Here is a 115,343-nt window from a genome sequence, read left to right as displayed (position 1 = left end):
GTTGGCGGCCGCGATTGAGGCGGACGATCAGGTCGATTCTCTGGCGGAGCAGCACGGCGTTGCTCACCACCGTTTGGCCGTTCTTCCCGAGGAGCGGTTTGATCTCGATTCGAGTCCGGACGATTATTGGTGCGTGCGTCCGGTGGACGATCATTTGACGGACGATCGTTACGCGCAGGAGGCTCAGGACGATTGTTGGGCCTGTCCGCGTTTGCCGGTTTGGGCTCGTCCGCAGGCGGGCGGCTCGTTTCCCGCTGGTCGTTCGGCGGATTTGCGTTCGGACGTCGATCCGGCCGCGCCGAGGATGGACGATCATTGCGGACGGGCGGCGTGGAATCTTCGGGCCGAGTAATTTCGGGCCGCTTACCGTCGGGGCGATTGCCCTGATTCGCCGGCTGGTTCGGGCGCTCCCCTTGCGGACGATCCGGTGGCTGCGCACCGTTGGCATCAGGACGGCGATCGGCCGGTTGATTGTTTCCCGGACGATTATTCCTTTCGTCGTTGGGACGAGGATTATCCGGACGCTTGTCGTTAGGACGTGCGTCGTTGGGGCGAGACTCGTTGCCCGGACGGTTTGCGGACGGATTGTTCGGATTGGCTCCCGTTTGTCCTGCAGGCGCTCCATCAGGGCGATTCGCAGCCGGTGCGGTTTGTTGATTTGGGCGCTCCAACTGGGGGCGAGTCCCGGGTTGGTTGGACTGGTTTCCAGCACGGCCTACATTGGGCGTCGCCGGTCTCCCGGGAGGCGCAATCCGAACCATGGGCCGCGCTTCGGGCGTGTTTGCCGGACGAAGGTTTTGTACTTCGCGTTTGGCTAAAGGCTCTCCCGGCTGTTTCGCGAGGGCAGCCTGCTGTCTTGCGAAAGATACTGGAGGTGGCGGTGGAGTCACCTTGGCGACTACAGCACGGTTCGCGATCCGTTCCGGAGGCGCGGTTACGCGATTGGCAGTTGTGGCTCGCCCGCCCATCACACTCTCTCGTGTTGGAGCAACAGCGACTCTGGAGGTTAACGACGCCGAGGCGAGGTCTCGTGCATTCACCGCTACTTGCGCTCTCGCCACCGGCTGAGCACTCACAAACGTTCGTTGCGGAACAGCGGTCACCGCTCCGCGTATATTCCTGTTCACGTAGGTCACGTTCGTGATGTTGGTGGTCTTGTTGATGATGGTCGTGTTGTAAACGTTGGTGATGTTCGTGACGTTAACGTTCGTATTACTGACGTTGACGCGATTCACGTATCCGCGGCTTACGCGATAGGAAGGCACGTACACTTCACGCGGGCCAAGCGGGAACCAGCCTACATTCGATCCCCAGCCGCCACCGCCGCCGCCGATAAACACCACCAGCGCGGGAGCATAGACAGGCCGCACCGCAATCGGGCCAGCGATCCAGCCCCAACGGCCGCCGAAATTGATCCAGCGTCCATAGTGAAAGGGAGCGTATCCCCAGGGCGAGTCATCGACCCACGTCCAGCCCCAGGGCGAAATCCAATCCCAATGTCCAGTCTGATAGGGAGCCCAGCCGGCATCGACACGACTCGGATACCATACGTGCCCGTAGTTGGAATCATCACGCCAGTCGCCGTAGTCGTCGAGATCTTCATAGCCCACAACTTCAGGAGATACGTAGCGAGCAGAGCGCGAGTCGTCGTAGCGGCGGTCGCGGGAACGCGCCCAATCGTCGAAGTCATCGTAAGCGCCGATGTCTTCCACGTCGGCGTTTAGCGAGTCGGTTCCGCTGAAAGTGGCCCGCTGGCCCGCATGCACCGTGTAGGACCGGCCATTGCCGGTTGATTCGCCTTCGCCATCCCGCACGCTGATCACGGTATAGGAGCCGTCATCGCTGGCGTCAACGCGGTAATGGCCAGGCCGGTAGATCGAAAATGCCTGGTTCGGCGTGTCAATTTCGAAGATCTCGTCGCGATTCAACTGGCGGACGCGAATGTCGATGGAACCCGCCGTGAGTTGAATTTGCGACGTGCGATCGTCCAGGTTCAGAAACGAGAAACCCGTGTTCGGGGCGAGGCGAATGATCGCCGATCCCAGGGACAATTCCGCACGTGAGTCCTGGTCGGCCCAGATCTTGTCGCCGGTCGTAATGGGGCGATTCGAGACTGCACCCACCCATTCCGACTCACCGGCAGGCTGGATTGAAATCGAGCCCTGCATATATCCGAGGCGCGCGACCCGGTCCGGCGGGTCATCCTGATATTGATCGTCATCCTGTGCGGCGGCTACCTGCGCCAGCGTCATGGTCGCGATGACCAGGAGCAATGCTGCACTCAAAGAACGGAACTTCCTGGAAACTGTTTCCTTCATTTGAAGTCCTCCAACCTTGTCAAAGCGCTCACAGATTGTTGGTATTGCTCACACTACGTTCGATGCCGAAACTGTCTGTTGAGAAAAGGACTGTCCCGAGATTCCGATATCGTTCGTGTTACCTGAGACTTAGAGCGCAACGATTTTGGAACAGTGTCGATGGGGTCAGTATCGCAAGAACAACCATAGAAGTTCTGAGCAAGATCGCTCATACGGTTGTCGCTGTAGATGCCTTGTACTTTTTCCTGAGCCACAGGCCAACCGAATCGATGCTGTCAGCTGGCCAGTCTGCGTAGGAATTCCTGTTCGTCCATGCGGTACTTGAAGGCCTTGTTGCCATTGATAAAGACGACCGGGACCTGATCATTGTATTGACGCCGGAGTTCGGCATCGCCGTCTACGTCAATTTCGCGCCAATGGAAGCCGCCTCGTTTCTGGAGTTTGACAAGGCTCTCCTTGACGATTTCGCAGAGATGGCATCCCTTGCGGGAATAGACGATAACCTCGCGAGGCTCCATATGTCGGGCAGTGTAGCAGGGTCAAAACGGGATTCCAAGACACGAAGGGCGTAAAATCCCGGGATGGCAAAACAGGACAAACCACTCGCCAAGCAGGTCGTTTTGGTCACCGGGGCAGCCAAACGTCTGGGTCGCGCCATCGCGCTTGCGGCGGCGGATCTGGGCGCCGATGTGGCCATTACCTACCGCGAATCCGAACAGGAAGCGGAATCGCTGGTGAGCCGGTTAGCCGGGAAAGGTGTGTCGGCATTTGCCGTTCGTTGCGATATCACCGACGAAATCAGCGTCCGCGAGATGATCAAGGAAGTTGGCAGCGAACTCGGGGGCATTGACGTCCTGGTAAACAACGCGGCGAACTATGAAACCGCGAAGTTTGAGAAATTGACGGTTGCGCAATGGGACGCAATCTTTGCCAGCAACGCGCGTGGCCCATTTCTGGTATCGCGCGAAGCGCTACCGTATTTGCGTAAACGCAGGGGCCGGATCGTCAACCTGGGGTCGCTCGGTGGATTGCGGCCGTGGGCCACGCACGCCCACTATTGTTCTTCAAAAGCTGCAGTTCACATGTTGACCAAAGTGATGGCCAAGGCGCTCGCCCCGGAGATCTCCGTGAACGCCGTGGCCCCGGGAATGATTGATCTGGGAGAGAAGGCTGCAGCCGCATTCATGCGACGCATGGCTAAGCAGACGCCCATGAAACGCAATGGCTCCGGGGACGAAATCGCCGATGCCGTCATGTTTTTTGCGACCGCACCGAAATTCATTACCGGACAGATCCTCGCGGTCGATGGCGGACTTGGGCTCTGAGGTCTGAGATCAGAGTGCAGAGGTTAGAACCTGTTTCGCGTATGATGTCGAGGCTTGGATCAGAAGAGCTTATGAGACCGTTTCTCTGGCTGACCATTTATTTCGCAACAGTATTGAGCGCGAGTTGCTTGTTGGCCGCGCAGGTCCGTCCAGAAGAGGGCGGACACGAAATCCAGGTCTGGAGCGGCGGAGGACCGTCAGTTCCCGGCGGCACCAAGGACACCTCCGTGTTCAACGTGGGAGTTCGCTATGGATGGATCCTTACTGCGCCCCACGGCCCCGGATTTCTCAATGGACGGTTTGAATACGCAATCGATGCCGTCCCTGCCTTCGTCGTGTTTCAGCCTCGGAATACGGCCTACGGCGCGGGGATCAATCCGCTGGGATTGAAGTGGATTTTTGCGACCCGGAGCGATGTACAGCCTTACCTCGAATTGAACGGCGGGACGCTGTTCAGTTCGCATGATGTTCCGACGGGCACGGGAAGAGTGAACTTCACATCCAGCGCCGCGTTCGGTGTTCACTTCCTGCGGGAGCACGCCTGGAGCTTCGAAGTACGTTATATGCACATCTCCAATGCAGGACTCACCACGCCGAACCCAGGGATCAATACCGTGCAAGTGCGGCTTGGGTTTGGCAAGTTCTTCGGGAAGAGGTAGTGTACGTGGGGAAGAGGTGGGCGGATGAAGCAGCCCGGACTCGACGAAGTTGCCGGGGTTTTGTTTGTCATGTGGCTCATCCTTCTGCTGCCCTGTCTGCTTTTGGCCCCAATTTCACTCATGGCGTTCGACGCTGGCCAGACTCCGAAAGCGAATGCCTTCGTTTGGTCGATCTGGACGTATCCGGTAGCCGTTGTCATCGTGGCGATCTTTAGAAAGAAAGCGCCCGTGATTGCATTGCTGCCTTTCGTAAATGTTGTGACGTGCGTTTTAGCTGGATTGTGATCCGGACTTGGCTTGTTTCCGTCCGGTACGGGCAGAAATCACGCCTGAGCATCGAATCGCTGCGTGTTACACTTCGCAGCCATGCGACGTGTCGTAATGTTATTCTGCGCGCTTCTACTTTGCCTCGCTATCGGATGTAGTCCCAAAACAACTCCAAGCGCCGATGCCGCGGACTTCGTGCTCCGCAATGCTCGTGTGTACACCGTCGATGCAAGCCTCCCATGGGCACAAGCCGTCGCGATTCGCGGGGATCGCATTGCATGGGTCGGAGATGACAAGGACGCTGCTCGCTACATCGGATCCGCAACCCATGTGATCAATGCAGGCGGAAAGATGGTGCTGCCTGGCTTCATCGATTCTCATTTTCATGTTCGACTGGGCAGCAATCCGGACGTATTGCGGTTTCAAAATGCCAATACGCTCGCTGACCTCCAAAAGCAGGTGCGGGAATTCGCGGAGAAGCGCCCCGAACTGAAGTGGATTGAAGCCGAGAACTGGAATTACTCCGTGTTCCCGAATGGAACCTTGCCGGCAGCGCGGGATTTGGAGGGGCTGACGGGAGGGCGTCCGGCATTTCTGGTGGCGTATGACTATCACACCATATGGATGAATCGCGAAGCATTGCGAGAATTCGGCATCGATAAGAAGACAACCAAAATACTCTTTGCCGAGAAGATCGAAAAAGATCCACAAACTGGAGAACCGACTGGAGTACTGACGGGATTCGGCAGCACCGGCCTCTCAGCAGATTCCCAAGCCGAATTGCAGAAACATCTACCATCGCTTGGCCCGGGACAGGTGCTAGCGGGTGTTCAATCCAATATGAACGCGGCTGTGACGGCCGGGATCACGACAATCGTCGACCCGCAGTCGTATCTCGAGGACCTCGCTATTTATTCGAAACTAAAAGACGACGGCAAGCTCCCGGCGCGGTTGCAAGTCGCGCTTTTTCATCGGAGGGGAACAAGCGAAGCAACGTTGCAACAGTTCGATGAAGCGCGTCATCAGTACAACGACGACCGGCTGCGAGTAGCGGCGGTCAAACTCTATATCGACGATGTGATCGAACCGCACACAGCAGCTCTGCTGGAGCCGTATGCGGATCGTCCAGGAACGCGCGGAGAACTGGATTATCCTCCCGAGGAGTTCAAACAAGTTGTGGCGCGGCTCGACCGCATGAAGTTCCAGGTATTTATCCATTCGATCGGCGATCGTGGAATTCGCACGGCGCTGGACGCGATTGAATATGCCGAGAAACAGAATGGTCCGCGCGACCGCCGAGATGAACTTGTCCACATCGAGTGTCTTAACGCGCAGGATATTCCGCGCTTCAAGCAGCTTGGTGTCACAGCCTGTATGCAGCCACGCCATTGCGCTCCGGATATCACTGGCCAGTGGGCAAAAGCGGTCGGCCCGAAGCGCTGGAAGTACGCGTGGGCTTTCCGCAGCCTGCACGATTCTGGCGCGAACCTGGCTTTCGCATCCGATTGGAATGTGGCTGAGATGGAGCCCCTGATCGGCATCTACACGGCTCTGACGCGTCAGGGACTTGACGGTAAACCCGACGGTGGATGGGTGCCGGAGCAGACTGTCGATCTGGAAACAGCAATTCGCGGATACACGATCAACGGAGCCTACGCGAATTTTGTCGAGGAAAATCGCGGCTCGATCACTCCGGGGAAGTATGCGGATCTCGTGATTGTGTCCGAGGACCTGTTCAAGATTCCCGCGAACAAGATCAAAGATGCCAAGGTAGTGTGGACGATGGTGGGCGGGAAGGAAGTGTGGAAGCAGCCCTAGCGGCAGGCTCTACTCGAAGGAACAGCTCTAGGAATTCGTTCCGAACCTACGAGCTCTGATGTGACATCGCCGAAGACGTCTGCGAAGCCTGCACCTGTTTTCCGCAGCACGGTCCAGGCGGAATCGGCGACCCATGCGGGCACGTGCGTGGATGATTGAGGAACGTGCAGATCTTGTCTGTCGCCTCGGCGGACAGGATATGTTCGAACTTACAGGCTTGCTGTTCGATTTCAGTTTCGCTATCCATTGCGAGCGAGTCGGTAAAGAGCCGTTCCGCGAGCCGATGGCGGCGGATGATGTCTCCAGCACGCTTCATACCACGAGCCGTGAGTTCTACGATCAGCGCGCCGTCGCCAATGGATACTCCCGCCGGCTTGAGCGCGTCATGACATGGGTTCACGAACGTCTTGTGATGGTGCGACTCGGGAGGATGCGGGCGCGTGGTCACCAGGTCCATCCCCTGCAATTTCTCCAGCGCAATCGATACGGGCAGCGCGCCGTGAACTTCCATGCGATCGCTTTCCGCGATCTCTCCGTGCTCTTGCAGCACGAATAACTCTTCCAGGATTTCGTCGAACTGTTCTTCGTCTGCCATGAAGAAGACTTCCTGGGCAGCGATCTTTCCGTGATGAAGTTCGACGCGGCGGTCGGCGAGCCGTGCGACCACGGGGTCATGAGTGACCATTACGATCGTGCGCCCCTGCTGGTGCAGTTCGCGCAACAAACGTAGAACGATATCTTCATTCGCGGCATCGAGGTTGCCCGTCGGTTCGTCAGCCAGAACAATTTTCGGATCGTTGATGAGCGCGCGCGCAATGCAAACTCGCTGCTGCTCACCACCCGAGAGTTGCGAGGGCAGATGGTAGGCGCGCTCTTTCAGCCCGACTCGATCGAGCGCTTCGAGCGCTTCCTTTTCGTCCGTCATGCTGTGGAAGTACTGTGCAAGCATGACGTTCTCCACGGCGGTGAGATACGGGATCATGTGAAACTGCTGGAAAACAAATCCAATCTTTTCAGCCCGCACACGGTTCAGGTCAGCGGCGCTGATTCCGGCAACGTTCTCACCGTCGAGCCATATTTCGCCTGTCGTTGGGCGGTCGAGACACCCAATTAAATTCACCAGCGTACTCTTGCCGGACCCGGATGGGCCCATCATGGCAACCCACTCGCCGGGCGCAATCGATAGCGCGATGCCGTCAAGCGCGCGAATCAAGCCGCCGTTATTCTGCTCGGCCTTGGCTGGATAACTCTTGGTTACGTTTTTGAGTTCGATCATGGCTGGAACCTTCGCGTCGACCATCACTCTCCCCTCAGTATGAGCGCGGGTTGCACACGGCGCAATAATCCGATCGGCACGACCGCGGAGATGAGCGCTACCAGAATGCTGCCGGCCAGTACATACGGGAACACGCTGAAGCGGGGTACTACGGGCGCATGAAAGTTTGTGCGCCCGATCCATACGGCGACGCCGATTCCGATGGCAAATCCGAGCACCGCCCCGATTGCGCCTAAGGCAGCAGCTTCGGCGGCGAAGAATCCGTTCACCAGTCGCTCGGATGCGCCGAGCGCTTTCATGATGGCGAAGTCGCGACGGCGATCAAATACCCAACCAATCAACGTGGCGAGGACGCACAGCGCGGAGGTCAACACGATTAGAGTCGCGGCGGCGTAGAGCGTGGCCCGAGTCTTATTGAGGACGTTCGCTTCGCCTTCCATAATCTGCCGTACCGGGTGAACATCGGCGGTAGGAAGCAAAGCACCGAGTTGCTGGATTTGCTGTTCGATCTCCGTGGTGGTCCCGTTGACTGCAATCTCGATCGTCGACGGCGCAACGCCAGTCCAGTTCGTGAATTCCGATTGCTCCAGATAAATCCGGCTGTCCTCGCCGGCGCCGGTTTGCAGCAGGCCAGCGGGAGTCAGGTGAAGAGTGCGCCCCTGGAAAGTCAGGTCAAACGGCTTGCGCTCGGGGCTCACAACAGTAGCAGCGCGCATGCCAATCAGCGCGTCTCCGGAAGCACTCGGCCAACGACTGACATTCCACCAGTGATTCAGTTGGTGGGCGCGGGCAAAGTCGGTGCCAACGACGACCACGGATTGTCCGTCCTGCGTTCGTGCAACGGCATACGAGAAGGGAACTGCCAACGTCTTGGGGCCTAACGTTGATTCAATCTTTCTGAGCGCATCGGATGGGAATGGCTGACTTTCCCTTGCCACGACTACGACATTCGCCCCGTAGCTTCGGAACTCGGTACGCAACTTCGCTTGCACGTCAACGTACAGATTCATCATCGCGGTTGCCACGGCGGCGGCGACCACCATCGCAAACAATGCCGAAGCGGCGCGTCCGCGGCGCAGGACAGCGGCACGAATCAGCATCCGGACGAACATCGACGTGTGCGGAACTGCGGAACGGCGATCAGCAACCTGCTGCGGTGTGTGCAGAATCGGCGAAGCGCTCATGCTTCCCCTCGCAGCGCGAACACGGGATCGAACTTCACGGCTCGCCGGATCGCCGCAGCGCTTCCCGCGAAGGTTACAAACACTGCAATGGCCAGGATGATCGGGAAGAGCACCGGTTCAATCGAAATTTGCGAATTGAAAATGGAGCGACCGATCTGGTGAGCGAGCATGGATCCGGCGGCAAAGCCCGCGACACCGCCGATCAGGGCCAGCAGCAAGGCTTCCGCGAAGAACAGCGCCGCCACCGCGAAGCTTCCCGCGCCCAGCGCCCGCATGAGTCCAACTTCTACGCGGCGCTCGAAAATCGCGGTGGCCATCGCGGCGGACACGGCCAGCGCCGACGCGAACAACGCGGCCAACGTCACCAACAGCATCAATCCTTTAATGCGCGAAAGCACCGTGCCTTCATTCTGCGCAACTTGCCGTATCTGTTCGGAATGCGAGTGCGGAATGGCTTCCTGCAATTGATAGGCAATCGACTGCACGTAGGGCGAGCAGTACCAGCGATCAAACAATTCCGGATTCATCGTCTTCGGATCACGCCGGGCGAGTGCATCTTCGGGCTTGGTCAGGGCGCTGACGTAAATGCGCCGCACCGCTCCCGGCTTGCCAAGGATTTCCTGCGCGAGCGCGATGGGCGCAACGATCTGATCGTCTTCCGTTCCCCCGGTCGACAGAATGCCGCTCACTCGATGCGGTTTGCCCGCAAGCACAAGGGTATCGCCCGTTGTGACAGACAGCTTTGCGGCGAGATGTTCACCGGCCAGCACGTCCTGCGAATTGTCGTCTGGCCATGCGCCTTGCACCTTCCACCACGGATGGGTGATGCGGACACCAGTCGCAAAATCATCTTTGCCGAAGTGAACGGGCTTTGAGAAGTACGTTCCTAGCACCGGCACGGTGGCGTTTGACTTGTCTCCGAGGGCCGCCGTGACGGGCAGCATGGGTGAGAATCCAACGATGTTGTGATGCCAGAATGTTCCCCGAATCTTGGGAAGGTCTGCTTCATTAAGAAAAGCGCCGTCACTCGGCGGTTTGAGATTGACTCCACCGATTTCTACATCGAGCGTATCTTCTTGCGGAGTGACGACCAGGTTTGCGCCGTAAGTACGCAGTTCGCGACTGATCTTGTCGCCGATATCAGTAGCGACGGCAATCATCGCGGTTGCGACCGCAACGCCTAAAGTGATGGCGACCCCGGCCAGCAGTTTGCGCCGGGTCTGGCGGCGGAACGATTCGTAGACAAGGCGTGGGAACATCCTACTTTTGCTCGAAGTAGTGGCTTCCGGCCGCTACGTCCGCCTCCGAGATGATGACAGCGTCGCTGGTTACGTCCGCCTTCAACGGGATCGGATTGCACCCACCCGGCATGCCCACCGACTGTGGATTGATCGGCGCCGCGCAATTCTTGCAGATGATCCCGGTTGCACCTTTGTAGAATCCGACCGCGCCGCAGATTTCGCAGGCGTCGAACAACGTCGCAACCTTGCCGTCAGGCTTCTGGTAGACCCAGAAACGTACTTCGACCGCTCCCACCTTGGTTTCGAAACGATGCAACTCTCCGTCGTACACCTGATTCAACGGGATGCTGACTTTGCCATTCGCGAAGGCGACTTCCGCTGCGGGCGACAACGCGCTCGCGCTCTTTTCGTAAATGAATCCAGCCGTCACCATCACAATGAAGATAAAGGAGCAAACGTAAACCGAGGCCATCCAAAGCCGCTCGCGGCGTGCTGTCCAGAGGGCTTTGCGGCGGGCCGCGCCTTCGGCGGGCAGGTCCACCGGTTGGCGGCTTTTCATTTCAAACAGCACCATCAACGCAGCCAGCACCAGGATCGTAATGAAGAAAAACAAATCGTTGCGGACGATCGGCCCAATGATCGCCATCTCTTCGCGTGAAGAGGGAAGCACTCCGTTTTCAGAAAGCTCGTGCAGGCCAGAAATCACAAGTTGGGTCGCGACAAAGAACAGGATCACGGTTGTGACTTTGAAAAACTTCTGCAGGTTGACCTTGACGCTTCCCTTGACGAACATCACACCGAACGCCACCGCGACAATCACTCCCGCGCTGGTGCCGATGAAGCTCAGCAGTTCACTCGAGTTCAGTGTCACCGCCGACAGGATGAGGACCGTTTCCACTCCCTCGCGCAGGACCATCAGAAAGACAAAAAGGAACAAGCCGATCCAGGCATCGCCACGGGCCAGCAGACCGATTTTGCCTTCGATTTCGCCTTTCATCTTGCGCCCAGTCTTCATCATGAAGATGATCATGGTGACGACGAAGGCGGCAGCCACCAGCATGACCCAACCTTCGAAGATGTCCTGGTTCAAATGCAGGCGGGAAATTAGGACGGCGGCGCCGATCGAGCCGACAAAGGCCGCGGCGAGGGCGGCGTAAACCGACTTGCGCAGGTCGCTACGGCCGATCTTGGCAAGATACGCCAGCGTGATACCGACGATCAGGGCCGCTTCTACACCTTCGCGCAAGGTAATGATGAATGCCTGGAGCATGGTCTAAGACACCTGTATCAAGTTGAAAATGAATTTCAATTTCAATATCAATAGGATACGGTTTGGAGAGGGGTAGCGTCAACGTTCGAGGTCACGGCTCGACGTGATTTGCATCACACGGGGAATCGGCGCATTGAATGGAGTTTTGGAAGAGGCGGTGGCTGGTTGTCCGGGCCAGCACAAACGATCTCGAGGGTGCCCGTCCAAGCTTTGCTTGGGCGGAGGTGATTTGTTGGTTGAACCACTCCCGACGCAGTCGGCTGCAGACTCGCGCGCTGCTAGATCCGTTTCAGAAAGCTCTGCGCCTGGGCTAATTCTGGGAAGACCCTCTCTTCGGCCATGAATTCATTGGAGTGCACGCACCTCCTGCTTCCTCGCAGTTTCACGGGATGCTTCAAATGGAGCATCTCGTGAAACATGATGTACTCGACGACGAATCGCGGCACTCGGGGATGGTCAAAGATCCGGCTGACCACAATTGCGTTGTGGGCAGGGTCGTAGTGGCCGAGGCGGTTGCGGGCGTGGGTGCGGCTCCAGGTCAGTTGCGGACGTCCCATCAGTCCGTGGAAGAAGCGGCGGTTCAAGTCGTCGAAGATTTCTTCAAGATGATAGTTGTGGCCTGACGCGGAGTGGATCTGCTTGCGCCCTCGTATTTGCCGGACCATGCGAGCTTTGGCTGTGATGTCGTGACTGCCCACGTAGCGCCGGTAGCGGGCGCTCAACGCCTTGTCGACCGGCTTGCGGTAAAGCTTGGCGAGCAGAATATGTGCGATCGCATGGAGAACCGGGTCGGGCGCACCCTCCAGCAGGTCGGATACACGAATGTAAAGTTCTCCCTGGCGCAGACGGATGGTGTTGTTGATCGATACAAACGAGTAAAAGCGGAGGTGCATCTTCGGTATGGGCGTGTGAGGACGCAGCTCGCCGTAAGTCCGCTGAAAGATTTCTGCCAGCCTGAGGGACACGTTGAGAGCAGAGTAGCACGACGGTTGCCGGCGGCCGGTCAAGATTAGCGGTCCGGCGTTGTCGTTTCCGGCTTCATTTCTCCTGACGAAGACGAAGCGCCTCTTACGGTGACGCAGCGCATGGTCAGCCCGTCGCGGAGGCACGGAATCTTTTTCTCTGGTTGATCGATGTATGGATCTTGTTTCACGACTGGCGCGCTGGTGAGAGCCTGGGTTGTGAGGGGACTGCGGTAGACAGCGTGGCCGTGGAAGAAGGGATCGGCGATCAGACCAACGAATCCTCCCAGCAGGGCAAATCCTCCGGCGCCAATGACAGCCCACGCAACGTGGCAGCAGGTAGAGCGAGTAGCTCCAATCACGGCTCCTGTGCCCGCTCCGATTCCAATCCCGATGGCCACGCCGTTGTGGGTCAGGTACACCGTTTTGATGTTGCCGCGCCGATAACCGGCGCGACGGGAATACAGGCCTGCTCTGTGAGTACAGACCAATTCCTCCTCGTCGGCCCTGTCGAAGAAACAATGGCCGAAAGTGCGGCCGCGCTTAAGCGTGACGTGGATCTTAGTGTCGGGACTCAAGTTCCGTACCGCATTCCAGTCGCCCACTTGGGAAAAAGCGTTCCACGCCAACAAGAGTGGCGACAGCAGCAGCAAAATCATTCGGGAGTGTTTCATGACGAAATCCTAGTCGCGTATTTCATGCCGCACCTGCCGGGTTGGGACACTTTCCCGAGTGCCCCATTCGAAACTGCTAGGGGCCTTCTCAGTTTTCCGGAGGTCTGCATTTATTGGGCTTGCAGGCGGACGGACTCCGGCTTGCCAGCACTGCCTGGAGGACGCGGGGCATCTGCTTAGAGACTTCGAAGACAGCGACCTGATCTCCTTTGTCGTCACGATAGGAAATGCGGAAGAAGTGGCTGTGTTGACGCATCTTGAGCATCCCGATGGCAATCGCGGGCAGGACGCCAAGGTGCCGGGTGACTTCCTTGTCATAGGCGAAGGACTCGATGTCGCTATAGCGGACAAGAAGCTTTCCGCCGGGATGCTCGAAAATCAAGGCGGTTTCCAAGGTCGTATCCAGGCGTCCGATGGCGCCCGCTTTCACTTCCCGTACCGTACCCCCGGCGTACATCACCTGGTCGTTCTCTACCGCGACCGCGGGTAGGAGCAAGGTCAGCATCAGCAGCAATGACAAGCCAAGTCTTTTCATAGAGCACCTCCTCAGATGGCGACAGATCCAGCATAGGGAAGAGGGCGATACCCGAAGTGGCCGGTTAGGACACTTTCGTAAATGTCACAGCGATTCGAGGGGACGGCGGATGAACTCGACATGGCGTCGAAGGTCGGCAACCGAAGATTCGGAAAGCAGAGGAAATGGAATGGCCCGGCAGCCGGCCGGAAGTTCTTTGACAATGACAGAATCGCAGACGACCGCAATCGTCTCTTTTAACCCACGCTGCCAGTTCGTCTTTCGGGCATCGCAAAACATAAGGCTGTCAGGATGAAATCCCGCGGCTTGCAGAATAGTCCGCGCAGTTTTCAGGAAATTTGGCCAGCGCGAGGCGACTCCGATCAAAACGTTTCTCGGCGCGGGGAGCCATTGCGTAAGTGAGGCCGGAACAGAACGCACTTGAAGAGTCAGCAGATCACCGCTGTCGGGGAGTAGTCTTCGGATGCTCGCGGCGCGATTCGGCAGTGCAACCGCGATGCTCCCCTCCCACCGGTTCTCCACCTCTTCCAACGCGCAGCTCTCGACTGGAAAGGCGACTGCCTCTTTTATCTCTTCCGCCAGAATTCGACGAAGTTCTTCATCCGGTTCAATTAGCAGGAAGTGATCCGGCGGCTGCAGTTCGAGCCAGTGCCGCAATCGCGCGCGGACCGTCGCGAGGGGTACTCCGAGATCGCGAGCCGAGCGAAAGAGCGCAGCGACCATCTGATCGAGCGCCAGCGCTGAAGAGGGTGGAACCTCCGGCTTGGTGCTGCGGACGTAGACTCCGCTGCCATGACGAAATTCCACCCAGCGCTCGCGTTCCAGCTGGCGGTATCCGGCACTGATGGTGTTGGGATGAAGTCGAAAGCGCCGCGCCAGTTCGCGCGTGCTGGGAAGCCGTTGCCCGGCTGCTAGATCGTCGCTCAGGATACTTAGAATCACCTGGGTAACGAGTTGCTCCCGAATGCTGACTTCACTGCCGCGCGCGAACCAGAGCTGCATGACCGATTATCTTAGCCTGCTCTGCATTGTTCGGAAATGGTGCGTGAGCATCTCGTCGTAAAGGGAGGGGCAGTGCTGGTGGTTGACGCGGGTAAGGGTCGCGCTCTCAACTGATGGGTAGGCCTATTTCACTACTTCTGCTGCTTCTTCTTCCTCTTCATGTACTCCTCGACGTCGGCCAGCGTGCTGCGATGATCGTTGGCACTGGAATCGACCGTTTCGATTGCGTTGCTGAGGATGAATTCGTAGTGCTTGGATTCCGCGGCGTCAGTGTGCGCCGCGTCCTTTAAGGCGAGCAGCTTGGACTGGAATTCGGTGTCGGCCTCGATGACCAGTTTGAGGGGCTTACGGATGTCATCCTTGCGGCCAACGTACATATCCACGTTATCGTTCAATTCATCATAGACAGCCAGGAAGTCCTCGAGCATGTCGTGGGTCTTGCCGGGGCGATCGGCGGTCTTGGGATCGGAGCGCATCTGCTCCAGCTTCGTCATACGATCCCGCGCAAACGTTACGTAGAGCTTCAGCCGCAATTCGGGCTCAAGCATGTTGTCGCGCAGTTGATTGACCTCGTCCGGGGTCAGTGGATCATGACTGCGGCGCTGGCCCGCCGCTGGCAGAACAATGAGCGAGCAGAAGAAGAGTAACGTAACGACGATCGCACGTAGCCTCATTTCGGCTTGTCCTTGTCTTTGTCTTTCTTGTCCTTTTCCTTGCTGAACATCCGCTTGAGCAAGCTGGTGCGGACATCTTCCAGCCGTTGAACGGCTTGCTCCACGCTCGACTGGTCTTCGAATGCCAGCGTGCGTTTGATGTCGCGCAGCTTTTCAGCAATCTTGCGGACCGTGATCTCTACATTTTTCAGGCGTTTTTTTGTCTCATTGGCTGAATCGCGGGCCTGCTCGGAATACTTGACGATTTCGTCAACCGCCACGCGCGCTTTTTCTATGTCGCCGTCGCGGTACAACCGATCCGCGTTATGGAGTTGAGCTTCCGCGATCTCCATGCAGATCCGAGGCTGGTCTTGCGGAACCGCATTCAGTAACCGGAACTTCAGCTCTTCGACCGATGCATCGCGAGCAGCGGCGGTGCTGGCAACGACTGCGACGAGAAACAAGCTGATAGCGAGACGACGCATAAACGTTCTTAGTGCCTTGCGATTCAATTCTCAGTGCCGCTTGGGTTCTATGGCAACGAGGCGGTGCTTTGCCTGCCACTCCTGATCAGGATACTGCCCTTTGGCGGCATCGAGGAAGAGGTGATAGTACACCGAAGCTTGTTTGTAATCGCGCAAATGATCAAAGGCAGTGGCGCGCATGAAGAGACCGACTGTTGTTGGCGGCAGGAGCTTGTCGCGGACATCCAAAGCCCTGATCGCGAGCGGGTAGTCCTTGTTCTCGTCGGCGGCAATCGCCAGATTGCCATAGGCATTCCCGAAGTCGGGCTTAAGCTTTACCGCCGCGCGGAATTCCTCTTCGGCTTCTGGAAATCGCTTCTGCTTCAGAAGTATCTCGCCCAGCGAATTATGAACATCGCCGTCATTGGGGCTCGCCTTCAACAACTCGCGATATGCCTTCTCTGCATCAGCGGGATTTGCCGATTGCGCCTGGAGTTCCGCGAGATCCCGTTGCGCCTCGGCGTCGTTAGGGGTCAACTTGAGCGCTGCCTGAATTTCTGGAATGGCTTCGTCTTTCCTTCCGGCCGCCGCCAGAACGCGACCCAGTTGAAGATGCAGACCAGCATCATCGGGACGGCTCGCAGACAGCTGGCGCAACAGTGGCTCAGCATCTGACATGCGTCCAGACTTCATGTAAATATTGGTTAACCCAATCACCGCATCGTTTGACTTCGGATCGAGCGCAAGCACTTCTTTGTAGTCCTTCTCAGCGCCTAAGAAATCCTTACGGCGTTCGCGAAGCAGGCCAGCCGAGAGATGAGGCTCAGGGTCCTTCGGCGTGAGAGCGGCAGCTTTCTGGTACGCGTCAAGCGCTTCGTCTGGATTGGTGTTCTCGAGCAGATGTCCGAGGGAGGCCCACGCGCGAGCCTGCCCTTCTTCCACGTGTGCGGTGGGTTTAAGTTTAGCGGCGGCCCGCAGGAACGGCTCGGCAGCTGGATTGTTGGAACGGGCCAACATCAACCCGAGATTCAGGTTGGACTCGAATACGTCGGGCTTCGCGGCCACCGATTGACGGTAGGCATGAATGGAATCCTCGGTGCGGCCGAGACGGTTGTAGATAAATCCGAGATCAAACCACGCCTGATAGTTCTTGGGATCCTGCGCCAGCGCCTTTTTCAGCAGCGGTTCCGCGGCGGCAAAGTCCTGCTTCTGAATCGCCTCTTCGGCGCGAGTGATTTCGTTCGACTGATCGTCCGGCGCCTGGTTGACCGTGTGCTTGCCGCGATGAATCGTAGTGGTTTGCGCGAACGCGCAGCCTGCGAGGACAAAGCTAAGAATCGTTTTGCCGATCCTACCCTTTGCTTCCATTTCGATTCCCGTTTCCATTCAGCACTCGTGCCAGATATTTTCCCGTGTACGAACCCTTCAGTTTCGCGATCTCTTCCGGAGTTCCGGCGCCCACGACTTTGCCGCCACGTTCTCCACCTTCGGGACCAAGATCGATGACCCAGTCGGCCGTCTTGATGACTTCCATGTTGTGCTCAATCACAACGATCGATCCACCTATATCAATCAGACGCCGGAATGCGGAAAGTAGTTTGCTGACGTCGTCGAAATGCAGGCCGGTTGTCGGTTCGTCAAAGATGTAGAGCATGCGGCGTTTGCGTTTTGGACTAGCCCCCGCCGCGTAAGACCGGGACGTCTCTCGAGCCGCCGGCTGAAGATGCGAGGCCAGTTTCATGCGTTGGGCTTCGCCGCCTGACAATGTGGTTGCCGACTGACCCAGACGCAAGTAGCCCAGACCAACATCGTCGAGCACGCGTAATTTTTCGGTCAGCTTCGGTACATCCGCGAAGAACTTCAACGCTTCTCGAATGGTGAGGTTCAAAACTTCGTGGATGTTCTTTGTCTTGTATCGAATCTCCAACACTTGCGGCTTGTAGCGCGTACCCTTGCATTCATCGCAGATCAGTTCCACGTCGGCAAGGAATTGCATTTCCACCGTGACCGTGCCGTCGCCCTGGCAGTTTTCGCACCGGCCGCCGGGGACATTGAAGGAAAAATGCCCGGCAGCAAAACCGCGTTTCTTCGCTTCCGGCAGCGACGCGAACACATCGCGGATCACGTCGAAGGCTTTGATGTAAGTGACAGGATTCGAACGCGGCGTTCGTCCAATCGGCGATTGATCGACAAGAACCACTTCGTCGAGAAACTGATCGCCGTCGACTTCGTCCCATGCAGCAACAGAGGAATGATTGCCGTTCGGCTGGCGAAGCGCTGTTGCCAGCGATTGATAAAGAACGTCGTGCAACAGCGTCGACTTGCCGGATCCGGAAACACCCGTAATCGCCACCAGCATCCCAAGAGGAATTTCCAGATTAATGCGCTTCAGATTGTGGGCACGCGCTCCCGTGATCGTAATTTTCTGGGTTCCGGGCTTGCGGCGCTGCGGTGGGACTTGAATATGCACTTCGTTGGCGAGATAGCGCCCAGTCAGCGATTGCGGAATCTTTTGGATCTCTTCGTAGGTCCCGTAGCCGATGACTTTTCCACCGCTTTCCCCGGCCCCCGGCCCAAGGTCGAGAATGTGGTCTGCAGCGCGCATGATGTCGGGATCATGCTCCACAACCAGGATCGTATTCCCGAGATCCCGCAACCCGTGCAAGATCTTGATCAGGCGATCCGTGTCGCGACTATGCAGGCCGATCGACGGCTCGTCCAGAACGTAGAGCGTGCCGACAAGACGTGAGCCGAGCGATGTTGCCAGCTGAATCCGCTGCGCTTCGCCCCCGGAAAGGGTAGAGGCGAGGCGGTCCAAGGTCAGATACTCCAGGCCAACATCGTTCAGAAACCGCAAGCGCTCACGGATCTCGGTGATGAGAATTTCCGCGATCGCGGCCTGTTGCGGAGTCAGCTTGATTCCTTCAAAGAAGCTCGCCGCTCCTTCGACCGTCATGCCGCAAACCTGGCAAATATCGCGGCCATCGATCTTGACTTGCCGCGCTTCCGGACGCAGGCGCGTTCCGCCGCAGGTAGAACACAGCGAATATCCCCGGTAACGGCTCAAGAACACGCGGACGTGGAGCTTGTACTTCTTGCGCTCCAGGCTCTGGAAAAATCCGCGAATGCCCGCACACCGGTGCTCGCCATTCACAACGACGTTCTGATGTTCCGGGCTGAGTTCATTCCACGGCACATCCAACGGAATTTCAGCTAGTCGAGCGAATCGCTTGAATTCCGTGAACAGCGTTCGATATTTCGGTTTGGTCCAGGGCTCGATCGCACCTTCATTCAGAGTTTTGCCCTTGTCGGGGATCACCAGATCGAGATCGAAATCAATGGTGTTGCCGAACCCCTGGCAGCGCGGACACGCTCCATAGGGGTTATTAAAGGAGAACAACCGTGGCTCCGGCTCATCGTAACGGCTGCCGTCGTTCTTGCATTCGAAGCGCTGCGAGAAACGGAAGCGTTCGATGGTTTCGCCATCGCGCGGAGCCGTCTCGAATACCACTTCTGCGGCTTCGCGATATCCGATTTCTACCGCGTCGACGATCCGCGTACGAGCGTCAGGGGCGATCACCAGGCGGTCACCCAATGCGAAGACTGGCTCCCCGAAATTCACTTCTAATAACGATTCCGGACTCGAGAACTCAAAAATCTGTCCGCCCTGAAACAGGCGGTTGAAGCCACGTTTGCGAAGATCGAACAAGCGCGTCTTGACCGCATCCGACGGGAGTTTCGAATCGATCTCAATTTTCTTCTTGCCGCGACTCTTCTTGGACGGTTCCTCCGCCTTGGGCGCCGCCAATTGCACCGGAAACAACACATTGAAGCGCGTTCCTTCCGGCTGCGCGAGGAGTCGATCCGCAACTTCGTCGACCGTATCCTTCTTCACTTCTTGTCCGCAGACCATGCAATAGGTGCGGCCAATGCGCGCGAATAAGAGTCGCAGGTAGTCGAAAATTTCTGTTGCAGTGGCAACCGTCGAGCGCGGATTGCGCGTCGAATTTTTCTGCTTGATGGCAACCGCCGGGGCGATGCCATCGATCAAATCCGCGTCGGGCTTTTCGATCCGCTCCAGAAACTGCCGCGCATAAGCGGACAGCGACTCCACATACCGGCGCTGCCCCTCGGCATAGATCGTGTCGAAAGCGAGCGACGATTTGCCGGAGCCGGACACACCCGTGACTACCGTCAACTGGTTGTGCGGGATTTCAAAATCGATGTTCTTGAGGTTGTGAACCCGGGCCCCGCGAACGATGATACTTTCCGTCGACATCTTCCCCTGGGAAGCTCCCTCCATCTGCAAAGGGCGAGCACCCTCACAGGCTGGTCCCGGAGCTGTAGTGAATCTTTCTATTATAAAGGGTCGCCGCGGAGTCGTTCACCGGGCACAAATTCGATCCGTTCCGATTCGCTAAATCACCTCAAATCGCGGTGTGCAAGCCTGAAATTACCCTGGTAGTCACAAAGCGACCGCCGAATTTGAGATTGATTCTTAAGGGTTTGCGCGCCCGTCCAAGTACTTCCGTACCGTGTCTAGTACCTTGGTTACTCCAACACCGGTGACCGGGCATGTATACGATGGCCCCATACTACCGCTAGGCACATGCTGCTCGGCAACCACAACCAGTAGATTGCTAACGCAACTCCGTTTTTTCGCAATTCCAGAAAAACCCCATAAAACCCAATAAAACCGGGTAATTCACGTTGAGAGGCCCCTTCTCCCGGTTGAGATATGCTCAGCACACCAAAACTCACTCGAACGCAATTAGTTCGAGGAACTGGTTCTCCCAATTTCGTCAGCGCCGCGGAACAACGCGAGGCTGACAAAAGAAGTGCGGAGAGGAAAAACAAACACTATGGCCGACTCGCGGGAAGTAATGAATATTCGCCAGGCTTCGCAGTACCTGGGAGTCAGTCCGGACACGCTCTACAAGTATGTGAACGAGCAAAAGATTCCTGCGTTCAAACTGGGCAACCGGTGGCGCTTCAAGAAATCGAAGCTCGACCAGTGGATGGAAGAACAATCCATGGAGTTGGAAACGCGTGGCAGCAAGAAGAAACCACGCGCAGCGATGAAAGCTGCTGGACAGCAGTAGTTAACTTTGCCGGCCACAAGCCGGCGCTACAAAAGGCGGTCACATGTTTGGATTCGGATCGAAGACGATTGTTGGCCTGGATGTGGGTTCGTCGAGCATCAAGGCGGTCGAGCTCCGGAGGACGCGCGCAGGTATCGAAGTCGCGCACCTGGGCTTGGAGCCGATCGCTCCCGATATCGTTGTGGACTCCATGATCGTGGACTCGGGTACGGTCTCGAGCGCGATTTCCAAATTGTTCACCGACACTGAAATCAAAGCCCGCGCCGTAGCGACAGCGGTCAGCGGCCACTCCGTGATCGTGAAGAAGATCTCGCTGCCTTCGATGAGCGATCAGGAATTGGCGGACACGATTCAGAAGGAAGCTGCGCAGCACATTCCTTTCGATCTCGCCGACGTCAATCTCGATTATCAGATCCTCTCCGACGACGCGACCAGCCCGCAGATGGATGTGCTCCTCGTCGCCGTCAAGAAGGACAAGATTCTTAACTACACCAACGTACTCTCGATGGCCGGCAAAACACCCGCTATTGTGGACATCGACGCGCTCGCATTGCAGAACTGCTACGAGTACAACTACGAGCCCGCGCCGACGCAAGTCGTCGCCCTGCTGAACCTGGGCGCGAGTGTCATGAATATCAACATCGTCAAGGGCACGACTCCGTTGTTCCCGCGCGACGTTTCAGTCGGCGGACATCAGTACACGGACTCGCTCCAGAAAGAATTGGATCTGAGCTTCGACGATGCCGAGTCTTTGAAACTGGGACACAAGGTTGGAACCGTGCACGACGATGCGAAGACGCCAATCCTGCAGCAGGTGACGGAAATCATCGTCCTCGAAATTCAGAAGACGTTTGACTTCTTCCGTGCGAGCGCGGCGGGCGAGCACATCGAAAAGATTTACCTGGCCGGAGGATCGGCCAAGGTACCGGGCCTGGTGGAAGCGTTGCGCCAGGAATTCTCCATGCCGGTGGAGCTGTTCAATCCGTTTCAGAAAGTTCTCGCCCCCGTGGATGGTCACGGAGCAGAACTGGTGGAACAGAATGCCGGACAGTTGGCAGTGGCCGTAGGTTTGGCCCTGAGGAGTTTTGAAAAGCTATGATCCGAATCAATCTGCTGGGTGCTCCGAAACCGAAGAGCGGCAAGAAGGGTTCCGCGGTCAACATGCCATCCATGGGGGATATGGGTGGCGGCGGCTCTCCGCTGATGAAAGTGGCGGCCGTGTTGATCATTTGTGCGGTCGGCAATGGTGCGTACTGGTACCACCTCGACCGCGAAAAGAAATCCATCGCCGCGCAGATGCGTCTGGCCGAACAGAAGAACCACGAACTGGCCGAGATCAAAGCGCGCTATCTGGAGCGTCAGAAACAAGCAGACGCCTACAAGCGGCGGGTCGATGTCATCGACAACCTGCGCTCCAACCAGAGCGGCCCCGTCAACCTGATGGCCATGATCGGCGAGACCGTGAACGGAACCGAAGCGGTCTGGCTGAACAGCCTGCAGGACCAGGGCACCAACGTCTCGATTGACGGCATGGCATTGAGCAATGACGCCGTCGCCAACCTGATCTCGAATCTGCAGAAGACCGGGTACTTCAAGAACATCGAGATCAAGGAAAGCATTCAGGACGAACAAGTGAAAGATATGCAGGCTTTTCAATTCACGCTGACCTGCGAAAAGTCGAAGTCGTAAAGGCGGACGCTATGAATTTTGGCGAATTGACAGGTGTGAAGCTCTGGGGCGTTCTGGTGCTGGCGGCAGCTCTCGTCAGCGGGGGGCTCTACTACACCATCTTCAAGTCCGAACGCGACGAAAACGCGGCGGCGCAAACCAAGCTGCAGGCCAAGATGCGTGAGAACGCGGATCTGGAAGCCTATCGGCCCAAGTTGGCGGACATCGAACGGCAACTCAACAGCTTGAAACAGCAGCTGGAGATTGAACGCCGCATCGTGCCCGACGAGAAGGAAGTGGATAACTTCATGCGCATGGTCAGCGGGGAAGCCCGCAAGGCCGGCGTGGAAATCCGGCGCTATACGGCCCGTCCGGTCAGCGCGCGTGACTTCTATTCGGAAGTGCCGTTCGAAGTGGAGCTCGATGGTCCGTACTACTCGATGCTCGGATTCTTCGATCGCGTCAGCAAACTGGAGCGCATTGTGAACGTCAACGGCCTGCTCGTGGCCTCGACCCGCAAGCCTTCGGATGCGAAAGCGAAGCACACATATCAGTACGCGGCCAACGAGAGTGTCGTGGCCACGTGCTTAACGACCACATATTTCAGCCATGATCTGGACCCGTCGGCATCAGCAGCGGCGGCCAAGCCGGGACAACCGGCAAAGAAATAAGGGGGAATCGATGAAGCGGACGACCAGCATTCTCGTTTGCACACTGGCTGCAGGCATGGCCTGGGCGCAAAATCCCCAGATCATCGAGAACACGCGCGCCATGATGAATTCGGTGCAGCAGAAGAGCACCGCCGCATCCAACGACGCTCTCGGCGTGAAGCCGGCTCCGGCCAAACAAGCGGCCGTGAAGCCAGCCTCGGCTCCGGCCAAAGCGAGCACAGCCGCAGTCAAGACGACTGCAGCTCCGCCCAAGGCCGCGATCGTTCCGGCGAAAGCGACTGCATCGACGCCGAAGCCAGCAGTCGTTTCTGCCAAGGCAAGCGCGCCCAAAGCTAGTGCACCGAAGGCGAGCGGCCCTTCTTCCACGCCAAGCGTAGCGAAAGCTGCGTCGAGCAGCCCGAAGGCAGCGGAACCCTTTGCACAGAAAAAGGCCCCCGCGGCAGCCGCGCCGAAACTCGGTGTAAAGCAACTTAAGGTTGCAAAGGAAATCAAGCCCGCTGGTGCGCAGAAAGAAAAGAAAGAAAAGAAGGCAGTAGCTGCAGCGCCGAAAGCGGCCGCTCCAGTTGCAGCCCCTGCGAGCAGCGATACGGCCAGCGCGAGTTCGTCGTCGGAATCAACCAGCGACGATCCCGTAAAGGACGAGCAGGACAAGAAGTGGGCCATGTCGGGAAAGCGTGATCCGTTTATCAGCCCGGTGGTCAGCCATGCGGGCGGATCGGGATGCAGCACGGGGAAAAAGTGCCTGGAAATTGGCGCGATCAACCTGCGCGGCGTCGTTCATTCCGATGGCGGCTTCATCGCCGTGGTCACGAACAATTTGAACAAGGCGTACTTCCTGCGCGAGAACGACCCCGTGTTTGACGGCTACGTCGTCAAGATCACAGGCGATTCCATCATTTTCAAGGAAACAGTGCAGGACCGGTTGGGCAAGAGTTTTACACGTGAAGTGACGAAAAAGATTACGACTCCGGCTGTATAGGCCAGGGTTCGTTGTTCGAAGAAATATAGGGGCGAAAGAGCCTCCGATGGGGAGATACGAAATGCGAAAGCAACTGCTGGGTCTCATTCTTCCGCTGCTGGCGTTCGTGCTGATTGCGGCCGCGGCTGACATGCCGGGCAAAGGGGGGGCTGCCGCCTCTTCTCTGCAACGGCTCGAGGTGGCGCACAGCCAGGACGGCCTGAGTGTCGAATTCACGGCCAAGGGCGTGCTCGCGCCTAAGGTGACGACGCTCGACTCCCCGGCGCGTATCGTTGTGGACCTTCCCAACACCGTCATGGCCACCGGACAGCACCAGATCGCCGTTGGCAACAATGGTGTGAAGTCGGTGCGCATCGGAATGAGCGGCCAGGTTCCGCCCACCACGCGTGTGGTGGTCGACCTCGACGCTGCCCGCCAGTCCGAGCTGGTTGCCGGACAGGACGGACATTTCTCATTAAAGATTCAGGGCGCAAACGTCGCCAAGTCGGCCGCCAAGACACCGGCTCCGAAGACGGTTGCCAAGCAGCCCGCCGCCCCGGTTGTCGAACAGACCGCCGCGGTGACTTCTGCTCCGAAGCTCTTGCTCGCTTCGGCTCCGGTGACGACGACTGCAGTGGCCCCCGCGCCTACCGCAGCGGCGCCTTCCACGAAACCGTCTGACTTTGCTTTCGTCGAGCCAACCTACTCCGCGAAGGACGACAAGGCCGCCGTAGAGCCTGCTGCCAAAGCGCAGGACGCTGCTGCCCGCTTCGCCGACAAGACGGCCACCGAATTGGTTGCGGTGAACACTCACGCCACCATGCAGGACGCTGGTAAAGACGGCGGCACGATCACGCCTGCCATCAACCTGGCTGCCGAGCAGAAGACGCAGCTCTCGCAAACCCAGGCCAACAGTGGCCCCAAGTACACCGGCGAGCCGATCTCGGTGAACTTGAAAGACGTCGACCTGAAAGATTTCTTCCGCCTTATCCATGAAATCAGCGGACTGAACGTGGTCCTGGATCCGCAGGTTCACGGCAACCTGACCATCGTGCTCGACGACGTGCCGTGGGATCAGGCACTGGACATCGTGCTCAAGAACAACGATCTTTCCCGACAGCTCGAAGGCAACGTTCTCCGTATCGCGACCGTCGACACCTTGAAGAAGGAAGCCGAGAATCGCCGCGGACAGATCGAAGCCGAAGCACTGGCTGTGGACAAAGTTACGATCACCCGTTTCCTGAGCTACTCGCACTCCAAAGACGTCGTGCCCACGCTCAAGAAGTTCCTGAGCCAGCGCGGCGACATCGTCTCCGACGATCGCACCAATGCTTTGATCATCTCGGACATTCCTGCGGTTCTGCCGCAGCTTGACCGCTTGATCCAGCAGATGGATCGCAAGACGCAAGAAGTTGAAATTGAAGCTCGCGTCGTAGCTGCTACCCGCAGCTTCGCTCGCGACATCGGCACCCAGCTTGGATTTGGCTGGGGCAATGGTCCGACCGCGATCGGCGGTGTGCAGGGTGTAGGCAGCACGTCATCGACCGTGGGTAGCGGCTTTGTTCCGAATCCGCTCTACATCGTCAGCGGCGGCGGCACCACCGGCACGACCATTCCGCTGTTCTCGAACCTCGGCGTAACTCAGCCGACCAGCGGCTTCCAGTTCCTGAACGCAACCAACAACATGCGTATCGACTTCCTGCTCACTCTGGCGGAGTCGCGCGGGCTACTAAAGATTCTTTCCCGTCCGCGAGTAGTTACGCAGAACAACATTCAAGCGATCGTGAAACAGGGCGTCAGAATCCCGATCGTAACCCTGGCTCAGTTAGGTGGTCCGCCAACCGTTTCGTACGTGGACGCTTTCCTGCGCTTGACGGTGACTCCGCAGATCACTTCGGAAGGCACGATCTTCCTGAACGTGGACGTGGAAAACACCACTCCTGACTTCGGCCGTACGATTCAGGGCAACCCAACTTTGATTACTCAACAAGCGACCACGCAGGTCCTGGTCACCGACGGCGGAACCGTCGTGATCGGCGGCGTGATCCAGACCTCAAACTCTCTGAATGTTTCGCAGGTTCCACTGCTCGGGGATATCCCGTACCTTGGCAACCTGTTCAAACGGCGCACGGTATCGACTTCCAACCAGGAGCTGATTTTCTTCATCACGCCACGCATCATTCAGACATAACCGAACTTGAAAAAGACATCGCCGCCGGATCGCTCGAAGAACCTGTCGAGCATCCGGCGGTTTTGTTTTACCAGTTCTCAGTTCTCAGTTCTCAGTTCCCGGTTCTCAGTAACGAGTGCTTCAATTCTTCACATCCGAACACTGAAGGCATGGAGCGTAGTCGCCCGTCACTCTTAATATCTGCCAATGAACTTTCCGTAGGCTGGCCAGCGGCGCCTGGCTTTACTGAGAACTGAGAACCGGGAACTGAGAACTGCCGTTTGCTACACTCCCTCCATGGACCACCCTGGCCGCCTGCGGCGCCTTCAGGCCGCGCTTGCTGACCACAAGCTTGATTTCCTGCTGGTAACGCATCTCCCCAACTTGCGCTATCTCTGCGGCTTCACCGGCAGCGCAGGAGTGCTTCTGGTCGGCGAGCGGGACGTTATCTTCTTCACCGACGGACGCTACCTCACACAGGCCCGCGAGGAAGTTTCCGACGCCCGGATCGTCATCGGAAAGAAATCTTCCGCGCTGGCGGCTGCCGAGTCCTTGACCACATCCCGCATCAAGACTGAGCATCGAGTCGGACTGGAATCGCAATCGGTCACCCTCGCGCAACGTGATCTACTGCGCGTCGCCCTGAAAGGGAAGTGGAAACTCGTTTCCGCGCCTCCCCTGGTTGAGCAGGCACGGCAGGTGAAGGACAAAGACGAAGTTCGTCTGATCAAGTCGGCGATTACGATGGGAGCCAGTCTCTTCCAAATCGCACGCCGGAAGATTCGACCCGGCGTCAAGGAAGTCGAAGTCGCCGCAGCCATGGAGCACCACGCGCGTAGCGCCGGCGCGGACGGCATGTCGTTCTCGACGATCATCGCGTCCGGCAAGCGCTCGGCTGTAGTCCATGGGCGAGCCTCGTCAACCCGGATCCCCCGCCGCGGGTTCGTAGTCTGCGACTTCGGTGTTATACTCGCGGGTTATTGTTCGGATCGGACCCGCACCGTACACGTGGGGCGTCCAGACAAGGCCTCGCGCGACATGTACCAGGCAGTGCTCGAGGCGCAGCAGTCTGCGATTGCCCAGGTTCGCGCCGGAGTCACTGCGGCGTCGGTGGATGAGGCAGCTCGTAAGGTATTGCGCAAGCATCACTTAGCCCAGTACTTCACGCATTCCACCGGACATGGTTTAGGATTAGAGATTCACGAAGCGCCGCGCCTGGGAGTGGGGCAGACGCAGGTTCTGGTTCCGGGCATGGTGATCACGATCGAGCCCGGAGCGTATATCCCCGGAAAACGGGGTGTGCGAATCGAAGACGTCGTGGTTGTCACTTCCAAAGGTTGCGAAGTGCTGAGCCCGACGGATAAAGAACTGGTAATCATTGAGTAGCTGAAGTTGAAGCACGGAACCCGCCACTTACGATGAATCAAAAAGAGCTGAAGGAACTCATCGAGTTCTTAATCGAGAAGGATATTGCCGAGTTCGAACTGGAACGCGGCGATGTCAAAGTGAAGATCAAGCGGGCTGCCGAGCCGGCGCCGCCGGACGCACGCTATTTTGCGGTCCATCCCGCGCCGCCAGCCCCCGTGCTTTCGGTATCGCCTTCGCCGGTCGCGTCGCCGGGTGTGGCGGCCGAACCAGCCGCGCCAGTTGTTCCTGAAGAAGTTCTTCAACCCGTTCGCTCGCCGATCGTAGGCACGTTCTACGAAGCGCCGTCCCCGGGTGCGCCGCCCTTCATCAAGATCGGAGATCGTGTGGAAGTCGGCCAGGTACTCTGCATCGTCGAAGCCATGAAATTGATGAACGAAATCGAATGTGATGTTGCCGGAGAAGTAGTCAAGAAACTCGTTGCCAACGGACAACCCATCGAATACGGACAGGAACTGTTTGGCATTCGTCCGGCGAAATAACGTAATAGGAAACTGTCATCCCGAGCGAAGCGAGGGATGACAGTTCTTGTAGAGACTGATTCGCTTGGTTCGCTCGTCCACCTAAGAGCCAAGAGCTAGCACCTTAGAGCTTTCTACGAATGTTCAAGAAGATCTTGGTAGCCAATCGCGGTGAGATTGCCCTGCGCGTCATCTGCGCGTGCAAGGAACTCGGGATCCGCGCAGTCGCAATCTATAGCGAGGCGGATCGCAACTCGCTGCACGTCCGTTTTGCCGACGAAGCGATTTGTATCGGCCCGCCGCAGCTTGCGCAAAGTTATCTGAATATTCCAGCCGTGATCAGCGCCGCTGAGATTGCGAACGTTGATGCAATCCATCCCGGCTACGGACTGCTTTCCGAGAACGCCAACTTCGCCGAAGTGTGCGAGACCTGCCACATCAAGTTCATCGGTCCTCCTCCGGACGTGATTCGCCTGATGGGCGAAAAAGAAAAGGCTCGCGCCGCCATGAAAAAGCATGGCGTACCCATCCTCCCCGGTTCCGACGGCGTAATCGGTTCGGTAGAAGAAGCCATCGAGTGGGCGCGGCAAGTCGGATACCCCGTCATCATCAAAGCCTCGGCCGGCGGTGGCGGACGCGGCATGCGCATCGTCCGCAAGGAAGACGACCTCCCCACTCTTTACCAGCAGGCGCAATCCGAAGCGTCGAAAGCCTTCGGCAATGGCGACCTCTACATGGAAAAATACGTTGAGAATCCGCGTCACATCGAATTTCAGGTACTCGCGGACGAACACGGTAACGTGGTGAGTCTCGGCGAGCGCGAATGTTCAATCCAGCGACGTCACCAGAAATTGCTGGAAGAGTCACCCTCCGTGCGAGTCACTCCCGAATTGCGCGGGCAGATTGGCGACGTGCTCAGCAAAACTTTGAGTGCGGTCGGATATCAGAATGCAGGCACAGTCGAGTTCCTGATGGATCAGGATCGCCGCCTGCACTTCATCGAGATGAACACCCGTATTCAGGTCGAACATCCTGTGACGGAAATGGTCACCGATGTGGATCTGGTCAAAAGTCAGCTCATGATCGCGGCCGGGGCCAAGTTGTCCGAAGTGTTGCAAGGTCCGATCGTGCATCGCGGACATGCCATCGAATGTCGTATCAATGCAGAGCATCCCGAGAAGTTCACGCCGTCCGCCGGCAAGATCACGACTTTCAATCCTCCCGGAGGCACCGGCGTTCGTATTGACACGGCTGCTTACTCAGAGGGAACAATTCCTCCCTATTACGATTCGTTGATTGCAAAGTTGATCGTGCGCGGAAAAGATCGCAGCGAAGCCATCTCCCGCATGAGCCGGGCGCTTGAAATGTTTATCGTCGAGGGAATTCATACGACGATTCCACTGCATCGCCGCATCCTTGCTGATCCTGATTTCCGCGCCGGAAACTTTGACACCGGATTTATCGAACGGTTCCTCGCTAAAAAAGCCGAGAAGGCAGTGTGAGTGGCAACTTCGTAGCGCCGCCGTTGCGACAACGAGCAAGATACTGGCGCTGCAAATCCGATTGGGTGGTGCTGCTCGCGACAATTCTTGCCGCGACTCTAGCCTTCGCCCAACAAAGCACTTCAAACGAAGAAATCCCCATCGGTCGCTGCGATGTTTTACCCGTCGTGCAGGTCAAGGTCGCCGGACAAGACATGCGCTTTCTGCTCGATACCGGCGCCACAACGATCCTGAATCTCAAAGCGTTTTCTGCGGGAACATCCAGGAAGATCAGCGTCGAATCCTGGCAGGGCTCCGCCGCCACCAGCGCTCGAGAAGTGTCGTTGCCGGATTTCCAGCTCGGCAGTCATGTGCTCCATGAACTCAAACTGCCCGCGATTGACCTCAGCCCGATCGGCAAAGCCTGTGGCGGGACGATCGACGGCATTCTCGGTGTCGATCTGCTCGACCGCATGGGTGTGACGATTGATCTGCAGAGAAAAGTGGCCGTACTCAATCTCGAGCCCGCCGATTCGAAAGCCCGCTTCGCGGAAATGGAGATGGCGATGGGCCACTGCAACGTCGCCTTCAATGAAGCCAAAGTCAGCGAACTGGAAGAGTGTTTTGATCCGGAAATCGTGCTCTACACACCCCACGGAGAATTTCGCGGACGCAAGGAAGTGATGCAGTATTTGAACGAACAGTATTTCAGAAATGCCAAAGCCGGACTGCATTTCGAAATGGCAACCCACGATGTCCGCAGCTTCGGAGACGCGCTCTGGTACTCCTACGACTATAAGTTGGCGAACGCCTCCGAACACCATGCCGGGCACGGTGTTGCCATGTGTCACCGCCAGGCAGGGAAGTGGCTGATTTTAAATATGCACAACGCGTTGGTGGTGCCCGCAATTTCAGCGACGCCTTAAACGGCCATTGCATGACGCTGCCGATGTTTTTATGTTGAAGCTTCCGCCCCTTTATCCGATTCTCGATGCCTCGTATTTCCCAGATGGTGGCGCACTGCTGGCTGCCGCCGAAGACCTCGCGGCCGCCGGCGTCACCCTGATTCAATATCGCAACAAGTCCGGCAACGCACGCCAGATGCTAGAGGACGCCCGCGCACTGAAACGGATCCTCGGCTCTCGCGTCCAACTCATCATGAACGACCGCGCCGATCTCTGTCTCGCCGCTGCTTTCGACGGACTGCATGTCGGCCAGGACGATCTCTCGCCCGACGCTGCCCGGAGAATCATCGGCCCTGACCGTTGCCTCGGAATCTCAACACATAATCCCGAACAAATAGCACTAGCGCACCGGACCGACGCCGACTATCTCGCCATCGGCCCTGTTTTTGCCACCTCCAGCAAAGCGAATCCCGATCCGGTCGTTGGGCTCGAAGGCGTCCGCCGGGCAAGGGAACTGACACGGAAACCTCTGGTCGCCATCGGCGGCATAACGCGCCAGAATGCCCGCTCCGTAATCGAAGCCGGGGCCGACAGCGTGGCCGTGATATCTGACTTGTTACCCGATCCACGCAAATCAGGAGAGGCTTTTTTCGAGGTTCTGAGGTAAATTCAATGACTTGCAAAGATCAGGTGCCAGGTCTTAGGTGTCAGGTGTCAGGAAAACGCTAAGACGCTAGACCTGAAACCTAGCACCTGAGACCTGAGACCTAACCTGGGAGCTTCGTGAGTACTGACGCTAAACCAACTTCCCCAGCAACCCTCGCCGACGATTGGGCGAAACACACCCATCAGGATAAAGAGCTTGTTCAAGGCCTCGGCCTGACCAGCGCGACCATGCTGGTGATGGGCTCAATGATTGGTTCCGGCATCTTTATTGTCTCCGCCGACATTTCCCGTGTAACGAGTTCGCCCGCGCTGCTCATCGGCGCATGGCTCGTTACCGGATTCCTCACGATTGTCGGCGCTCTCAGCTATGGCGAACTTGCGGCCATGATGCCGCGCGCCGGCGGCCAATACGTCTATCTTCGCGAGTCGCTCGGACCGCTCTGGGGATTCCTCTACGGCTGGACATTGTTCCTCGTCATTCAGACTGGCACAATCGCCGCGGTGGGCGTGGCTTTTGGCAAGTTCCTCGGAGTTTTCTGGCCGGCAATTTCCTCGAGCCATTGGATCCTGCATTTCTGGAAAGTTCCCAAATTCACGATTGGCCCCATGGTCTTGGGCGGCATGGACGTTGGTCTCAACACTCAGAACCTCGTTGCAATCCTCGTGGTGGTTCTGCTCTCCATCATCAATATTTTCGGCATTAGAACCGGCGCCCTGATCCAGAACGTCTTCACCGCAGCCAAAGTTTCGGCACTGCTCGGACTCGTCATCTTTGGCGTTTTTCTAGGACGCAATGCCCAAGCCATTGCCAGCAACTTCGGTGCGAACTTCTGGAAAAATGCCGGCCTTGGCACTCTCCACGATGTCGGCGGAGGGGTCCTGGTCTCGACCCTGACAGTCTTGGCGATCGCACAGGTCGGCTCACTCTTTTCTGCCGACGCCTGGAATAACGTCACGTTCACCGCCGGTGAAGTGAAGAATCCCAGTCGCAACCTTCCGCTTTCATTGGCGCTGGGCACGGGCGTCGTGATCGCACTCTACATCGGCTGCAACTTCATTTATCTGGCGGCCCTTCCGCTGATGGGAAGCCCGACCGGAACGACGCTGCTGGAGCGCGGCATTCAATATGCCGCCGAAGACCGCGTTGGCACGGCAACCATGACGCAGATGTTCGGCGCTGCCGGCGGAGCGCTGATGGCCATTGCCATCATGATTTCCGGTTTCGGATGCTGTAACGGCCTGATCCTGGCCGGCGCGCGCGTCTACTACGCCATGGCCAAGGACGGCCTTTTCTTCAAGAGTGTCGCCCGTCTGCATCCCAAATACAAAACGCCCGCCGTTTCGCTGATGGTGTCGATGGTCTGGACCTGCATCCTCTGTGTTTCGGGCAGCTATGGCCAGCTTCTTGACTACATCATTTTTGCGGTGCTGGTGTTCTACATTCTGACCATCATTGGGTTGTTTGTGTTGCGCAAAACGCATCCCGACGCGGAACGTCCCTATAAGGCTGTCGGATATCCCGTGCTGCCCGCGATATATATTGTGATGGCTTTGTTTATCGATGTTGTGCTGTTACGCTACAAACCGCAATATACCTGGCCGGGATTGTGCATCGTACTGTTGGGGATCCCGGTGTATTTCTTGTGGTCACAAAAAGCACGCCCGACTTCAGCCTGACCCATAGGAGCCTAGCGATTCATGACTGACCTGCTCGCGAAAAAGCCGATTGATCAACTCGTTAAAGAAGCGCAGGAAACTGGCGAACACAGCCTGAAACGGACGCTCGGCGTATTCCAGTTGACCGCGTTGGGCGTAGGCGCAGTGATTGGCGCCGGCATCTTCGTTCTTTCTGGACTGGGCGCGCACTACGCAGGGCCGGGCCTGATGCTCTCCTTCGTGCTTTCCGGGATGGGTTGCGCATTCGCAGCGTTATGCTACGCCGAGTTCGCGGCCATGATCCCGCTGGCCGGTAGCGCCTACACCTACGCGTATGCGACGTTGGGCGAAATTTTCGCGTGGATCATCGGCTGGGATCTGACCCTCGAATACGCGATGGGCGCCAGCACCGTGTCCTCCGGATGGTCGAACCACTTCATCGAACTGCTCGATATATTTCATATCAAGATGCCGCTCTGGCTCGCCTACGACCACTGGACTGGATTGCGCGCCGCTGAAAATATCGTGGCTCGCCAGATGGCTGTGGCTTCCGACTCCACGCTCGTACCGGGAACGCAGGCCTTCCTGAATAAAGTGACCGAGATCATGGGCGCTCAGTCGCCGGAACTGATGCAGCGAGGTCACGACCTGCTCAACGCGCCGCACCTTTTCGGCTACGAGATCGGCGTCAATGTCCCCGCCTTCATCATTGCATTGGTCATCACCGCCATCCTGACCATCGGAATTAAAGAGAGCGCTCGTTTCAACTCCACCATCGTCACCATCAAGGTGGCCGTTGTGCTGTTTGTGATTGCCCTCGGCTTCCGCTACGTCAGCGCCAGCAACTGGGGCGGCGACTGGCACAGTTTTGCGCCTTTCGGATTCTCCGGAATCGGGGCCGGAGCTGCTTATATCTTTTTCGCCTATATCGGATTTGATGCTGTTTCGACCACTGCCCAGGAAGCAAAGAACCCTCAACGCGATCTGCCGATCGGCATCATTGCATCGCTTCTGATCTGTACTGCGCTATACATTGCCGTCGCAGCCGTCCTCACGGGCATGGTGCCATGGCGCGAAGTGAACATCGAAGCTCCCATCGCGCGCGCTTTTATGGATCGCGGGCTCACAGGGGCATCGCACATCATCACTCTAGGGGCCTTGGCCGGATTGACCAGCGTCATGCTGGTGATGTTGTTAGGACAGACTCGCGTCCTTTACTCGATGGCCAATGACGGCCTCTTGCCCAAGAAATTCTTCGCGGCCATTCACCCGCGTTTCCGGACGCCCTGGAAGAACACGATTCTCGTTGGATTTCTGGCCGCGATTGTGGGCAGCCTTACTCCAATTGATGACATCGGCAAGATGGTCAACATCGGAACCCTGCTGGCATTTGTCATTGTCTGTATCGCAGTCATGGTGCTGCGCAGTACGAATCCAGGTCAGGCTCGACCCTTCCGCACGCCGTGGGTGCCGTTTGTGCCGATCATGGGCATCCTTTTCAACGGCTACATGATGTACAAGCTGGGATGGGTGAACTGGGCGCGCCTGATTGTCTGGTTGGTGATCGGCCTGGTGGTTTATTTCGTCTACGGCCGCCACCACAGCAAAGTGCAGCAGTCGTTGAAAAGGTAGTGGTCAGTGGCTGGTGATTAGTGGTTAGCAAATCAATCGCTAATCACTAACCACTGATTTATTCTTTTCTGGTTTCCTGCAACTTCCGCGCCACCGCCGTCACCCAACTCCGGGGTGCGAACCTCACCGACTGCGCGGTCAACCAGTTCTTGAATCCCGAGATCACTATGGGCTTACCAGCCATCAGAGCGCGGTAGCCATCCTCGGCGACCGTGCGTGCGTCCATTGCGCCAAGCTTGAAGAGTCGGGCCGTAAGGATGTTGGCGCGCTTGGCGAACTCCGTGACCGTCGGTCCCGGACACAGGCAAGTAACAGTAATGCCTGTTCCTCGCAGCTCGTTCGCAATTCCCTCGGAAAAATGCAGCACGTACGCTTTCGTGGCGTAATAAACAGCCATCAACGGCCCCGCTTGAAACGCCGCCGTGGACGCCACATTCAGAATGCGCCCGCTTTTTCGCTGCAACATCTCCGGAAGATACAAGCGCGTCAGATGGGTGAGGGTGGTGATGTTGAGTTGGATCTGTTGCAGGCATTCTTCCAGATCGTTCTCGGCGAACAACCCGAATTGCCCGAAGCCGGCATTATTAACCAGCACATCGATGGTAAGCTCCGCGCGTGTGGTCTGATCGTGTACGTACGCTGCGGCTCCCGGCGCCGAGAGATCGCTGGCCAGAGTCAGCGACCGCGTTCCATGTGCCTTTTCCAACTCCGACGCAACCTGACGAAGTTTGTCCGCCGTGCGCGCGACCAGCACGAGATTGTAGCCCTCGCGGGCAAAAATCCTCGCCAGTTCCAGCCCGATTCCGAATGAAGCGCCTGTGATGAGAGCGGTTTTGTGGTCCGGCATTAGGGTCCTCGTAAGAAGCCTATATCAAGAATAAAGGCGGGTCCTGAGACCCGCCTTCCAGTTGGTAAAGTCGCTTCGAACTAGGTCTCGTATATCGAGTGCCATGAGGTCGCGGCCTTCAATTTATCGTTCACATTGTTGATGTTCTTGACGCCTTCGGTCTCGAGCCAGGTGCGGAATGCTGCTGCACCCTGTTTGGCGTATACCGCGATGCCGTCTTTCCAGGTGGCGCGGCCGCACAGGACGCCATTGAACTTCACGCCCGATTCGCCCGCCAGTTCCAGCGTTTCGCTGAACTCGGCATTGCTGACGCCAGCCGACAAATAAATAAAGGGCCTGGTCGCGACGCCCGCTGCCTTGTGAAACAGATCGATGGCTTCTTTCTTGGTATAGGCTTTTTGGCCGCCGAACGACTTCGTGCCTTCGACATACTTCATGTTCACGGGCACTTCGACTTTCAGGACGTCCACGCCATAGCGATCCTTGCTGAACTCCTTCATGCTTTCGGCAACGATCTGCGGTTTCTTTTTCGCGTAGTCCAAACCCTTCTCGTCAGCGCCCTCTTCGTACCCGACAAATTCCAGGAAGTAGGGAATGTCGTTGGCGCGACACTCGTCGCCGATGCGCTCCACCCATGCATGCTTCGCATCGTTGACGTGCTTGGGATCGAACGGCGTGTAATAAAGCAGGATCTTGACGCAATCCGCGCCCGCTTCTTTCAGGCGGCGAGCCGACCACAGGTCAAGCAGATCGCCAAGGCGGCCGGGGCCAGTCTTGTCATATCCAGTCTTCTCGTACGCGAGAAGCAGGCCGGCATTCTTCGCGCGGCGCTTGGAGGCAGGCAATCCCCATTCGGGATCGAGCAGAATTGCGGTGGCATGCGGGGTCAGAACTTCCGTGACGAGAGTCTTGAATTCTTCCATCATCGCGTCGGTGACTTCGCCGCCTTTTTCCTTGGCCAGCGACTTCTGCAATGAGCCGCGTTGATCCATAGCGGCTGCGGCGATGACTCCACGTTCGTTTGAGACAGCTTTCAGCCCCTTGAGTTTTCCGGGGGTAAGTTTCATCTTGATTCTCCTATGAGGACGGGTCTATACAGTGCAACCCTATATTCTAAACCAAACGGTCGGTTGGCCTTGTTGTAGGAGAAGTTTCCTTAGTCACCTTCGCGGGATCCTTGGTGACCTTCGTGGTTGAAGGTTTTGGGGCAACTCAAGCGTATCCGAGATGGGCCCGCCGTCGCCAATACGCCACCGCAAGCAAAGCCAGCGCCGCTGATGCATAGGTCAGTGCGGAACTCGATGCTTGTGAAACGCCCATGAAATCGATTCCAGGCGTGTGATGCGCGGGTCCCATGTACCACCACACCGTGTAGATCGCTTCAAAGGCCTTGCTGCTGCCACTCCACACGCCCAGTGCCATCGCCATGCTGGGGATAAAGATCGCTCCCGCGAGAAATGCCGCCACTCCTTGCATATCACCGCGCAGCAATAGGCGAATTCCGATTCCCCCCGCAGTGAAAAGTGAGACCAGCACTCCCGCGGCCAGCATCGCTGGAAGTTGACGGGGCAGCGCGCCCGCCGAAGAAAAGATCAGAGACTCCGTTGCATGCCGCTTCTCGCGCGATCCCATCGACGACCACACCAGGATCGGCCACATCCACGCCGCTATCAAAACACCCCCTCGGGCCTTGTCAAGGGGAGACAGCAGGCACGCGATCGATAGTCCGGCGGCCACCACGTACCACCACCAGCCCTTGCCCTTGAGCAGCAATCGCAACTCCGCCACAACCAATCTCGCGAATGAGTTCCGTGCTGCCCTTGACGGTAGTGGAGTGAGATGCGCGTGCGAAGGTTCCACAGCGCGAGATAGCTCTCCGGGAATCTGGGTCTCTACGAGTGCCTCCAGAGGTTTCGCCTTCTTGATCCGCCATTCCCGCGCTGGATCAAAACGATGGAAGAACACGGCAGCGATCAATGCGAGCACAACCGCCATCCCTGTCCACAGCAGCCTGCCCAACAGGAAGGGTGCGTTCCAATCCAAACCCTTCCACACAAAACGCTTGCTCGGCGGTCCGTTCTCGTTCCCGATATTCAGCGATGATCCGCCCTTGTATTGCGCATCAATCCCGCGCACGATGGACTGCATCTGGTTCATCGTGGAAACGACCCCGGCATAATCGACGACATAGCCCACCGGAGGAAGTGTCTGGCCTTTGTCCATCACTTGAGCGTTGGGGCCAATGAGCATGAAGGCCCAGACGAAAAAATAGAGCACGTTGCCGACCCCGCCGCGCAATAGCGGCAAGGTTTCGAATAGCACAGCGAGCGCCGCCGTGAATGCCATGCAGGGAAGCGCAATCAGCAACAACGGCGAGAGCAGCGCCCACAGATCGATGTGCGGATCTTCCGCATGCACAACCTGCATGACGAGGGTCGCCAGTGCCAACACAAAAATCATCGACGCGAGCACGGCGAAATTGCTGGCCGTCTTCGCCAACGTATAGAAGCTCTTGCTCATGGGCGTGGTGGCCAGGATTCGTCCGACGCGCGTGTCCTGGTCGCGCAGGATCGAATTCTTCACGATGTAGAAGCCCACCAGGCTGAGAAAAGTCCCGCCCACCAAGGCCATCAGGCTGCCGAGCCACGCGGAATTAAGAATGCCGCGGTAATCGTCGAGTCGAAGAACGATGTGTCCGGCAAAGGCTGCGTATCCCAAATAGACCGCAAAGGCGAGTGTGAGCAGAAAACTGTAGCGCCGCACCCGCTCCAAGAAATCCGCGCGAATCATCGCATAAAGGACGCGCATCGATTTCATGCCGCTGCCCCGGCGCGGTGCTGCGACAGGCAATACAAGTACGCGTCTTCCAGATTGGGGGCGACGGGTTGCGCGCCGTCAGGCGGAGTCTCTCCGAGTACGCGGGCATGCACGCCATCGCTGCGGCGCGCCGTGTTGCTGATCAGGTGCTGTTGCCGGGCGCCGTTCAACTCAGCACTCGGCAATACCCACTCCCAGACGCGGCCTTCCACTTTTCGCAACAGGTCTTCCGGAGATGCGTGGGCCACCAGCTGGCCTTGCGAGATCAATGCAATGTCCGTCGCGGTTGCTTCCACGTCAGACACGATATGCGTGGACAAGATCACAATCCGTTCGCCGGATAATTCTGACAGCAAATTGCGGAAGCGCACGCGCTCTTCCGGATCGAGGCCAGCAGTTGGTTCATCCACAATCAGCAACTTCGGATCGTTCAGCAACGCCTGGGCAATTCCTACACGCTGTTTCATGCCCCCGGAGTAGCCGCCCAACGGCCGTTTTCGCACGTCCGTCAAGTTGACGAGATTCAGGAGTTCGTCAATTCGCCGCTTACTTACAGCCGCATCGAGCCCTTTGACAGCCGCCAGGTATTCCAGAAATTCCACAGCATTCAGATTGGGATACACGCCGAAGTCCTGCGGAAGATATCCTAAAACGGATCGCAGCGCATCAGGATTGGCCGACACTTCGGCACCGTCCCAAATCACGCGCCCCTCAGTAGCCCGCGTAATTGTCGCCAGGATGGTCATGAGCGTCGTTTTGCCCGCACCGTTCGGGCCAAGCAACCCAAGCACACCTGTACCCAATTCAAGGCTGAAATTCCGCAGCGCCCATGGTCCGCGCCCATATTGTTTGCTGACGTTGTCGATGATGAGTTTCAAGTATTCTCCCGAAAAGGCATGATGCAAGAACGCATAACACTCAACAAAAGTTCCGGGTTTGTTGTGCCCGCAATGCAGCCTTACGAAAACCGGGCGGGTGAAAATGCAGACAGATCAAGTGCGGTCTTTCTCCCGGTCACGACCGAAGTCATCAAATTTGCCGTGATCGGCGCGAGCAGAATGCCATCGCGAAAATGCCCGGTCGCGACAAAGTATCCCGGTGTAGACGTCGCACCGAGGATGGGCAGCGCATCGGGAGTGCCCGGACGCAACCCCGCCCACGATTCCAGTATCCGTGCCTCCGTCAGGCGCGGCACCATTTCGATCGCGGCCTTCCTCAGCTTATGAATCGTATCCGGGACAACTTGTTTGTCGAACCCTGCCTCTTCCACAGTCGCTCCGATAAGTAACCGTCCATCACTGCGGGGGATCAGGTAAACCTCGGGTGTCCGCACTACGTGGCGAAGCAGGTCCTTCTCAGGCATGACCACATAGAGCATTTGTCCTTTGACAGGACGCGTCGGGAAAACATGGGGAGCGACTTGTCCGGCCCACGCTCCGGCACAGTTCACGATCGCGCCCGCCGCAAACGTAGTTTTATTGGTGCGGACTCCAATCGCTTTACCCTCGTTGATTTCGACCCCAAGAACGGTGTCGCCCGAGGAAAAATCTACTTCCCGATGACGAGCTGTTGCGATTACGGCTGCGACCAGGTCGCGAGGGTCCACACACCGTTCTCTCACGAAAAATGGCTCGCAGCTTTTGGCTGCAAGGTGCGGCTCAAGTTCGGCCAGGGGAGCGGGTAGAGGATAGGACGAGCGCAGAAGCGGGTCCGACGCCGGATCCCACAGCAGGGCGCCTTCTGATCGCAGATCGATGTTCAGCCGCGACTCATCCTTCAGTTGATGCACGAACTCGGGATACATCCTGGCGCTCGCCGCGCCCAATTCCTGCAATGCGCGCGGCATCTCGGGGGAGAAGTCCACCAGCATGCCGCCTGCTGCCCAGGACGACTCCCGTCCCGGTTCACCCTTGTCGACCACCATGACCCGGAGGCCTTGCTTCCGTAACTCAATCGCCAACGTCAGTCCGATGATGCCTGCCCCGATAATGATCGCGTCCCAGGTCTTCACGTCCCCATTCTAGCCGCAAGTTACCTCCGACCGAGAACCTCAAACGCAATTGACAGAGCCTCGCTTCTCCCCAACAATAGCGGTTACAGTCCACCTCAATTGGGAGATGCATACTTATGCCTGAAGGCGAAGACGCACCCGTATATCACTCTGAATCGCAGAGCAGTGCCGGCAAGTGGATTCTGATTGTTCTGGCCGTCGCATTTGCTGCCGCGTCGTCGTATTTCCTCTTTGATCAACATACCAAGCTCGAAAAACTAACCCAGGACATCGCAGCCGAACAGAAACAGAACGCCGATTTGTCCAAACGCATGCAGTCTGCCGAAGCGGATTCAGAAACTCTGGCCCAGCAACTGGGTATGACCAAGAAGGAACTGGCATCACGCGCCGATGAATTGCAGCGGCAGCAGCGCGCCTCCGTGGCCAAACTCGCCGAAGAGCAAAAGAAAGAGATTAGCGCTGTGGCTGGCGAAGTAGGCAACGTGAAGTCGGATGTCGGCGGTGTCAAGACCGACCTCGGCAACACCAAAGCCTCGCTGGAAGAAACCAAGGCCGCATTACAACGCACCATCGGCGACCTGGGAGTGCAGAGCGGCCTGATCGCCAATACGCGCGGCGATCTGGAAGTCCTCAAGCACAAGGGTGACCGCCAGTATTACGAGTTCACGCTGTTGAAGGGCGCCAACCCGCAGGCCTTTTCGACGGTCGCGCTGCAACTCAAGAAGACCGATCCGAAGAAGGGGAAGTACACCCTCAACGTGACCGCCGACGACCGCACCATCGAAAAGAAAGACAAGAACGCCAGCGAGCCGGTCCAGTTCTATACCGGTCGCGAGCACATGCTCTATGAGATGGTGGTCTGGACGGTAGACAAAAACAAGATCACGGGCTATCTGAGCACTCCCAAGAATGCTCCCATCCCGGTGACGCCGACTCCGCAGTAATTCGTAACGCGAATGTTGCCACCGGGCGCGCATACGCTGCTGGAAATCGCCTTGCGAACGGGTGTCGTCTACCTTTTGGTGCTGGTTGGAATTCGACTCAGCGGCAAAAGGGAAGTCGGCCAGATGACCCCGTTCGACCTCACCCTGCTCCTGCTGCTCTCCAACTCCGTCCAGAATGCGATGACCGGTTCCGATACGTCGGTATGGGGAGGAGCCGTGGCCGCCGCCACGCTGCTCTCGCTCAACTACCTGGTCGCCGAACTCGCAGGGACCAACCGGCGCTTTCGCAAACTCATCCAGGGCCAGCCCAGCTTGCTGATTCACGATGGAGAAGTGATCGCTGCGCACATGGCCCGCGAACATATCACCATGGATGCGCTCGAATGTGCGGTTCGAGAGCACGGCGTCGCCACGTATAAGGAAGTTGCCTTGGCCGTACTCGAGGTCGATGGGTCGATCAGCGTCCTGAAGTATGAAGAAATACAGCCCACTGCCCAGAACCATCTGGCGCGGCGGAGATTCATCAAGAAGCCCTAGCTGGCGCCATCGGTAGAAGCTCTGATGGATTGGATCGCGAGTGGGCCGGACGTACTAGACCATTCCAATCGGTATATATTCAAGCAGGCAAGGAAATACTTCCCTCGAAGTCTCATGTAATGGGCCCTGTCTCAGTGTCGGTTCAACAGCAGGGGTTTAATCGTGAAGAAGCGAAACTCGCGGCGTTCTCTCGCAGTTATAGTGTTTTCCCGCACTCTTCTTTTTTTGTTCATCCTGGCTGCAGCGCTTCTCGGACCAGGAGGACTTCGAGCCTACGCACTTCTGCAAGGTGAGCCGCCAGCTGCTTCCCAGGAATTGAGCACTTTCGATAATCTCATTCGCCAATTCCAGGAAAGCTGGCAAAAAGGCACTTCAGAGGATCGGAAGAAGTTAGCCGAGACCTTGATTGTTGAAGCCGATAAACTTCCGGACTCAAATCCTCAGAAGGCGCGCGGGCTTCTTTTGGCGTCCTCCGTAGACGTCGGCAGTGCCCGGTCGATCGCTCTGGTCCGGCGCGTTGTCGCGCTTGACGAGAAGAACCTTGGCGCTAACGACCCGCACTTGGCAGAAGACTACGGTAGCCTGGCAGTGCTTGCGTCGTTGACGGACGTCATTGAAGCGGAGAAACTCCACGGCAGGGCCGTGGCGATCGTTGAAGCCGCGAAAGAGATGGAGCCCTTTTATCGCGTCACGATTCTTAGTAGTGCCGCAATTTTCTATCGACAGCAGAAGGAGTACAAAGAGGCAGAGCGGGTACTGAGGCGCGCCTTAGAATTTGCCGACGGGCTGACGCCCGCCCAGAAATCCCTGCAACTGCAGTTGCGTGCCAGCTTGGCCGATGTGTTGGACGAAGAGGGAAAGAAAGACGAAGCTGAGCACCTGATTGCCGAACCCGCTCCCCCATCAAACAATACGCAGACAAACTCCGATACGATGGGCGCGGAGAACGATGCGCTGCGTGCACGGCAGTACAAAGAACGGGGTGAGCTGAAGGAGGCCGAGTTGTTCTACCGGCAGGCCATCTCCGCCTACGAAAAAGTTCCTGCATCCGGTTTTGCACTTTCCCAAAGCCTGAACGAACTGGCGGACATTTGCCATTCAGAAAAGAGAGATGTGGAAGCCGAGGAACTCTACCGGCGCGCGCTCAATGTTCAGGAGAAGAGCCTCCCCTTCATCCTCGCCATGAATGCTCGCGTGCTCAGCTACCCATTCGCCATTCAAAATTTCCTCAGGGATCAAGGGCGGCTCAATGAGATGGAACTGGTCTATCAGCATGCGCTTGCGATTCAGGAGCAATATTTAGGACCCAACGACTATTCGCTCGGCGAGACGTTTCTGATGCTAGCAGGGATCTATCGCGAAGAGGGCAAATCCGGGACGGCGGTGCCGCTTTGCCAGCGTGCCATGGAAATCAGTGAGCGCTATTTTGGCAAAGGGGACCCCCACGTCATAGCGATATTGAACGAATATGTTCGAAATCTGGAGGCAGTCGGTCGCACGCAAGAGGCGTCCGCTATGCGGGCGCGCGCGAACCGGATGGGGAATCGGGAGGCGTCCCCAAAATAGGCCAACCCTCATCCGGGCTCGCGCGGCTCTTCTCTAGCTAGCTGAGGTCTCGCAGCGGACTCTTCAGCAATTAGCTACGCGTGTAGATCCTTTCGAACAAGTGCAGCGTCCAGGAAGAATCCCAATCCCAAAGCCAGCGGAATCGCGCCAAAAGCTACCACTTTGAAGGCATCCGGTTCGGTTCGTCCGATCAATGCGAAGGTGATCATGAAGCCGACGGCTCCGGCCGTTAGAAGAATGCCTGAGCGCCGTGAACGCGCGACTTGCGATAGCTCTGGCTCCAGCGGAACACTGACGCCGCGCGCGATGGCCGCCAGCTTTTCTTCCGTTTTCAACTTGCGTATACGGTAGTAGGCATACATTGCGGCCAGCGGTATGCCGAACAACATTGTGACTGCAACCAGTCCAGTAATTCCTTCTTCCATGATGTCTCCTCTTGGCGCGGTGATCGTCAGAGCGCCTTCACTGTAAACTACGGAGACACCGGTGAAACAGTTCCGTAAATTGTTGACCGATGGGCCTCGCAGGCTGCGTAAAAAGCTCCGAGCCTATCCCAGGGGCTAAAGCCCCAAGTCATCAAAATGGATTGATCGCAGCGGTGAACCGCTGCGCCACCCAAAAGCAAGTGCAACTGGATGTGCTACTCAAAATCGACTGCAAAGAGTCTTTCCTCCGTCTCCTACGGACGCGTCATCCGCTCCGGCTTCATCAGCTGATCAAACTCCTCACCTGTGAGGTGTCCCAGCTTCAGCGAGGCCTCCCGCAGGCTGCTGTGGTCAACATGCGCGGTATGCGCAATCTGCGCCGCCTTGTCGTATCCCACCTTCGGGGCGAGCGCGGTGACCAGCATGAGAGAGTTCTTCACGTACCAGTCAATCTTGGCGCGATCGACTTCAATTCCCTTGACCATGTACTCGACATATCCATGGCAGGCGTCCGCCAGCAACGTAACCGAGTGCAGGAAGTTGTAGATGATCACCGGTTTGTATACGTTGAGTTCAAAGTTGCCCTGCGACCCCGCAAATCCGACGGCAGCCGTTGCGCCATGCACTTGCGCGCAGACCATCGTCATCGCCTCGCATTGCGTCGGATTCACCTTGCCCGGCATGATCGACGATCCCGGTTCGTTCTCGGGAATCGTCAACTCACCCAGGCCACAGCGTGGGCCAGACGCGAGCCAGCGAATGTCGTTCGAAATCTTCATCAACGATGCCGCTAGTGTTTCCAGAGCACCTTGCGCGAACACGACCTCGTCATGCGCCGACAGTGCCGCGAACTTGTTGGGATGCGACCGGAAGGGAAGTCCCGTGAGTTCCGCAATCTTCTTCGCCGCTCGCTCGGCAAACTCCGGATGCGCATTGAGCCCCGTCCCTACCGCCGTCCCTCCGATCGCCAAGTCGTACAGTCCATCGAGGGCGAGTTCCAGGCGCTTGATATCGCGATCCAGCAGACTGGCCCACCCGCCAAACTCCTGCCCAATGGTGAGCGGCACCGCATCCTGCAGATGGGTTCGGCCGATCTTGACGACGTCCGCGAACTCTTTGGCCTTTGCTGCAATCGCATCGCGCACCGTCGTGATCGCCGGAATCAGCACCTTCTTCACTTGCTCGGCGGCCGCAATGTACATCGCCGTTGGGAAAGTATCGTTCGACGATTGCGACATGTTGACCTGATCATTGGGATGAATCGGCTTCTTCGACCCCTTCTCGCCGCCGGAAATTTCGATCGCGCGATTTGAAATTACCTCATTCACATTCATATTGGTCTGCGTGCCGCTGCCCGTTTGCCAGATCCGCAAAGGGAACTGGTCGTTCAGCTTGCCAGCAATAACCTCATCCGCCGCTTCAACAATGAGTTTTGCCTTGTCTGACGCCAATTTGCCCAGATCCTGATTCACCAGCGCACAGGCTTTCTTCAGCGTCCCGAACGCTCGAATCAATTCCGGCGGCATGGTGTCGCGACCGATATTGAAATGCAGCAACGACCGTTGGGTCTGCGCCCCCCAATAGACATGAGCCGGGACTTCAATCTTTCCCATACTGTCGGATTCGGTGCGGGTCGGTAGGGCGGCGGAATCGCTATGAATGGACATGAGTTCTCCTTGCATCGACCGGGAGCGGCAGCCCGGCGTATCGGGCGTATTCAGGAACTGGTTATTATACGGCCCCAAAAGCACAGTCTTGACAAACACTTCGATATTTAGTTAACTATCGAACTATGAGCACGGTCTTCAAAGCCCTTTCCGATCCAACCCGCAGGAGAGTGCTCGAGCTATTGCGGAAACGGCCGCTCAGTGCGGGTGAACTGGCCGACCATTTCGATGTTTCCAAGCCCACCATGTCCGCGCATTTCGCGGTTCTGCGGGAAGCAGGGCTGATCGCTTCTGAAAAGCATGGCAAGTCCGTTGTCTACGAGTTACAGATGTCCGTGCTCGAAGACGCGCTCTTAGGCTTCGCACAAGTTTTCGGATTGAAATTGCAGGACGACAAACAGCCCAAGCCGAAGCGCTTGAGCCGGGAGGTCTCTCCATCATGAGCACGCAAACTGTTTACACCCGTCCCATGAAGACAGTGATTTTCGGGTTCCTGGGATTTACCGTGGCGGCGATGGCGCTCGCGTTCAGCCAGAAGCTGGGCTTCCTCGACGCCGCCGTCGTCAAGCGCGGCATGGGTTTGATCCTCGGCATCACAGTCGTTATTACCGGAAACTTCCTGCCGAAAACGCGCCCCTTGAACGCACCCGGAGTGAATCCTTCTGGGGCTGCCGCCGCTGCGGAGCGCTTTGCGGGATGGATTCTGGTGATGGTGGGGATCGCTTACGTCGCTCTGTTTTCGTTTGCGCCGCTCGATCGGGCCCGTACCATCTCGGCCGTCCTCGGGATCAGCGCCATGGTATTGATCGCAGCAAATTGGGCTTGGCTGGTGCGGGGCGCGCTGCTCGGCCGTCGAGAGACCTCCGAGGACACAGCGCCGGAAAAAGCGTTCTTGATGGAGAAGCGCCGGCTGATCGTGCCGCTTCTGTTCGCGTTCTTCTACACGCTCGCGACCGCCTGCACCGTGTTTCTCCTCCACGATCGCCAGCAGATCGACGAAGTGAGTTGGTGGCTGTTTCTTGGATTTTGGCTGGTCTATGCCTTCTTGATGGTCGTTCTCGAACCAAAGCGGTGCGCCAAGTAGGCCTTTGAGCGGCATTGCCTAAGCCGTGCCACTCGGAGCGATTGTCGACAACAAGGGAACTCAGATCGACTTCACTGGAATCGCCAGCAGATCGTCCACCAATCCAATTTCCTTTTGGACGAACGGCTCGGCATAGGTGACGCCGCCCATCATCCCGTAGAACCGCGCCATGGCTTCGACGCGCGCGCGAATTTCGGCTTGCGCAGGGAAGATCCCGCTGCCGGCTTGCTGGTCTTTGAATTGCGATTCGTAAGCCATCAGCGACGCCAGGCGGGTCTCAAACTGATCGGTGATATCCACGACAAACGTGGGACGCACATCGTGGTACAGACTCGCGTAGATGATCTTGAATGGTCGAAACGGTTCTACGCCTTCGGGAGCCAAAACGCCTGAGGTGTAGAAAGACGGACTCTCTCCCACTACTGGAGGAATGTGTTTGATATCTAGTTTCGCCAGGCCCGCAAGAAAACAGGCTTCATATCCCAGTACCGATGCTGTGTAGTGATCGGGATGCCGCCCTTGCCAGTACGGCAAGATAAGGACTTTCGGCCGTTGCTGACGAATCACACGCGCCACTTTCAGGCGGTTTTCCCAGGTATTCTCCACGCGTCCATCCGGTATATCGAGCGCGCCACGCCACGAGACTTTCAGGATTCGCGCCGCTTCTCTCGCTTCGCGGGCCCGGTCTTCGGATGTGCCTCGCGTGCCCATTTCCCCTTGTGTCAGATCGAGGATGCCGGTGCGATATCCGCGGTCGGCCATCTTGAGGAGCGTGCCGCCGCAGGTCTGTTCTACATCGTCACGATGCGCAGCGAGAGCAAGAATATCGAGAGTCATCATGTAGGAATGTCCGGCACGAGCAGTTCGTCGTGAGCCGCTCGGCAAGTGTATCTGATTTCTGGATTATGAATTTGGAACAACAGTTCTGACATTCCCCCGCCGCCGGAGTCAGCTACAGTGCGAACGACGAATGACCGAGGACCAACGACAAACGACTACCGACCCGACGTACTCTTCCGATTGGCCAAGGCAAACGCCAGCCCGAACATGAACAACGCAAACAGCAGGAGGGTCAACATCGATGCGGGCAGGGTAAAGGTGTTCTCCGCTCCCGGATACATCAGCGTGCGCAGAGCTTCCACTCCGTAGGTCAGCGGGTTGAGATACATCAGCGCCTGCATCCACCGCGAAGCGTGCGCAAGAGGGAACAACGCGCCCGACAAAAGCCACAGCGGAATCAGGAACAAGTTGATGATCGCGTGAAAGGACTGCGTTGAATCCATCGGCCACGCGATGGCAAAGCCCAGAGCAGTCAAAGCAAACGACACCAGGAACACGGTCAGTGCGATCAATCCAAAGGACGCGAGCGTGAAGTGAATCCCCACGAGCGGTGCGAAAGCGAGAAAAATCAGGCCTTGAATGGAAGCCAGCGTAGTTCCGCCCAGCACCTTGCCCAACACGATCGCAGTACGCGGTACGGGCGCGACGAGCACCGACAGCAAGAATCCCTTATTGCGGTCTTCAATCACCGACATCATCGTGAAGATCGACGTGAACAGCACGATCATCACCAGGGCGCCCGGGAACGAGTAGTCAAGATAGTGCTGTTGGCCCGCGCCCTCACCCGACCGGAATGAAGTTCCGAAGCCCGCTCCGAGCACGACCCAGAAAATCAATGGCGACAGGATCACTCCAGCCACTCGCGCCGGCTGCCGGTAGAAGCGAACAATCTCCCGCCACCAGAGCGTGAAGGCGGGCAGAGAAACTCCAGCGGACGGTGCAGCGTTCATCGGAATGGAAGCAGTGGACATAATTGGTAATTTTGTAATTTGTAATTTGTAATCTGAAAACCAAAGGCTTACGGCTCGATGAGATCGTGCCTTGAGTTTTTAGATTACCAATTGCAAATTACAAAATTACAAATTCTCCTGGTTCCAGAACTTGTGCCCCGTACGATGAATAAAAACATCTTCGAGCGTGGGATTACTCACACTCAACGCTTGAATTTCTCCCGGAAATGCCTCAACCACGTCCGGCACAAATCGATGTCCGTTTTCAATCTCCAGTCGGACCTGCTGGCCCATCACAGTCGCATCCAGGTGGAACCGGTTTCGAATCTTTGCCGCCAGTCCTTCAGCGTCGCGCGATTCGAGCAGCACGACATCGCCGCCAATCTCGCGCGTTAACTCGGCAGGAGTCCCCAGCGCGACCAGCTTTCCTTCGTTCAAGATCGCCAGCCGGTCACAGCGTTCCGCTTCCTCCATCAGGTGCGTGGTCACGATGACCGAAACCTTTTCCTCATCCCGCAGGATCTGAAGGTACTGCCACAGATCACGCCGCGCTCCGGGATCAAGTCCAGTCGTCGGTTCATCCAGCAAAAGAACTTCCGGATGATGTAAGAGTCCCTTCGCCAGCTCAATACGCCGTTGCATTCCGCCGGAGAACGTTTCCACGCGATCGCCTGCCCGATCCAGCAGCCCCACCCGAGTCAGGATCTCTTCAATCCGTTGTTTCAGGGCCGGCCCGCGCAGACCATACAGATGCCCCTGATGCCACAGGTTCTCGTAAGCGGTAAGCTTTGCGTCGACACTCTGCGCCTGAAATACAACCCCGATATGCCTCCGCAAAGCGGACGATTGCCGAACGACGTCGAGATCCGCAATGTGCGCGGTCCCTGCACTCGGTACCATCAGCGTGGACAGGATGCGAAACAGCGTGGTCTTGCCGCTTCCATTTGGACCAAGTAGCCCAAACAACTCCGCAGGACGTACATCGAACGAGATCCCATCGAGTGCGGTCCGGTCAGCATAGCGGTGGACCAGACCCCGCACGGAAATAATCGCGCTGGTAGTCTTTGTCTGCTCTGTAAGGGGAATGGACTCGACGTCACTCACGTTTGGGGTCACAGATTATTTTACGCCGTTGATCATCATCAGCGCGAATAGCAAAGGCAGGTAGATAATGCTGGCTCGCAACAAGTGACGTGCCTGCTGTTTCGAGCGCGGCGCATTCATCGGCAGCCCCAGGCGGGCCAGACGGGCGCCGAAATAGCAGAGCGCAATACCCATCACGATCGCACCGATCGCATAAATCTTGCCCGACATTTCAAAAATCGTCGGTGCCAGGCTCACCGGAATCAAAGCGAGCGAGTAGGCCACAATCTGCCGCCCCGTCGTCTTCCCATCCTCCTCGAACACCGGGAGCATCCGGATATCTCCGGCCGCATAATCTTCCCGATAAAGCCAAGCAATGGAATAGAAGTGCGGAAACTGCCAGAAGAACACAATCGCGAACATGATGAGCGCGCCTAATTCCAGCCGCCCGCGTGCTGCCGTCCATCCGAGCACTCCCGGCATGGCGCCTGGAATTGCGCCCACAAACGTGCAGATGGGATGGAGCCGCTTCAGCGGCGTATAGGCCGCGAGATAAACAAAAGCCGTCGCCAGCGCCAGTAGTCCTGTGAGCGTGTTGGTTGCGACTGCTAGGTAGAACGCGCCTCCGACGGTCAGCAGCACGCCGGCAATCGTTCCATGCAGCAAGCTCATCCGTCCCGAAGGCAGCGGACGATTCGCAGTGCGGCGCATGCGCGCGTCGATCTGGTACTCCATGACTTCATTGAGAGCCGCCGTGCCCGCCGACACCAGTCCAATCCCCAGCAAGGCGTTGAACAAACTCCACGAAAGGGAAGAGACTCCATTCTTCAGCGCGCCAAAATAAAATCCGCACCACGCGGTCATCACGATCAGAGTCGTGACCCGCATTTTGGTGAGCTGCGCATAATCGCTCGCGAGCGTTCGTATGCGTGTGGGCGTAAAGGATGGGACCTGCGAGACAACGCTCATGCGGCGACCGGTTTCTGTTCCCGTCCAGGAACGCGTTCCTCAAATGACAACGGGACGTGGCGCCACACTTGGATGGCGAGAACGACGGTCGTAGCCAGCAGCAATGCTCCGACCGCGACGTGGACCACAGTGGAGAGGATCATTGGCCATTCCGGTTGCGCGGCATCATGTCCCCACATCACGCGTGTGATGAAGGCCATGAATCCCAGGCACAACTGCGCCACCATCAGGCTCAGCATCGTAATCGCCGGACGGCGCACCGCATCGATCTGCGGGTAGACGGAGATTGCTCGAATGGCCGTCCACGAAAGCACAATCGCCACTACTGCAGCGTGGACGACGTGCGGCCACCAACTTAATCCCTTGTGGCGGAACATCGCGCCCAGGATCAGCTGCGTATAGAGAACGAAGATTCCGAGCAAAGTGAGCGTGAACAGCGATGGACGTCTCTGATCGATGTCGACCTTGGGTTGTTCTTCGATCCATCGTGGCCCGGTGGAAACAGCGATCGCAACCGCAATACAGAAAAATGTTTGCGCCAGCGCCGCGTGCGCGCTCGAGATTACCGGAGGCAGGTAAAACAGAACCGTGATGCCGCCCAGAAGGCCCTGGAACATTACCGTCAGCAGCGCCATCACGCCCAGCAGGCGGAGCCACATTCGTTTCTCGACTCGCCAGGTCCATATCGCGAGGATGATCGTCAGCAGGCCGACAAGCTCCGCCACCATACGGTGCCCATGTTCGTACTGAACACCACCGACCATGCGCGGCATCTTATAGAGCGAACCAAAACTGGTAGGCCAGTCGGGAACCGACAATCCCGCATCGTTACTGGTGACGAGCGCTCCCGCAATAATCAGAAGCAGGGTAAGAAAAGCAGTCACGGTCGCAAAGCGATGCAGACCGCGATGATGCGGCACGGTAATCGACTTCAGATCGGTCCCCACAACAACCCCAGGGGATGCGTCGCTACTGGACACATCCGGATGAACTGAAAAACAGATCATTCTAACAGACGCCCGGAATCTCCCCGCACTCTGAATTCCACTCACACTCTCGACATAGAGACGGGGCTTGCCCCGTCTCTGTCAAAGTCTTCTATGGTGTGCCAGCGGAAGACGCACTAAGCCGTGTCTCTACGTTTAGGGTGTGGTATTGGCGGCGGTTTTTTGCGATTCCATGGCCGCGATCACCGCGTCCGCGAATTGCGAAGTGCCTGCGGTCCCGCCCACGTCGCGGGTGAGTTTCGTCCGATCGATGAACACATGATCGAGAGCGGCTTGGATTCGCTGGGCAGCATCGTGCTCGCCCAGATGGTGCAGCATCAGTAGGGACGAACGCAGTACGGCAGTGGGGTTCGCCAGATTCTTCCCGGCGATATCCGGAGCCGATCCGTGAACCGCCTCGAAGATCGCGCACTCGTGTCCAAAATTTGCGCCCGGCACGACTCCCAGGCCGCCTACCAGTCCAGCACACAAGTCGGAAACAATGTCACCGTACAGATTTTCCATCAGCAGGATGTCGTACTGATAGGGATTCATCACGAGTTGCATGCACGTGTTGTCAACGATGTGTTCGCCGTACGTGATCTCGGGATATTCCTTCGCCACCGTCCGCGAACAGCGCAGAAACAGGCCGTCCGACATCTTCATGATGTTGGCTTTGTGGATCGAGTGAATCTTCTTGCGGTGATACTTGCGCGCGTAGTCAAAGGCAAAACGCGAAATTCGCGTGGAAGCTTTTTCCGTGATGATCTTCAGGCTTTCGACCACGCCCGGGATGACCTCATGCTCGATTCCGGAATACAGACCCTCGGTGTTTTCGCGAACGATAATGAGGTCAACATTCGGATAACGCGCAGGAATATGCGGCAGATTCGTGATCGGACGGAAATTCGCGAACAGCTCAAAACGCTTGCGCAACTCCACGTTGATGCTGGAAAACCCGCCCCCGATGGGCGTTGTGACGGGCCCCTTCAGTCCGACCCGCGTGCGTTCGATCGATTCCGTCAGTTCCTTGGGAATGTATTCCTTGTATCTCTCAAAAGCTTCCGCACCAGCTGCGAAGCTCTCCCATTCAAACTTGACGCCGGTCGCTTCGAGAATGCGCACAGCCGCCTGTGTAACTTCAGGTCCAATGCCGTCGCCGGGGATAAGGGTAATTTTATGTGTCATGAATTCAAATGTGGGGCGAACTACTTCGCCGTGGTTTTGCTTTTCTGCTCGGGCAGTTCCTTGGTTTTCAGCAGGTCCTTCAACTCGGCCATGAACTCCTGCACGTCCTTGAAGTCCAGATACACGGAGGCAAATCGCACATACGCAACTTTGTCATACCGGCGCAGGCGATTCATGATCAGTTCGCCAACTTCGCTCGTCTTCCGTTCGCGCTCGGCGGACTCGATCACAAAAGCTTCTGCTTCGTTGACGATTTGTTCAAGCTTACTGATGGGCACGGGCCTTTTTTCGCAGGCGCGCATCAGTCCGTTCAGAACTTTCTGACGGTCAAACCGCTCCCGCCGGCCGTCCTTTTTCACCACCATGTAGGGGATTTCGTCGATGCGTTCGTAAGTCGTGAAGCGCTTTTCGCACTTCAGACATTCGCGGCGGCGGCGGATCGAATCCGCCTCTTTACTCTCGCGCGAATCCACCACCTTGTCATTTTCAAATCCGCAAAAGGGACACTTCATATGGCGCTAATTGGTACTCAGGAATACCACCGATTGTAGCAGGGGGGTGCGTGTGAATTTGTCCGACGCGAACCAGCATGGCTAAGAGGCGCGTTCAGGAAATGACTGCTGGAAGAGAAGCCTTCGTGAACCCTTGGTGTCCTTCGTGGTTCAGGCTTTAGATTTGCTTCTTTAAACCGGCACGGAATCCGCATTCCTAGGATGCCGGCGCAACCTCATCCTCTTTTTTTGCCGTCTCCTCCGACAGCTTACGGAGCGACAACCGCTCTCGATGTGCAAGAAACAATCCCAGCGGAACAACTGATACAAATGTGACCAGCCACAACATGATGCCGCAGCTGGCGGCCAGTTCCTTGGGGACATCAAACACCTTTTCCAGGGTTGCGATGGTGGCAAGTTGCGATCCTCCGCCGACTCCCGGCAACTGCACCATCGACCCGATCATGCTCGCGCCCATGAGCACCAGTACCTGGGACCGCTGTATGTCGAGAGATTCCACTCCATAGGAATGGGCCACGTCCTGATACGTCATGATGATCATGAACCACATCAGGAGCGAAAGCCCAATCAGCGCGGCCAGCGATCCCGGGCCGTGGATCGTGTCGAGGCCGCTGTGAAACTCGCGGACTCGGCTCGCGATCTTGTGTCCGAGGTTGGCGGCTAGATGAGAAAAACGCCGCTCCACCCAATTGGCGATCGCCTCGCCTTTCGCATGCACAGCCATGGTGCCCAATACCAATCCCACCACGAGCAAACTGAGGATGATTCCGCCTCGTTGAAATGCCTGGTAGAACGGCAATTCTTTCGGACCTTCCGCGAAGAAGATGATCGACACCAACAAGACCGTGAATGCTCCGATGTCGAAGATCCGCTCGACCGCCCATACCGCCATCTGCGACGAAAACGTCAAATCATGCCGGCGTGCCACCAGGTAGGGACGAATCAATTCTCCCGGGCGTCCAAGCAAAGCAAGCCCTGTAAAACCAATGATCGTGGGGGCAACCAAACTCATCGACGACGCTTTCGGCCTTACGGGTTTCAAAAAAATCTTCCACCGGATCGCCCGCACGACATACGCCAGATAGATCAGAGCCACGCCATGCGCGATGTGAAACCAGTTCTGTGGACGAGTCTGCCAGAAGCGCGCCCAGTCGAAATTCTTCCATGTCCTGAACTGGAGATAAACCAGCACTACCAGCACCAGGAACACTACGCCATAAACGAGATATTTCTTTTTCATGAATGTGAACAGAGGAAGGTCAATTGCGCGCCGGGCACGTCCCCTGCATGAAGGTATATGACAGAGCAGGCAGGGTCAACGTACGCAGTGTTGGATGCCCAGCAATTTCCGGGCAGTTGCTTTTGGGTGGCGCAGCGGTTCACCGCTGCGATAGAGAGCCAGCCTGATCGTGGGCTTTAGCCCCTGCGGGATGCCGAGCGCGAGACCCTCTCGCGACATCCTTAGCAATTTTCCTGCGGCTGGTCGCGTCTCAGAGTGCGGCATCTAGTCTCAGACGGCCGCAACTAGGCTTAGACGATAGCAGGCATACGACGGCAAGTCGGGAACATGGTCTGTTTCTGGGCAGTTCGTTTTGGGTGGCGCAGCGGTTCACCGCTGCGATAGAGAGCCAGCCTGATCGTGGGCTTTAGCCCCTGCCGGACGCCCAGCGCGTTTCGCCGCTTTTTCCTGCGCGATCTTCTTGCGGTTGTAGTCGCGCACGATCCCATTCACATACGCCCGTGTCTCCCTGTATGGAGGCACTCCCCGATACTGCTCCACCCGCATCGGGCCAGCATTATACGCCGCCAGTGCTTTCACCAGATCGTAGTTGTAGCGCTCTAGTAGCGTGCGCAGGTAGCGCGCTCCACCGTCGACATTGGCTGCGGGGTCCAGTGGATTCGTCACTCCCAGTTTTTCCGCCGTGCCCGGCATGAGTTGCATCAGCCCTTGCGCGCCTTTGCGCGAAACTGCCCGCGTATTAAATCCGCTCTCGGCGCGGATCACACTGTTCACCAGATCCGGATCAAGGTGGTAGTTCGCGCTAGCGGATTTCACGACTTGATTCAAGTCCACGGAATTTGCAGGCGAGACCGACTTGGCCAGGTGCGGCGGCAGGGACAAATCCTTTTCGAAGCCTTCAATGTCCGATGTCGGCACATCTACGTAGCCTGAATCGCTACTTCCCATAAACAGCCGCGTATTTTCTCCGAGCACCTGGTGCCGCTCGTGCCGGATCGTGAAGCCGTTGCGCAGGAGCGCCAGATCGGCAGCGACGCAACTCGGCAGACAAGCCAGGGTCAACGCCCCCGCCACGATCGTTCGCCGAATGGATTGCAGTCTCTTCATTCCGCCTTGCTCACCACGGATTCCAAGGGGGCACCACGCAGCACATGATCGATCGCCGCCGCGACTCCGTTTTCCGAATTCGAGCGAGTCATCGTCCAGCCCCGGCCCAATAGTTCCTTGGACGCATTTCCCATGATAAAAGGCCGCCCGGCGAAGGCAAGCATTTCAATGTCGTTGTAGTTGTCACCAACGGCCATGACCTGATCGCGAGTAATCCCACGGTAATTGGTCCAGCGCTCCAAAGCATGCCCTTTGGAACAGCCCGCGTTCAATACGTCAACAATCGACAAGTCGCGGCCCGGATACTCAGTGCGGAGCACCGTAATCGGCAACCCGCTGGCATCAAGCGCCCGCAAAACCTGCTGCATCAGCCCAACCGGACCGCAGAACATCGCCTGCACCGGGTCAGTAGTTAGGGCACTCTCGATCGGTATCACGAACTCGATGTAGTCCAAGTTCTTTTCCAGCCAGTGCCGGATACTGCCCTCCAGTTCCCGCAGATGCTCGAGCACGATCGCGCCCTTACTTTCCTTGTCAAAGGTAAGAACGGTCTGCCCCCGGAATTCTTGCATCGTGCCGAGCAGTCTTCGACACGTTTCGAGCGGCAACATGTCACGATGAAAAGTCTCTCCCGCAAGCGACCGCGTCACTGCTCCGTTGCAGCAGATCAGCCATAGGTCGAAGCCAAGCTGCTTCGCAATGGGAAGCGCAAAGGCGTGCCGACGGCCGGTCACGAGGATGACCTCGATCCCTTGTGCATGGGCGTTGCGCAATGCCGCCAGGTCAGTTTCTGAAATCTGAAATTGAGGGTTCAGCAGGGTACCGTCAATATCGACGGCAATCATTCGGAGAGAATCGGCAGCCACAGTCGATTTTAACATTCAGTTGTGGGACCGGCTCTCTGAACCCGGCCCCACAAGGCCGAAGAATCAGGGCACAACGACCGACGTCGTCGTTCCGAACGGTCCCGGGGATTGGAAATCAACAGCGCACCCGGCATTGCCAGCGCCGCCAATCAGATTGCACCCCGCTCCGTTGCGGATGGTGAACTCCAGATTGTAGGTGCCGGAAGCGATCGGGCCGACCGTTACTTTGAAGGATCCCTTCCCATGCATATCGGTCGTTACGACGCCCATTTCCACCGAGGCCACGGAACCGGTGAAATTCTGCTTGGTAATCTGCCCGCAATTGCCGCTCGATGGATTGGCGGGAAACTGGCCGAATGTGCCGGGTGTGGTGGTGCAAAAAATGTGGACTCCCACCTGGTAGAGTTTGTTCGGAACAGCCCCGACCAGGCTGAAAGTTACCGTCATCTTGCGAGAATTCGACACTGACCACTTCACGTTGCTCGAAGCCAGGTTCAGAGGCTCGCTGAAATTGTCCCAGCCGGTCGTAAAATGCTGGGTGGCAGTTTCCACGATATCCGTTCCGTTCTGGGCGAAGGCCGACAGGCTGAGAGCCGCGATCAGTAAAAGAAGCTTCTTCATATTCTTCTCCTCCTACATGTCATATGCGGAAAAGGAGCGGGGAATCGGGTCATGAATTTTCGCGGCTTTGGCGTCTGTGCGACAATCTTGGGCTCGGAGACCTGACATGAAACTTCGCTTCCTGCTTCTTCTTGCTATCTTGCTTCCCGCAGCCCTGCCGGCTCAGACTGCCGATACCGCTGGTAAGCCCTTCGTCGTCGAGTACTACTACAAGGCCAAGTGGGGATCGGCTGACGAATTCCTCCAGCTTTTCAAGAAGAATCACTACCCACTCCTTAAGAAGGAAGTGGAAATGGGGCGCATGCTCAAAGTGTCCGTCGACCAGCCCCGCTATCACACCACCGAAGACGGCCGCTGGGATTATCGCGTGACGATCGTATTCAAGAACGCGACCATCGCCAACGAACCCTTTGACGAAACCGAACTGAAGAAGCAGCTCTGGCCCGACCAAGCCACCTATCTGAAAGAAGAGCAGCGCAGGTTCGAGATCCTGCTCTCGCATTGGGACCTGCCGGTGCGGACCATGGACCTGGACGGGAAGTAGGAATCCCGCCGCGCTATCCGTCGATCTTCAGGAATTTCGCAATCACCTTTTCGTTCCACTTCCACGGCAGAATCCGTTTCATCGCGAGTTGAATCTTGGCATCCGGACCAACCAGATACCGTAGCCGCGGATTCGGATCCTGTGCCACCCGGGTGATCACGTGCGCCACGGCAATCGGATCCCGCTTCGGCATCGCGTTCACACGCTCCCGCATTTTCAAGCTGCGCTGAAAATTTGGAGAAGCATCCGAAGTCGCCTTCTCTCCCATCTGCGCCCCGCGCGTCCATATATCGGTCTGGAACGCCCCCGGCTCCACCAGCACGACATTGATGCCAAGCGCATTCACTTCCAGCCGCAGCGACTCCGTCCAGCCTTCCAGCGCGAACTTGGACGCCGCATAGCTGGAAACCGTGATCGCGCCCTGCAGGCCACCGATCGACGAGATCATGATGATGTGTCCCGAGCCCTGCCGCCGCATCACGGGAAGAACGGCTTTGGTCAGCGCCACCGGACCAAAGAAATTCGTCTCGAACTGCGTGCGCAGTTCTTCCAGCTTGATGTCTTCGGCAAATCCAGCGACGGCGAATCCGGCGTTGTTGACGAGCACATCGATGTGTCCGTAGTCACGCACGACCCCATCGACAAATGCAGGGATCGTGTCGATCTCGGTCACGTCCAGCCTTCGCACTTCGATCTTCGCTGCCACTCCGGCAGCCGCGGCTGCCTCGTCCAAGCGGCTGCGCCGTCCGAGATCGCGCATCGACGCCACTACGCGATATCCAGCCTTTGCCAGTTCAATCGCCGTGAGCAATCCAAAGCCGCTCGACGATCCGGTGATCACCGCAATCTTGTCAGACATGATTTCTCCGTGTCCTCTGTGGTAAAGATTTCAGCCTCTCATCCAACATGCAATTGGATTGCTGAGAAGCGCCACTCGCCGCACAATTTACGCCATACAATCCCCGCGTGTTTGCAATGCTACCTACAAATGAGAGAACATATCTGTTTGCCTACTACTATTTGAAGCGACAAGGACTGATCCCAAATGCCAACTCCCCGCAAGAATGGCAGCAAACCGGCGCGCGTCGAAGTACAGTCGCCCCGGTCGGAAGGTTTCGAAACCAAGCCCGCAAAAGGAAAGCTGGGCGTCATGATCCCCGGCATGGGCGCCGTGGCGACGACGTTCGTCGCCGGCGTGGAAGCCATCCGCAAGGGCATCGCGGCCCCCATCGGCTCGATGACCCAGATGGGAACCATTCGCCTCGGCAAGCGCACCGACGGCCGTTCGCCCAAAGTAAAGGAATTCGTCTCGCTGGCGACGCTCAATGACCTCGTTTTCACCGGTTGGGACATTTTCGAAGACGACATGTATGCCGCTGCCTCCAATGCCGGCGTGCTCGAAAAAGAATTGCTCAAGCAGGTGAAAGGCCGCCTCAGCTCCATCAAGCCGATGAAGGCCGTCTTCGATCACAACTACGTCAAGAAGATTGACGGACCAAACGTCAAGAAGGGCAAGAACAAGCTGGACCTGGCCGAGCAACTGCGCCAGGACATGCGCAATTTCAAGAAATCCAGCGGCGCCGATCGCCTCATCACCATCTGGTGCGCCTCGACCGAGTCCTTCATCGAAGCCAGTGCCATCCATCAGAACCTGAAATCTTTCGAAAAGGCGATGAAGGAGAACGATCCGAATATCGCTCCCTCGATGATCTACGCGTACGCGTCCCTGCAGGAAGGCGTGCCGTTCGCCAACGGCGCTCCCAACCTCACGGTCGACATTCCCGCCATCCAGGAACTCGCCCGTGAACGCGAAGTTCCCACCTGCGGCAAGGATTTCAAAACCGGCCAGACCATGATGAAGACCGTGCTGGCTCCCGCATTCAAAGCGCGCTTGCTCGGCCTGAGCGGATGGTATTCGACCAACATTCTCGGCAACCGCGACGGCGAAGTGCTCGACGATCCCGGCAGTTTCAAGACCAAGGAAGAATCAAAGCTGGGGGCTCTGGAGCACATCCTGCAGCCGCAGCTTTATCCCGAACTGTACGGCAACATGTTCCACAAGGTTCGCATTAACTATTACCCACCTCGCGGTGACAACAAAGAAGGTTGGGACAACATCGATATCTTCGGATGGCTTGGCTACCCGATGCAGATCAAAGTCGATTTCCTGTGCCGCGATTCAATCCTCGCCGCGCCGATCGTCCTCGACCTGGTCCTCTTCCTGGACCTCGCCCAGCGCACACCGGAACTGCGCCGCCTCGGAATCCAGGAGTGGCTAAGCTTCTACTTCAAAGCCCCGATGACCGCGCCGGGACTCTATCCCGAGCATGACCTGTTCATTCAGTTGATGAAGCTGAAGAACACGCTGCGCCACTTGAAGGGCGAGGAGTTAATTACGCACCTGGGATTGGAGTATTACGACTAGTTTGTGTGGCGCAGGCGCCCCCGCCCGCGTTGCAGTGAGATCTGACAAGGCGATCGTCACTTCTTCAGCCGGGAAGTGCAAATCACTCTAAGCGTCGCTCACACCGTGCGGCGCGAGGCTGGGAGTATTTATGCATCCATCTCCCACGCCTTCCTCAGCCAGTCCTTCAACGCCGAGTCAATATCGGACGTGGCCCTGACCTCAATCCGCCGCGTAATCCGGTCTTTCTTCTCGTACCCGCCGGTATCGATCAGCCGCTTCGGTGTTTTCATGTTCTTCAGGGCCAGACCGAGATCGATGCGTGTGTTCGTCGAGACTTTAATGTTGGCAAACACATGATTCCGATAGATCGCCACTGCAGTCTTCCCGGGACAAGCCTTTGCATCCTTGCCCACGGCCAAGACCACTTTCAGCAGCTGGTCATACGCCGGACGCAGCGCCACACGGGGTCCCGTAAACATCGCCTCCACCCACGCCTCCGCAGCCGTCAGATAGGCTTCTGGAGAGTCTTCTTCGGTTCCTTTGCCATCGGCGCGCTCGGCAATACAGATTGCTGAGTTGGTCCCGAGTTTGTGCTCCCTCTTGAGCCATTCGCGGCGTTCTTTCTCCGTGGGCGGTCCCATCTGCTTCACGAAGGCAATCCACTCGTCCGGCGATCGCCCGGTCTTCTCGGGCAGGTCGTGGATCCACTTCTGCATCATGGCGAGTCCCGGATGCACGCTATACAAGCCACTGGACGATTTCACAACAGCCATGGCAGCCACCTCTGCGACGTCATGATACTCAATCGAATCGGAAAATCACGATAGAATCTCAGCCGATGGCTACCAGGAAATCCGCCCGCGGACGCGGACACAGCACGGTGTACGTCCGCCTGCAAAAAAACTACTGCTTCGCCTGTGGCAAGAACAATCCAGACGGCATGCGCCTGCGCTTCACGTACGACGAAAAACGCAATGGCTACGTCTGCCGCTTCCGCCTTGACAAGCGCTACACCGGACCGCCCGGGCACTGCCACGGCGGCATCATCGCCACCATCCTCGACGAAGCCATGGGCAAAGTGAACAAACTCCGCCAGGTAGTCGCGCTCACTTCGGAGATCACGATTCACTACCTGAAACCTGTGCCCCTGAATAAGCCTCTGCGCGTCGAGTCCCGAGAAGTAAAAGTAAAAGGACGTCGCCACATGAATATGGCCGAGATCCTGAATCAGAAAGACGAAGTACTGGCCCGCGGACAAGGCCTGTTCATCGCCATCGATCCACACAAGATGTTCGCAGGATTTGTGGATCGCTAACTCTCGCAGGGAAAGCTGGCCAGCAGTGGTGTAAAGGAATAAATCTTAATATCTGTCATCCCGAACGAAGTGAGGGATCTGCAGTTCGGCACAATACAGATCCCTCACTTCGTTCGGGATGACAGTTCCGAAAAAGTTACGTTGCGTCCAACGTCACGGCCGAAGAACCGCCGCCAACTCTTCCACCCCGCGCCGCAACTCCCGCGGCTCCACCGCAGCGAATCCCAACACAATCCCATTGCCTCGAACTCTTCCAAAGGCATAGCGACGAAGGGGGATGACTTCCACGTTCTTCTTCGCTGCAGCCTCGGCCACATCTTCCGCAAGCAACCCATCCCCGAGCCAGCCAATCGTCTGTAAACCCGCCTCGACATTCGAAATATCCACGAGTCCGGCCAATTTCTCGCGCGCTCCCTTCAGCAACACTCCTAGCCGTTCTGCATACACTTCGCGCATGCGTCGAATGTGCCTCGCGAAATGCCCTTCGCGGATGAAGTCGCACAACACCGCCTGTCCCAGCAGCGGCGGATGATGTGTACTCACCGACTGCGCCGCGGCAAATACGTCCACCATTTCCGGTGGGACGACGAGATATCCCAGGCGCATCGCAGGGAACATTACTGCACTGAAACTTCCTCCAAAAATGACCACGCCCGCCCGATCCAGTCCCTGCAATGCCGGCACTGGACGACCCGAATAGCGATATTCACTGTCGTAGTCATCCTCGAAGATCAACACGCCGGACTTGCGCGCCCATTCCAGCAATGCCAGCCTTCGTCGCAGGCTCATCGTTACGCCAAGAGGGAACTGGTGAGCAGGCGTAACGTAAACCAGTTTCGGACGCGGCCAGCGTTTGATTCCACGCTGCAGATCCAGCCCCTCCGCATCGACGGGCACTCCGCATATCTTCGCCCCGACCGCCCGCAGCACGGCTGCCGCCCCTGGATATCCCGGCTCCTCCATCCACGCCGGTTCGCCGGGATTGAGCAGGAGCCGAGCTGTGCGGTCCAGTCCTTCCTGCGCGCCGGAAACAATCAACACTTGATCGGCCGTGCATTTCACACCCCGCGAAGTGTTGAGATATTCCACCACCGCTTCGCGCAACGGGCGATAGCCAAGCGTCTCGCCGCCCGCTAGAAGTTTTGTGGAAGCTTTCCGTAGCCGACGTGCCGCGATTTGTGCCCACAGCGTCGTCGGAAACAAATTGAGAGCCGCCTGATTCGGACGAAACGCGCGTACTGGATATCGTACCCGCGACCGGAACGGCTGCAACCGTTTCGCATACTCAGAAAGCGTGACCGCGCGGCGCGGCAACCGGCTTTCCGTCGGCACTCCTCCAACCTGCAGCAATTGGTCCGGCAAGACCTTGCTCACGTAGGTTCCGGAGCCCGTCCTGCCTTCGACGTAGCCTTCCGATTTCAGTTGCTCGAATGCGGTAACAATCGTAGCCCGCGACAATTTGTAGGCAAGGGCGAGATCGCGCGTTGCCGGCAAGCGTGCGCCCGGATGGAGTCTGCCCTCCAGGATCGCGATCCTCAATTGTTCGTAGAGCCAGTGATAGAGGGGCACGCCGGCCGCTGGAGCGGGCAGGCTGAGCGGTAAGGAAGTAGTTTTGCGCCCCATCGCAGTGGTATGGTGTGTTTATGTCAAATGGACATAGTAAGGATACCACTCTAAACGCTATCCTTTGATCGTGGTCTTGCGGTAGGAAGATCATTGCGGTTCATACCCACCGCAGCCGCGAAGCGGCGAAACGTGAGAGCCCGGCACGGCAGTGCCGGGAAAGCCGCGCGTAGGTCGCGGAGTCCCGCAGGGACGGCACCCAACCGTTGCAAGGAGAGATCATCATGTCGCAGAACAACGGACACAACACCACCAGCCTTCGCCTGAAAACCGGCCTCGCCGAGATGCTCAAAGGCGGCGTCATCATGGACGTCACCACGCCGCAACAGGCGGAGATCGCCCAGAGAGCCGGCGCCGTTGCAGTCATGGCGCTCGAGCGTGTTCCCGCGCAAATCCGCGCCGAAGGCGGCGTAGCCCGAATGGCCTCTCCCAAGATCATTCGCGAAATCATGGCGACCGTCGACATTCCGGTCATGGCGAAATGCCGTATCGGCCACTTCGCGGAAGCGCAGATTCTCGAACAACTCGGTGTCGACTACATCGACGAATCCGAAGTCCTTACCCCCGCCGACGAAGCCCACCACGTCGATAAACATGCCTTCAAGGTCCCGTTTGTTTGCGGTGCGCGCAATCTGGGCGAAGCTCTTCGCCGCATTGCCGAAGGCGCATGCATGATCCGCACCAAGGGCGAAGCCGGCACAGGGGACGTGGTGCACGCCGTAAAACATATCCGCCAGATCGTACAGGAGATGCGAATTCTTACCGTACTCGGTGAAGAAGAACTCTACGCGAAAGCCAAGGAACATCAGGCGCCGTACGAACTGGTGAGGATGGTCGCGCGCGACGGCAAACTGCCCGTACCAAACTTCTCCGCCGGTGGCATCGCGACACCGGCCGATGCTTCGCTCGTCATGCAACTCGGCGCCGAGGCCGTATTCGTCGGCTCCGGAATCTTCATGAAGAGCTCCACCGAGTTCGCCGATCCGGCGGAAGCGGAAAAGCGTGCCCGAGCCATCGTCAAAGCCGCTACCCATTTCAACGACCCGAAAGTGCTGCTTGAAGTCAGCGAGGATCTGGTTGGCGCCATGAAAGGCCTGGCCGTTTCCAGTTTGGACGAAGCGCACATGCTGCAGACGCGCGGCTGGTAGAAACAGCGTCGTTCGCTGTTCGTCGTTCGCCTATGTTGGTGTCTCCGACACGCGAAGGACGAACGGCGAATCGCAAGCGACGGAAACTATCAACAAGATGAAAATCGGTGTCCTGGCCCTGCAAGGCGATTTCGACGCTCACCGCCGCCGCCTCGAAGAACTCGGCGCCGAAGTCGTGCTTGTCAAAAAGCCGGAGCAGTTTGAGGAAATTGCCGCTCTTGTCATTCCGGGCGGCGAGTCGAGCACATTCTTGAAACTGCTCGGCGAAGAAGGTTTCAAGAAGTTGAAAGACTTCGTGCAGACGAAGCCAACCTTCGGCACCTGCGCCGGAGCGATTCTGCTGGCGAATGAAGTGGAAAACCCGAAGCAGGCAGGACTAGGCGCCCTCGACATCACCATCCGCCGCAACGCCTACGGACGCCAGGTTGACAGTTCCATTCGCGAAGGACAGTTTCTCCACAATCCCATTGAAATGGTATTCATCCGCGCTCCAAAGATCGAGCGCATCGGCGACGGGATTGAAATCATTGCCACAGAAGGCAGCGATTCCGTCATGGTGCGCAAAGGGAAGACGCTGGCCGCGACATTCCATCCCGAACTGAGCGACGATTCCCGCATTCACCAGTACTTCCTCGACATGATCACTACGGAGACACGCTGACCCTGCTCATGGGTTGCGGTTTCCTCCGCACCTCTGTGCCACTGTGGTAAACGAGAGATCTACTTCAGCAGGAATTCCTTCGCAAACATCTCCGCGTCATAGAACCGGCAGAGATGTAATCCGCAGGGAAGCGGCGCGAGCGCTACAGCACAGACGAGGCGAAACAAAAGCGGTTAATTCGTGAATCGACGGCGGACCAGTGTCGCCAATCCTACAAGTCCGGTACCAAGCAAAAGCAGGAGACCGGGTTGCGGAGCCGTGGACGAATGCACAACTGCCGGAGCGGCAAAGGAATTTGCTACCGTCATCAAAACCAGTACTGCGGGGCCAGAGATTCGCACGGGACAACTCCTTTATCCCCCTGACTACCGCAAGCGATTCTCCAACCTCCAGCTTGTCACGAACTGTTCAAATAGCTGGTTTTAGAGGGTATTTCATGACAATTTTTGTCAATGTTAAGGATTTTCCGATCCCTGACCCAAATTGTGTGCAGTCCTTTTCACAGGTTTGCCCTGTGCCAGGGGATCCTGTGTCGGCAGCCGCGACAATCCGGTATCCTGTCAGACTCTACGACGCTCCCCATGGACCCAGCTCCTGAGCAGGAAGTCAGCACCATTTCGTTCGCCTCCTACCTGCGCCTGTTGCGCGGGAACGCCAATTTCCGGCGTCTATGGGGCGCGCAAGTGGTCAGCGAAATCGGGGACTGGTTCTACACTCTGGCGATTTACAACCTGCTGCTGCAACTCACCGGGCGCGCCGGATCGGTGGCCCTCGCCCTGGTTCTGCAAGTTCTCCCGCAGACGGTAATCGGCACGGCGGCCGGCGTCGTGAACGACCGCATTCGACGCAAACACGTCATGATCGCCACCGACCTGGGACGCATGGTCATCGTGTTCTGCATGCTCTTCGTACGTTCCAAAGAGATGGTGTGGCTGGTCTACCCCCTGCTGATTGCGGAAACCCTTCTGGCCGCTTTCTTTGAACCGGCGCGTAGCGCGGTGATCCCCAACATCGTGAAACGCGAAGACGCAGTTCTCGCCAACACCCTGTCCTCGACCACGTGGTCTCTGAATCTGATGATCGGCGCAACCTTGGGAGGCGCGGTCGCGGCTCTGTTGGGACGGGATTGGGTCTTCATCCTGAATGCATTGTCTTTTCTGGCTTCGGCTCTGCTGATCCTCCGGATGCGCTTTGACGAGCCACATGCCGAGGGCGCGCGGCCGCTGCATGTTCGCGATCTCGTGGATTTTTCTCCGATCGTCGAGGGCTTCCGCTACGTGCGTTCCCAGGCTCGTCTGCGTTCGGCGATTTTCCTGAAAGCCGGAAACTTGATGATCGGGCCCGGCTGGGTACTGTTCACGGTGATGGGACAAAATGAATTTGCCATCCGCTGGCATGGACTTGCCCCGGCGCGCGGGGCATTCGTGGGCATGAGCCTTCTGCTCGGCGCCCGCGGACTGGGCGCGCTCCTCGGCCCGCTGGTGACCGCGCCCTGGGCTGGACAGCAGATTCGAAGACTGGAGACCGCCATCTTCTGGGGATTCCTGGCCTCCGGGGCCGGTTACATGATGCTCGGGGTAGCCGGACATCTGTGGCAAGCCTGCTTGTGCGTGATGCTGGCCCACTTCGGTGGCGCGATCAACTGGGTGTTTTCAACGACCCTGCTGCAATTGCAAAGCGAAGATAAATTCCGAGGCCGCGTCTTCGCCGCTGACTTGGGACTCTGCATGTTTACGATTGCCGCCGGCGCCTACCTGGCAGGAAAATTTGTCGACATGGGCTTCGCCGCCCGGCATGTCGCGAGCGCAGCGGGAGCATGCATGCTGATCCCGGCAGCATTGTGGGGGATGGCAATTCGCTGGAAGAAACCACACGCGGACTCTTGATCTAGACTGGCGGCCCGCAAAGCCAACGATGCCTAAGCGCTGTACAGACGTTGGATTTTGGCTGCCAGGATGAAGTCCGATTCCGTCAGCCCGTTCACCGCGTGCGTCCAGATCGTGATCTCCACCTTGCCCCATGCGAGCAGCATATCCGGATGATGTCCCTGCTCCTCCGCAAGCCCGCCAACCTTGTTAACGAAAGCGAGAGCCGAACGGAAGTCAGGAAATTTATAGACGCGGACGAGGTGGTGTTCGTCGACCACCTGCCACTCCGGCAGTTGCTGACGGAAATCAGCGAGGGCGCTTCCTTTGAGAGCAGGAGTACCGCCCCGGCAGGGAACACAGGTCTTATCGGCGAGAGAAGTCATGACCGCTTCGAGTCGGAAGACCGCGCTTAGAACGGAATATCCTCATCCGTAATCGCCGACGCTCCCATGGGCGCATGTTCCGGCTCCGGCACGCTCTGATCGAAGTTATTGCCACTGGACGCACTTCGAGATCCGCCTGCGTACTCGCCGCCGCCACCGCCTTCACCGCGTCCGCCCAGCAGGACCAGATCACTAGCGACAACTTCAGTCATATATTTCTTCTGGCCAGTCTGCTTGTCGTCCCACGAGCGCGTCTGCAGGCGGCCTTCGATGTACACCTTGCCGCCCTTCTTCAGATACTCTCCAGCGATCTCAGCCAGCCGCTGCCAGAGCACGACATTGTGCCACTCGGTGCGATCCTGCCAGTTGCCGTCTTTGCTTTTGAAGCGCTCATTGGTAGCAAGCGTGATCTTCGCCACGGGCGTCCCCTGCGGCGTGAACTTCACTTCCGGATCCTTCCCCAGGTTTCCAATCAAGATAACTTTATTGACGCTTTTGCCGGCCATGATTGCGCGCTCCTTCGAGAGAACTGTCGTCCAAGACGCTCACTATAGCAGAATCGCGCCTGTGCGAGGCTGTGTTCGGTGAACATGAAATTTGTGATGAATTCGCGGAACCCCGCCACTCGGAAACCTGTTCCAAACGCCGTCGAAGAGTAGGTAGGTAGTCCGGTCGACACACCAGCCGCGCAGCGGCGGCACAGGAAAGCCCGGCACGGTAGTGCCGGGTTAGGGAGAATATCCGAGCGAGTCCCTTCAGGGACGGCACCGCCACCACTACACAAATACCCGGTACAGCATGACGTAAATCACCACCCCCGTCACGGACACATACAGCCATAACGGAAACGTCCACCGCGCAATCGCCCGATGTAGTTCAAACCGCCCGCGCAAAGCGCGGCTCAACGTGATCAGGACCATCGGCACGATCGCTGCCGCGAGAATGGTGTGCGTCGTCAAAATAGTGAAATAAACCGGCCGCGACCATCCCGTCCCGCGAAAATGTACCGACCCCACGTGTGCGTGGTAGTAAAGATAGGAAACCAGAAACAGGGACGAAGTTGCCACCGCCGTCAACATCACCGCCCGATGTGCCGCTATCTTGCCTCGGGAAATCAGCGTTCGCCCAACCACGAGAAGCACCGCACTGCTGCCATTCAAGGTCGCGTTAACCACAGGAAAAATCGAATAGTCGGCCATAAAAAATATTGCAGAGGTTAGAGGTCAGATTGTAGAGGTAAAAAGGGGGCACTACCATCCGTCGGCGGAAGCCGAAGGCTCTGACCTCTGCAATCTGACCTCTAACCTTTGACCTTAAGATAGAATGTCCCCACGATGACCACTGTGGAAATCCCGCAGCCGCCCGACCCGGCGGCTCCTCCATCCGGGACACGCCACCTGCCGGTTGTTGCCGTCTGGGTACGCGACTTGATGGTCTCGCTGGCCATTTCCGCGTTCATCATCATTTTTCTCTACCAGCCTGTGAAGGTCGAAGGCACCAGCATGATGCCTGGCCTCGAAGACCAGGAACGCATCTTCGTCAACAAATTTGTGTATCGGTGGGAGCCGATCGCGCGCGGCGACATCGTCGTCTTTCGCTATCCTCGCGACATCTCGAAGAGCTACATCAAACGCGTGATCGGGGTGGCCGGCGACCGCATCCGCATTGATAGCGGCCAGGTCTACGTCAACGGCCAAGCCGCCGAAGAGGATTATGTTCCTTCCGACTACGCCGATGCCCGCTCCTACCCTGAGATTACGGTTCCTGTGAATTCCTTCTTCGTCCTCGGCGACCATCGCACCATGTCGAACGACAGCCGCGACTTTGGCCCTGTCAACGAACGCTTTATCTACGGCAAAGCGGTCTTCGGATACTGGCCGATGGAGAAACTGGGAAGGCTGAGATAGGGCAGGTGTCAGGTGTCAGGTGTTAGGCCTCAGGCAAACCAACTGCCGCCGGCGCCGCAGGATTTTCCTGACACCTAACACCTGAGACCCAGCACCTTTCTTGTTTTCCACACACACATCCCTGCTAGAATTCATAAAATCCACTCCCAGGAGTTCCAATGCAAGCAATCCTTGCACTCGAGGACGGTAAAGTCTTCCGAGGCAAAGGTTACGGTGCCAAGGGCGAATGCTCCGGCGAAGTTGTTTTTAATACTTCCATCACCGGCTATCAGGAAATTTTCACCGACCCTTCCTACGCTGGACAGATCGTAGTTCTCACCAATCCTGAAATCGGCAACTACGGCACCAATCCCGAAGACAACGAGTCGACCCGTCCTTACATTGAAGGACTGATTGTCCGCGAGTTTTCGAAGGTCAGTTCGAACTGGCGTTCGCAACAGGTTGCCGACGAGTACATGGAGCAATTCAAGATCCCAGTCCTCGCCGACATCGACTCACGCGCCCTGGTGCGCCACCTGCGCGACAACGGAGTCATGCGCGGCGTGATTTCGACGCTCGAAGCCGACACCGACAAACTCGTTGCCAAGGCCCGCGCTATCCCGAAAATGGACGGCACCGACCTGGCCAAAGTCGTCAGCACCAGCCACACCTACGTCTGGGAAACCGGCGAGCGTTCCCATCTGCCCGATGAAGTCGTCGGAGTGAAAGACGAACAGCCTCGTTTCCACGTAGTCGCCTACGACTTCGGCATCAAGCAGAACATCTTGCGCAAGCTGCGCGGAGAAGGATGCAAAGTCACCGTCGTCCCCGCGCAGACGCAAGCGGAAGACGTACTCGCCTTGAAACCCGACGGAGTGTTTCTCTCCAACGGCCCCGGCGATCCCGAACCCTGCACTTATGCGGTCGATAACATTCGCCGCCTCATGGGACGCATTCCAATCTTTGGCATCTGCCTCGGCCACCAACTCACCGGAATCGCCGTAGGCGGCAAAACCTTCAAACTGAAGTTCGGACACCACGGCGGCAACCACCCCGTACAGCAAATCAAGTCCGGCAAAATCGAAATCACAGCGCACAATCACAATTTTGCCGTCGACCCCGATTCGCTTCCGCAAAGCGAAGTCGAACTGACGCACATCGATCTAAACGACAACACACTCGAAGGCATGCGCCACCGGAACCTGCCGCTCTTCACGGTGCAATATCACCCTGAAGCAGCGCCCGGGCCACATGACTCGCATTACCTGTTCAAGGATTTTGTGAAGATGATGGAGGAGTGCAAACCCAGTGGTCCGTGATCAGTGGCCAGTGGCCAGCGGCAGAAGAGTTCGAAAGGTGATGGGGATACTGGGGCTGATTCTGGTAGTTCAGGCGTCATATTCACAGGAGAAGAAACCGTGGAACGTGGATCAAATCTGCGGTCGGGTTGAATACCTGAAACGGATTCCGGAGAAGAAGCACACAGACAACTACTCCGAGAAGAGGAAGAGCCTGAAAGATGTACCGCTGGAATTGTATGAATCCAGTGAAAACCAAGCGTGTTGTGAAGGATTGAAGAGCGTTGGCTCCTATGTGTCAGGGAGGAACGGGCAATTCGAATTTCGACCTGAAAAACCAGGTCACTATTGGCTAACTGCGAAATGGAATGGGAAAGAATACAACGTTGGCGTCGTCTATGAACCGCAAAAGAAGTCCTCGACGCTTTGTTCGCAGCAAGGGCTTCAGATCGAAGATGATGGAAGTGCGAGTTGGTGGATTACTGTAACTGTGGATTGAAGGCGCGCAGCGCCAACTGACAACTGACAACTGGCCACTGACAACTGATTTCTAATGCCAAAACGAACCGACATTTCGAAAATCCTCATCCTGGGCTCTGGCCCGATCGTCATTGGACAATCTGCCGAGTTCGATTACTCCGGCACGCAGGCCTGCAAGGCGCTCAAGGCCGACGGCTTTGAAGTCATCCTCGCGAACTCGAACCCGGCCACGATCATGACGGACCCTGAGTTGGCCGATCGCACCTACATCGAACCGCTCACGCTGGAATATCTCGAAGAGATCATTCGCATCGAGCGTGCCATGTCGCCGAACGCCGGATTCGCCGTGCTCCCCACAGTTGGTGGACAGACCGCGCTCAATCTTGCCATCGAACTCGCCGATGGCGGCGTGCTTGAGAAATACAACGTCAGCCTGATCGGCGCGCAGATCAGCGCCATTAAGAAGGCTGAAGACCGTCTCTTCTTCAAAGACGCCATGCAGCGCATTGGCCTTGACGTGCCGAAGTCCGCGCTCGTTAACAATCTCAAGGACGGCCTCGAATTCGCCGGCAAGATCGGCTTCCCGGTCATCATCCGTCCCAGCTTCACTCTGGGCGGCACCGGCGGCGGCATTGCGTACAACCGCGAAGAGTTAATGGAAGTTCTCGCCCGCGGCCTCGACCTTTCTCCGGTCCACGAGTGCCTGATCGAAGAATCTGTTCTCGGATGGAAAGAATACGAACTCGAGGTAATGCGCGACACCAAGGACAACGTCATCATCATCTGCTCGATCGAGAACTTCGACCCGATGGGCGTCCACACAGGAGACTCCATCACGGTCGCGCCCGCGCAGACTCTCACTGACCGGGAATACCAGATGATGCGGGACGCCTCGCTTGCCATTATCCGCGAAATCGGCGTCGAGACCGGCGGATCGAATATTCAGTTCGGCGTGAACCCATCCACCGGACGGATGGTCATCATCGAAATGAACCCGCGCGTATCGCGGTCGTCCGCACTCGCGTCCAAGGCCACGGGCTTCCCGATCGCCAAGATTGCGGCGAAACTCGCGGTCGGCTACACACTCGACGAGATCCCGAACGATATCACCCGCAAGACTCCAGCTTGTTTCGAGCCCACGCTCGATTACGTTGTTGTAAAGATTCCCAAGTGGCAATTCGAAAAATTCCCCGGCGCCGACGAATCGCTTGGACCGCAAATGAAGTCGGTCGGCGAAGTGATGGCCATCGGCCGGACATTCAAAGAAGCTTTGCAGAAGGGAATCCGCGCGCTCGACACCGGTAAGCGCGTTGGCTCAGGAAAAATCGAGCCCAAGATTCTCACGCAGCGCCTCGTGACGCCGCATCCCGAGCGCCTCGCCTACGTGCAGTATGCAATCCGCCAAGGCTATCCCATCAAGCAGATTGCGAAGATGACGTCGATCGATCCGTGGTTCCTCTACCAACTCAAAGAGATTAACGACATGCAACTTGAGTTGGAGAAGCATCCGATGGAGTCAGTCCCAACCGAAATCGTGCGCGAAGCCAAGCGCATGGGATTCTCCGACGGACGCCTCGCCGGAACCTGGCGTCTCGATGGCAAAGGCGGACAGGAAAAAGTTCGTCACTTCCGCCAGAAGCACAAGCTGAAGCCGGTCTTCAAACGCGTCGACACCTGCGCCGCTGAATTCGAAAGCTTCACTCCGTATCTCTATTCCACCTACGAAGAAGAAGACGAGGCCGCGCCCACCGCGAAGAAGAAAGTCATAATCCTTGGTTCAGGCCCGAATCGCATTGGGCAGGGAATTGAATTCGATTACTGCTGTTGCCATGCCTCGTACGCCCTGCGCGAAGACGGCTACGAGACCATCATGATCAACTGCAATCCTGAAACGGTCTCCACCGACTACGACACCAGCGATCGCCTCTATTTCGAACCGCTCACGCTCGAGGACGTGTTCGCTGTGTGCGAACACGAAGCGTCCGGTGGCGCGCCGGTCGGCGTGATCGTCCAGTTCGGCGGACAAACTCCGCTCAACCTGTCGCTGCCGCTCAAAGCCGCAGGCGTAAACATCATCGGCACCTCGCCCGAGTCGATCGATCTCGCCGAAGATCGCAAGCGCTTCGGCAAGTTGCTCGAAGAACTCAATATCCCGCAAGCTCCCGGCGCGATGGTCACGTCTCCCGAAGAAGCGGTCGAAGCCGCGCGTAAGATCGGATTCCCGGTCCTCGTCCGCCCCTCCTACGTTCTCGGCGGACGCGCCATGGTGATCGCCTTCGACGAAGATTCCATCATGCAATATATGAAACAGGCGGTCGAGTATTCCCACGACCGCCCCATCCTCGTCGACAAGTTTCTGGAGAATGCCATCGAAGTGGATGTCGACGCGCTCTCCGACGGGGAAGACGTTGTCATCGGCGGAATCATGCAGCACATCGAGGAAGCCGGCATCCACTCCGGAGACTCTTCCTGCGTGCTGCCCGCTGTCGATATTCCCGAAGCGCAACTCAACGTGATGCGCGACTACACTTTCAAACTCGCGCGCGCCCTGAAAGTCGTCGGACTGATGAACATTCAGTTCGCGATTCCTCGCGGCGTGGGCTCGCAGAATCACAGCGACAATCCCGACGGTGCCGTCTACGTCATCGAGGTCAACCCGCGCGCCTCGCGTACCGTCCCTTACGTCTCGAAAGCCACCGGCGTGCCGCTCGCGAAGATTGCCGCGCGCCTGATGACTGGCCGCAAGCTCCGCGAGTTCCTCCCCGAATTTGTCGAGCGCGGCGCCGACCTCGACACCGGCCGCTGCTTCTACGTGAAGTCTCCAGTATTCCCGTGGTCGAAATTCCCCGGCGTCGATACCGTGCTTGGCCCCGAAATGCGCTCCACCGGCGAAGTAATGGGTGTAGCCGACAACTTCGGCGAAGCCTTCTACAAAGCGCAGCTCTCTGCCGGACAAAAACTTCCCACGCAAGGCACCGTGTTCATCAGCGTCAACGATCAGGACAAACCGCACGTCGCCGAAGTCGCCCGCCGCTTCTTCGAGCTCGGATTCAAGCTCGTTGCCACGCACGGCACCGCCGATCTGATCGAAGGTTCCGGCCTGCCGGTCGACCGCGTGTACAAGGTGAAAGAAGGACGCCCCAATCCCGTCGATCTGATCAAGGCCGAACGCATCCAGTTGATCGTCAACACGCCCCACGGTCCCGATCCCTACTTCGACGAAAAGGCGATCCGCCGCGCCGCCGTGACCGCACGGATTCCAACCCTCACCACCCTTTCCGCCGCCCGCGCCGCCGTTGACGGTATCGCTGCACTGCAGCGAGGAGAAGTGCGAGTCCAGGCCCTGCAAGCCCTGCACGCGGAAAGAGCCGCGACTCGGAGCTAGCCGCAACCCGGAGCCAACAGGTCGCGCAAAGCTCGAATGTTGCAATTGCGTTTGGGTGGCACAGCGGTTCACCGCTGCGATTGAAGCCGTGTTTGCAATCCGGCTTCAGCCGCTGAGGCCACCTCTGAATCCTTTTCCAGAATCCTGCGCTCTTCCTATATAGAGGTTCTCGTGAGCGCAATCAGCATCGACACTGCATCCAGCTTGTACTCCCACTCCAATGGCCCCGCCGAATTGCAATGGATCGACGTCCGTTCCGCCACCGAATATTCCTCCGGGCACGTCCCCCGCGCGGTCAACATTCCCATGGACCAGATCGAAGCTCGGCTCGACGACCTGCTCCCGAATGTCCCCGTTCTGCTCATCTGCCAGTCAGGCAAACGGGCGCGTATGGTCGCCGGACTTCTCGAACCTTGCCGCAAAGACGTAAGCGTCCTCGAAGGCGGCACTGCCGCATGGCGTAGTGCAGGCCTTCCGCTCGTCGTGAACACCAAGTCGCGCTGGTCTCTGGAGCGTCAAGTCAGACTGGTTGCAGGACTCCTTATCCTCACTGCTCTTCTCCTAGCGGCAGCCATAAGCCCCTATTGGCTCGGACTCGCCGCATTCGTCGGTCTCGGCCTGACCTTCGCCGGAGCGACCGACCTTTGCCTGACGGCCGCTCTGCTCCTGAAACTTCCGTGGAATCGAAGCCGCTCCACCGCTGTTACCCAAACATGCACGATGTAACCGCCATCACAGACAGCTGTCTTGTTCCCTTCGATGATAGGGGTGTGAACTTCGAGTCGCTCGTCAACCAGCACAAAGACGCCGTGTACCGCCAGATGATTCGCGTCTGCGGAAATCGCGAAGACGCCGAAGACGTGCTGATCGACGCTTTGTTCAAGGCGTACCGGAATCTTGGACAACTGCGCGAGGCCGCCGCCTTCCGCGCCTGGCTGGCCAAAATCGCCAACCGTGTCTGCTGGCAACTCCGCAAGCGGGATGCTCTGCTTCCGATCCTGCAACTCTCCACCCTGGAGCAGGAAGGCAGGGAACTCGCTTCCGAGGATGCACCCGTCGATTCCCAGGTCGAGCTCGCGCAGATGAAAGCACTGTTGCGCGGTGCCATCGCAACCTTGCCCGAACCATACCGGCAAGTCTACGAATTACGCGACCTGCAAAATCTGGACGGTCCCGAAGTTGCGAAGAAGCTACAACTCTCCACCGCCGCCATGAAGTCGCGCCTGCATCGCGCGCGTGCCCTGGTGCGAGAGCAACTGGACGCAGCGCTACAGCGTGAGCAACATGAGTCGGTCATCTGAGGATTTGCTTTTGGATTGCGCATCGGTCATGAGCATTTGATTTTGAACGGTGCAGCGGTCACATGAGGATCTGCTTTTGGACGGCGCATCGGCGACATGAGGATTTGCTCTTGGACGGTGCATCGGTCAACCGAGCATTTGTTCTTGGTGGTGAATCGGTGAGGCGAGGATTGGCCTTTAGGTGGCGCATTGGTCACATGAGGATTGGCTTTTGGGTGGCGCAGCGGTTTACCGCTGCGATAACGCATTCATATTTGAGCGGCTTTAGCCGCTGAGGTCAGGAGTTCATATGGAAGTTTCAGTCGAACATCTCGGCGCAGTTCAATTCGAAATCAAAGCTCGCCAGCACACCATCGCATGCGATCAACCCTCAGAAAACGGCGGATTCGACGAAGGCATGACCCCGCCCGAATTGCTCCTCGCATCCCTGGGATCGTGCGCCGCCTTCTATGCCGCCATCTATTTACGTAAGCACAAACTCGCCGAGCAGGGAGTCCGCGTCCGGGTTACTGCTGAAAAGAAGAAGGACCCTCCCCGCATGGACGACTTCCGCATCTCCATTGACGCGCCGATTGATCTCGCCCCCAACCACCTCGCCGGACTCGAGCGTTCCGTGCATCAATGCTTGATTCACAACACGCTGCTGAATCCTCCCTCGATTGCGATCGAGATCAAAGCGGGAATCGCGGCAAGTCCTCTCACTGTCTAGCAGGCCCCAGAAACACTTGGCGCGACCGAGGTGGCGCGGCCCAGGATTTTGGGTGGCGCAGCGGTTCACCGCTGCGGATAAGGCTTTGTTTTGAATTCGGCTTCAGCCGCTGAGGCGCTCGATTCCGAAACGACTTTTTCCGCAATCGTCCAGGGCTATAGGAGCATCCGTTGCACAAAATGCGCCCACAGGGATGATTCAGCGAAGGGGAACACCAGAAAGATCGAGCCAATCACCAGCGCTCCGCCCCAGCCGAACGCCGGATGCAGTCGCCGGTTTCTGATGGTATCCACGATCACGCAGACCAGTATCAACGAGATGTTGATACTGATTACCACGAGTACCTTGCCTTCAATCACCGGCAAGCGCACCACCGCCGGACCCAGCACCGTCAACATGGCTAGCGTCATCAAGCGCTTGTGGTAGTCGGTGCGACGCCGCAGATAGACGGCGGCGGTGATCAGCACCACAAAGACCAGCACAATCGCAAACAGTTGCAGGCCCAGCAGGAAGGGTCCTTCTTTTGAATCTGGGTTCGCCATCAGACGACGATGTGCAAGGCCAATCGCGACCATCGTCGCCAACACCGCGACCCCACCGGCAAGAAATACTCCCGCGATTCCCAGTCTCCGATGCAGCGCCACACGATTGCTCGCCACCAATCGAACCTGCATAATAAACAGCGCATACCAGAGCGTCATCACTGCGCCATGCATGTGCACCAGCAAGGGCAGGGAGGAAGCGCCGAAGAGGCCCTTGAGATAGTAGGTCCGGGAGAACCCTGCAAAAACAACCAGGGCGAGAATCAGCGAAACTGCGCCGTAGAAGCGATGGTCCGCGACGAGTTTGGGCTTTGTGATCGCGATCGACATGGGCAAAATCACAAATAACGATGCGCATCGTATCACATGCCCTTTGTGCGTGCACTCGGCGGTACGGAGTACCGGATGACACGCTATCCCCGCTCAGCGTAATCTGATTAGTCTCATAAACTGCTGCTCGCGGGGTCCAGTCATGCTGCTTCACGGAATCTTTCCTCCCATCTCAACGCCCTTCTATCCCGACGGTAACGTCTATCACAAGAAGCTTGAATCCAACGTGGAGCGTTACTCCCGCACGCCCGCTGCCGGCATCGTCGTGCTGGGATCAACCGGAGAAGCCATCCTGCTCTCCGATCACGAACGTCGTGATGTCTTGAAGACCGCGCTCGCCGCTGCGGCCCCGAACAAAGTCATGATTGCCGGCACGGGCATCGAATCGGCGGTTGAGACTCTTAAACTCACCGACTACGCTGCCGGACTCGGGTACGACGCCGCCATGGTGCGCACGCCGCATTACTACAAGAAGCAGATGCTCCCTGCAAACATCCTCGCGTTCTATCGCACCGTGGCCGACAGTTCTCCTCTACCGATTGTTATTTACAACTTTCCGCAAGCCACTGGATACGACATTCCCGCTGAGATCGTTGTCGAACTTGCCGGCCATCCCAACATTGTGGCGATCAAAGAATCGAGCGGAAATCTTGAGAAGGTCAAGCAGATGGTTGACGGCACGCGCCAGATAAAGCGTTCCGCCGTCGTCACCGAGACCTTCGACGCTGTCACTCCGCGCATGCTGAAAGCGGCGGCCTCCGACACTTCCCATGGCGGACAAATGGTTTCCGTCGAAAGCCTCGGCGGCACAACCAAGCCTTCCTCGGCGGCTGTGTCTGTCGTCGGCAAACTGAAGACGCGTCAAAAAGAAGTTGGCTTCCAGGTCATGGTCGGCGCCGCGCACCAGTTGGAGCCGTCGCTTGCACTCGGTGCGGTTGGCGCGATCCTGGCGTTCGCATGTCCCGCTCCGATGGCCTGTTACGAAATCTATGCTGCCCTCAAGGAAGGCGACATCGCCTTGGCTCGCGAAAAACAGGAACGCGTCAAATTGGCGGCCCAGCGCGTCGTCGGAGACCTCGGCGTCCCAGGCGTAAAGTACTCCATGGACATCAACGGCTACTACGGAGGCCCCGCTCGTCTGCCATTGCTTCCGCTAACCGCAGAACAGAAGTCAGAGATCGACAAACTAATGGCCGGAATCAAAAGTTAAAAGATGTGGAGCGGGCGCCCTCGCCCGCTGCAGTTGCAGTTGTTCTTGCAGTTGTACTTGTTCTTGCACTTGCACTCGTTGTTGCCGCTGCAGTTGCCGTTGCCGTTTCTCGCCCCTCGACTTATTAGTTGCTCCTGTTTTGGCGGTATGCCACAATCTCGCCCATGGTACGCACGCGCGCCTGCTTACTGAGCCTGTTTGTAATTTTTTTATCCGCCCACTTACTGGCCAAAGACGAGCCAGCCATGGTTCTGCTATGGCCCAGCCAGGACAGCCCAACTTTGAAGCTGACCTTCGGCCGTTTTCGTAATCTAGGCGGCTTCGAGGGCAAAATGTCGCTGATCACCGATGTAATCGTGGAGAACCTCTCGTCCAAGGTAATTCCCCAGGCATCGTTTAGCGTTTCCTTGCTTGATAGAGACCGCATCAGAATCGGCAACGGTCTTCTGGTCGTCAACGACCTGAACCCGGGAGAATCCGCAAAAGTACAGTTCCAGTGTGAATCTGTCGGACCTCCTGCAACGCTTTCGATCGGAGCCAAGAACACCGGAGGCGTACCGACTTCCTTTAAGACGATTCCGCTCCAAGTCATTTCCACTCCAGCAGGAGCCAGCCTGAAAGTCGACGGTAAGGATGTTGGTCTTACTCCAACCACGCTCAACTTGACCGTAGGCAACCATAACCTTGAGTTGCAAAAAGACGGTTACGCTCTGACCACCACCCCAGTCGATATCGCTGCCGACGACGCGCCTTATGGCAGTATCAAGATCACTCTGGGCGGGCTGTCCAACGACATCGTGCAACTGCGCGACGGCTCTAGCCTCAATGGGGACGTGATGTCGATGAGCCTCGACTCCATCGTCCTTCGTATCGATGGCAAAGATCGCGCCATCGACCGCAATCAGGTCAGCAAGATATTTCTCGTAGAACGCATCCTCACCCACGTGGCTCCCGCTGACGACAGTAAGACGAAAACGCCGGATACGCAGCCGCAGACTCCGCATCACTAGATCGAGGAAAAATGCTCAAGAACCTATCTCTCGCTTTGCTATTGGCCTTCGGTGTCTCGTCGCTCGCCGCCAAAGACACTCCCTTTCAGGTGCTGTCTTGGCCGGAGTCAGGCCAGCCCGCCGTGCGGCTGACATTTGCCAAATTCAAGGAAGTCGCCGTTATGGGGAAGGAGCACACCTACATCTGCGACACGATGGCTGAGAATGTCTCCGACAAGACGTTGGCAAACTTGAACCTGTCACTCTATGTCTTCGACAAAGCGAAAGCGCGAATCGGCGACGGCTACATCAATCTCGCAAACGTTCCCGCAGGCCAGATCGTCAAGTTTCAGATCACCCTCACCGCCTCTGGAACTCCGGCTTCGCTAGCGGTTGTAACATCGGCTCCGCGCACCGTCTCCATGACCATCAACTCCGTTCCGCAAGGTGCGCTGCTTCGAGTCGACGGAAAGGAAGCAGGAACCACTCCAAAGATTGTCGAACTCATGAATGGAAAACACATTCTCGAATTCAGCAAAGAAGGGTTCAATTCAGGGAAGTTCCCACTTGAGATAACATCTCACGACACCTCTGGGGGCAATGTCAGCTACGAACTGGGAAGTGCTGCCCACGACACGATCGAACTCAGGGACGGTTCCATTCTCTCGGGCGATTTGGTCTCCGTAAGCGGCATGGAGATTCAGGTACGCATCGGAGGCAACAGCCAAACCTTTAACCGAAACCAGGTGAAGAGAATCCTGCTGACCGAGCGGGATCCAGCCACCCCCTGAACTCGCGTCACACCCACTTGTGATCCGCCTCACAAATCCGTATAATTCATTCGAACGAACGTTCGAACATAATGCCTCGTCCCGCAACACCTCGCGCACCCGGACGTCCCCGCCGTGGAGCGAGCCCAGTCTCTGACGCTCGCTTCCATCGCCGGCTTGGAGAAGTGCTGGCGCATGCTACGGAAGTATTCTGCGAGAAGGGATACGAGGGCGCATCGATGCGCGACTTGTCCCGCGCTTCCGGCATGTCGCTCGCGGGCCTTTACCATTATTTCCAGTCGAAAGAGCGGCTTCTCTACCTGATTCAAAAACACACCTTCACAACCATCCTTGAAAAACTCAAGGCGCGATTGGATGAGGGCGCTGAACCTGAAGAGCGTATTCGAGTGTTCATCCTGAATCATCTGGAATATTTCCTGGTTAACCAGCAGGGCATGAAGGTTCTGTCACACGAAGACGAAGCTCTAAAGAATGGATTAGGATCCGAGATCGCCGCCATCAAGCGCGAGTACTACCGCATCTGTCTGGGCATCATGGAATCTCTTAAACGAGAACGCGGCCTCGACTTCGACGCACGCACCGCCGTCATGAGCCTGTTCGGAATGATGAACTGGATCTATACCTGGTACAACCCGCGCGTCGATGGCGGCGCCCGGGAACTAGCGCAGCGCATGGGCGACATTTTTCTTCGCGGCATCACCAACGGCACGAAACGTCTTGCACCGAGGAGAGGCAGAACGCGACACAAGCCTTGATTTTTATTCTGTCATCCCGAGCCGTCCGCAGGCGAAGCCGAGGACGAGCCAGGGATCTGCAGTAAGCCTGGCAACTAATCTTGCCGGCTAAAAAAGGAAATCGCAATCACGAAGGAGCACACTCATGGCCACCACCACGCAGCCCGCCACCAGCGAAGCGAGCAAGACCCTCATCAACTACCGCACCGACGGCGGCGTCGCTGTGATCGAGATGAACGATCCGCCTGCCAATACCTACACCTACGAGATGAATCGTCAGTTCGACGAAGCCATCCTCAAGGCCCGCATGGACAATGATGTTTACGTGATTGTCCTGACCGGAGTTGGCGACAAGTTTTTCTCCGCCGGTGCGAATATCAAAATGCTGGCGAGCGTCGACCCGACCTTCAAGTATTACTTCTGCCTGCACGCCAACGAGACGCTGCTTCGCCTGGAGCATACGCCGAAGCTTGTCATCGCGGCCATCAACGGACACTGCGTCGGCGGCGGACTCGAAATCGCCATGGCTGCTGATCTCCGCATCGCCCGCAAGGATGCCGGCAAGATCGGATTGCCCGAAGTGAATCTCGGTGTACTCCCCGGAACCGGCGGCACACAGCGCCTCTCCCGCATGGTAGGGAAGAGCAAGGCCATCGAACTGATGGTTACCGGGAATACGTTCTCGTTTGAAGAAGCAAAAGAGTTCGGCATCGTCAACGATATCTTCGAGCGCGAGAACTTCATGGACAACATCATGGAATACGCGCGCCAGTTCACGCCGCCCAACAAGGCCGCCAAGGCCGTCGGACGCATCAAACGCGCGGTCCAGACGGGATGGGAGATTCCCATGGAGTCCGCATTGGCCGTGGAGCGCGAAAATCAGCAGATCCTTTTCCAAAGCGACGACGCCAAAGAGGGACTCGCAGCTTACGTTGAGAAACGTCCGGCAGTCTTCACAGCGAAATAGGCAAACAGGATTCACCACAGAGTCACAGAGAAGACAAACCCAAGAATCTGATTTTCTCTGTGACTCTGTGGTGAAAAGGGGTTGAGCAATGCCAGGTAAAGTAGCGAAGATTGGAAGCTTCAGCGATTGGGTCGGTCTCTTTGATGATTGGCGCAAAGAGATTGGCGTCAACCAGGATGACGTCTCGTCGTTTCACTTCGACACGCTCTACGGCGCCGTGGAGACCGATGACATCCAGTTCGGCTCTTACAAAGGCCGCCGCAAGTGGGAGAACATTCGACAAGTCCCCACGCAGCAGATGCGCGATGCGCTAATGAACATGATCGTCTACCAGGGCGATACGGAATTCGCATCGGTCGAACAGCAGAGGAACCTGTTTGAATCCGCGCCCAGCGACTGGGATCGTCGCGCCCTCACGCGCGTCATGATCGAAGAAATGCGGCATGGCTGGCAGATGTGCGCATTACTCATCGACTTCTTCGGATCGTCCGGCAAAGTGGAAGCACAGAAGATGCTGGAGCGACGCGCATTTGAGAATCAGCGACTGCTCGGCACCTTCAACGTAGACATCGACAACTGGTTGGACTTTTTCACCTACACAGACTTCGTCGACCGTGACGGAAAGTTCCAATTGCAAATGTTGAAGTACTCTTCGTTTGCGCCGCTGGGGCGATCGACTTCCTACATGCTGCGCGAAGAAGCGTTCCACATGGGCACAGGCAATGACGGCCTGCGGCGCGTGGTGGAGGCGGGAGTGATCCCGCGCTGGCTGATGCAGAAGTATTTGAATAAATGGATTTCCAGTTCCTACGATCTGTTTGGCACCGATCATTCCTCATCGGCGCACTGGGCGTATGTGTGGGGCATCAAGGGCCGTTACGATGAACCGCAGAACGAACACACGGCGGACCTCGACGACCTCAACGATTACAACCGCCATCTTTATCACAAAGAAGTTTCCGGGTTGGTCGAGCGCCTGAACACTTACCTGAAGCCGGGCGAGAAGAAGTTCTATACGCCCCACATGCAATTCAACCGGAACATCGGACGGTGGGCAGGGAAGAAGTTCCATTGCGAAACCGGCGAACCCCTGGACGACCGCGGGTACGAACAGCATTGCGAAGAGACTTTGCCAGGAGCAAAAGACAAGGTGCTTCTGCTTGACATCCTTCGCAACGAAAAGAAGTGGATCAAAGAAAAAGAAGGCGCCCGCGATCCGCTGTCGACTATCGGCGAGCCGCGGAAATCGGCGATTAATATTTAGGTTTCGTTTGACGCTATGTTCCACGTGGAACGTTTTGATGGCGTTATTGTACTTACATAGTTGCATGTATATTCCTCGTATCCGCTAGAGTGGTGGGAGGTTGTAGCGATTCTCCCGATCCTAAGGAAAACCACGCATGGAAGCACTTTCTAAGAGCCGGGTCACGATTCAGATTGCGCCTCCGGTGGCGAGGTTGCGGCTGACAAACGCTCCTTTGAACGTGATCGATATCCCGATGATGCGGGAACTTTCCGAGTTACTAGCCGAAGTCGAAGGCCGGGATGATGTTTCGGTCATCCTGTTTGAGGGCGATGCGCGGGCGTTTTCTGCGGGAGTCGATGTGAAGGCTCATCTGCCGGAACAGGTCCGCGAAATGCTCACCGGGTTTCATGCGGTGATCCGGGCGGTAGTTGGTTCGCGAAAGATCACGATCGCGGCGGTGCAGGGAGCATGCTTTGGTGGAGGCGCCGAACTGGCTGCGGTGTGTGACATGGTGTTCACGGCACGCGATGCGCAGTGGGGATTTCCGGAAATCAAGCTGGGATGTTATCCGCCGGTGGCGGCGGTCGCGCTTCCGGCGCTGGTCGGGCAGAAACGCGCAACGGAATTGATCCTCACCGGGCGCCAGATCAGCGGGGATGAGGCGGTCGCGATTGGGCTCGCGAACCGTTCGGCTCGCAGCGAAGAACTGGGTGCCGTGGTTGAGGAAACTATCGGTGAGATCAAAAAGATGAGTCCGGCGGCGCTCGCGTTGGCGAAGAAATCCATTTATGCTTGGGATGCCATTCATTTTGACAAAGGGCTGGCGCGGGCAGAGAAGATCTACCTGGAAGAACTGATCGCGACCGACGACGCCCGCGAAGGCATTGCCGCATTTCTTGAAAAGCGGCCAGCGCAATGGTCAGGCAAATAGATTTGACGAATAGCAGCGCGACGGCAGAGCGTCCGTACAATTCGGGACACCTGATGTGCCGGGCTTCGGGCTGGGGCCTCATGGGCTTTCTTGCCTGCGCGTACTTCGCTTGGATTTCTTTCGCGCACATCCTGCGCGGTGAATACGATTGGCCGCATGACAACTGGACCGCCGCGACGTATGTGGTCTGGATCGTTCTTCTGGTCGGACTCATGCTCGACACGCATTGCCTGCGTGAGCGCATGTTTTTTGGAGTGCTGGTCGCAAATTTCCTGGTTGGCTTTGGACTGACGGTTTGGCATTCAGTTCCGTCCCAGCAAGTGCACAATGCGCGCCTCGGCACCGGTGTGTTGTGGAGCGTGGCGGCACTACTCAGCCTGGTGACGATGGGGCGGTCGGATGCGGCGGGTCGCAAGTGAGCGCCGTTCGGGCGGAGCGAATTCGTAGGTTTTCTGTGACCCGGCACTAATCCTGCCGGGCTTTCTTATGCCGCCGTTTCGCGGATGGCTATCCTGAAGGTAGTTTGGTGAGGACGCATGCTGGATCTTGAGATTTCCTGCGGACAAGTGAAGTTGCTGCAAAAGAACAGCGAGCCATTCACGCTGGTCGATGTGCGCGAAGCGTGGGAATTGGAAGCTTCGCGTCTGGACGGTGCAAGACATATTCCGATGGGAGACATCCCGACGCGGGCGCATCAGGAACTTAATCCCGAAGAGCACATTGTTGTGATGTGTCATCGAGGAATGCGGTCGTTGAGTGTCGCGAACTGGCTTCGGCAGCAGGGATTCGAGAAGGTGCAGTCCATGCGCGGCGGGATTGATGGCTGGGCGCGGACGGTTGATCCGAAAGTGCCCTTGTATTAGAGATGAGTGTCCGCGATGTGATGGCACGGACCTCGAGTCAAACCACTTCACTGCCAACTGTATTGCCTCCCACTTCTCGCAACAAACGCGAGAAATGGGGCACCCTGAGTTAGAGACTGGTTCCGGAGAAGCGGGCCACCCGCCCGCCACGTCCTTAGTATGAGAGATGGCGCAATGGGAGTTTTTAGAGAGATGTACGGGCAAAGGAGCTTTGCTTCCGATCGGGAATACAAAGAGCTACGTCGTATGCTGTCTGAGGCAATTTCAAGAGGCTACGTCGAACAGGTTCCAGTGATGAAGCCCAATCGTTTTGCGCCTACACAGGAGTGGTTTCGGGACAAGGAAACTGGCGAGATCTATTCCCTGGACCAACCGGAGGAAACGAACCGAGGCTTATGGGAAGGTCAATGCCGAGGACCTCATTGACCCCGGCGGGCGGACACAGTGAACGAGAGAAATGGGCACCCCGAGTTAATATTGGGGGAGAAGCGGGCCACCCGCCCGCCAACAGTACGGAGCGGCTGGATGACGATTCCGGAACGATCTGGGGAACCCGCTGCCGAAGAATCATCAAAACAAGAAAGTCTTCGGCGTCTCGATCGCGCCTATGCCTGCTACGTCTACATTGGCCTCTTCGCGATCGCCTTGCTAGCCGTTGTGACCGTTCCTGTTCCCACACCCGACGCAAGAGAAGGTTATGGAATGGCTCTCGTCTTGCCGGGCACCGTCCTGCCAATCGTATTCGTGGCTGCTATGGTGCTGACGGCGAGATTGCGGCGTCACAAACCGTTGGCGCTTCTTGGCCTATCCACTTTGTTTCTGCCTTTCCTTGTTTTCGCCGTTGGTGGCTGCTGTTCCGAGAGGGTTTCCGACATTGCCAGGAATGTCGTCGTCGGAATCTACGGAGTCGGCGCTGTCCTGGTTCCAGTTTGGTGGTTCACGTCTGGCAGGCGACGCTACCGGGAATCACTCGACGGCAATCCACAGTGACGACAAAATGTAATCAGGCGATTACACCAACTACGCCCCAAGCCTGCACCTGTTCGAGGAAGGGCACACGCTTTAGAGTAGAGTCTGACAAGCTCTTATGCAGTGAGGGCCACACCGCACACTCGTGACGAATCAGGAAAACAGGGAGCGGTGGAACGGACCCCACTTCTCGCAAAGAGCGCGAGAAATGGGGCACCCAGTGTATTCATGATAACGGAGAGGTGGGCCACCCGCCTGGCGAAGTTAGTTGGAGTGTTGCAGGGTTCGTAAGAGTCAGCGCGCGTGGCAGTCTCAGTCGTTTCTTCGCCATACTGCTGCCGTACAAATGATCGAAATTGAGGTAACGCGTCATGTCGTCTCGACTTGCTCTCTCCGATCAGGAACTTCTCGACTACTCAGGTGAGCACCTGCTGTATGAGGTTCAGATGTTCCAATGGATGACCAAAACACTGCTCACGAAGAGTTCTGAATTCGAGGCATTGGAACGTTGTGCGTTGATCGAATCATTTGCCATCCACCTTCGCAACCTGTTTGAGTTCTTTTACCACCAGAGTCCGAGAGACACGGACGTGGTTGCCGCCGACTACTTTGACGACCCCGCCTCCTGGAATGGGACGCCCTCGCCTGTGCTGGTCGCAGCGAGAAAACGGGCGGACAAGGAAGTCAGCCACCTGACACTCCAGCGAAAAGATGCAGCCGACCTAGACAAGAACTGGCCGATTGGAGCCTACTTCAACGAGATGCGGTCCACCGTGCAAGAATTCATAGCGACTGCCTCGCCCAAGAAGCTACACGTCCGCGTCAACGAATGGGTCAACCTGACGTATCGTGACCGGCCACAGCTCATCTTGGGAATCGGGCCGGTTAATGCGTCGACGGCAACGATAGACAAGTTCCTGCTAGTTCTGAAGGACGTGACGGAATAGGACACAAGTGCGACACACCTGAATCTATTCGTGCTCGCCCTCCCTTCGGGCCGGGGCTCAATGTGACCTGTGGGTCAATGAGTGTAATGGCGATTTAACGATAACTAGGTGTGTGTTTGGCAATTTTGCTTTCACCTGCTGCTTTCTCGGTAAGCCGCAAATGATGCAAGTAGCAGAGAAATCAGCGCCCACAAGCTAGGTGTCGTGTGATGCCAGGCATGGAATCTAATTTTCAGCAGCCCCATGAAGAAACTGAGCGAAAAAATGAACACAAAAGCAGCCATCGGGCGCACGTGTTCTGAAGAGGACGTCGAGTGTGTTTTTCTTTTTTCATACCACAATAAAAGTAAAACACCGATCACTATCCCGCCCCACAGCCAGGGCGAACCCTCCCAGCAAGATCGGGCTTCGCCACTCTAGTCAGTGGAGGTTTTGGTATGGAAGCCGCGTTCTTTAAGTTCGCCTTCATCTTTCTGATGGGAATTGCCATGCTTGGGCTCTTAGCGATGGCGACTGCTATTATCGTGGTCGGGGTAAAGACCGTATGGCTGTGGCTCAGGGCGCACTTGAGAACTGCTAACACGGCTGCTAGGTGATTGCTTGTTGATGTAAACAGGCGATTACACCAACTACTCTGCGCATCCCTCGCTCACCCGCCCCACTCGCTAGCGCGCGGGCCATGGGCCAAATCAAAACCATAGGGGGTGTAGCCGAATTTTTCCCGAAGTGTACTACCCCCTCATCCGTTTGACCCCAGTTTTCACCCGCCAGTGAGATCAAAACCTTCCCCTTACTGCCATCATGACCGGGGCCCCGTCTCTATTGTGGCGTCAGGAGCCATGAGCCCGGGCCATTCGCGGCGATCTGGCCGGATTCGTTAATTCCGGTCGCACCTCTCGGCAGTCCAATTTTCGGAACTACCAGCAACCCTAATTTTTGAGCTGCGCCGCCATGCTTCCAGATCACGCTGAAACCCTTTAGAGTTCCTTGCTTCAGGGCAAAACTGATACCGACAACATCGCCACTGTTGTTGATTGCGCTCGCGATACTCGCAACATTGCGAGGGAGCGCTCCCAGGTCCTTCATGCCAGCGGTTGGACTCCAGAGGAAGGCGTGGAAATAGTTGTCCTGCGGGTTGGTGAATGTTCCGACCACCTGATCGGAGTCGTTGATCGCCCAGGCTTGACTTGCCGAGGCTTGGCCAAGATCAAGCTCTTTCATTCCGTCCTGGGCGGTCCAAATAAAGGCGCGCCCAATATTCTCGCCAGAACGCGTCGCGGTGCCCACTACGTGTCCGGCAGTATTGATTCCATTGGCAGTACTGAATGAACCGCCTAGCGTGCCAAGATCCTGCATCCCGCCGGCCTGCGTCCAAAGAAAGGCGTGGAGTGTGTTTCCGAACAGTCCCCCAACGACCTCAGTGTGGTCATTGATTGCGTTTGCCTGACTACCGGCACCGAGCGCTCCCAGATCGTGCATGCCGGTATCGGAGCTCCAAAGAAATGCGTGGTAAGTCGACTTATCCGCCAACACGGAGTACCCGACTACTTGGCCGAGATTGTTGATGGCGAAGGCCTCCGCGTAATGGCCTCCTAGATTTCCAAGGTCAAGGGGATTGCTGTTGTTAGGCTGCCATAAAAGTGCGTACCGAGGGGAAATACTGGCCCCGCCAACGGACATCCCCGAATTGTTAATTCCATTCACGGATATTTGGCGGCCCCCGTTCAATCGTCTCGCGGTGTAGTGCTGGGCCCACAGGTTGACGCTGAGCAAAAGCGTGAAGAGGAATAGGAGAATACGAACATGCAGGGATTTCATGGCTTGGTTCACTCCTTCGATGGCAGTTCAGCGACGAGAGTCCGGGGGAGAATGGAACTTGGGTCTATCCAGGAGAAACTGATTCCCAAGGAAAATATATTCGAATGGAAACCCTGTCAAGCGCAAGACCGTGGCCGGGTAAACGACCGGCCCGATCAAGAACACTTAACGCGCAGCCACCGGGACCTTAGATACAGCGGGGCGAGAGCGCAGTTGCTCCTGCAACTGAAGCGCGACGTCGGCCAGGAGTAACGAGAAGGCGAGGCAGACCCATACCACCGTTTCGACTGCGGTAGGGCCGAGTTTGTCCCAGCCGGTCACGCCGAGGATGAACCGTACTTCGGCAAAGACCAGAGACACGGCCAGGCTTCGAGTCATCCATTGACGATGTTGCTGGACTTTTCCTTTGAGGATGAAGGAAAAAGCGATGAGGGTGGTCGTGATCCACAGAGCGGCGTCCACTCCCGCTGCGATGGAGAAAGACCTTGTCCCGCCGGTCCGTTCCTCCACATACTGGATGTAGATGCCAAGTGGAGCGGCAATGCACGCTCCGGCAATGTAGATCCTCCCAACGACTCGATGAAGCTTGGTAAAACGCTGGCGAAGACGGTCGGAGAACTGCATCGGGCCAAGCAGGAGGGCACAGGCTCCGGCGACGCCATGCGGCAACAGCCACCATTTGAATGGCTGGTAGTGCTGCCAGATCGGATGGTTCGGGTTGATGAGGAAGCTCTCGTTGTGTTGGAGAACATAGGCGAACATCACGCCTATGAAACCGAACAACAAATATTTCGGTTTCATCCAAGCGGCGCGTTGGACGGTGACGGATGTGGTGGCGATGGCAGACCCCCGGGGACTGAGACGATTTTGCGGATGAGTGTACAGGTAAGGATTACGGTTGTCGCGGACATTCTTGGCGGGCAACAAACGACGACAGTCAATGGCGTGCAGGAGGGGTCAAGGCCAATGTGAGGGGGTTACCTAAGAACAACAGCATCAACCAGCTGGCGGGTTTCATCCGGGACGTCGCTCCCCGAAAACATCACAATCAAGGCTCGCGGCTGGCAACGCTTGATGGCAACCGCGACGTGGTGTCCACTCATTTCAGGCAGGTGGTAGTCGAGGACTACCGCGTCAAGGTCGAACATCGATGCAAGTCCAATGCCTTGGGCGGCAGACGACGCCGTCAAAACCGCGTAGCCTGATCGTTCCATGAGTGATTTCAGGTACGCGAGGGTTGCGTCGTTTTCGTCGATGCAGAGGATCGTGCGCTTCGGAACACGATACGCTTGTCCCAAGTTTGCCTCCAACGTGGGTAGCTAACCTTACGACAGGTGAAGATCATCAGGCTGAGCTTCCATAACTGGCCCGCTACCGAGGTACGCTGGGCCCCAATTCACCGTAAGGAAAGGCGCGATTGTCGACTAAAACAGCAACCCAGTCTGTTCAAAATTGCACACTGTGGGGATTGGTCGCATAGTTCACCGAGACCCTTTCCAGGTAAGACTACTGAGCGTACATAACTCAGGTTACTGTGTGCTGCTCCATGGACTCGATATGGCATAAGCGCCGCCCAACAATCATTGACTGCGGCGTTGATGATTTGTTGCAGGAATGGTAGTAAGCTCACGTGTACCTGATCGGGGGAAACTACGATCAGCAGGCTACCCACGAAAGTAGTGAGTGATTTGCGGGGGTACAGTGATGACCGATTTCAGTACTCCACCCGGTGCATCGCCGCATTCTGGTTTCTCCATCGACTTTGACCCGCGCTGTAGAGTGCTGCGGATATCCCCATTCGGCGTTCTTAGGAACGAGACCGTGTCCACCGCTGATGCAGCGGTAAGACAGTTTCTTGCCGATGAAGGCGCTGACTTCGGAATCTTTGACTATTCCGCTGTAACCGAGATTCGAGTCACCTCTACCTACGTGCAGTCGTTTGCGACCAAAGATCCTGCCCATCCTCCAATGAAGCTCCGTGTTGCCGTGGCACCGCAGACAGTAGCTTACGGCCTGAGTAGAATGTATGGCCTGTTGATCGAAGGAAAGCGGTCAGACTATCAAGTTGTTCGCACCCTGAAAGAGGCGGAAGAACTCATTGGCTTGGGGACGCTTGATTTCACTCGGAAGCTGCGTTGATTTTTCCCAAGGTTGTGCAAAGAGACGCGGCGAACCGCGTCTCTATGCGATTTCTTTCCACGACGATCTATTTCCTGGCGGCGGCCTTGGCTCCAGTCAGTTCGTCTGCCAGGGCATTCGCTCCGTAGACTTTGCGCAGGGCTTCGATGATGCCGCGGGAATCGACGGTGACGGCTCGTCCCTGACGCTCGTCGAAGAAAAAATTCCAGACCAGCGACTGGATGTTTCCGTCGAAAATGATGCCAACGACCTCTGCGGCCTTATTGACGGTCGGACTGCCGGAATTGCCGCCGATGATGTCCGCGGTGGAAACGGTGTTCATCGGAGTGGAGAGTTTGAGCTTGGACTTCATCTTGATCCAGCTCTCGGGCAGGGTGTAGGGTGCCTTGCTCTGGTGCTCATCGGCGTGCTGGAAGGCTCCGCCCATGGTGGTGAAGTAGGGAATCTTCTTGCCGTTTTCTTCGTAGCCCTTCGCGGCTCCATAGCTCAAACGCAATGTAAAGGTAGCGTCCGGAGGCTGGGTAAAGCCGCTCTGTTCGAAACGGGCCTTGGCGATGGTCGAGCCTTCGCGGCGCTCAACGGCTTCGACTTCGTCGTCGTAACGCTTACGAAACGAGCGCGCGATCGGGTCGACGTTGCGCAAGATCACGATCATGGGATCGGTGCTGGCCGCTACGGCAGCTTCGCCACCTTCGTAGAGCTGTTTGCGAACGGCTACGTCGTCGAGTTTGGTGCCTTCGAACGCGTTCCTGGCCACTTCTTCAGGCGACTTGCCGGCTAAAACGGCTTTGACGGCAGGATTGTCTGCGCCGAGCGCTTCCTGCATCTGGGCAAGGGAGTCGGCGAACTGAAGTTCCTCGAAGTTCTTATAGATGGGAGCGCTGGTGAACAGTCTCTGTTCGAGGGAAGCCAGGGCCGAATCGCGGAATTCGCGCAGGCGCTCGCCGTTGGGCTTGGGCTTTTCCTCGGCGGCGCGGACGATCCAGCGGGCGAACTGCGCCAGTTCCGAGTTGAAGCCGCGAAGCCGTTCGGTGTAGAGATGCGGGGCATAGATTTCCGTCTCGACCTTCATTGCCTTTGCGATTTCTTCCCACGGATTCTTACTTTGCGGATGCTTATCGAGATACTTCTTTTGCTGTTCGCGTTCGGATGCGTCCTTGGCCGACATCGCAGCAGTATCCTGCAGGCCTGAGAAATATCCGGTGATCGCTTTCTGAGAATTTTGATATCCGAAGATTTCTTCCTGCGCGATGCGGGCGTTCTCGGGAGACTCCGCGCTGAACTTCTGGAAAAGGGTGATACGGCGTTTGTAGCTCGCCAGACGCGAAGGGTAGTCGACATTCTTGAGGAATTCCAACTGCGCCGCGGTCTTCAGTCGATCGGTATTGCCAGGATGTCCGGAGACGAAGATCAGTTCGCCGTCCTTGACGCCGTTCTTTGACCATTGCAGGAAATTCGTGAGGTGAGCGGGCTTGTCATTCTCATAAATGCGGAAGAAGGTGATGTCGAGATCGTATCGAGGATACGTAAAGTTGTCGGGGTCGCCGCCGAAGAAAGCCATTTCAAATTCGGGCGCAAACACGAGGCGGACATCCGTGTATTTCTTGTACTGATAGAGGTGGTAGACTTCGCCGGAATAGAGCGTGACCACGTCGCAACGCAGTTGTGTTGCCGTCGAACAGGTCTTTTCGATCGCGCTCATGGCGGCGCGCTGGGCCTGGGCGGCTTCGGCGGCAGGCATGTCCGGAGTAGTCGCGGCTTTTACCTTGGCGGAAACGTCCTCGATCCCGACCAGCACGTTCAACTCAAGGTCGGGACACTTCGCTTCGTCGGCCTGGGTCTTGGCATAGAACCCGGTCTTCATATAGTCGGTGCCGGCTTTGCTGAGCTTCTGGATACAGTCGGCTCCAACGTGATGATTGGTGAAGGTCAAGCCGTCTTCGGAGACGAATGATCCCGAGCCGCCGTTATTGAAGCGGACGGACGACATCTGAAGATGGTTGAGCCAGGCGTCGGTCGGCAGGAATCCGTAGGTGGCCTTGACGCGGTCTTTCGGGAATGCGTTGAACAGCCACATGCCTTCGTCTGCAAGGGCCGCGGGTGCAAGCGTAGTCAAAACTATTGCGAGGATCAGGAATCTGGATTTCATGAAGGTCTCTCCATCGATGAAGAAATAGGATTTCCGCCGAGGAACCATGCGTACTTTGGGTAGGGGCGCAACCCATAAATATACGCCGAACGGCGATGAACGGCCACGGGAGTGGATGGAAAGTAGTGCGGCTTTGGCGTATAAAAGAGGGTTGTGGATTGGTTCAATATTCCGGTGAACTTTCCCACGAAAAACCAGCATTCATAAGCAAGGGCAAGCGAGGAATCATGTCAAGCGTCAGCACAACGCACGCGTCCAAGGGGTTGGAAGGGGTGGTCGCGACCACCTCGAGCATCTGTTATATCGATGGTGACAAAGGCGTACTCGCCTATCGTGGAATCGACATTCACGACCTCGCCGATCATTCGACGTTTGAGGAAGTCTGCTACCTGCTGTGGTTTGGGCGACTGCCGAAGGCCGACGAACTCAAATCGCTGAAGCAGCGCCTGGCGGAAGAACGCAAGCTGGATGCATCCATCCTGTACCGACTGGAACTGCTGCCCAAGCACGTCCTTCCGATGGATGTGTTGCGGACCTTGGTGTCCATGCTGTCGTATTACGATCCAGAATTTGACCGCAACGACCACGACGCAAATGTGCATAAGGCCATCCGATTGACAGCCCAACTGCCCATGCTGGTGGCTCATTACGACCGGATGAGGAAGGGAAAAGCGGTGGTTGAGCCGGACCGATCGCTCTCTCACGCCGCCAATTTTCTGTTGATGTTGAATGGAACCGCGCCTTCGCCAACCGCTGAGCGGGCATTCGATATCGCGCTCATTCTGCATGCGGATCACGAATTGAATGCTTCGACGTTCGCGGCGCGCGTCACGGCAGCCACGCTTTCCGATATGCACTCCGCGGTGACGTCCGCGATCGGCACGCTGAAGGGACCTCTGCATGGAGGAGCGAACGAAGCGGTGTTCAAGATCTTGATGGACATCGACAAGGATGGAGCGGACCCGGTGGAGTACGTAAAGGGACTGCTCGCGCAGAAGAAAAAGATTCCGGGCTTCGGGCATCGCGTGTATCACACCGAAGATCCGCGCGCGACCCACCTGCGGAGCATGTCACGGGATCTGGGGAATGCGAGTGGGAATCCGAAATGGTTTGAGTATTCGCATGACATCGAAGAATTCGTGAAGGCCGATAAGAAACTGAACGCGAATGTCGACTTCTATTCGGCGTCTACGTACCACACACTGGGAATCGATGTGGATTTGTTTACGCCGATCTTCGCTGTGTCGCGCGTCAGCGGATGGACGGCACATGTCATCGAACAATTGGATGACAACCGGCTGATTCGTCCGCGCGCGGAGTACCTGGGGCCGGTGTATCCACAGAAGTACGTGGGGATGGACCGGCGGTAGTTCGTAGCATTCGTAAAGAAAACATTTCTTGGAGACAAGGCTTGCCTCGTCTCGTCCTGCAGCATTTCATTTCACGCATAGCGAGACGCGGCAAGCCGCGTCTCTACGGACGGACCTTCGTTCTCTTCGGCAATTCTATTTACTAAATTCTTACTCGTTGGGCGTTGGCGGCGGACCGCTGGGCGGTAGAGGCGCGGGAAGATCGAGCGTCGGGGCCGGAATTGGGCCTAGCCATTCGGGCGGCATTTGGGTTTCCTGTTGGCGCACGCCTTTGGCTTCGACGATCGACCAGCGCCAATCTTCGTCGGGGCCGGGAGTAATCCCAATATTTTCCTTGAAGGTGGCTGTGCTGAACGGCTTGGCGGCGGCCTTCAGGTGATAGAGCAGAGTGACGTCCGAACGCTTTTCCACGGTCGGCACCATGGAATTCTGCGATGCAGGGATGACGCGAGCGCGAGCGGCTAACTCGGCGGCTTCACCGGGCTTGCGTTCGAGGGTAAGTCCTACGGTAATTTCACGCAGATCCCAGTCAGTTCCGTTGAACACTTCAATCTGAAAATTTTCGTCCTGGATGGAAGCTGGGCCATCGATCTTCAGGAGTTCCGGTAATGGCAGTGTCTCGAGCATCACCGGCTTGACCAGCAGGGAACCGGCGCGGGCGTTGAAGGAGAGACTGCAGGTGACGTCCGGCGAGGAGGCCTTGATGGTCTTGGCGGTGGGGTCGATGGAGAGAACAAACTTGTCTTTGTTCGGCGTGACCGGGCGACGGTTCTTGGCGTCCTCGGTGGCCTGTGCGAGGTTGTCGTTGTCGATGAGCGGCGCTACCAGTTGCTGGGGTGCTTTGCTTTTTCGCAGATTGCGGGCAATGTCGCCCAGGGAGGGCTGATCGTCCTGCGCGAAGGCTAGGAAGGGCGCCAGCAGCAGGAGGGCGATCGCGAGTTTGATGGTCGACTTCATCGCGTTGAGCGGCGGACCGCAGCGGCTAAAGCCGCAATCAAAACAAGCTAGTGAAACGCAGCGGTAAACCGCTGCGCCACCCAAAAGCTGCAGATCCCTCGCTCAGTTCGGAACGACAGAATTGATTAGGCTGCAGATCCCTCACTTCGTTCGGGATGACAGAAATCAAGTGAGCGACGGGTCCTACAGAAATTCTAGGCGAGTCGTAACCGGATGGAAGTTACTAAGGGACACGAAGGTAGTAGCACTAGTGCGGAGGGTAGAAGGTCTGGGCGCGCTCGAATCGAAGCGACGCGCAACGGGGCGCGCCCAGAACTCCCGTCAGAGAGACACTACAGCAGGCCAGAAGTACGGAACCGTGAAACTGGATCGGCAACGGGCATAGATTGACGCTTGAAAATCCAGCGTGCCACCGCCAGGCCCAATGCCGCGTAACAGATGTGCATCAGTCTCGTATTCATAAAAAGCCCTCCCCGCGCCGGACTCGACTTGGGGAGAAATTCGAGCCATCCGCCGTGAGATCAACGTACATCTGGTATATCGGCCGGTCCAGTCCACGAAAGTGCTATGGAATGGAGCGAAGGTCATAGGGGGAGTGGTTACCGGACAGTGGTTAGTGGCTAGTGGTCAGTGGTTCGTCCAACCTTTGTCTTGTGGGGTTAACTAATCACTAACCACTGATCACTGTGGTCTCAATCCAGCCGCCGCCGACGACCGTGTCACCGTCGTAGAAGACGGCGGCCTGGCCGGGGGTGATGGCGCGCTGGGGATCGTCGAAAGTGACGGTGATCTGGTCAGGGCCGGTCGACTCGATCATTGCCGGGGCGGGCTGGTGGCGATGGCGGATCTTGACTCCGACTCGCTTGGGCTCGTGGAGCTCGGCTACCGAAATCAGGTTGACCCGGTGCGTACGCAGAGTCCTCGAATAGAGTTCCTCGTTGTTGCCGACGATGACCTCGCGCGTGTCTCCCTTGATCTGCAGGACATAGAGGGGCGAGCCGGTAGCGACGCCTAATCCCTTTCGCTGGCCAACGGTGAAATTGTGGATGCCGGTGTGTTCTCCTATAACGCGGCCGTCGGTGGTGACCATTTCGCCGGGAGTTTCGAGCGGCGGCTCACCTTGCTCGGCGAGATAGGCGTCGAGGAACTTTTTATAGTCTCCGCCGGGGACGAAGCAGATTTCCTGTGAGTCGGGCTTCTCGGCGATGACGAGCGCATGCTTGCGCGCGAGTTCTCGGACTTCCGGCTTGGTCATCCCGCCGAGAGGGAACATCGTTCGGCTGAGCTGTTCCTGAGTGAGTCCAAACAGGAAGTAGGTCTGGTCCTTGGCATGGTCGATGGGGCGCTTGAGGAGCCAGCGCCCAGAGGCTTCGTCGAACAGCACTTGAGCGTAGTGCCCAGTCGCAACGCTGTCAGCGCCAATCTGCCTGGCTACAACCAGAAGCTGATCAAACTTCAAGTGATTGTTGCAGAGACTGCAGGGGATAGGCGTGCGTCCGGAGAGGTACTCGTTGACGAAAGGACGGACAACGTCGCGCTCGAAACGCTCCTCGTGATTGACCACGTAGTAGGGGATACCGATGGTCTCGGCAACGCGGCGGGCGTCGTAGACGTCGTCGAGGGAACAGCAACGTCCCTGGACAGACTCGGGCATGCCTTCGTGTCCGGCGAGACGGCGCTGATTCCAAAGCTGCATGGTCAGGCCGATGACATTGTGACCGTCGGCGCGAAGCATGGCAGCGACCACGGAGGAATCAACTCCTCCGGACATGGCGACGGCGATGGTGGAAGCAGCAGTCAGCATCTGGCACTCGGCCGTTTAGCTCAGGCCTTTGGGCTTGCTGATCTATTGTAAACGGGAGAGAGCTCGCGCAGTCGCGCCACCGTTTCTGGTACCAGCGACAACGCGTAGTTCACATCTTCGGCGGTGGTCTGCTTGCCGAGGCTAAAGCGAATACTGCCTCTGGCTTGATGGGGACGCAGGCCCATCGCGGTGAGGACATGGGAGGCCTCAATGGCACCAGAGGAACAGGCGGCACCGGTCGAGACAGCAATGCCTTTCAGGTCCAGAGAGATCACCAGGGCCTCGCCTTCGATTCCGTCGAAAGAAATGTTGGCGGTATTCGGTACGCGGGGCGCGCCTTCTCCGTTGGTGCCGGTGGATTCGATCTGGCGAAGAGTGCTTTCGAGATGATCGCGCAGAGCGGCCATCTTGCGGTCGTCTCCGCGATCGAAGGCAGCTCGGGCCAGTTCGGCGGCTTTGCCGAGGCCGATAATGCCGGGGACGTTTTCGGTTCCGGCGCGGCGCTGGCGTTCGTGAGTTCCGCCGTAGAGCATCGCTTCCAGCTTGGTGCCTTTGCGGACGTAGAGTGCGCCGATTCCTTGCGGTGCATGAATCTTGTGGCCGGAGATCGTCAGCAGGTCGCAGGCGATCTGGTTGACATCGATCGGAATCTTTCCGGCGGCCTGGACAGCGTCGGTGTGGAAGTAGACGTCCGCATCGGCGGCGATCTTCCCGATTTCTTCTACGGGCTGTAGGACGCCAGTCTCGTTGTTCGCCGTCATGATGGTGATGAGTTTTGTGTTCGGGCGTAAGGCTCGCTTGACGTCATCGGGATCGACCTGGCCGCGGGCGTCGACCGGGACGCTGGTGACTTCGCATCCCTTTTTTTCAAGACGCTTGCAGGCGTTCATCACGGCGTGATGTTCGATAGTCGAGGTGATGATGTGATCGCCAGAGTGTGCGATGCCGAAGATGCCAAGATTGTCGGACTCGGTGCCACCGCTGGTGAAGACGATCTCGGACGTGTGGCAACCGAGCAACTTGGCAACCGACTCGCGGGCGTGCTCAATGGCGGCACGCGTTTCTTGTCCATGGTGATGGATGGAAGACGGGTTGCCGAAATGGTCGGTGAAGAAGGGACGCATGGCGTCCAGAACTTCAGGGAGCACGGGCGTGGTCGCGTTATTGTCGAGATAGATGCGGCGCATGGGACAGACCCTATTGTAACGGGGCGACGATAGTCTGCGAGGAGCCCTCAGCGGCTAAAGCCGAATTCGAGCAGAACATCCTTCGCAGCGGTGAACCGCTGCGCCACCCAAAATCCGAAGCTTTCCTGCTCCCAGCGAACCGCGTTACGCGACCAGTGGGATGTTGCTCATGCCGGCGGTGCCGAAGACTCGGCGGTAGCGTTCAATTTCGGATGGGGTGCCGAGGGCTTTCGCGTAGTTGTCAGAGAGTTTAACTGTGGGACGGCCTTCGGCTTCGGAAACTTTGCAGATCAGTCCGATGGGATCGAAGTCGCGACTGCCGTGCGGATCGCATCCACGGAAATCGTTGGTCAGAAGAGTGCCCCAGCCGGCGCTGAAGCGGATACGGCGTTCGGGCACCCATCTCTTAGTGTCATGAAAATCGGCGGCACTGCGGAAGTCGCTGGCGGTGCTACCGCCCTTCATGGTTCCGCCGAAGTACGCGTGCAGGCCGATGATTTCGTCGATGTCGAGGGAGTCGGAGGCGATGAGTCTCTTCTCGCGAGGATCGTGGCCGCGGGCCTTCAGCCATTCAATGTATTCGTCGCCGGCGACGTAGGGATTCTTGCTGTCAACGCGCTGACCGGTCCAGTCGGCAGTCCAGTCGGGGGCGCTTTTCAGGAATTGCGTGGTGCCGAAGGTGTCGGGAAGCATGATGCGCAGGGCGCCGTCGTAAGTGTTCTGCCACATGTCGAGGACGCGATATTGCGAGGCTTTCAGCGCCTCGTCGTCGTCGCAGAGAGCAGCCAGCACCATGGGAATTTCGTGGGCATTAGTTCCGATCGCTTCCAGATCGTGCTTGTGGGCGAGGAAAGCATTGGACGTTCCAATAAAACCGCTGCCGAGATTCGATGCCATGGCTTTCACCACATATTCCTGCCAAAGAAAGCTATGGCGGCGGCGCGTGCCGAAATCGGCGACGGTCAGGCCGGGCAATCCGCGCAAGCGTTCGATCTTGCTCCAGAGAGTGGTCTTGGCCCGAGCATAGAGAATGTCGAGGTAAAACTCGGTCAGCTTCTTCATGTTGGACCTGGTGCGCAGCTCGTCGAAGATCGAGAGCGCATAGAGTTCCCACATGGTGGTTTCGGGCCAGTTGCCTTCAAAAGTGAGCTGGAACTGGCCGTCGTGAATCGACAACTGGTAGTCAGAGAGGCGAAAGTCGTTCTCCAGCCATTCCAGGAATGCAGGCTGAAAGATGCCGCGGCGTCCGTAGAACGTGTTGCCGGCGAGCCAGACTAATTCTGATTTCCGAAATCGAAGCTTACGGACATGCTCCAACTGGTCGGTAATCTCGCGGGTAGGGAACATGTCGGCGAGCCGCACCGACGACGTGCGATTCAGTAGAGAGAACGAGACCTTCGTCTTCGCGTAGTTTTTCCAGATGAACTGCAACATCAGGAGCTTGTAGAAGTCGGTGTCGAGCAGCGAGCGGATGACGGGATCGAGTTCCCAGTTGTGATTGTGCGCCCGCTCGGCAAAGTTAACGATCATGCAGTCGGTGTCCTCAATGATGGACCGGCAGATACAGGGATTAGAACGCTCTCGATGAAATAGTACCTGTCGGCGCGATGGGATGCGAGTACCCGGCCAGATTGGCAACTCGGGTCACGCCTGAACGTAACCCGCAAGGAAGGGATTATTTTCCGTCGTAGGCGCGTTGCAGGCCAGCGATATCGATCTTGACCATCTGCAGCATAGCCATCATGACGCGACTGGCTTTTTGAGGATCGGGGTCGTTCATCAGTTTGCCGAGTGCTGAAGGAATAATCTGCCACGACAGGCCGAATCGATCCTTGAGCCAGCCGCACCTTTCTTCTTTGCCGCCGTCCGAAAGCTTTTGCCACAACTCATCGACTTCTGCTTGCGTTTCGCAGTTGACGAAAAGTGAGATGGCGGGCGTGAACGTAAACTGCGGGCCTCCATTGAGCGCGAAGAAATCCTGGCCTTCGAGTTGAAAGGTAGCGGACATGACGGAGCCCTTCGGCCCGGGACCGGCATCTCCGCAGCGAGAGACTTTTACAATTTGTGAGTTCTTGAAGATCGACACGTAGAAGTTCATAGCATCTTCGGCTTTACCGTCGAACCATAGGAAGGGAGTGATTTTTTGCATGGGAGTGCTCCTGTTTGATCATTGAGATGAAACTGTCATGACTTTTTCTGCCCACCGCGAAAGAGGAATCCGCCCAACCATGCAGTAGGCAGGGCAGTAACCGCGAGTCCGATCGGATACCACGCTGGACCCAGATGCAGGGGTAAAGTGACAACTACTCCCACCACGTTCACGATGAAGCCCAGTGTTCCGAGGATCAGGGCATGACGCATTGGATTGCGCGGGGCAACCCGGGCAGTGAGGTACGCACCGAGGACCCCGTACAGCGTGCGATACGTCAGCGCCAGCAGGTTCAGTCCAGACTGGGGCATCGGGTCCGCCAGCTTAGGAAAGATATGAAGCACGCGTAGAAGCTGGTCGGTACCGAGAGCAAGCGCGATTGGGACAACCGCTCCGAGAACAACGGCGCCGGTGCTTCGCAGCCAATTGCCGCGAGGACTCGCCACGACGGCGGCAGTCGTCATTTGGCGCCTCCCGGTAGTGAGGACAGAATCTCCTCCAAGCGGTTGTATCCAGCGGCTACACCGGACTCCATCGGAGACTTGAGAACCTCTTGCAGGGCTTCCGCGGATTGGTAAGCAACGATCTGCGTCAGCGTGGTTTTGCCGGCGCGTTCGGTGAGGACGATCGTGCCGATGGCCTCTCCGGGATACCAGGCATGATCGAATTTCTCGGTTGAGACGATGCGCTCGGGCGGGACGATTTCGCGAAAGACGCCGCCCATCCCCATTTCATTTCCGCTGGCGTGGCGCCATACGTAGCGATAGCTGCCGCCGACTCTGAGATCGATTTCGCAAACGGGCATCGTCCAGCCATCCGGGCCGAGTAGCCATCTTCGAACGAGTTCGGGTTTAGTGAACGCATCAAAGACCAGGTGGCGGGGGGCGTCAAACTCGCGCGTTATCACGAGTTCGCGGTCGCCACGCGTGGAAATCTTGAAGGTTTCACTGTTCCTCATTGGATATCTCCTCGTTGAGTTCTTGATTTTAGAAAGTGCTTGCGCCGTGGTTGATGTTTCGCACCGCGGGAGCGCGATTTCATTTCACCCTGCATCGCACTGAGTAGGTCGTCGAGTCGCTGGAAGTTTGCTTCCCAGAACTGGCGATAGGCTTCGAGCCACTGATTCGCCTCCGCGAGCGGCCGGGCCTCGAGTCGGCGGGGACGGCGCTGGGCGTCACTGCCACGCGAAATCAGGCCCGCGCGCTCCAGCACTTTCAGGTGTTTGGAGATGGCGGGCTGGCTCATTGCGAAGGGCTCGGCCAGTTCGTTTACGGATGCCTCGCCCGAAGCTAGCCTGGCCAGGATGGCACGACGGGTAGGGTCGGCAAGCGCGGCGAAAGTGGAGTCCAGGGAAAATTGCGACGATTGATAACCGCTCGGTTGCATAACGTTGTGGTTATATACGATGCGGGTTCACGGAGTCAAGCCAGATGAGAACTTTTTTTAGAAGAAAGCCGACCCCACCGGCAGGACTGACGCTGCCCTTAGTGTAGTGATCCGGATTCGGAGGGCGAGTCGCCCTCCAAACAGCCGGCGGGTCGCCGGCGCTACGGTCCTGCTCGATCTCAGAGAATTACAGCATTCCGCCGGTCTGGATGGCGAGGTCGTTGAGAGCCATCTCGAGTTTGGTGATGGCGGCACCGAGTTCGGGATGCTCTCCAATTTTGGCCTGCAACGTTTTCAGTATCTGCTGGGCGCTCACAATATGAGCGCTGGCGGTGGATGACGATTGGTCGGATTTCTGATCATTCGTGGTTGGCATGGTCAAGTGCTCCCTCTTTCGCGACTCCCAATTCGAGTCAACGATGAGATGTCAGAGCGGGGCGGGGGGCGGAACCGGAGACTCTGTGTCTGTACAGAAGAAACTTGGCTCCGGCGGAAGCACGACTCGTCCCGGACTGCCGTCTATTAAAGTATAACGATGGCGCAAAAGCTTAGCTCAAAATCTTACCTCCGCCGGCATTCGTTGAGCCTGTCCTCGTTCGCGATCGTGGCCCTGATGATCGTCCTCTATTCAAATGCGAATCCAGCGACGCACTGGGGCTCATTCTTCGGAAACGCGATTGCAGACTGGACAGGAGTCTTCGTCACGGTCCTGATGACCAAGCATCTTTATGAAAAAGGCTCGGCGGAGAGCAAACAACCGAAAGGCATGCTGCCGTCGGCGGTGATGGAGTTCCTACGCGAACATTCTCTGACCATTTTTCTCGTGATTACGGGTGCGGCGTGGGTCGTCGCCTTTCGAGGCATGGAACCGGGCAGCAAATGGGGGCAAGTGGTCGGCAACATCGTTTCGGAATGGACGCAGATATTCGGGTTAGTCCTGTTGACGAAGAAAATGATCGAGGTGGGATCGAAGGAGAGCGGTTCGCGCTAAGCGCCGCGACTCTCACGAGCAAACTCCGTCGCGAATAAGGGCCACTATCGGCATTGAGAGCAATGGGAGAATGCCTTGCAACTATGAAATGATTCCATTCGATCCAGGGGTCCTTCGACTCCGCATACCTCTGCGCGAAGCGCAGAAATATGCTCCGCTCAGGATGACAAGTAGGTTTTACGCCCCCAGCGGGATTGAAGGCAGGAACATTGGTTTCTGGCGGGCCTTGGTGAGTTGTTCGAAGGCGTAGGCGATTTTCAGGAGGGTGGGTTCGCTCCAGGCGCGTCCGAAGAAGGAGATGCCGACGGGGAGTCCGTAGAGGTATCCGGCGGTGACGTTGATGTTGGGATATCCGGCGACGGCAGCGGCGTTCGAACTGCCACCCGCTGAGTGATCGCCGTTGATGAGGTCGGTCAGCCAGGCGGGGCCGCCCGTCGGGGCGACGAGAGCGTCGAGTTTGTATTTGTCCATGATGAAGTCGATGCCATCGGCGCGAGTTGATTTGCGGTTGTTAGCGAGGGCATCGAGATATTCTTTGGACGTGAGGGGACCTTTCTCTTCCGCTTTCAGAAACATGTCCTGGCCGAAGTAGGGCATCTCTTTTGCGATGTGCTTGTCGTTGAACTCGATGACATCTTTGAGGGTCTTCACTTGTGCGCTCTCGCCGAGGCGAGCGAGGTAAGCGGCGAGATCGGCTTTGAGTTCATAGAGGAGGACCAGAAGCTCCGTGTCATCGAACTTTCCAAGAGTAGGGATGTCGGCGGGATCGGTGATGTCGGCGCCGGCACGTTTCATCTCGTCGATAAGAGTGTTCATAAGCTGATCGACGGCGTCGTTGAAGCCGAAATATTTTCGGACGACGCCAATGCGCGCGCCCTTTAGTCCGTTGGCATCCAGAAACTTCGTGTAGTCAGGCTGGCTCTTGCCTGAACTGGCTGCAGTTTCTTTGTCGTCGGGGTCGATTCCGGCCATTGCGCCAAGCAGGATGGCAGCATCGCGAACAGTGCGCGCCATGGGGCCGGATGTGTCCTGACTATGGGCAATCGGAATGATGCCGCTGCGGCTGATCAGGCCAAGGGTAGGCTTCATCCCGGCAAGGCCGTTGGCCGACGACGGGCACACCACGGAGCCATCGGTTTCGGTACCTACACCGGCGGCACACAAATTGGCAGAGACCGCTGCACCCGTGCCCGAGCTTGATCCGCAAGGATTGCGATCGAGGGCGTAGGGGTTGCGAGTCAGCCCGCCGCGCCCGGACCATCCGCTGGTGGAATGAGAACTGCGAATGTTGGCCCACTCGCTGAGATTGGTTTTTCCAAGGATGACGGCTCCGGCTTTGCGGAGCTGTCCGGCAACGAACGCATCTTTCAGCGGCGTCGATCCAAGTAACGCCAGGGATCCGGCGGTGGTGTTCATACGGTCGGCGGTGTCGATGTTGTCTTTGATGAGCAGCGGGATACCGTGGAGCGGGCCGCGAGCTCCTTTGTCCTTGCGTTCGCGGTCGAGGGCTTCGGCGATCTCGAGAGCTTCGGGATTGACCTCTATCACGCTGTTAATCCGAGGTCCCCCTTTGTCGATGTCCTGGATGCGGGCGAGATACTTCTCGGTGAGGCTGCGGGCGGAATATTTTCCGGCCTGCATGGCCTGTTGCAGGTCGTCGATGGTGAGTTCGTCGAGTTCGAACTCGCGCGGGATCACGTTGGACTCGGATGCCTGGGATGCAGGGCCGTTCACGCGAGCAGCGGCGAGTGCCGGGACCGCCGCAGACACCACGGAGGTAGCAATTCCGGCGCGTAGAAAACTGCGGCGGGAACGGGAAGCTGGCGACGGATCTTTGGACATCGAGGACTCCGGCAGGGAAGTAGTCTGAACCGGAATCTTACGAGAGAGCGGTGAGGATGGCAAACGTGCGGCGCATCTGCCATCTCCTTCCCGCACTCGCCCCGAAGCGTGCCCGACAACCGGCGTCAAGGAGAGGGAACGACTGCCTGCACCTCGTTGGAGCGAGCGCTTTCCACATCGTTGGCATCGATAGCGGTTACGACGTAGTAATAAGTTGTGCCGGACTTCACGGTGCTGTCGGTGTAACTGGTCGAGGAATCGAGGACAGGGTTGATTTTTGTGTACGAGCCGCCTTGAGTCGCGGCGCGATAGACGTCATAGCCGATCACGACGTCCTGGCTGGCGTTCCATGTAAGCGCCACGTTGTGGGCGATGACGGCGACTCCGACTCCAGTCAGGGGAACAGTGTTGGGGGAATTAGCCGCATCGCTCGTCAAGACCAAGTTGGCGGAAGCGGTGCCCGCGAGTTTGGGAGTAAAAGCCGCGGTTACGGTGAGACTCTGTCCAGTGCTGATGGTCTTTGGGACGACGAATCCAGGGAGACTGAATTCGGAACTGTTGATCTGAGCGGACGAGATCGTTACGGGTCCATTCATTGCCGTCAGCGTGATTGGCAGGTTGGCCGTGGACCCTACGGTAACGTTGCCGAAATTCAAACTGGTGGGCGAAACCGCGAGCGTGGCTGTGTTTGCGTTCACGCCCGTACCCGAGACATTGATCAGCAGTTTTGGAGTTGGAGCGCTGCTGATGATGGAGATCGTTGTTTTGACGTTCCCGGCTATTATCGGCGCAAAATTGACCGGCAGTTGCACGCTCGCTCCAGGGAGGACGGTGACGGGCACCGAAAAAGTACCGAACGAGAAATTCTTGTTCCCCTTGCGCCGCGCAATGATGGTCACGTTCTGACTGCCAACGTTTTTCAATTGAAAGCTGGATTGCTTGGAAGATCCGATCTGGACTTGTCCGTAATCAAAAGTGCATGGAGTGCATTGAAGCTGCGCTGCAACGAATGAAAACGGACACGCAAGAAAAATAGAAACAACTAGCATTCGGGGGAGGAATGTCATTGACTCCATTTTTCTGGAACGTCAGGTAGCGAAGCAAAATGACAAGGGCCGAACAGGTACTTACTATTGCGGTAACTATTTGGTTGTGACTAAGTAAGTAGGGTAGACAACGGTGCGATATCCTACGACTGAAGAGTAATAAGTTACTAGGACATCTAAAATGGGGTTAGTGAATACCAAAATGGGAAAAGGAGTGACGAATCAGGCGGTACATGCTCTCGCTTTGGGCCTACAGGGTGCCGGGAGAACGTGGGCAACAAGCGTGAGCGGCTCTCAACGCGACCGTGAGAATTTCAAAAAAGATGGAGCGGGAGGAGGGAGTTGAACCCTCGACATCCACCTTGGGAAGGTGGCGTTCTACCGCTGAACTACTCCCGCATCAACGGCGTTTAGACTACCATCCGTTGTCCGTGAAACGCAACGGGCAACGATACCCAATTGTGCGGCTACTTTCCGGCGGAGGCTGGCGTGGAACTCTTCATCTGAATGAGGCCAATGCCGAGGCCCCCGACCGCTCCGGCAAGAATGCCCAACAGGATCAAGACAGGAACTTTCTCAAGCAACGATAAGTGAAAGGCTTTCGACATTACGCCCCCAAAGGACAGGTCAGAGGTGAGAAGTCAGATTGCAGAGGTGCGTCCAGCGCACACGATTCTCTGGCGTCTCTCGCCTCATACCGCTTGCATGCATTTTAACATCGGGGACCAGTCGACGAAAGCATCGCCATCACCCTATGATGATCAGAACATATATTCTTGTGAGGTCATCGTATGACAGAACCTACTTACGAAGAGTTGAAGGCGCGGTTGGAAACACTGGAGAAGCAGGCAGATAAGAAACGCAGTGGCACGCTGGAGTTTCGCGTGGGCGAAAAGGGCGGTGTCAGCGTGTACGGGCTGGGACGATTTCCGGTCACGCTTTACTACGAACAGTGGAACCGTTTGCTGGACGCGTCCGGCGACTTGAAGAATTTCCTGGAAGAAAACAAGAGCAAGTTGAAGTTGAAAGAGTAGCGGCGGGAAGCGGGGAAGAGCTGGGGCGAAATCCCCGACGGCTGCATTACGCGCCGGGAGTTATCTACGAAGCTATGTCTGCAGAAGACATTCTGAGCTTGCCTCCGCCGGCAGCGGATCAGCGGGTGGCGTACGGTGAGGATCCGAATCAGTTTGTCGATGTTCGCGTGCCCGGTGGGAAGGGGCCGTTTCCAGCTTTGCTGAACATTCACGGTGGGTTCTGGCGTGCGAAATATGATCTGGTGCATGCCGGGCATCTGTGCGAGGCACTGCGATCGGCGGGAGTGGCAACGTTCAACATCGAGTATCGCCGGGTCGGCAATGAAGGGGGCGGCTGGCCGGGGAGTTTTGCGGATATCCGGTCTGCGTACAACTACATTCGTCAGGCACATGGGCGTTTTCATCTGGACGAAAAACGTGTGACGGCGATGGGACACTCGGCGGGCGGCCAGTTGGCCCTGTGCCTGGCGGGGCATGAACCGTCGCTGCAATCGGCGATCTCGCTGGCCGGAGTGGTTGATCTCAAACGAACATTTACGCTTCACCTGAGCAATGATGCGGTGGTGGAGTTTCTGGGCGGAACACCTTCCGAGGTGCCGGAACACTATCACGAAGCAGATCCAATGGAGCTCCGAGTGCCTCGCGCCCGGCAATGGCTCCTGCACGGAACTAAGGACGACACGGTGCCGGTATCGTTCAGTCGCGACTATGCTGCGGCGAAGAAGAAAACTGGGGAGACGGTCGAACTGATCGAGGTCGCGCAGGCCGGACACTTCGATTTCATCGATCCGCGATCAGAGGCGTTCAAGAACGTGAAGCGCGCAGTTTTGTCGGCTGTGGCGTAGACCAGCTAGAATTACTGCCGATCCTATGCCCAACCCAGATCCGGCAGGCGAGTGGCGCGAACTCTCCGAACGATATCGCCAGATGAGCGACGAGGAACTGCTCGTGCTGGCGCGCGAAAGTTCCGAGTTGACGGATATCGCTCAGCAGGCGCTGACGCAGGAAATTTCCTACCGCAAGCTGAGCATACCCGCTCCCGCCGTTCCGGTTCGTTCCATTCCCAAAACAGATCCTGATTCTCCTTACGCTAAGGATCGCGAGTTGGTGGAGATCAGCACGGTGTGGAGTTCGGCCGACGCAATGCGGCTTCAGGCTGTGCTGGATGGAGCGGGAATTCCGTTCTACATCGGTCCCGAGTTGGCAACGGGCGTGGAGGAAGTCACCTCCGATTTCAGCAAGGGCCTCGGCGTCAAGATCATGAGCATTGGCAGGCCTTGGGCTCGTCAGGCCATGAAGAACTATTTCCCGGTCGATGAACCCCCATCAGAAAAGGAACAGGAAGATCAGGAAGAAGAGCATCCCGTGCGTTGTCCGAAGTGTCATTCCACGGAAGTCGTATTCGGAGAATTGATCGATGAGCTTGCCGATCAACCTCCAGTCCAACCGGGAGCCACGCCCTCGGACTTTGAGTGGACGTGCGATTCATGCGGCCACAAGTGGGTAGACGATGGCATCGTGGGAGAAGCCTAGAGGGACGCTTCGCCCCAGGCAACCGTCGTAGCCTCCGCATCACGAAGGATTACCGCAGTAATGTGGGTCGCCAGCGCCCTTCGTTCTAGACTCCTGTCAGGTCGTGCCCGAAAAGTCGTGGGGTCGGGGAGTATCGGTATGAAGTGGATTCTGGGCAGTATTCTCGTGCTGGCTTGCGCGATGGTCGCCGATGCGCAGGCGCCGGTCCGCGACGCCAAGGCGGAAAAGAGTATGCTCATCGCGCTCGAAAACGCCTGGAACCAGGCCCAAATCCATCGCGATGGCGAAGCGCTCAGCCGGTTGATCGCAGACAAATTCGTCTATACCGACTGGGACGGCACGCTCCTGAACAAAGCGCAGTTCATCACCGGCAGTAAGGATCCGTCGGTGGACACGACTTTGGTCGCGAACAATGATGTGGACGTGCATTTTTATCCCGGATTTGCGATTGTTACCGGGGCCTATCACGCCAAAGGGACCAACCGGGGCAAGCCATTCGATCACTACGGGAGGTTCACCGATACTTGGATCTCGTCCGATGGACAGTGGCAATGTGTGGCAAGTCACACGAATCTGACCAAGAAGCCTGCGGCGCGATAGCGAGTCTGTCGCCCCGAACTGAAACCCTCCAGCACGTCGGCCATCTGAATATCCTGCGCATCGCGAAGGATGACAGATCGCAGCTTTCGGCAATCCCAGCAAACCTCGTCACTCATGTTTGTCTTTGATCCTCGCCACCTCAGCGGTGTACAAGAAGATTGAGGAACTCTTATTTTCTTGTTTTGACACTGCCACGGACCTTTGTGCACGGGCCGTGCCCATCTGGTCATTGCTTCGCATGCCTTTTCGTCGTATTTTGCGAGCGAGGGATCAAGAATGTTTACTCACATGATTTGTCACAAAAGTCGGGTGAGTAAGCTCACATACAAAGCGGATAACTGTGTTAATGATGGGTGCACCAACTTACGAGTAGTTCCAGGTAGGTCGTCTTGGACGGGGGACTCAATGCGAAAGACGCGATTTCAGCATACGGTCGCACTCATAACTACGCTCCTCGTGGCCGTCATTTTGGCCATGCCGGGCGCTGCCGCCAGCGGGCAGACAGGCAAAGACAAAAATAAGGGCAAGCAGTCCGAGTATCAACCTGTGACCGACCCCTCACAATATGTGGGCGCGGAAGTCTGCAAGACCTGCCATGAGGACACGCCCACCAAGGGCTTCTATAAGAACTTCGAGGAATCCCGCCATTTTGTTACGACTCTCGATACGAAAAAGGGTCCGGAGTGGCATGGATGCGAGTCCTGCCATGGGCCGGGCAAGGAACACGTCGATGGCGGCGGGGATAAGGCGAAGATCTTCGCCTTCAAGGATGCGTCCGCGAAAGAAATCAGCGCGCGCTGTCTGACCTGCCATGACTATGGGGAAGAGCACAGTAATTTCGCGCGCTCGGCGCACCTGCAGAACAATGTGAGTTGCATCGATTGCCATTCTCCGCATCACGCTAAAGAAGGACAGTTCCTGATGAAGGAGAAGGCGCCGCAACTGTGCTACGGCTGCCATCAGGAAGTGAAACAGCAGTTCAACCGTCCGTTCCGCCACAAAGTAAACGAAGGGTTGGTGCAGTGCAATGACTGCCACAATCCACATGGCGGCTTCCTGAATCGCGCGTTGCGGGCCACGTCCGCGCAGGACACGGGTTGCTTCAAATGCCACAGTGACAAGGCCGGGCCATTTGTCTACGAGCATGCGGCGGTAAAGGTTGAAGGCTGCGTGGGCTGCCACACGCCGCACGGGTCATCGAACCCGCGACTGCTGAACCGCGCTCATGTGAATTTGCTTTGTCTGGATTGTCACTCGTTCTCGGCGGACGAGGGATCGCCGGCGATTCCGACGTTCCACAACCAGGCGCAGAAATATCAGGCATGCACGTTGTGCCACACGGCCATTCATGGATCGAACAGCAGTCAGGTGTTCTTCACTCCGTAGAGGAGAGGTTGCCATGCCAATATCGGAAGCAGGACAAAAATCCACGAGAAAAACTCCAGCCCTCCTCGCACGCCCATTCGCGTGGGCAGTACTGCTGGCAATCCTCGCCTCGACTGCATTTGCGCAACAGGATGAAGAACAGAAAGGCGTGGAGCAGGATAGCTACAATATCAAGCAGTCGATTGAATTCGGCGGACGGATCACGAGCACTTCGGGCGATCCGGGATCCTATGGCACGATCGTGAACCTGCGGGATGGAATCCGGCTGTTTGGTTTTACGACGGAAATGCGTTCCCTGAACCATCATGGGACGCTGTTCGACAACCTGTATTTCAATAACTACGGCTATGGCGGAGACCCGAATGACGTCTCGCGCCTGCGGATCGGGAAGAATCGCTGGTACAACTTTGAAGCTAGTTTCCGGAAGGATCAGAATGTCTGGAACTACTCGTTGCAGGCGAACCCGCTCAATCCAACCACGCCTTTTGCCAATGGTCCCACCGGATTCGGAGGCGTAGCCTGCACGGCGTGCGTGTTGGCGAATTCACCGCACCTGCAGGACACGCGAAGAAAGCTCGGCGACTACAACCTCTTACTCCGCCCCGAAAGCAATATTCGCTTCCGGCTGGGGTATGCGCGGAATACTGTGGAAGGGCCTGCGCTCTCGGCGATTCACCAGGGTACGGAACAGATGTTGCTGCAGGAATGGCGCACCACTGTGAACACGTATCGCGCCGGAATTGACGTCCGGGTTCTGCCGCGCACCAACATCAGTTACGACCAGATCTTCACCTTCAACAAGGGAGACTCGGTACAAACCGATCCCTTTCAGAATCCGCTGTTCCTGTTGTCGAATGGACAACCCGTCGACCTGGGCTTCTCGCTCAATGCAGGCGCAAACCAGCCTTGCGGATCAACTTTTGCGGTGGGAACAAGTTTCGTCAATCCTGCTTGCAGTGCCTATTTCAGCTATCTGGATCACGGACGAACGCGAACCAATATCCCGACCGAACAGTTGAGTCTGCAGACGAACTACTGGAAGGCGTGGGATCTGTCGGCACGGATGAGTTATTCGGGTGGGGACACGGATGTCACGGACTATGTGCAGTCGATGTTCGGCAGGGAATCGCGGACGAACCTGCGGAACGGATTGACCACGGGGCCGGTCCATGGCCGGCATGTCACGGCGAGCGGAGATTTTGGTGCAACCTGGCACATCACGAAGCAGCTCAGTTTCATCGATTCCTTCCACTATTCGAACTGGCACAATCCGGTAAGTTTTACGTCGACCGCATGTTCGTTTTTCAGTGCGAACCTGCTGACTCCGGCGAACGTCTTCACGCCCACTGCAACTCTTCCTGCACCTTGTACGGCGCCCGGTGACGGGACGTTGGGCACTCCAGTACACAGCACCAGTTCCGGTGCGGACGTCGCCGTGGTGCTGAACAACAAACTCCTGAAGCAGGACGAAAAGACAAATCTGGCAGAGCTGGAATATCAGTTCTCGCCCAAAATCGGCACTCGCCTGGGCTATCGTTTTCGTCATCGGGCGATTGCGGATGGACTCTTTACGACCACGAGTGCGATTTATTTTCCCAGTAATGCCGCGCGTGGCGCCTGCGCGCTGGTGGCGGGAATCCTGCCGGACGGCTGTACCCAGAATCTGGACGGATCGATCTCGTTTGTGGATCCTGGATCGAACGATACCGCTGAGACGCTGATTTCCGAACACGCCATCGTGTTCGGAATCTGGGTGCGCCCCAATCGCAACTTCCGCGTCAGCTTTGACACCGAACTCATGAGCGCGGATGGTGCTTTTACGCGCATCAGCCCGCGACAATTGCAGGAGTACCGGCTGCGATCCAAGTACAAAGTGAAAGAGTGGCTCAACCTGAATGGGTCGGTAACGATCTTTGAAGGGCGCAACAATGTGTTCGAGATTAACGATCTCCATCACAACCGGGCCTACGGGTTTGGGGCGAGCATCCAGCCGAATGACAAGTGGGGGATGGAAATTGGTTACGAATACAACGATGTCTTCTCGCAACTTCTGATCTGCTACATCAGCGTTGCCAATGGGCAACCGGGACCGGGCATTCAAGCGTGTCCGGATGTTCCGGGACTGGTGCAGCAACTTTCGACCTACACCAACAAGTCGCACTATGGATACTTCGACATCACGGTCACACCGATTCGCCGAGTGACGGCCAGGCTGGGCGCGAACCTGACTGGGACGAGCGGCAACGAACTGCGTCTCGATCCGCAGGCATTGATTCCGAGTGCGGTCAGCGGACCTCTGGACTCGAAATATCTCCATCCTTATGGAGGAATCGACTACCGGATTGCGAAATCGTGGACCGGGAAGGCATATTGGGACTACTACGGCTATCACGAAGATCCGACGGCAGGAGCGGTGCAGGACTCGTTTGCGCCGCGGAACTTCCGCGGAAACCTGGTGACACTTTCAGTGCGGTACGCGTTCTAAAGCTTCTCGGCTCCCGGCCATCCGCTCTCGGTGAAGACATTTCGACTGAAAGCTAAGAGCTGACACCGAGAGCCGGGAATGTGGCGGAAATCTTTTCGTATCCGTTATAATCGAACTCATCGCGCAATCGCGCGCGCCCTTAGCTCAGCTGGATAGAGCGTCTGGCTACGAACCAGAAGGTCGGGAGTTCGAATCTCTCAGGGCGCACCATTTATCCTCTTCCATCGTTCAACGAGTGACGCTGTCGGGAAAGGTCACGTTGGGCAATACCAGAAGGTCTGCTTCTTCACCCGAATTGCCGCAGGAGTGGTCTGCCATCCGGGAGTGGGTCATGTTGTGTCCGCTTCCAGAAACATTACCACGAAGGTCACGATGGGTCGCACGAAGTATCACGAAGGCTTTGGGCCAAGACTTCCTTCGTGATACTTCGTGCGAAACTTCGTGACCTTCGTGGTAAATAGAGCCACTACCTGCCGTCCAGGTTTGTTGACTATCCGTAGGAAATGCGAGACTCTTGTCCGCAGGTTTGAAAGTGCTTGACGGGGATGTGGAACCTACCATTTCGTCGCTGATCGGGGCGGTCGAGCGAGGGGATCGGACCGCTTCCGAGCGGCTTTTTGGGGTCCTTTATGCTGAGTTGCACCGTACCGCCAAGCGTGAACTCGCTCGCCGGAGTGGGGCGGTAAGCCTCAGTGCGACCACGTTGCTGCACGAAGCCTACCTGGCGATGTCTTCCCGCGGCGATCCCAAGTTCCCCGACGAGCTTCGTTTCATGGGCTACGCTGCCCGCGTGATGCGGAGACTCATCATCGACCACGTCCGGGAGCGGCATGCCCAAAAACGGGGCGGCATGTTCGAAATCACTTCGCTGGACACCGATGCCCTCGAGAACGCAGTCAACCACGTTCAACTCACCGAAATCAGTGAGGCTCTGGACGAGCTAGGCAAAATCGAGCCTGCGCTTGCCGAGATCATCGACCTGAAGTTTTTCTGCGGCCTTTCTTTTGGCGAGATTGCCGCCATGCGGGATGTATCCGAACGCACGGTACAGCGAAATTGGGAGAGGGCACGACTCTACCTCCACCGCAAACTTCGCTCTGATCTATTGGTCTGAAGCCCTATGTCCACACTCAGTCCCGAGCAGTGGCAGGCTCTTCGCCCGTACATTGAGCAGGCGCTCGATATGAGCGATGACGAGCGCGGCGCGTGGCTCTCGTCGATCCGCGCTCAGAATCCGGAATTGGCCGGCCAGCTGACTTCGCTTCTGGAGGAGCACCAGGAGCTGGCGCAGGCAGGTTTCCTGGAAGGCAGTCTCACGCTGCCAGCAAGCGCTCCCGGACTCGCCGGACAAGTCGTCGGCCCTTACACGCTCATCTCGTTGCTTGGCCAGGGCGGAATGGGAAGCGTCTGGCTGGGCGAGCGCACCGACGGCCGCTTCGCGCGGCGAGTGGCAGTGAAGTTTCTGAACGTCGCGCTGCTGGGCCAGGGAGGCGAAGAGCGGTTCAAGCGGGAAGGCCGCATTCTGGGACGGCTGTCGCATCCTCATATCGCCGAACTCGTGGATGCGGGGGTATCGACTACTGGCTCTCCGTATCTGGTCCTGGAGCATGTCGAGGGCGACCACATCGACCAATACTGCGACCAGCATCGGCTCGATGTGACGGCGCGGCTTCGACTCTTCCTCGACGTCGCCGCGGCGGTCGCGCATGCCCACTCCAACCTGATCGTGCATCGTGACCTTAAGCCCTCGAATGTGCTCGTGAGCAAAGACGGACAGGTGAAGTTGCTGGACTTCGGCATCGCGAAACTGCTGGAAGGGGATGGCCAGGATGGAGAAGCCACCCTGTTGACCGTGCAAGGCGGACGAGCGATGACGCCCGAGTATGCCGCGCCCGAGCAAGTGACGGGAGCGCCGGTCACCACCGCAACCGACGTGTATACGCTGGGCGTGTTGCTCTACGTCTTACTCACCGGACAGCATCCTACGGGACGCGGTCCGCGCTCTGCCGCCGACCTGGTGAAAGCGATCGTGGACTCCGACCCTCAGCGTCTGTCCGACATCGTGACGTCTCCAAAGGTGAATGGCGAGACCACAACCGGCAACGCCACGCGCCGCACATCGACCCCCGACAGACTTCGGCGGCTGCTTCGCGGAGACCTTGACACCGTCGTGGCGAAAGCGCTGAAGAAAAATCCGCAGGAGCGCTACAGCTCTGTGGCGGCATTTGCTGATGATCTGGGCCGCTATCTCAAGCATGAACCCATCAGCGCGCGGCCAGACACGATCGTGTATCGTGCTGCAAAATTTGTCCGTCGCCATCGGACGGCAGTTGCATTGACTGTGCTCGCAGTCTTGGCCACGGTCGCGGGGATGGTCGGAACGTTGATCCAGGCTCGGGCCGCTCGAGTGCAACGCGACTTCGCTCTGCGTCAGCTATCGCGAGCGGAAGCTATCAACGATCTCAACTTTTTTATCCTCACCCAATCGCCCGTCTCCGTAGAAAATTTTGATCTCGCGCGTGAAGTCCTCGGACGCCAGCAAGGAATCAGCGTCGCGAGCCGAGTGCAAGTTCTGATTGCCTTGGGCAGTCAGATCGAGCTTCGGCAAGGAGGCGACCGAGGCACCCAAGTCCTGGAGGAAGCTTACCGGGTCTCGCGCCAGGAGAATGAACCGTCCACTCGCGCCAACGCCGCCTGTGCGCTGGCGGAAGCGCTTTCCGGGGGCGAGCAACTGCCACGAGCGGGCGAGTTGATCCGCGAGGGGCTGAACACACTTCCCGACGAACCGCAATACGCCTTGGATCGAGCGTTTTGCCTGGTCGCCGGGGGAGCCGTCTCCCGGGCCAACGGTCTGCCAACCGAAGCCATCGATCGATTGCAGCGTGCTCAGCAATCGTTAAGAGTGGCGCCCCCGCATTCGCAAATGCTCGATCTACGGGCATCGATGTCCCTGGCCGATTCGTTCCGGCAGATCGGCCGCCATCGCGACGCTTGTACTTACTACGAGCAGACTGCCTCACGCCTCAAGGAACTCGGGCAGGACAAATTGGGATTGGCCGGGTCCACGTATTACAAATGGGGGCAGTCTCTGCTTGCACTCGGACGTCCTTTGGAAGCCGAGAAACTGATCCATCGGGCCATCATGGTTTTCAGTGACGGCGAAGACGATCCCGATGTCGTACCCTGGCAGTTGGTCGCCCATGCGCGCGCCCTGCGCGACCTCGGCCACCTCGATCA

General features: G+C 57.3%; 112 protein-coding genes and 2 tRNA genes (2 of these 114 only partly in view). 58 read left to right on the top strand and 56 right to left on the bottom strand.

Features of this window, described 5'->3' with window-relative positions; all coding sequences use genetic code 11:
* Both HY010_10600 and HY010_10595 read right to left on the bottom strand, forming a co-directional pair.
* Positions 1-2,318, bottom strand: the 5' portion of a protein-coding gene (locus HY010_10600) for a hypothetical protein (protein ID MBI3476173.1). 82 nt of this gene lie to the left of the window's left edge; the window shows 2,318 of its 2,400 coding nt (coding positions 1-2,318); the start codon lies at positions 2,316-2,318; its stop codon lies beyond the left edge, outside the window.
* A gap of 275 nt (positions 2,319-2,593) precedes the next feature.
* On the bottom strand, positions 2,594-2,836 hold the full coding sequence (locus HY010_10595) for a glutaredoxin family protein (GenBank protein ID MBI3476172.1): 243 nt from the start codon (positions 2,834-2,836) through the stop codon (positions 2,594-2,596).
* 63 nt (positions 2,837-2,899) lie between these two features.
* On the opposite strand from HY010_10595, the gene HY010_10590 reads away from it, so the two are divergent.
* The 4 genes from HY010_10590 (at position 2,900) to HY010_10575 (ending at position 6,387) form a co-directional block, all read left to right on the top strand.
* Positions 2,900-3,643: an SDR family oxidoreductase gene (locus HY010_10590; GenBank protein MBI3476171.1), complete on the top strand. Its 744-nt coding sequence runs from the start codon at positions 2,900-2,902 to the stop codon at positions 3,641-3,643.
* Between the two features lie 71 nt (positions 3,644-3,714).
* Positions 3,715-4,302: an acyloxyacyl hydrolase gene (locus HY010_10585; protein ID MBI3476170.1), complete on the top strand. Its 588-nt coding sequence runs from the start codon at positions 3,715-3,717 to the stop codon at positions 4,300-4,302.
* A gap of 24 nt (positions 4,303-4,326) precedes the next feature.
* On the top strand, positions 4,327-4,587 hold the full coding sequence (locus tag HY010_10580) for a hypothetical protein (GenBank protein MBI3476169.1): 261 nt from the start codon (positions 4,327-4,329) through the stop codon (positions 4,585-4,587).
* 177 nt (positions 4,588-4,764) lie between these two features.
* On the top strand, positions 4,765-6,387 hold the full coding sequence (locus HY010_10575; protein MBI3476168.1) for an amidohydrolase: 1,623 nt from the start codon (positions 4,765-4,767) through the stop codon (positions 6,385-6,387).
* A 46-nt stretch (positions 6,388-6,433) separates the two neighbouring features.
* Here HY010_10575 and HY010_10570 read toward each other — a convergent pair whose 3' ends face one another.
* The 12 genes from HY010_10570 to uvrA all read right to left on the bottom strand — a co-directional run bounded on the left by HY010_10570 (position 6,434) and on the right by uvrA (position 19,927).
* The gene (locus HY010_10570; protein MBI3476167.1) at positions 6,434-7,663 is read right to left on the bottom strand and encodes an ATP-binding cassette domain-containing protein; all 1,230 of its coding nucleotides are present in this window, start codon (positions 7,661-7,663) and stop codon (positions 6,434-6,436) included.
* 23 nt (positions 7,664-7,686) lie between these two features.
* Positions 7,687-8,847 carry an ABC transporter permease gene (locus HY010_10565; GenBank protein MBI3476166.1) on the bottom strand — a complete coding sequence of 387 codons (1,161 nt, stop codon included), beginning with the start codon at positions 8,845-8,847 and terminating at the stop codon, positions 7,687-7,689.
* Positions 8,844-10,106: an ABC transporter permease gene (locus tag HY010_10560; GenBank protein MBI3476165.1), complete on the bottom strand. Its 1,263-nt coding sequence runs from the start codon at positions 10,104-10,106 to the stop codon at positions 8,844-8,846. The genes HY010_10565 and HY010_10560 overlap by 4 nt, the downstream gene beginning before the upstream one ends.
* Position 10,107: 1 nt before the next feature.
* Positions 10,108-11,358 carry a DUF2318 domain-containing protein gene (locus HY010_10555; protein ID MBI3476164.1) on the bottom strand — a complete coding sequence of 417 codons (1,251 nt, stop codon included), beginning with the start codon at positions 11,356-11,358 and terminating at the stop codon, positions 10,108-10,110.
* A 278-nt stretch (positions 11,359-11,636) separates the two neighbouring features.
* Complete coding sequence (locus tag HY010_10550; GenBank protein MBI3476163.1) at positions 11,637-12,323, bottom strand: M48 family metallopeptidase; 687 nt, start codon at positions 12,321-12,323, stop codon at positions 11,637-11,639.
* A 44-nt stretch (positions 12,324-12,367) separates the two neighbouring features.
* The gene (locus HY010_10545) at positions 12,368-12,994 is read right to left on the bottom strand and encodes a hypothetical protein (GenBank protein MBI3476162.1); all 627 of its coding nucleotides are present in this window, start codon (positions 12,992-12,994) and stop codon (positions 12,368-12,370) included.
* An 88-nt stretch (positions 12,995-13,082) separates the two neighbouring features.
* Positions 13,083-13,529: a hypothetical protein gene (locus HY010_10540; GenBank protein MBI3476161.1), complete on the bottom strand. Its 447-nt coding sequence runs from the start codon at positions 13,527-13,529 to the stop codon at positions 13,083-13,085.
* Positions 13,530-13,613: 84 nt separating this feature from the next.
* Positions 13,614-14,531 (bottom strand): GntR family transcriptional regulator, encoded by a 918-nt coding sequence (locus HY010_10535; GenBank protein ID MBI3476160.1) that lies wholly within the window; start codon positions 14,529-14,531, stop codon positions 13,614-13,616.
* Between the two features lie 131 nt (positions 14,532-14,662).
* Complete coding sequence (locus HY010_10530) at positions 14,663-15,205, bottom strand: hypothetical protein (protein MBI3476159.1); 543 nt, start codon at positions 15,203-15,205, stop codon at positions 14,663-14,665.
* Positions 15,202-15,669, bottom strand: coding sequence for a hypothetical protein (locus tag HY010_10525; protein ID MBI3476158.1), 468 nt, complete (start codon positions 15,667-15,669; stop codon positions 15,202-15,204). The genes HY010_10530 and HY010_10525 overlap by 4 nt, the downstream gene beginning before the upstream one ends.
* A gap of 30 nt (positions 15,670-15,699) precedes the next feature.
* Positions 15,700-17,034 carry a tetratricopeptide repeat protein gene (locus HY010_10520; GenBank protein ID MBI3476157.1) on the bottom strand — a complete coding sequence of 445 codons (1,335 nt, stop codon included), beginning with the start codon at positions 17,032-17,034 and terminating at the stop codon, positions 15,700-15,702.
* Positions 17,000-19,927, bottom strand: a complete 2,928-nt coding sequence (uvrA, locus tag HY010_10515) for an excinuclease ABC subunit UvrA (protein MBI3476156.1) — start codon at positions 19,925-19,927, stop codon at positions 17,000-17,002. The genes HY010_10520 and uvrA overlap by 35 nt, the downstream gene beginning before the upstream one ends.
* A gap of 604 nt (positions 19,928-20,531) precedes the next feature.
* Between uvrA and HY010_10510 the strand changes: the two genes are divergently transcribed.
* The 13 genes from HY010_10510 to HY010_10450 all read left to right on the top strand — a co-directional run bounded on the left by HY010_10510 (position 20,532) and on the right by HY010_10450 (position 34,443).
* A complete protein-coding gene (locus HY010_10510) occupies positions 20,532-20,750 on the top strand; it encodes a helix-turn-helix domain-containing protein (GenBank protein ID MBI3476155.1) in 219 nt (72 codons plus the stop codon).
* 43 nt (positions 20,751-20,793) lie between these two features.
* A complete protein-coding gene (pilM, locus tag HY010_10505) occupies positions 20,794-21,849 on the top strand; it encodes a type IV pilus assembly protein PilM (GenBank protein MBI3476154.1) in 1,056 nt (351 codons plus the stop codon).
* Positions 21,846-22,439, top strand: a complete 594-nt coding sequence (locus HY010_10500; GenBank protein MBI3476153.1) for a PilN domain-containing protein — start codon at positions 21,846-21,848, stop codon at positions 22,437-22,439. The genes pilM and HY010_10500 overlap by 4 nt, the downstream gene beginning before the upstream one ends.
* Before the next feature lie 11 nt (positions 22,440-22,450).
* Entirely contained in the window at positions 22,451-23,089 is a 639-nt protein-coding gene (pilO, locus tag HY010_10495; protein MBI3476152.1) for a type 4a pilus biogenesis protein PilO, read from the top strand.
* A gap of 10 nt (positions 23,090-23,099) precedes the next feature.
* Positions 23,100-24,068, top strand: a complete 969-nt coding sequence (locus HY010_10490) for a hypothetical protein (protein ID MBI3476151.1) — start codon at positions 23,100-23,102, stop codon at positions 24,066-24,068.
* A gap of 61 nt (positions 24,069-24,129) precedes the next feature.
* Positions 24,130-26,238 carry a type IV pilus secretin PilQ gene (pilQ, locus tag HY010_10485; protein MBI3476150.1) on the top strand — a complete coding sequence of 703 codons (2,109 nt, stop codon included), beginning with the start codon at positions 24,130-24,132 and terminating at the stop codon, positions 26,236-26,238.
* Between the two features lie 276 nt (positions 26,239-26,514).
* On the top strand, positions 26,515-27,603 hold the full coding sequence (locus HY010_10480) for an aminopeptidase P family protein (protein MBI3476149.1): 1,089 nt from the start codon (positions 26,515-26,517) through the stop codon (positions 27,601-27,603).
* A gap of 32 nt (positions 27,604-27,635) precedes the next feature.
* Positions 27,636-28,124 carry an acetyl-CoA carboxylase biotin carboxyl carrier protein gene (gene accB / locus HY010_10475; GenBank protein MBI3476148.1) on the top strand — a complete coding sequence of 163 codons (489 nt, stop codon included), beginning with the start codon at positions 27,636-27,638 and terminating at the stop codon, positions 28,122-28,124.
* Between the two features lie 119 nt (positions 28,125-28,243).
* The gene (accC, locus tag HY010_10470) at positions 28,244-29,605 is read left to right on the top strand and encodes an acetyl-CoA carboxylase biotin carboxylase subunit (protein ID MBI3476147.1); all 1,362 of its coding nucleotides are present in this window, start codon (positions 28,244-28,246) and stop codon (positions 29,603-29,605) included.
* Positions 29,602-30,510, top strand: a complete 909-nt coding sequence (locus tag HY010_10465) for an aspartyl protease family protein (protein MBI3476146.1) — start codon at positions 29,602-29,604, stop codon at positions 30,508-30,510. Before accC ends, HY010_10465 begins: the two co-directional genes overlap by 4 nt.
* A gap of 31 nt (positions 30,511-30,541) precedes the next feature.
* Positions 30,542-31,156 carry a thiamine phosphate synthase gene (gene thiE, locus HY010_10460; protein ID MBI3476145.1) on the top strand — a complete coding sequence of 205 codons (615 nt, stop codon included), beginning with the start codon at positions 30,542-30,544 and terminating at the stop codon, positions 31,154-31,156.
* A gap of 116 nt (positions 31,157-31,272) precedes the next feature.
* Positions 31,273-32,832, top strand: coding sequence for an amino acid permease (locus HY010_10455; GenBank protein ID MBI3476144.1), 1,560 nt, complete (start codon positions 31,273-31,275; stop codon positions 32,830-32,832).
* A 21-nt stretch (positions 32,833-32,853) separates the two neighbouring features.
* Positions 32,854-34,443, top strand: coding sequence for an amino acid permease (locus tag HY010_10450; GenBank protein ID MBI3476143.1), 1,590 nt, complete (start codon positions 32,854-32,856; stop codon positions 34,441-34,443).
* Positions 34,444-34,501: 58 nt separating this feature from the next.
* On the opposite strand, the gene HY010_10445 is transcribed toward HY010_10450, so the two are convergent.
* From HY010_10445 to thiO, 5 genes are all read right to left on the bottom strand, one after another.
* Positions 34,502-35,290: an SDR family oxidoreductase gene (locus HY010_10445; protein ID MBI3476142.1), complete on the bottom strand. Its 789-nt coding sequence runs from the start codon at positions 35,288-35,290 to the stop codon at positions 34,502-34,504.
* An 80-nt stretch (positions 35,291-35,370) separates the two neighbouring features.
* On the bottom strand, positions 35,371-36,357 hold the full coding sequence (locus HY010_10440; GenBank protein ID MBI3476141.1) for a tagatose 1,6-diphosphate aldolase: 987 nt from the start codon (positions 36,355-36,357) through the stop codon (positions 35,371-35,373).
* Positions 36,358-36,502: 145 nt separating this feature from the next.
* Positions 36,503-38,107, bottom strand: a complete 1,605-nt coding sequence (locus HY010_10435) for a hypothetical protein (protein ID MBI3476140.1) — start codon at positions 38,105-38,107, stop codon at positions 36,503-36,505.
* Positions 38,104-38,985, bottom strand: a complete 882-nt coding sequence (locus HY010_10430) for an ABC transporter ATP-binding protein (protein ID MBI3476139.1) — start codon at positions 38,983-38,985, stop codon at positions 38,104-38,106. The genes HY010_10435 and HY010_10430 overlap by 4 nt, the downstream gene beginning before the upstream one ends.
* Before the next feature lie 80 nt (positions 38,986-39,065).
* Entirely contained in the window at positions 39,066-40,118 is a 1,053-nt protein-coding gene (gene thiO / locus HY010_10425; GenBank protein MBI3476138.1) for a glycine oxidase ThiO, read from the bottom strand.
* A 116-nt stretch (positions 40,119-40,234) separates the two neighbouring features.
* Here thiO and HY010_10420 point away from each other — a divergent pair, with 116 nt between their 5' ends.
* From HY010_10420 to HY010_10410, 3 genes are all read left to right on the top strand, one after another.
* Positions 40,235-41,062 (top strand): hypothetical protein, encoded by an 828-nt coding sequence (locus tag HY010_10420; protein MBI3476137.1) that lies wholly within the window; start codon positions 40,235-40,237, stop codon positions 41,060-41,062.
* Positions 41,063-41,074: 12 nt separating this feature from the next.
* Complete coding sequence (locus tag HY010_10415) at positions 41,075-41,599, top strand: DUF421 domain-containing protein (protein MBI3476136.1); 525 nt, start codon at positions 41,075-41,077, stop codon at positions 41,597-41,599.
* Positions 41,600-42,061: 462 nt separating this feature from the next.
* Positions 42,062-43,165 carry a tetratricopeptide repeat protein gene (locus HY010_10410; protein ID MBI3476135.1) on the top strand — a complete coding sequence of 368 codons (1,104 nt, stop codon included), beginning with the start codon at positions 42,062-42,064 and terminating at the stop codon, positions 43,163-43,165.
* 74 nt (positions 43,166-43,239) lie between these two features.
* On the opposite strand, the gene HY010_10405 is transcribed toward HY010_10410, so the two are convergent.
* Together HY010_10405 and fumC are read right to left on the bottom strand one after the other, a co-directional pair.
* Positions 43,240-43,590 carry a hypothetical protein gene (locus HY010_10405; GenBank protein MBI3476134.1) on the bottom strand — a complete coding sequence of 117 codons (351 nt, stop codon included), beginning with the start codon at positions 43,588-43,590 and terminating at the stop codon, positions 43,240-43,242.
* Positions 43,591-43,844: 254 nt separating this feature from the next.
* Positions 43,845-45,257, bottom strand: a complete 1,413-nt coding sequence (gene fumC, locus HY010_10400; protein MBI3476133.1) for a class II fumarate hydratase — start codon at positions 45,255-45,257, stop codon at positions 43,845-43,847.
* 125 nt (positions 45,258-45,382) lie between these two features.
* Between fumC and HY010_10395 the strand changes: the two genes are divergently transcribed.
* Together HY010_10395 and HY010_10390 are read left to right on the top strand one after the other, a co-directional pair.
* Complete coding sequence (locus HY010_10395; protein ID MBI3476132.1) at positions 45,383-45,700, top strand: winged helix-turn-helix transcriptional regulator; 318 nt, start codon at positions 45,383-45,385, stop codon at positions 45,698-45,700.
* A complete protein-coding gene (locus tag HY010_10390) occupies positions 45,697-46,341 on the top strand; it encodes a hypothetical protein (protein ID MBI3476131.1) in 645 nt (214 codons plus the stop codon). Before HY010_10395 ends, HY010_10390 begins: the two co-directional genes overlap by 4 nt.
* Before the next feature lie 60 nt (positions 46,342-46,401).
* Here HY010_10390 and bshB1 read toward each other — a convergent pair whose 3' ends face one another.
* The 11 genes from bshB1 to HY010_10335 all read right to left on the bottom strand — a co-directional run bounded on the left by bshB1 (position 46,402) and on the right by HY010_10335 (position 56,703).
* Complete coding sequence (gene bshB1, locus HY010_10385; GenBank protein MBI3476130.1) at positions 46,402-47,181, bottom strand: bacillithiol biosynthesis deacetylase BshB1; 780 nt, start codon at positions 47,179-47,181, stop codon at positions 46,402-46,404.
* 155 nt (positions 47,182-47,336) lie between these two features.
* Positions 47,337-48,152: an ABC transporter permease gene (locus HY010_10380; GenBank protein ID MBI3476129.1), complete on the bottom strand. Its 816-nt coding sequence runs from the start codon at positions 48,150-48,152 to the stop codon at positions 47,337-47,339.
* A gap of 105 nt (positions 48,153-48,257) precedes the next feature.
* Complete coding sequence (locus tag HY010_10375; protein MBI3476128.1) at positions 48,258-49,181, bottom strand: ATP-binding cassette domain-containing protein; 924 nt, start codon at positions 49,179-49,181, stop codon at positions 48,258-48,260.
* A gap of 69 nt (positions 49,182-49,250) precedes the next feature.
* Positions 49,251-50,183 carry a protoheme IX farnesyltransferase gene (gene cyoE / locus HY010_10370; protein MBI3476127.1) on the bottom strand — a complete coding sequence of 311 codons (933 nt, stop codon included), beginning with the start codon at positions 50,181-50,183 and terminating at the stop codon, positions 49,251-49,253.
* Positions 50,180-51,190 carry a COX15/CtaA family protein gene (locus tag HY010_10365; GenBank protein ID MBI3476126.1) on the bottom strand — a complete coding sequence of 337 codons (1,011 nt, stop codon included), beginning with the start codon at positions 51,188-51,190 and terminating at the stop codon, positions 50,180-50,182. Before HY010_10365 ends, cyoE begins: the two co-directional genes overlap by 4 nt.
* 135 nt (positions 51,191-51,325) lie before the next feature.
* Positions 51,326-52,357, bottom strand: a complete 1,032-nt coding sequence (locus HY010_10360) for an isocitrate/isopropylmalate dehydrogenase family protein (GenBank protein ID MBI3476125.1) — start codon at positions 52,355-52,357, stop codon at positions 51,326-51,328.
* Between the two features lie 20 nt (positions 52,358-52,377).
* A complete protein-coding gene (nrdR, locus tag HY010_10355; protein ID MBI3476124.1) occupies positions 52,378-52,869 on the bottom strand; it encodes a transcriptional repressor NrdR in 492 nt (163 codons plus the stop codon).
* Between the two features lie 196 nt (positions 52,870-53,065).
* Positions 53,066-54,109, bottom strand: a complete 1,044-nt coding sequence (locus HY010_10350; GenBank protein MBI3476123.1) for a flippase-like domain-containing protein — start codon at positions 54,107-54,109, stop codon at positions 53,066-53,068.
* A 369-nt stretch (positions 54,110-54,478) separates the two neighbouring features.
* Positions 54,479-55,216, bottom strand: a complete 738-nt coding sequence (locus tag HY010_10345) for a lytic transglycosylase domain-containing protein (GenBank protein MBI3476122.1) — start codon at positions 55,214-55,216, stop codon at positions 54,479-54,481.
* Positions 55,213-56,061 (bottom strand): HAD family phosphatase, encoded by an 849-nt coding sequence (locus HY010_10340; protein MBI3476121.1) that lies wholly within the window; start codon positions 56,059-56,061, stop codon positions 55,213-55,215. Before HY010_10340 ends, HY010_10345 begins: the two co-directional genes overlap by 4 nt.
* A gap of 84 nt (positions 56,062-56,145) precedes the next feature.
* Positions 56,146-56,703, bottom strand: coding sequence for a hypothetical protein (locus HY010_10335; GenBank protein MBI3476120.1), 558 nt, complete (start codon positions 56,701-56,703; stop codon positions 56,146-56,148).
* Positions 56,704-56,809: 106 nt separating this feature from the next.
* Here HY010_10335 and HY010_10330 point away from each other — a divergent pair, with 106 nt between their 5' ends.
* Positions 56,810-57,247 carry a hypothetical protein gene (locus HY010_10330; protein ID MBI3476119.1) on the top strand — a complete coding sequence of 146 codons (438 nt, stop codon included), beginning with the start codon at positions 56,810-56,812 and terminating at the stop codon, positions 57,245-57,247.
* Positions 57,248-57,260: 13 nt separating this feature from the next.
* Here the strand turns inward: HY010_10330 and HY010_10325 are convergent, their stop codons facing one another.
* On the bottom strand, positions 57,261-58,106 hold the full coding sequence (locus HY010_10325) for an SDR family oxidoreductase (GenBank protein ID MBI3476118.1): 846 nt from the start codon (positions 58,104-58,106) through the stop codon (positions 57,261-57,263).
* A gap of 291 nt (positions 58,107-58,397) precedes the next feature.
* On the opposite strand from HY010_10325, the gene HY010_10320 reads away from it, so the two are divergent.
* Positions 58,398-59,672, top strand: a complete 1,275-nt coding sequence (locus HY010_10320; protein ID MBI3476117.1) for an inositol-3-phosphate synthase — start codon at positions 58,398-58,400, stop codon at positions 59,670-59,672.
* 128 nt (positions 59,673-59,800) lie between these two features.
* On the opposite strand, the gene HY010_10315 is transcribed toward HY010_10320, so the two are convergent.
* Positions 59,801-60,427, bottom strand: a complete 627-nt coding sequence (locus tag HY010_10315) for a DUF4287 domain-containing protein (protein MBI3476116.1) — start codon at positions 60,425-60,427, stop codon at positions 59,801-59,803.
* Positions 60,428-60,492: 65 nt separating this feature from the next.
* On the opposite strand from HY010_10315, the gene HY010_10310 reads away from it, so the two are divergent.
* Positions 60,493-60,969 carry a PaaI family thioesterase gene (locus tag HY010_10310; protein ID MBI3476115.1) on the top strand — a complete coding sequence of 159 codons (477 nt, stop codon included), beginning with the start codon at positions 60,493-60,495 and terminating at the stop codon, positions 60,967-60,969.
* A 153-nt stretch (positions 60,970-61,122) separates the two neighbouring features.
* Here HY010_10310 and HY010_10305 read toward each other — a convergent pair whose 3' ends face one another.
* Positions 61,123-62,592, bottom strand: coding sequence for a PLP-dependent aminotransferase family protein (locus HY010_10305; protein ID MBI3476114.1), 1,470 nt, complete (start codon positions 62,590-62,592; stop codon positions 61,123-61,125).
* Positions 62,593-62,816: 224 nt separating this feature from the next.
* Here HY010_10305 and pdxS point away from each other — a divergent pair, with 224 nt between their 5' ends.
* The 3 genes from pdxS (at position 62,817) to HY010_10290 (ending at position 66,287) form a co-directional block, all read left to right on the top strand.
* Positions 62,817-63,740: a pyridoxal 5'-phosphate synthase lyase subunit PdxS gene (pdxS, locus tag HY010_10300; GenBank protein MBI3476113.1), complete on the top strand. Its 924-nt coding sequence runs from the start codon at positions 62,817-62,819 to the stop codon at positions 63,738-63,740.
* Positions 63,741-63,837: 97 nt separating this feature from the next.
* Positions 63,838-64,401, top strand: coding sequence for a pyridoxal 5'-phosphate synthase glutaminase subunit PdxT (pdxT, locus tag HY010_10295; GenBank protein MBI3476112.1), 564 nt, complete (start codon positions 63,838-63,840; stop codon positions 64,399-64,401).
* A gap of 581 nt (positions 64,402-64,982) precedes the next feature.
* On the top strand, positions 64,983-66,287 hold the full coding sequence (locus tag HY010_10290) for an MFS transporter (protein ID MBI3476111.1): 1,305 nt from the start codon (positions 64,983-64,985) through the stop codon (positions 66,285-66,287).
* A gap of 32 nt (positions 66,288-66,319) precedes the next feature.
* On the opposite strand, the gene HY010_10285 is transcribed toward HY010_10290, so the two are convergent.
* The 3 genes from HY010_10285 to HY010_10275 form a co-directional block, all read right to left on the bottom strand.
* Positions 66,320-66,652, bottom strand: coding sequence for a 4a-hydroxytetrahydrobiopterin dehydratase (locus HY010_10285; GenBank protein MBI3476110.1), 333 nt, complete (start codon positions 66,650-66,652; stop codon positions 66,320-66,322).
* Between the two features lie 26 nt (positions 66,653-66,678).
* Positions 66,679-67,158 (bottom strand): single-stranded DNA-binding protein, encoded by a 480-nt coding sequence (locus HY010_10280; protein ID MBI3476109.1) that lies wholly within the window; start codon positions 67,156-67,158, stop codon positions 66,679-66,681.
* A gap of 270 nt (positions 67,159-67,428) precedes the next feature.
* Positions 67,429-67,851, bottom strand: a complete 423-nt coding sequence (locus tag HY010_10275; protein MBI3476108.1) for a DUF420 domain-containing protein — start codon at positions 67,849-67,851, stop codon at positions 67,429-67,431.
* 135 nt (positions 67,852-67,986) lie between these two features.
* Between HY010_10275 and lepB the strand changes: the two genes are divergently transcribed.
* The 7 genes from lepB to HY010_10240 all read left to right on the top strand — a co-directional run bounded on the left by lepB (position 67,987) and on the right by HY010_10240 (position 75,711).
* Positions 67,987-68,559: a signal peptidase I gene (gene lepB, locus HY010_10270; protein MBI3476107.1), complete on the top strand. Its 573-nt coding sequence runs from the start codon at positions 67,987-67,989 to the stop codon at positions 68,557-68,559.
* Between the two features lie 158 nt (positions 68,560-68,717).
* The gene (gene carA, locus HY010_10265; protein ID MBI3476106.1) at positions 68,718-69,857 is read left to right on the top strand and encodes a glutamine-hydrolyzing carbamoyl-phosphate synthase small subunit; all 1,140 of its coding nucleotides are present in this window, start codon (positions 68,718-68,720) and stop codon (positions 69,855-69,857) included.
* Entirely contained in the window at positions 69,847-70,335 is a 489-nt protein-coding gene (locus tag HY010_10260; protein ID MBI3476105.1) for a hypothetical protein, read from the top strand. Before carA ends, HY010_10260 begins: the two co-directional genes overlap by 11 nt.
* A gap of 54 nt (positions 70,336-70,389) precedes the next feature.
* On the top strand, positions 70,390-73,701 hold the full coding sequence (gene carB / locus HY010_10255) for a carbamoyl-phosphate synthase large subunit (protein ID MBI3476104.1): 3,312 nt from the start codon (positions 70,390-70,392) through the stop codon (positions 73,699-73,701).
* 171 nt (positions 73,702-73,872) lie between these two features.
* Entirely contained in the window at positions 73,873-74,427 is a 555-nt protein-coding gene (locus HY010_10250) for a rhodanese-like domain-containing protein (GenBank protein ID MBI3476103.1), read from the top strand.
* 44 nt (positions 74,428-74,471) lie between these two features.
* Positions 74,472-75,002, top strand: coding sequence for a sigma-70 family RNA polymerase sigma factor (locus HY010_10245; protein MBI3476102.1), 531 nt, complete (start codon positions 74,472-74,474; stop codon positions 75,000-75,002).
* Positions 75,003-75,291: 289 nt separating this feature from the next.
* Entirely contained in the window at positions 75,292-75,711 is a 420-nt protein-coding gene (locus HY010_10240) for an OsmC family protein (protein ID MBI3476101.1), read from the top strand.
* A 155-nt stretch (positions 75,712-75,866) separates the two neighbouring features.
* Here HY010_10240 and HY010_10235 read toward each other — a convergent pair whose 3' ends face one another.
* Complete coding sequence (locus HY010_10235) at positions 75,867-76,583, bottom strand: hypothetical protein (GenBank protein MBI3476100.1); 717 nt, start codon at positions 76,581-76,583, stop codon at positions 75,867-75,869.
* 142 nt (positions 76,584-76,725) lie between these two features.
* Here HY010_10235 and HY010_10230 point away from each other — a divergent pair, with 142 nt between their 5' ends.
* The 11 genes from HY010_10230 to HY010_10180 all read left to right on the top strand — a co-directional run bounded on the left by HY010_10230 (position 76,726) and on the right by HY010_10180 (position 86,230).
* A complete protein-coding gene (locus HY010_10230) occupies positions 76,726-77,793 on the top strand; it encodes a dihydrodipicolinate synthase family protein (protein ID MBI3476099.1) in 1,068 nt (355 codons plus the stop codon).
* Between the two features lie 245 nt (positions 77,794-78,038).
* Positions 78,039-78,803, top strand: a complete 765-nt coding sequence (locus tag HY010_10225; protein MBI3476098.1) for a PEGA domain-containing protein — start codon at positions 78,039-78,041, stop codon at positions 78,801-78,803.
* An 11-nt stretch (positions 78,804-78,814) separates the two neighbouring features.
* A complete protein-coding gene (locus tag HY010_10220) occupies positions 78,815-79,573 on the top strand; it encodes a PEGA domain-containing protein (protein ID MBI3476097.1) in 759 nt (252 codons plus the stop codon).
* A gap of 71 nt (positions 79,574-79,644) precedes the next feature.
* On the top strand, positions 79,645-80,328 hold the full coding sequence (locus HY010_10215) for a TetR/AcrR family transcriptional regulator (protein ID MBI3476096.1): 684 nt from the start codon (positions 79,645-79,647) through the stop codon (positions 80,326-80,328).
* A gap of 124 nt (positions 80,329-80,452) precedes the next feature.
* Positions 80,453-81,274, top strand: a complete 822-nt coding sequence (locus tag HY010_10210; protein ID MBI3476095.1) for an enoyl-CoA hydratase/isomerase family protein — start codon at positions 80,453-80,455, stop codon at positions 81,272-81,274.
* 88 nt (positions 81,275-81,362) lie between these two features.
* Entirely contained in the window at positions 81,363-82,538 is a 1,176-nt protein-coding gene (locus HY010_10205) for a phenylacetate-CoA oxygenase subunit PaaI (GenBank protein ID MBI3476094.1), read from the top strand.
* Between the two features lie 136 nt (positions 82,539-82,674).
* The gene (locus HY010_10200) at positions 82,675-83,451 is read left to right on the top strand and encodes an enoyl-CoA hydratase/isomerase family protein (GenBank protein MBI3476093.1); all 777 of its coding nucleotides are present in this window, start codon (positions 82,675-82,677) and stop codon (positions 83,449-83,451) included.
* 2 nt (positions 83,452-83,453) lie between these two features.
* Entirely contained in the window at positions 83,454-83,870 is a 417-nt protein-coding gene (locus HY010_10195) for a hypothetical protein (GenBank protein ID MBI3476092.1), read from the top strand.
* A gap of 117 nt (positions 83,871-83,987) precedes the next feature.
* Positions 83,988-84,314, top strand: a complete 327-nt coding sequence (locus HY010_10190) for a sulfurtransferase (protein ID MBI3476091.1) — start codon at positions 83,988-83,990, stop codon at positions 84,312-84,314.
* A gap of 525 nt (positions 84,315-84,839) precedes the next feature.
* Complete coding sequence (locus HY010_10185; GenBank protein ID MBI3476090.1) at positions 84,840-85,304, top strand: hypothetical protein; 465 nt, start codon at positions 84,840-84,842, stop codon at positions 85,302-85,304.
* Positions 85,305-85,654: 350 nt separating this feature from the next.
* Positions 85,655-86,230 carry a hypothetical protein gene (locus HY010_10180; GenBank protein ID MBI3476089.1) on the top strand — a complete coding sequence of 192 codons (576 nt, stop codon included), beginning with the start codon at positions 85,655-85,657 and terminating at the stop codon, positions 86,228-86,230.
* Between the two features lie 819 nt (positions 86,231-87,049).
* Here the strand turns inward: HY010_10180 and HY010_10175 are convergent.
* The 3 genes from HY010_10175 to HY010_10165 form a co-directional block, all read right to left on the bottom strand.
* Positions 87,050-88,048 (bottom strand): hypothetical protein, encoded by a 999-nt coding sequence (locus HY010_10175; GenBank protein MBI3476088.1) that lies wholly within the window; start codon positions 88,046-88,048, stop codon positions 87,050-87,052.
* A 165-nt stretch (positions 88,049-88,213) separates the two neighbouring features.
* A complete protein-coding gene (locus tag HY010_10170) occupies positions 88,214-88,849 on the bottom strand; it encodes a DUF2306 domain-containing protein (protein ID MBI3476087.1) in 636 nt (211 codons plus the stop codon).
* A 176-nt stretch (positions 88,850-89,025) separates the two neighbouring features.
* Positions 89,026-89,346 carry a response regulator gene (locus tag HY010_10165; protein ID MBI3476086.1) on the bottom strand — a complete coding sequence of 107 codons (321 nt, stop codon included), beginning with the start codon at positions 89,344-89,346 and terminating at the stop codon, positions 89,026-89,028.
* A 523-nt stretch (positions 89,347-89,869) separates the two neighbouring features.
* Here HY010_10165 and HY010_10160 point away from each other — a divergent pair.
* Positions 89,870-90,187 (top strand): hypothetical protein, encoded by a 318-nt coding sequence (locus HY010_10160; GenBank protein ID MBI3476085.1) that lies wholly within the window; start codon positions 89,870-89,872, stop codon positions 90,185-90,187.
* A gap of 67 nt (positions 90,188-90,254) precedes the next feature.
* On the opposite strand, the gene HY010_10155 is transcribed toward HY010_10160, so the two are convergent.
* Complete coding sequence (locus tag HY010_10155; GenBank protein MBI3476084.1) at positions 90,255-92,336, bottom strand: S46 family peptidase; 2,082 nt, start codon at positions 92,334-92,336, stop codon at positions 90,255-90,257.
* A gap of 227 nt (positions 92,337-92,563) precedes the next feature.
* Between HY010_10155 and HY010_10150 the strand changes: the two genes are divergently transcribed.
* The gene (locus HY010_10150) at positions 92,564-93,706 is read left to right on the top strand and encodes a citrate synthase (GenBank protein ID MBI3476083.1); all 1,143 of its coding nucleotides are present in this window, start codon (positions 92,564-92,566) and stop codon (positions 93,704-93,706) included.
* A 150-nt stretch (positions 93,707-93,856) separates the two neighbouring features.
* Here the strand turns inward: HY010_10150 and HY010_10145 are convergent, their stop codons facing one another.
* From HY010_10145 to HY010_10105, 9 genes are all read right to left on the bottom strand, one after another.
* Positions 93,857-94,663, bottom strand: a complete 807-nt coding sequence (locus HY010_10145; protein ID MBI3476082.1) for a hypothetical protein — start codon at positions 94,661-94,663, stop codon at positions 93,857-93,859.
* Between the two features lie 670 nt (positions 94,664-95,333).
* Positions 95,334-96,467, bottom strand: coding sequence for a tRNA 2-thiouridine(34) synthase MnmA (gene mnmA, locus HY010_10140; GenBank protein MBI3476081.1), 1,134 nt, complete (start codon positions 96,465-96,467; stop codon positions 95,334-95,336).
* Positions 96,468-96,487: 20 nt separating this feature from the next.
* Positions 96,488-97,654, bottom strand: coding sequence for a cysteine desulfurase (locus HY010_10135; protein MBI3476080.1), 1,167 nt, complete (start codon positions 97,652-97,654; stop codon positions 96,488-96,490).
* A 144-nt stretch (positions 97,655-97,798) separates the two neighbouring features.
* Positions 97,799-99,184: a nicotinate phosphoribosyltransferase gene (locus HY010_10130; protein MBI3476079.1), complete on the bottom strand. Its 1,386-nt coding sequence runs from the start codon at positions 99,182-99,184 to the stop codon at positions 97,799-97,801.
* Positions 99,185-99,329: 145 nt separating this feature from the next.
* Positions 99,330-99,803: a VOC family protein gene (locus HY010_10125; GenBank protein ID MBI3476078.1), complete on the bottom strand. Its 474-nt coding sequence runs from the start codon at positions 99,801-99,803 to the stop codon at positions 99,330-99,332.
* A 35-nt stretch (positions 99,804-99,838) separates the two neighbouring features.
* Positions 99,839-100,267 carry a hypothetical protein gene (locus HY010_10120; GenBank protein MBI3476077.1) on the bottom strand — a complete coding sequence of 143 codons (429 nt, stop codon included), beginning with the start codon at positions 100,265-100,267 and terminating at the stop codon, positions 99,839-99,841.
* Positions 100,264-100,761 (bottom strand): SRPBCC family protein, encoded by a 498-nt coding sequence (locus HY010_10115; protein MBI3476076.1) that lies wholly within the window; start codon positions 100,759-100,761, stop codon positions 100,264-100,266. Before HY010_10115 ends, HY010_10120 begins: the two co-directional genes overlap by 4 nt.
* Positions 100,758-101,189, bottom strand: coding sequence for a winged helix-turn-helix transcriptional regulator (locus HY010_10110; protein MBI3476075.1), 432 nt, complete (start codon positions 101,187-101,189; stop codon positions 100,758-100,760). The genes HY010_10115 and HY010_10110 overlap by 4 nt, the downstream gene beginning before the upstream one ends.
* A 187-nt stretch (positions 101,190-101,376) precedes the next feature.
* Positions 101,377-101,565, bottom strand: coding sequence for a hypothetical protein (locus tag HY010_10105; protein ID MBI3476074.1), 189 nt, complete (start codon positions 101,563-101,565; stop codon positions 101,377-101,379).
* Positions 101,566-101,724: 159 nt separating this feature from the next.
* On the opposite strand from HY010_10105, the gene HY010_10100 reads away from it, so the two are divergent.
* Complete coding sequence (locus HY010_10100) at positions 101,725-102,180, top strand: hypothetical protein (GenBank protein MBI3476073.1); 456 nt, start codon at positions 101,725-101,727, stop codon at positions 102,178-102,180.
* Between the two features lie 177 nt (positions 102,181-102,357).
* Here the strand turns inward: HY010_10100 and HY010_10095 are convergent, their stop codons facing one another.
* The 4 genes from HY010_10095 to HY010_10080 form a co-directional block, all read right to left on the bottom strand.
* Positions 102,358-104,022, bottom strand: a complete 1,665-nt coding sequence (locus HY010_10095) for an amidase (GenBank protein ID MBI3476072.1) — start codon at positions 104,020-104,022, stop codon at positions 102,358-102,360.
* Between the two features lie 125 nt (positions 104,023-104,147).
* On the bottom strand, positions 104,148-104,945 hold the full coding sequence (locus HY010_10090; GenBank protein MBI3476071.1) for a choice-of-anchor D domain-containing protein: 798 nt from the start codon (positions 104,943-104,945) through the stop codon (positions 104,148-104,150).
* Between the two features lie 447 nt (positions 104,946-105,392).
* Positions 105,393-105,467 (bottom strand) — tRNA-Gly (locus HY010_10085).
* A 68-nt stretch (positions 105,468-105,535) separates the two neighbouring features.
* The gene (locus tag HY010_10080) at positions 105,536-105,676 is read right to left on the bottom strand and encodes a hypothetical protein (protein MBI3476070.1); all 141 of its coding nucleotides are present in this window, start codon (positions 105,674-105,676) and stop codon (positions 105,536-105,538) included.
* Between the two features lie 183 nt (positions 105,677-105,859).
* Between HY010_10080 and HY010_10075 the strand changes: the two genes are divergently transcribed.
* The 9 genes from HY010_10075 to HY010_10035 form a co-directional block, all read left to right on the top strand.
* The gene (locus HY010_10075; protein ID MBI3476069.1) at positions 105,860-106,102 is read left to right on the top strand and encodes a hypothetical protein; all 243 of its coding nucleotides are present in this window, start codon (positions 105,860-105,862) and stop codon (positions 106,100-106,102) included.
* A 74-nt stretch (positions 106,103-106,176) separates the two neighbouring features.
* Complete coding sequence (locus HY010_10070; protein MBI3476068.1) at positions 106,177-106,947, top strand: alpha/beta hydrolase; 771 nt, start codon at positions 106,177-106,179, stop codon at positions 106,945-106,947.
* A gap of 25 nt (positions 106,948-106,972) precedes the next feature.
* Positions 106,973-107,635, top strand: a complete 663-nt coding sequence (locus tag HY010_10065; protein MBI3476067.1) for a hypothetical protein — start codon at positions 106,973-106,975, stop codon at positions 107,633-107,635.
* 138 nt (positions 107,636-107,773) lie between these two features.
* Entirely contained in the window at positions 107,774-108,235 is a 462-nt protein-coding gene (locus tag HY010_10060) for a nuclear transport factor 2 family protein (protein ID MBI3476066.1), read from the top strand.
* 405 nt (positions 108,236-108,640) lie between these two features.
* Entirely contained in the window at positions 108,641-109,621 is a 981-nt protein-coding gene (locus HY010_10055; protein MBI3476065.1) for a DmsE family decaheme c-type cytochrome, read from the top strand.
* A gap of 13 nt (positions 109,622-109,634) precedes the next feature.
* Positions 109,635-112,106, top strand: a complete 2,472-nt coding sequence (locus tag HY010_10050) for a hypothetical protein (protein MBI3476064.1) — start codon at positions 109,635-109,637, stop codon at positions 112,104-112,106.
* 133 nt (positions 112,107-112,239) lie between these two features.
* Positions 112,240-112,316: transfer RNA gene (locus HY010_10045), tRNA-Arg, on the top strand.
* Positions 112,317-112,620: 304 nt separating this feature from the next.
* On the top strand, positions 112,621-113,220 hold the full coding sequence (locus HY010_10040; protein MBI3476063.1) for a sigma-70 family RNA polymerase sigma factor: 600 nt from the start codon (positions 112,621-112,623) through the stop codon (positions 113,218-113,220).
* 6 nt (positions 113,221-113,226) lie between these two features.
* A protein-coding gene (locus HY010_10035; protein ID MBI3476062.1) for a protein kinase crosses the window boundary here: on the top strand, positions 113,227-115,343 show its 5' portion. 637 nt of this gene lie beyond the right edge of the window; 2,117 of the gene's 2,754 nt are visible here — the first part of the coding sequence; its start codon is at positions 113,227-113,229; its stop codon lies off the right edge, out of view.

Source organism: Acidobacteriota bacterium (assembly GCA_016196065.1).
In the GTDB taxonomy this organism is placed as follows: Bacteria; Acidobacteriota; Terriglobia; order Terriglobales; family Acidobacteriaceae; genus Acidiflorens.
The sequence above is the reverse complement of the archived record's forward strand: the minus strand, read 5'-3'. Positions and strand labels throughout refer to the sequence as shown.

What these genes read in the sequence shown, in the direction of transcription:
- HY010_10215 (MBI3476096.1), top strand. Translation starts at nt 79,645, where the DNA reads ATGCCTCGTCCCGCAACACCTCGCGCACCCGGACGTCCCCGCCGTGGA.
- HY010_10175 (MBI3476088.1), bottom strand. Translation starts at nt 88,048, where the DNA reads ATGAAATCCCTGCATGTTCGTATTCTCCTATTCCTCTTCACGCTTTTG.
- HY010_10305 (MBI3476114.1), bottom strand. Translation starts at nt 62,592, where the DNA reads ATGGGGCGCAAAACTACTTCCTTACCGCTCAGCCTGCCCGCTCCAGCG.
- HY010_10220 (MBI3476097.1), top strand. Translation starts at nt 78,815, where the DNA reads ATGCTCAAGAACCTATCTCTCGCTTTGCTATTGGCCTTCGGTGTCTCG.
- HY010_10490 (MBI3476151.1), top strand. Translation starts at nt 23,100, where the DNA reads ATGAAGCGGACGACCAGCATTCTCGTTTGCACACTGGCTGCAGGCATG.
- HY010_10315 (MBI3476116.1), bottom strand. Translation starts at nt 60,427, where the DNA reads ATGGCTGTTGTGAAATCGTCCAGTGGCTTGTATAGCGTGCATCCGGGA.
- HY010_10335 (MBI3476120.1), bottom strand. Translation starts at nt 56,703, where the DNA reads ATGAAGAAGCTTCTTTTACTGATCGCGGCTCTCAGCCTGTCGGCCTTC.
- HY010_10275 (MBI3476108.1), bottom strand. Translation starts at nt 67,851, where the DNA reads ATGGCCGACTATTCGATTTTTCCTGTGGTTAACGCGACCTTGAATGGC.
- HY010_10280 (MBI3476109.1), bottom strand. Translation starts at nt 67,158, where the DNA reads ATGGCCGGCAAAAGCGTCAATAAAGTTATCTTGATTGGAAACCTGGGG.
- HY010_10050 (MBI3476064.1), top strand. Translation starts at nt 109,635, where the DNA reads ATGCCAATATCGGAAGCAGGACAAAAATCCACGAGAAAAACTCCAGCC.
- HY010_10145 (MBI3476082.1), bottom strand. Translation starts at nt 94,663, where the DNA reads ATGAAGTCGACCATCAAACTCGCGATCGCCCTCCTGCTGCTGGCGCCC.
- HY010_10570 (MBI3476167.1), bottom strand. Translation starts at nt 7,663, where the DNA reads ATGATCGAACTCAAAAACGTAACCAAGAGTTATCCAGCCAAGGCCGAG.
- HY010_10380 (MBI3476129.1), bottom strand. Translation starts at nt 48,152, where the DNA reads ATGTCCACTGCTTCCATTCCGATGAACGCTGCACCGTCCGCTGGAGTT.
- HY010_10055 (MBI3476065.1), top strand. Translation starts at nt 108,641, where the DNA reads ATGCGAAAGACGCGATTTCAGCATACGGTCGCACTCATAACTACGCTC.
- HY010_10115 (MBI3476076.1), bottom strand. Translation starts at nt 100,761, where the DNA reads ATGAGGAACAGTGAAACCTTCAAGATTTCCACGCGTGGCGACCGCGAA.
- HY010_10525 (MBI3476158.1), bottom strand. Translation starts at nt 15,669, where the DNA reads ATGCGTCGTCTCGCTATCAGCTTGTTTCTCGTCGCAGTCGTTGCCAGC.
- lepB (MBI3476107.1), top strand. Translation starts at nt 67,987, where the DNA reads ATGACCACTGTGGAAATCCCGCAGCCGCCCGACCCGGCGGCTCCTCCA.
- HY010_10365 (MBI3476126.1), bottom strand. Translation starts at nt 51,190, where the DNA reads ATGATCTGTTTTTCAGTTCATCCGGATGTGTCCAGTAGCGACGCATCC.
- HY010_10580 (MBI3476169.1), top strand. Translation starts at nt 4,327, where the DNA reads ATGAAGCAGCCCGGACTCGACGAAGTTGCCGGGGTTTTGTTTGTCATG.
- HY010_10390 (MBI3476131.1), top strand. Translation starts at nt 45,697, where the DNA reads ATGAGCACGCAAACTGTTTACACCCGTCCCATGAAGACAGTGATTTTC.
- HY010_10120 (MBI3476077.1), bottom strand. Translation starts at nt 100,267, where the DNA reads ATGACGACTGCCGCCGTCGTGGCGAGTCCTCGCGGCAATTGGCTGCGA.
- HY010_10325 (MBI3476118.1), bottom strand. Translation starts at nt 58,106, where the DNA reads ATGTCTGACAAGATTGCGGTGATCACCGGATCGTCGAGCGGCTTTGGA.
- accC (MBI3476147.1), top strand. Translation starts at nt 28,244, where the DNA reads ATGTTCAAGAAGATCTTGGTAGCCAATCGCGGTGAGATTGCCCTGCGC.
- HY010_10155 (MBI3476084.1), bottom strand. Translation starts at nt 92,336, where the DNA reads ATGAAATCCAGATTCCTGATCCTCGCAATAGTTTTGACTACGCTTGCA.
- HY010_10065 (MBI3476067.1), top strand. Translation starts at nt 106,973, where the DNA reads ATGCCCAACCCAGATCCGGCAGGCGAGTGGCGCGAACTCTCCGAACGA.
- HY010_10595 (MBI3476172.1), bottom strand. Translation starts at nt 2,836, where the DNA reads ATGGAGCCTCGCGAGGTTATCGTCTATTCCCGCAAGGGATGCCATCTC.
- HY010_10075 (MBI3476069.1), top strand. Translation starts at nt 105,860, where the DNA reads ATGACAGAACCTACTTACGAAGAGTTGAAGGCGCGGTTGGAAACACTG.
- HY010_10500 (MBI3476153.1), top strand. Translation starts at nt 21,846, where the DNA reads ATGATCCGAATCAATCTGCTGGGTGCTCCGAAACCGAAGAGCGGCAAG.
- HY010_10330 (MBI3476119.1), top strand. Translation starts at nt 56,810, where the DNA reads ATGAAACTTCGCTTCCTGCTTCTTCTTGCTATCTTGCTTCCCGCAGCC.
- HY010_10445 (MBI3476142.1), bottom strand. Translation starts at nt 35,290, where the DNA reads ATGCCGGACCACAAAACCGCTCTCATCACAGGCGCTTCATTCGGAATC.
- HY010_10320 (MBI3476117.1), top strand. Translation starts at nt 58,398, where the DNA reads ATGATCCCCGGCATGGGCGCCGTGGCGACGACGTTCGTCGCCGGCGTG.
- accB (MBI3476148.1), top strand. Translation starts at nt 27,636, where the DNA reads ATGAATCAAAAAGAGCTGAAGGAACTCATCGAGTTCTTAATCGAGAAG.
- HY010_10170 (MBI3476087.1), bottom strand. Translation starts at nt 88,849, where the DNA reads ATGAAACCGAAATATTTGTTGTTCGGTTTCATAGGCGTGATGTTCGCC.
- HY010_10070 (MBI3476068.1), top strand. Translation starts at nt 106,177, where the DNA reads ATGTCTGCAGAAGACATTCTGAGCTTGCCTCCGCCGGCAGCGGATCAG.
- mnmA (MBI3476081.1), bottom strand. Translation starts at nt 96,467, where the DNA reads ATGCTGACTGCTGCTTCCACCATCGCCGTCGCCATGTCCGGAGGAGTT.
- HY010_10210 (MBI3476095.1), top strand. Translation starts at nt 80,453, where the DNA reads ATGGCCACCACCACGCAGCCCGCCACCAGCGAAGCGAGCAAGACCCTC.
- HY010_10530 (MBI3476159.1), bottom strand. Translation starts at nt 15,205, where the DNA reads ATGAGGCTACGTGCGATCGTCGTTACGTTACTCTTCTTCTGCTCGCTC.
- HY010_10150 (MBI3476083.1), top strand. Translation starts at nt 92,564, where the DNA reads ATGTCAAGCGTCAGCACAACGCACGCGTCCAAGGGGTTGGAAGGGGTG.
- HY010_10395 (MBI3476132.1), top strand. Translation starts at nt 45,383, where the DNA reads ATGAGCACGGTCTTCAAAGCCCTTTCCGATCCAACCCGCAGGAGAGTG.
- HY010_10125 (MBI3476078.1), bottom strand. Translation starts at nt 99,803, where the DNA reads ATGCAAAAAATCACTCCCTTCCTATGGTTCGACGGTAAAGCCGAAGAT.
- thiE (MBI3476145.1), top strand. Translation starts at nt 30,542, where the DNA reads ATGTTGAAGCTTCCGCCCCTTTATCCGATTCTCGATGCCTCGTATTTC.
- pilO (MBI3476152.1), top strand. Translation starts at nt 22,451, where the DNA reads ATGAATTTTGGCGAATTGACAGGTGTGAAGCTCTGGGGCGTTCTGGTG.
- HY010_10510 (MBI3476155.1), top strand. Translation starts at nt 20,532, where the DNA reads ATGAATATTCGCCAGGCTTCGCAGTACCTGGGAGTCAGTCCGGACACG.
- HY010_10480 (MBI3476149.1), top strand. Translation starts at nt 26,515, where the DNA reads ATGGACCACCCTGGCCGCCTGCGGCGCCTTCAGGCCGCGCTTGCTGAC.
- HY010_10185 (MBI3476090.1), top strand. Translation starts at nt 84,840, where the DNA reads ATGACGATTCCGGAACGATCTGGGGAACCCGCTGCCGAAGAATCATCA.
- HY010_10555 (MBI3476164.1), bottom strand. Translation starts at nt 11,358, where the DNA reads ATGCTCCAGGCATTCATCATTACCTTGCGCGAAGGTGTAGAAGCGGCC.
- cyoE (MBI3476127.1), bottom strand. Translation starts at nt 50,183, where the DNA reads ATGAGCGTTGTCTCGCAGGTCCCATCCTTTACGCCCACACGCATACGA.
- HY010_10080 (MBI3476070.1), bottom strand. Translation starts at nt 105,676, where the DNA reads ATGTCGAAAGCCTTTCACTTATCGTTGCTTGAGAAAGTTCCTGTCTTG.
- HY010_10180 (MBI3476089.1), top strand. Translation starts at nt 85,655, where the DNA reads ATGTCGTCTCGACTTGCTCTCTCCGATCAGGAACTTCTCGACTACTCA.
- HY010_10415 (MBI3476136.1), top strand. Translation starts at nt 41,075, where the DNA reads ATGTTGCCACCGGGCGCGCATACGCTGCTGGAAATCGCCTTGCGAACG.
- HY010_10345 (MBI3476122.1), bottom strand. Translation starts at nt 55,216, where the DNA reads ATGAAGAGACTGCAATCCATTCGGCGAACGATCGTGGCGGGGGCGTTG.
- HY010_10190 (MBI3476091.1), top strand. Translation starts at nt 83,988, where the DNA reads ATGCTGGATCTTGAGATTTCCTGCGGACAAGTGAAGTTGCTGCAAAAG.
- HY010_10285 (MBI3476110.1), bottom strand. Translation starts at nt 66,652, where the DNA reads ATGACTTCTCTCGCCGATAAGACCTGTGTTCCCTGCCGGGGCGGTACT.
- uvrA (MBI3476156.1), bottom strand. Translation starts at nt 19,927, where the DNA reads ATGTCGACGGAAAGTATCATCGTTCGCGGGGCCCGGGTTCACAACCTC.
- bshB1 (MBI3476130.1), bottom strand. Translation starts at nt 47,181, where the DNA reads ATGATGACTCTCGATATTCTTGCTCTCGCTGCGCATCGTGACGATGTA.
- HY010_10205 (MBI3476094.1), top strand. Translation starts at nt 81,363, where the DNA reads ATGCCAGGTAAAGTAGCGAAGATTGGAAGCTTCAGCGATTGGGTCGGT.
- HY010_10095 (MBI3476072.1), bottom strand. Translation starts at nt 104,022, where the DNA reads ATGTCCAAAGATCCGTCGCCAGCTTCCCGTTCCCGCCGCAGTTTTCTA.
- HY010_10545 (MBI3476162.1), bottom strand. Translation starts at nt 12,994, where the DNA reads ATGAAACACTCCCGAATGATTTTGCTGCTGCTGTCGCCACTCTTGTTG.
- HY010_10590 (MBI3476171.1), top strand. Translation starts at nt 2,900, where the DNA reads ATGGCAAAACAGGACAAACCACTCGCCAAGCAGGTCGTTTTGGTCACC.
- HY010_10535 (MBI3476160.1), bottom strand. Translation starts at nt 14,531, where the DNA reads ATGCAGCTCTGGTTCGCGCGCGGCAGTGAAGTCAGCATTCGGGAGCAA.
- HY010_10420 (MBI3476137.1), top strand. Translation starts at nt 40,235, where the DNA reads ATGCCTGAAGGCGAAGACGCACCCGTATATCACTCTGAATCGCAGAGC.
- pdxS (MBI3476113.1), top strand. Translation starts at nt 62,817, where the DNA reads ATGTCGCAGAACAACGGACACAACACCACCAGCCTTCGCCTGAAAACC.
- HY010_10340 (MBI3476121.1), bottom strand. Translation starts at nt 56,061, where the DNA reads ATGATTGCCGTCGATATTGACGGTACCCTGCTGAACCCTCAATTTCAG.
- HY010_10135 (MBI3476080.1), bottom strand. Translation starts at nt 97,654, where the DNA reads ATGCGCCGCATCTATCTCGACAATAACGCGACCACGCCCGTGCTCCCT.
- HY010_10200 (MBI3476093.1), top strand. Translation starts at nt 82,675, where the DNA reads ATGGAAGCACTTTCTAAGAGCCGGGTCACGATTCAGATTGCGCCTCCG.
- HY010_10560 (MBI3476165.1), bottom strand. Translation starts at nt 10,106, where the DNA reads ATGTTCCCACGCCTTGTCTACGAATCGTTCCGCCGCCAGACCCGGCGC.
- pdxT (MBI3476112.1), top strand. Translation starts at nt 63,838, where the DNA reads ATGAAAATCGGTGTCCTGGCCCTGCAAGGCGATTTCGACGCTCACCGC.
- HY010_10435 (MBI3476140.1), bottom strand. Translation starts at nt 38,107, where the DNA reads ATGAAATCGATGCGCGTCCTTTATGCGATGATTCGCGCGGATTTCTTG.
- pilQ (MBI3476150.1), top strand. Translation starts at nt 24,130, where the DNA reads ATGCGAAAGCAACTGCTGGGTCTCATTCTTCCGCTGCTGGCGTTCGTG.
- HY010_10310 (MBI3476115.1), top strand. Translation starts at nt 60,493, where the DNA reads ATGGCTACCAGGAAATCCGCCCGCGGACGCGGACACAGCACGGTGTAC.
- HY010_10105 (MBI3476074.1), bottom strand. Translation starts at nt 101,565, where the DNA reads ATGCCAACCACGAATGATCAGAAATCCGACCAATCGTCATCCACCGCC.
- carB (MBI3476104.1), top strand. Translation starts at nt 70,390, where the DNA reads ATGCCAAAACGAACCGACATTTCGAAAATCCTCATCCTGGGCTCTGGC.
- HY010_10290 (MBI3476111.1), top strand. Translation starts at nt 64,983, where the DNA reads ATGGACCCAGCTCCTGAGCAGGAAGTCAGCACCATTTCGTTCGCCTCC.
- HY010_10565 (MBI3476166.1), bottom strand. Translation starts at nt 8,847, where the DNA reads ATGAGCGCTTCGCCGATTCTGCACACACCGCAGCAGGTTGCTGATCGC.
- HY010_10235 (MBI3476100.1), bottom strand. Translation starts at nt 76,583, where the DNA reads ATGTCGATCGCGATCACAAAGCCCAAACTCGTCGCGGACCATCGCTTC.
- HY010_10240 (MBI3476101.1), top strand. Translation starts at nt 75,292, where the DNA reads ATGGAAGTTTCAGTCGAACATCTCGGCGCAGTTCAATTCGAAATCAAA.
- HY010_10350 (MBI3476123.1), bottom strand. Translation starts at nt 54,109, where the DNA reads ATGAAAAAGAAATATCTCGTTTATGGCGTAGTGTTCCTGGTGCTGGTA.
- carA (MBI3476106.1), top strand. Translation starts at nt 68,718, where the DNA reads ATGCAAGCAATCCTTGCACTCGAGGACGGTAAAGTCTTCCGAGGCAAA.
- fumC (MBI3476133.1), bottom strand. Translation starts at nt 45,257, where the DNA reads ATGTCCATTCATAGCGATTCCGCCGCCCTACCGACCCGCACCGAATCC.
- HY010_10520 (MBI3476157.1), bottom strand. Translation starts at nt 17,034, where the DNA reads ATGGAAACGGGAATCGAAATGGAAGCAAAGGGTAGGATCGGCAAAACG.
- HY010_10225 (MBI3476098.1), top strand. Translation starts at nt 78,039, where the DNA reads ATGGTTCTGCTATGGCCCAGCCAGGACAGCCCAACTTTGAAGCTGACC.
- HY010_10585 (MBI3476170.1), top strand. Translation starts at nt 3,715, where the DNA reads ATGAGACCGTTTCTCTGGCTGACCATTTATTTCGCAACAGTATTGAGC.
- HY010_10360 (MBI3476125.1), bottom strand. Translation starts at nt 52,357, where the DNA reads ATGACACATAAAATTACCCTTATCCCCGGCGACGGCATTGGACCTGAA.
- nrdR (MBI3476124.1), bottom strand. Translation starts at nt 52,869, where the DNA reads ATGAAGTGTCCCTTTTGCGGATTTGAAAATGACAAGGTGGTGGATTCG.
- HY010_10450 (MBI3476143.1), top strand. Translation starts at nt 32,854, where the DNA reads ATGACTGACCTGCTCGCGAAAAAGCCGATTGATCAACTCGTTAAAGAA.
- HY010_10540 (MBI3476161.1), bottom strand. Translation starts at nt 13,529, where the DNA reads ATGAAAAGACTTGGCTTGTCATTGCTGCTGATGCTGACCTTGCTCCTA.
- pilM (MBI3476154.1), top strand. Translation starts at nt 20,794, where the DNA reads ATGTTTGGATTCGGATCGAAGACGATTGTTGGCCTGGATGTGGGTTCG.
- HY010_10060 (MBI3476066.1), top strand. Translation starts at nt 107,774, where the DNA reads ATGAAGTGGATTCTGGGCAGTATTCTCGTGCTGGCTTGCGCGATGGTC.
- HY010_10230 (MBI3476099.1), top strand. Translation starts at nt 76,726, where the DNA reads ATGCTGCTTCACGGAATCTTTCCTCCCATCTCAACGCCCTTCTATCCC.
- HY010_10130 (MBI3476079.1), bottom strand. Translation starts at nt 99,184, where the DNA reads ATGATCGTTAACTTTGCCGAGCGGGCGCACAATCACAACTGGGAACTC.
- HY010_10405 (MBI3476134.1), bottom strand. Translation starts at nt 43,590, where the DNA reads ATGGAAGAAGGAATTACTGGACTGGTTGCAGTCACAATGTTGTTCGGC.
- HY010_10100 (MBI3476073.1), top strand. Translation starts at nt 101,725, where the DNA reads ATGGCGCAAAAGCTTAGCTCAAAATCTTACCTCCGCCGGCATTCGTTG.
- HY010_10440 (MBI3476141.1), bottom strand. Translation starts at nt 36,357, where the DNA reads ATGAAACTTACCCCCGGAAAACTCAAGGGGCTGAAAGCTGTCTCAAAC.
- HY010_10110 (MBI3476075.1), bottom strand. Translation starts at nt 101,189, where the DNA reads ATGCAACCGAGCGGTTATCAATCGTCGCAATTTTCCCTGGACTCCACT.